Origin of the sequence: Achromobacter sp. RW408 (genome assembly GCF_003184165.1) — a bacterium.
GTDB lineage: Bacteria > Pseudomonadota > Gammaproteobacteria > Burkholderiales > Burkholderiaceae_B > Achromobacter > Achromobacter xylosoxidans.
Map to the genome: position 1 here is coordinate 1,730,871 of NZ_QHHO01000049.1, position 115,343 is coordinate 1,846,213.

The 115,343-nt window shown below is 69.0% G+C and carries 100 protein-coding genes and 1 tRNA gene (1 of these 101 only partly in view); 53 read left to right on the forward strand and 48 right to left on the reverse strand.

Features of this window, described 5'->3' with window-relative positions; translation table 11 throughout:
* From DK459_RS30660 to DK459_RS27400, 5 genes are all read left to right on the forward strand, one after another.
* On the forward strand, window positions 1–529 hold a 529-nt coding region (locus DK459_RS30660; RefSeq protein ID WP_158288288.1), incomplete at its 5' end, for a TolC family protein.
* Window positions 526–1,662, forward strand: a complete 1,137-nt coding sequence (locus tag DK459_RS27385) for an HlyD family efflux transporter periplasmic adaptor subunit (protein WP_233256869.1) — start codon at window positions 526–528, stop codon at window positions 1,660–1,662. The genes DK459_RS30660 and DK459_RS27385, both read left to right, overlap by 4 nt.
* Entirely contained in the window at window positions 1,662–3,191 is a 1,530-nt protein-coding gene (locus tag DK459_RS27390) for a DHA2 family efflux MFS transporter permease subunit (RefSeq protein ID WP_020928792.1), read from the forward strand. Before DK459_RS27385 ends, DK459_RS27390 begins: the two co-directional genes overlap by 1 nt.
* Window positions 3,192–3,226: 35 nt before the next feature.
* Window positions 3,227–3,931 (forward strand): siderophore-interacting protein, encoded by a 705-nt coding sequence (locus DK459_RS27395; protein WP_110135190.1) that lies wholly within the window; start codon window positions 3,227–3,229, stop codon window positions 3,929–3,931.
* A gap of 35 nt (window positions 3,932–3,966) precedes the next feature.
* Complete coding sequence (locus tag DK459_RS27400) at window positions 3,967–4,857, forward strand: LysR family transcriptional regulator (protein WP_110135191.1); 891 nt, start codon at window positions 3,967–3,969, stop codon at window positions 4,855–4,857.
* Window positions 4,858–4,897: 40 nt separating this feature from the next.
* Here the strand turns inward: DK459_RS27400 and DK459_RS27405 are convergent, their stop codons facing one another.
* The gene (locus DK459_RS27405; protein WP_024069798.1) at window positions 4,898–5,671 is read right to left on the reverse strand and encodes a class III extradiol ring-cleavage dioxygenase; all 774 of its coding nucleotides are present in this window, start codon (window positions 5,669–5,671) and stop codon (window positions 4,898–4,900) included.
* Window positions 5,672–5,915: 244 nt separating this feature from the next.
* Here DK459_RS27405 and DK459_RS27410 point away from each other — a divergent pair, with 244 nt between their 5' ends.
* The 3 genes from DK459_RS27410 (at window position 5,916) to efp (ending at window position 9,011) form a co-directional block, all read left to right on the forward strand.
* Window positions 5,916–7,118 carry a DUF2863 family protein gene (locus DK459_RS27410; protein ID WP_110135192.1) on the forward strand — a complete coding sequence of 401 codons (1,203 nt, stop codon included), beginning with the start codon at window positions 5,916–5,918 and terminating at the stop codon, window positions 7,116–7,118.
* Window positions 7,119–7,127: 9 nt separating this feature from the next.
* On the forward strand, window positions 7,128–8,243 hold the full coding sequence (earP, locus tag DK459_RS27415; RefSeq protein ID WP_110135193.1) for an elongation factor P maturation arginine rhamnosyltransferase EarP: 1,116 nt from the start codon (window positions 7,128–7,130) through the stop codon (window positions 8,241–8,243).
* A gap of 207 nt (window positions 8,244–8,450) precedes the next feature.
* Window positions 8,451–9,011 (forward strand): elongation factor P, encoded by a 561-nt coding sequence (gene efp, locus DK459_RS27420; protein ID WP_006220534.1) that lies wholly within the window; start codon window positions 8,451–8,453, stop codon window positions 9,009–9,011.
* An 87-nt stretch (window positions 9,012–9,098) separates the two neighbouring features.
* Here the strand turns inward: efp and DK459_RS27425 are convergent, their stop codons facing one another.
* From DK459_RS27425 to DK459_RS27505, 17 genes are all read right to left on the reverse strand, one after another.
* Window positions 9,099–9,557, reverse strand: coding sequence for a DUF1178 family protein (locus DK459_RS27425; protein ID WP_054439986.1), 459 nt, complete (start codon window positions 9,555–9,557; stop codon window positions 9,099–9,101).
* Window positions 9,558–9,644: 87 nt separating this feature from the next.
* A complete protein-coding gene (locus DK459_RS27430) occupies window positions 9,645–10,352 on the reverse strand; it encodes a DUF2968 domain-containing protein (protein ID WP_026383344.1) in 708 nt (235 codons plus the stop codon).
* Between the two features lie 115 nt (window positions 10,353–10,467).
* Complete coding sequence (locus DK459_RS27435) at window positions 10,468–11,874, reverse strand: sigma 54-interacting transcriptional regulator (protein WP_006387782.1); 1,407 nt, start codon at window positions 11,872–11,874, stop codon at window positions 10,468–10,470.
* A 49-nt stretch (window positions 11,875–11,923) separates the two neighbouring features.
* Window positions 11,924–14,023: a pilus assembly protein TadG-related protein gene (locus DK459_RS27440; protein WP_035183255.1), complete on the reverse strand. Its 2,100-nt coding sequence runs from the start codon at window positions 14,021–14,023 to the stop codon at window positions 11,924–11,926.
* Window positions 14,024–14,055: 32 nt separating this feature from the next.
* Window positions 14,056–14,505 (reverse strand): DUF3613 domain-containing protein, encoded by a 450-nt coding sequence (locus DK459_RS27445; RefSeq protein WP_020928800.1) that lies wholly within the window; start codon window positions 14,503–14,505, stop codon window positions 14,056–14,058.
* 22 nt (window positions 14,506–14,527) lie between these two features.
* Window positions 14,528–15,364, reverse strand: coding sequence for a tetratricopeptide repeat protein (locus DK459_RS27450; RefSeq protein ID WP_110135194.1), 837 nt, complete (start codon window positions 15,362–15,364; stop codon window positions 14,528–14,530).
* A 53-nt stretch (window positions 15,365–15,417) separates the two neighbouring features.
* Entirely contained in the window at window positions 15,418–16,419 is a 1,002-nt protein-coding gene (locus tag DK459_RS27455) for a type II secretion system F family protein (RefSeq protein WP_024069805.1), read from the reverse strand.
* A 10-nt stretch (window positions 16,420–16,429) separates the two neighbouring features.
* On the reverse strand, window positions 16,430–17,359 hold the full coding sequence (locus DK459_RS27460) for a type II secretion system F family protein (protein WP_020928803.1): 930 nt from the start codon (window positions 17,357–17,359) through the stop codon (window positions 16,430–16,432).
* A complete protein-coding gene (locus tag DK459_RS27465; protein WP_006387776.1) occupies window positions 17,359–18,714 on the reverse strand; it encodes a CpaF family protein in 1,356 nt (451 codons plus the stop codon). The genes DK459_RS27460 and DK459_RS27465 overlap by 1 nt, the downstream gene beginning before the upstream one ends.
* Before the next feature lie 20 nt (window positions 18,715–18,734).
* Entirely contained in the window at window positions 18,735–20,075 is a 1,341-nt protein-coding gene (locus DK459_RS27470) for a MinD/ParA family protein (protein WP_026385120.1), read from the reverse strand.
* The gene (locus DK459_RS27475) at window positions 20,072–21,448 is read right to left on the reverse strand and encodes a type II and III secretion system protein family protein (RefSeq protein WP_006387774.1); all 1,377 of its coding nucleotides are present in this window, start codon (window positions 21,446–21,448) and stop codon (window positions 20,072–20,074) included. Before DK459_RS27475 ends, DK459_RS27470 begins: the two co-directional genes overlap by 4 nt.
* 67 nt (window positions 21,449–21,515) lie before the next feature.
* Window positions 21,516–22,469, reverse strand: coding sequence for a Flp pilus assembly protein CpaB (gene cpaB / locus DK459_RS27480; RefSeq protein WP_020928806.1), 954 nt, complete (start codon window positions 22,467–22,469; stop codon window positions 21,516–21,518).
* A complete protein-coding gene (locus DK459_RS27485; protein WP_006387772.1) occupies window positions 22,466–22,957 on the reverse strand; it encodes a TadE/TadG family type IV pilus assembly protein in 492 nt (163 codons plus the stop codon). The genes cpaB and DK459_RS27485 overlap by 4 nt, the downstream gene beginning before the upstream one ends.
* A 1-nt stretch (window position 22,958) precedes the next feature.
* The gene (locus tag DK459_RS27490) at window positions 22,959–23,399 is read right to left on the reverse strand and encodes a TadE/TadG family type IV pilus assembly protein (RefSeq protein ID WP_058207448.1); all 441 of its coding nucleotides are present in this window, start codon (window positions 23,397–23,399) and stop codon (window positions 22,959–22,961) included.
* Window positions 23,366–23,872, reverse strand: coding sequence for a prepilin peptidase (locus DK459_RS27495; RefSeq protein ID WP_006387770.1), 507 nt, complete (start codon window positions 23,870–23,872; stop codon window positions 23,366–23,368). The genes DK459_RS27490 and DK459_RS27495 overlap by 34 nt, the downstream gene beginning before the upstream one ends.
* A gap of 233 nt (window positions 23,873–24,105) precedes the next feature.
* Complete coding sequence (locus DK459_RS27500; RefSeq protein WP_006387769.1) at window positions 24,106–24,282, reverse strand: Flp family type IVb pilin; 177 nt, start codon at window positions 24,280–24,282, stop codon at window positions 24,106–24,108.
* A gap of 145 nt (window positions 24,283–24,427) precedes the next feature.
* The gene (locus DK459_RS27505) at window positions 24,428–25,258 is read right to left on the reverse strand and encodes an MHYT domain-containing protein (RefSeq protein WP_054443947.1); all 831 of its coding nucleotides are present in this window, start codon (window positions 25,256–25,258) and stop codon (window positions 24,428–24,430) included.
* Between the two features lie 493 nt (window positions 25,259–25,751).
* On the opposite strand from DK459_RS27505, the gene DK459_RS27510 reads away from it, so the two are divergent.
* The 3 genes from DK459_RS27510 to DK459_RS27520 all read left to right on the forward strand — a co-directional run bounded on the left by DK459_RS27510 (window position 25,752) and on the right by DK459_RS27520 (window position 29,986).
* Window positions 25,752–27,461: a ShlB/FhaC/HecB family hemolysin secretion/activation protein gene (locus tag DK459_RS27510; protein ID WP_035183252.1), complete on the forward strand. Its 1,710-nt coding sequence runs from the start codon at window positions 25,752–25,754 to the stop codon at window positions 27,459–27,461.
* Between the two features lie 358 nt (window positions 27,462–27,819).
* The gene (locus DK459_RS27515; RefSeq protein ID WP_024069810.1) at window positions 27,820–29,418 is read left to right on the forward strand and encodes a collagen-like triple helix repeat-containing protein; all 1,599 of its coding nucleotides are present in this window, start codon (window positions 27,820–27,822) and stop codon (window positions 29,416–29,418) included.
* Window positions 29,419–29,446: 28 nt separating this feature from the next.
* A complete protein-coding gene (locus tag DK459_RS27520) occupies window positions 29,447–29,986 on the forward strand; it encodes a MarR family winged helix-turn-helix transcriptional regulator (protein ID WP_006387765.1) in 540 nt (179 codons plus the stop codon).
* Between the two features lie 55 nt (window positions 29,987–30,041).
* Here the strand turns inward: DK459_RS27520 and DK459_RS27525 are convergent, their stop codons facing one another.
* The 7 genes from DK459_RS27525 to DK459_RS27555 all read right to left on the reverse strand — a co-directional run bounded on the left by DK459_RS27525 (window position 30,042) and on the right by DK459_RS27555 (window position 40,594).
* Complete coding sequence (locus DK459_RS27525) at window positions 30,042–31,739, reverse strand: ABC transporter ATP-binding protein (RefSeq protein ID WP_024069811.1); 1,698 nt, start codon at window positions 31,737–31,739, stop codon at window positions 30,042–30,044.
* Window positions 31,736–33,244 carry an ABC transporter permease gene (locus DK459_RS27530; RefSeq protein WP_024069812.1) on the reverse strand — a complete coding sequence of 503 codons (1,509 nt, stop codon included), beginning with the start codon at window positions 33,242–33,244 and terminating at the stop codon, window positions 31,736–31,738. The genes DK459_RS27525 and DK459_RS27530 overlap by 4 nt, the downstream gene beginning before the upstream one ends.
* Window positions 33,245–33,249: 5 nt before the next feature.
* The gene (locus tag DK459_RS27535) at window positions 33,250–34,227 is read right to left on the reverse strand and encodes an ABC transporter permease (RefSeq protein ID WP_006387762.1); all 978 of its coding nucleotides are present in this window, start codon (window positions 34,225–34,227) and stop codon (window positions 33,250–33,252) included.
* Window positions 34,224–36,461 (reverse strand): ABC transporter substrate-binding protein, encoded by a 2,238-nt coding sequence (locus tag DK459_RS27540; RefSeq protein WP_024069813.1) that lies wholly within the window; start codon window positions 36,459–36,461, stop codon window positions 34,224–34,226. The genes DK459_RS27535 and DK459_RS27540 overlap by 4 nt, the downstream gene beginning before the upstream one ends.
* Before the next feature lie 140 nt (window positions 36,462–36,601).
* Window positions 36,602–37,267 (reverse strand): thermonuclease family protein, encoded by a 666-nt coding sequence (locus DK459_RS27545; RefSeq protein WP_020928817.1) that lies wholly within the window; start codon window positions 37,265–37,267, stop codon window positions 36,602–36,604.
* Between the two features lie 102 nt (window positions 37,268–37,369).
* Window positions 37,370–38,380, reverse strand: coding sequence for a magnesium and cobalt transport protein CorA (locus tag DK459_RS27550; protein ID WP_006387759.1), 1,011 nt, complete (start codon window positions 38,378–38,380; stop codon window positions 37,370–37,372).
* Window positions 38,381–38,503: 123 nt separating this feature from the next.
* Window positions 38,504–40,594 carry an ATP-dependent helicase gene (locus tag DK459_RS27555; protein WP_024069814.1) on the reverse strand — a complete coding sequence of 697 codons (2,091 nt, stop codon included), beginning with the start codon at window positions 40,592–40,594 and terminating at the stop codon, window positions 38,504–38,506.
* 110 nt (window positions 40,595–40,704) lie between these two features.
* Between DK459_RS27555 and DK459_RS27560 the strand changes: the two genes are divergently transcribed.
* Window positions 40,705–41,616: a DUF72 domain-containing protein gene (locus tag DK459_RS27560; protein ID WP_054443831.1), complete on the forward strand. Its 912-nt coding sequence runs from the start codon at window positions 40,705–40,707 to the stop codon at window positions 41,614–41,616.
* Between the two features lie 102 nt (window positions 41,617–41,718).
* On the opposite strand, the gene DK459_RS27565 is transcribed toward DK459_RS27560, so the two are convergent.
* A complete protein-coding gene (locus DK459_RS27565) occupies window positions 41,719–43,248 on the reverse strand; it encodes a PLP-dependent aminotransferase family protein (protein ID WP_353630597.1) in 1,530 nt (509 codons plus the stop codon).
* 95 nt (window positions 43,249–43,343) lie between these two features.
* Between DK459_RS27565 and gabT the strand changes: the two genes are divergently transcribed.
* From gabT to DK459_RS27580, 3 genes are all read left to right on the forward strand, one after another.
* Window positions 43,344–44,606: a 4-aminobutyrate--2-oxoglutarate transaminase gene (gene gabT / locus DK459_RS27570; RefSeq protein ID WP_110135195.1), complete on the forward strand. Its 1,263-nt coding sequence runs from the start codon at window positions 43,344–43,346 to the stop codon at window positions 44,604–44,606.
* Window positions 44,607–44,729: 123 nt separating this feature from the next.
* On the forward strand, window positions 44,730–46,199 hold the full coding sequence (locus DK459_RS27575; RefSeq protein WP_024069816.1) for an NAD-dependent succinate-semialdehyde dehydrogenase: 1,470 nt from the start codon (window positions 44,730–44,732) through the stop codon (window positions 46,197–46,199).
* Window positions 46,200–46,398: 199 nt separating this feature from the next.
* Window positions 46,399–47,253, forward strand: a complete 855-nt coding sequence (locus DK459_RS27580) for an inositol monophosphatase family protein (protein ID WP_020928823.1) — start codon at window positions 46,399–46,401, stop codon at window positions 47,251–47,253.
* Between the two features lie 171 nt (window positions 47,254–47,424).
* Here the strand turns inward: DK459_RS27580 and DK459_RS27585 are convergent, their stop codons facing one another.
* The 7 genes from DK459_RS27585 to DK459_RS27615 all read right to left on the reverse strand — a co-directional run bounded on the left by DK459_RS27585 (window position 47,425) and on the right by DK459_RS27615 (window position 57,152).
* Entirely contained in the window at window positions 47,425–48,252 is an 828-nt protein-coding gene (locus DK459_RS27585; protein ID WP_024069817.1) for an NAD-dependent protein deacetylase, read from the reverse strand.
* Window positions 48,253–48,343: 91 nt separating this feature from the next.
* Window positions 48,344–49,291 carry a serine O-acetyltransferase EpsC gene (gene epsC, locus DK459_RS27590; RefSeq protein WP_006387751.1) on the reverse strand — a complete coding sequence of 316 codons (948 nt, stop codon included), beginning with the start codon at window positions 49,289–49,291 and terminating at the stop codon, window positions 48,344–48,346.
* A gap of 183 nt (window positions 49,292–49,474) precedes the next feature.
* A complete protein-coding gene (galE, locus tag DK459_RS27595) occupies window positions 49,475–50,527 on the reverse strand; it encodes a UDP-glucose 4-epimerase GalE (protein WP_006387750.1) in 1,053 nt (350 codons plus the stop codon).
* Window positions 50,528–50,539: 12 nt separating this feature from the next.
* Window positions 50,540–52,213 (reverse strand): glucose-6-phosphate isomerase, encoded by a 1,674-nt coding sequence (pgi, locus tag DK459_RS27600; RefSeq protein WP_024069818.1) that lies wholly within the window; start codon window positions 52,211–52,213, stop codon window positions 50,540–50,542.
* Between the two features lie 13 nt (window positions 52,214–52,226).
* Window positions 52,227–53,630 (reverse strand): phosphomannomutase/phosphoglucomutase, encoded by a 1,404-nt coding sequence (locus DK459_RS27605; RefSeq protein ID WP_006387748.1) that lies wholly within the window; start codon window positions 53,628–53,630, stop codon window positions 52,227–52,229.
* Window positions 53,631–53,648: 18 nt separating this feature from the next.
* Entirely contained in the window at window positions 53,649–55,910 is a 2,262-nt protein-coding gene (locus DK459_RS27610) for a GNVR domain-containing protein (protein WP_020928826.1), read from the reverse strand.
* 105 nt (window positions 55,911–56,015) lie between these two features.
* Window positions 56,016–57,152 (reverse strand): polysaccharide biosynthesis/export family protein, encoded by a 1,137-nt coding sequence (locus tag DK459_RS27615; RefSeq protein WP_006387746.1) that lies wholly within the window; start codon window positions 57,150–57,152, stop codon window positions 56,016–56,018.
* Window positions 57,153–57,399: 247 nt separating this feature from the next.
* Here DK459_RS27615 and DK459_RS27620 point away from each other — a divergent pair, with 247 nt between their 5' ends.
* The 13 genes from DK459_RS27620 to DK459_RS27680 all read left to right on the forward strand — a co-directional run bounded on the left by DK459_RS27620 (window position 57,400) and on the right by DK459_RS27680 (window position 70,781).
* Window positions 57,400–58,809: an undecaprenyl-phosphate glucose phosphotransferase gene (locus tag DK459_RS27620; protein WP_020928827.1), complete on the forward strand. Its 1,410-nt coding sequence runs from the start codon at window positions 57,400–57,402 to the stop codon at window positions 58,807–58,809.
* Between the two features lie 73 nt (window positions 58,810–58,882).
* Window positions 58,883–59,344 carry a GDP-mannose mannosyl hydrolase gene (locus DK459_RS27625; RefSeq protein ID WP_197541492.1) on the forward strand — a complete coding sequence of 154 codons (462 nt, stop codon included), beginning with the start codon at window positions 58,883–58,885 and terminating at the stop codon, window positions 59,342–59,344.
* Window positions 59,341–60,771 carry a mannose-1-phosphate guanylyltransferase/mannose-6-phosphate isomerase gene (locus DK459_RS27630; protein ID WP_110135196.1) on the forward strand — a complete coding sequence of 477 codons (1,431 nt, stop codon included), beginning with the start codon at window positions 59,341–59,343 and terminating at the stop codon, window positions 60,769–60,771. Before DK459_RS27625 ends, DK459_RS27630 begins: the two co-directional genes overlap by 4 nt.
* Window positions 60,764–61,171 (forward strand): VanZ family protein, encoded by a 408-nt coding sequence (locus DK459_RS27635; protein WP_006387742.1) that lies wholly within the window; start codon window positions 60,764–60,766, stop codon window positions 61,169–61,171. The genes DK459_RS27630 and DK459_RS27635 overlap by 8 nt, the downstream gene beginning before the upstream one ends.
* A gap of 10 nt (window positions 61,172–61,181) precedes the next feature.
* Window positions 61,182–62,291 (forward strand): GDP-mannose 4,6-dehydratase, encoded by a 1,110-nt coding sequence (gene gmd, locus DK459_RS27640; RefSeq protein WP_006387741.1) that lies wholly within the window; start codon window positions 61,182–61,184, stop codon window positions 62,289–62,291.
* Between the two features lie 6 nt (window positions 62,292–62,297).
* The gene (locus tag DK459_RS27645) at window positions 62,298–63,251 is read left to right on the forward strand and encodes a GDP-L-fucose synthase (protein WP_110135197.1); all 954 of its coding nucleotides are present in this window, start codon (window positions 62,298–62,300) and stop codon (window positions 63,249–63,251) included.
* 67 nt (window positions 63,252–63,318) lie between these two features.
* On the forward strand, window positions 63,319–64,635 hold the full coding sequence (locus tag DK459_RS27650) for a lipopolysaccharide biosynthesis protein (protein WP_110135198.1): 1,317 nt from the start codon (window positions 63,319–63,321) through the stop codon (window positions 64,633–64,635).
* 20 nt (window positions 64,636–64,655) lie between these two features.
* Window positions 64,656–65,558 carry a glycosyltransferase family 2 protein gene (locus DK459_RS27655; RefSeq protein ID WP_006387738.1) on the forward strand — a complete coding sequence of 301 codons (903 nt, stop codon included), beginning with the start codon at window positions 64,656–64,658 and terminating at the stop codon, window positions 65,556–65,558.
* Between the two features lie 78 nt (window positions 65,559–65,636).
* Complete coding sequence (locus tag DK459_RS27660; RefSeq protein WP_020928831.1) at window positions 65,637–66,929, forward strand: O-antigen ligase family protein; 1,293 nt, start codon at window positions 65,637–65,639, stop codon at window positions 66,927–66,929.
* Window positions 66,922–68,052, forward strand: a complete 1,131-nt coding sequence (locus DK459_RS27665) for a glycosyltransferase (RefSeq protein WP_006387736.1) — start codon at window positions 66,922–66,924, stop codon at window positions 68,050–68,052. Before DK459_RS27660 ends, DK459_RS27665 begins: the two co-directional genes overlap by 8 nt.
* Before the next feature lie 13 nt (window positions 68,053–68,065).
* Complete coding sequence (locus DK459_RS27670; RefSeq protein ID WP_006387735.1) at window positions 68,066–68,953, forward strand: glycosyltransferase family 2 protein; 888 nt, start codon at window positions 68,066–68,068, stop codon at window positions 68,951–68,953.
* Complete coding sequence (locus DK459_RS27675) at window positions 68,950–69,510, forward strand: putative colanic acid biosynthesis acetyltransferase (RefSeq protein ID WP_006387734.1); 561 nt, start codon at window positions 68,950–68,952, stop codon at window positions 69,508–69,510. Before DK459_RS27670 ends, DK459_RS27675 begins: the two co-directional genes overlap by 4 nt.
* Window positions 69,507–70,781, forward strand: a complete 1,275-nt coding sequence (locus DK459_RS27680) for a glycosyltransferase WbuB (RefSeq protein ID WP_024069821.1) — start codon at window positions 69,507–69,509, stop codon at window positions 70,779–70,781. The genes DK459_RS27675 and DK459_RS27680 overlap by 4 nt, the downstream gene beginning before the upstream one ends.
* Before the next feature lie 12 nt (window positions 70,782–70,793).
* Here DK459_RS27680 and DK459_RS27685 read toward each other — a convergent pair whose 3' ends face one another.
* From DK459_RS27685 to DK459_RS27695, 3 genes are all read right to left on the reverse strand, one after another.
* A complete protein-coding gene (locus tag DK459_RS27685) occupies window positions 70,794–71,456 on the reverse strand; it encodes a response regulator transcription factor (protein ID WP_020928834.1) in 663 nt (220 codons plus the stop codon).
* Window positions 71,457–71,764: 308 nt separating this feature from the next.
* Window positions 71,765–72,511 (reverse strand): response regulator transcription factor, encoded by a 747-nt coding sequence (locus tag DK459_RS27690; RefSeq protein ID WP_026384896.1) that lies wholly within the window; start codon window positions 72,509–72,511, stop codon window positions 71,765–71,767.
* A gap of 565 nt (window positions 72,512–73,076) precedes the next feature.
* A complete protein-coding gene (locus DK459_RS27695; RefSeq protein ID WP_006387730.1) occupies window positions 73,077–74,678 on the reverse strand; it encodes a hypothetical protein in 1,602 nt (533 codons plus the stop codon).
* Between the two features lie 357 nt (window positions 74,679–75,035).
* Between DK459_RS27695 and DK459_RS27700 the strand changes: the two genes are divergently transcribed.
* The 10 genes from DK459_RS27700 to DK459_RS27745 all read left to right on the forward strand — a co-directional run bounded on the left by DK459_RS27700 (window position 75,036) and on the right by DK459_RS27745 (window position 89,386).
* A complete protein-coding gene (locus DK459_RS27700) occupies window positions 75,036–75,707 on the forward strand; it encodes a TetR/AcrR family transcriptional regulator (protein ID WP_006387729.1) in 672 nt (223 codons plus the stop codon).
* Between the two features lie 59 nt (window positions 75,708–75,766).
* Window positions 75,767–78,115, forward strand: a complete 2,349-nt coding sequence (locus DK459_RS27705; protein ID WP_006387728.1) for an acyl-CoA dehydrogenase — start codon at window positions 75,767–75,769, stop codon at window positions 78,113–78,115.
* A 27-nt stretch (window positions 78,116–78,142) separates the two neighbouring features.
* Window positions 78,143–79,432 (forward strand): acetyl-CoA C-acetyltransferase, encoded by a 1,290-nt coding sequence (locus DK459_RS27710; protein ID WP_054440015.1) that lies wholly within the window; start codon window positions 78,143–78,145, stop codon window positions 79,430–79,432.
* A complete protein-coding gene (locus tag DK459_RS27715; protein ID WP_024069824.1) occupies window positions 79,432–81,366 on the forward strand; it encodes a 3-hydroxyacyl-CoA dehydrogenase NAD-binding domain-containing protein in 1,935 nt (644 codons plus the stop codon). Before DK459_RS27710 ends, DK459_RS27715 begins: the two co-directional genes overlap by 1 nt.
* A 98-nt stretch (window positions 81,367–81,464) precedes the next feature.
* Entirely contained in the window at window positions 81,465–82,775 is a 1,311-nt protein-coding gene (locus tag DK459_RS27720; protein ID WP_024069825.1) for an OmpP1/FadL family transporter, read from the forward strand.
* Between the two features lie 60 nt (window positions 82,776–82,835).
* Window positions 82,836–85,226, forward strand: coding sequence for a 3-hydroxyacyl-CoA dehydrogenase/enoyl-CoA hydratase family protein (locus DK459_RS27725; RefSeq protein ID WP_054482962.1), 2,391 nt, complete (start codon window positions 82,836–82,838; stop codon window positions 85,224–85,226).
* A 139-nt stretch (window positions 85,227–85,365) separates the two neighbouring features.
* Complete coding sequence (locus DK459_RS27730) at window positions 85,366–86,565, forward strand: acetyl-CoA C-acyltransferase (RefSeq protein ID WP_024069827.1); 1,200 nt, start codon at window positions 85,366–85,368, stop codon at window positions 86,563–86,565.
* A gap of 18 nt (window positions 86,566–86,583) precedes the next feature.
* Window positions 86,584–87,132, forward strand: a complete 549-nt coding sequence (locus DK459_RS27735) for a DUF4442 domain-containing protein (protein ID WP_006387720.1) — start codon at window positions 86,584–86,586, stop codon at window positions 87,130–87,132.
* Window positions 87,093–87,689 carry a chalcone isomerase family protein gene (locus DK459_RS27740; protein WP_110135199.1) on the forward strand — a complete coding sequence of 199 codons (597 nt, stop codon included), beginning with the start codon at window positions 87,093–87,095 and terminating at the stop codon, window positions 87,687–87,689. The genes DK459_RS27735 and DK459_RS27740 overlap by 40 nt, the downstream gene beginning before the upstream one ends.
* 2 nt (window positions 87,690–87,691) lie before the next feature.
* The gene (locus DK459_RS27745; protein ID WP_024069828.1) at window positions 87,692–89,386 is read left to right on the forward strand and encodes a long-chain-fatty-acid--CoA ligase; all 1,695 of its coding nucleotides are present in this window, start codon (window positions 87,692–87,694) and stop codon (window positions 89,384–89,386) included.
* A gap of 43 nt (window positions 89,387–89,429) precedes the next feature.
* Here the strand turns inward: DK459_RS27745 and DK459_RS27750 are convergent, their stop codons facing one another.
* Together DK459_RS27750 and DK459_RS27755 are read right to left on the reverse strand one after the other, a co-directional pair.
* Complete coding sequence (locus DK459_RS27750) at window positions 89,430–90,998, reverse strand: sulfatase-like hydrolase/transferase (protein ID WP_054498601.1); 1,569 nt, start codon at window positions 90,996–90,998, stop codon at window positions 89,430–89,432.
* 11 nt (window positions 90,999–91,009) lie between these two features.
* Entirely contained in the window at window positions 91,010–91,972 is a 963-nt protein-coding gene (locus DK459_RS27755; RefSeq protein ID WP_370445622.1) for a tripartite tricarboxylate transporter substrate-binding protein, read from the reverse strand.
* A gap of 141 nt (window positions 91,973–92,113) precedes the next feature.
* On the opposite strand from DK459_RS27755, the gene DK459_RS27760 reads away from it, so the two are divergent.
* From DK459_RS27760 to DK459_RS27785, 6 genes are all read left to right on the forward strand, one after another.
* Window positions 92,114–92,629, forward strand: coding sequence for a MarR family winged helix-turn-helix transcriptional regulator (locus tag DK459_RS27760; RefSeq protein ID WP_006387715.1), 516 nt, complete (start codon window positions 92,114–92,116; stop codon window positions 92,627–92,629).
* A 71-nt stretch (window positions 92,630–92,700) separates the two neighbouring features.
* Window positions 92,701–94,554: an ABC transporter ATP-binding protein gene (locus DK459_RS27765; RefSeq protein WP_006387714.1), complete on the forward strand. Its 1,854-nt coding sequence runs from the start codon at window positions 92,701–92,703 to the stop codon at window positions 94,552–94,554.
* Window positions 94,555–94,704: 150 nt separating this feature from the next.
* Window positions 94,705–95,733, forward strand: coding sequence for a 2-keto-3-deoxygluconate permease (locus tag DK459_RS27770; protein WP_020928848.1), 1,029 nt, complete (start codon window positions 94,705–94,707; stop codon window positions 95,731–95,733).
* Entirely contained in the window at window positions 95,730–96,950 is a 1,221-nt protein-coding gene (gene dtnK / locus DK459_RS27775; RefSeq protein ID WP_038504134.1) for a D-threonate kinase, read from the forward strand. The genes DK459_RS27770 and dtnK overlap by 4 nt, the downstream gene beginning before the upstream one ends.
* Window positions 96,947–97,999, forward strand: a complete 1,053-nt coding sequence (gene pdxA, locus DK459_RS27780; RefSeq protein WP_024069833.1) for a 4-hydroxythreonine-4-phosphate dehydrogenase PdxA — start codon at window positions 96,947–96,949, stop codon at window positions 97,997–97,999. Before dtnK ends, pdxA begins: the two co-directional genes overlap by 4 nt.
* Window positions 98,000–98,003: 4 nt before the next feature.
* Window positions 98,004–98,897 (forward strand): GntR family transcriptional regulator, encoded by an 894-nt coding sequence (locus DK459_RS27785; RefSeq protein ID WP_024069834.1) that lies wholly within the window; start codon window positions 98,004–98,006, stop codon window positions 98,895–98,897.
* Between the two features lie 10 nt (window positions 98,898–98,907).
* On the opposite strand, the gene DK459_RS27790 is transcribed toward DK459_RS27785, so the two are convergent.
* The 6 genes from DK459_RS27790 to DK459_RS27815 all read right to left on the reverse strand — a co-directional run bounded on the left by DK459_RS27790 (window position 98,908) and on the right by DK459_RS27815 (window position 104,045).
* Entirely contained in the window at window positions 98,908–99,678 is a 771-nt protein-coding gene (locus DK459_RS27790) for a CoA-transferase subunit beta (protein WP_053500637.1), read from the reverse strand.
* Window positions 99,671–100,525 (reverse strand): CoA transferase subunit A, encoded by an 855-nt coding sequence (locus tag DK459_RS27795; protein ID WP_026381997.1) that lies wholly within the window; start codon window positions 100,523–100,525, stop codon window positions 99,671–99,673. Before DK459_RS27795 ends, DK459_RS27790 begins: the two co-directional genes overlap by 8 nt.
* A 52-nt stretch (window positions 100,526–100,577) precedes the next feature.
* Window positions 100,578–101,300, reverse strand: a complete 723-nt coding sequence (locus DK459_RS27800) for an enoyl-CoA hydratase/isomerase family protein (protein WP_110135200.1) — start codon at window positions 101,298–101,300, stop codon at window positions 100,578–100,580.
* Complete coding sequence (locus DK459_RS27805) at window positions 101,297–102,460, reverse strand: CaiB/BaiF CoA-transferase family protein (RefSeq protein WP_054445647.1); 1,164 nt, start codon at window positions 102,458–102,460, stop codon at window positions 101,297–101,299. Before DK459_RS27805 ends, DK459_RS27800 begins: the two co-directional genes overlap by 4 nt.
* 131 nt (window positions 102,461–102,591) lie before the next feature.
* Entirely contained in the window at window positions 102,592–103,356 is a 765-nt protein-coding gene (locus DK459_RS27810; RefSeq protein ID WP_006387706.1) for an IclR family transcriptional regulator, read from the reverse strand.
* Window positions 103,357–103,418: 62 nt separating this feature from the next.
* On the reverse strand, window positions 103,419–104,045 hold the full coding sequence (locus DK459_RS27815; protein ID WP_026382000.1) for a cysteine dioxygenase: 627 nt from the start codon (window positions 104,043–104,045) through the stop codon (window positions 103,419–103,421).
* Between the two features lie 198 nt (window positions 104,046–104,243).
* Here DK459_RS27815 and DK459_RS27820 point away from each other — a divergent pair, with 198 nt between their 5' ends.
* The gene (locus tag DK459_RS27820; protein ID WP_070540493.1) at window positions 104,244–105,026 is read left to right on the forward strand and encodes an NAD-dependent deacylase; all 783 of its coding nucleotides are present in this window, start codon (window positions 104,244–104,246) and stop codon (window positions 105,024–105,026) included.
* Window positions 105,027–105,138: 112 nt separating this feature from the next.
* Here the strand turns inward: DK459_RS27820 and DK459_RS27825 are convergent, their stop codons facing one another.
* Window positions 105,139–105,903 (reverse strand): hypothetical protein, encoded by a 765-nt coding sequence (locus DK459_RS27825; RefSeq protein ID WP_146221918.1) that lies wholly within the window; start codon window positions 105,901–105,903, stop codon window positions 105,139–105,141.
* A gap of 142 nt (window positions 105,904–106,045) precedes the next feature.
* Here DK459_RS27825 and DK459_RS27830 point away from each other — a divergent pair, with 142 nt between their 5' ends.
* Both DK459_RS27830 and DK459_RS27835 read left to right on the forward strand, forming a co-directional pair.
* Window positions 106,046–106,645, forward strand: coding sequence for a helix-turn-helix domain-containing protein (locus DK459_RS27830; protein ID WP_006387701.1), 600 nt, complete (start codon window positions 106,046–106,048; stop codon window positions 106,643–106,645).
* 111 nt (window positions 106,646–106,756) lie between these two features.
* Window positions 106,757–106,984, forward strand: a complete 228-nt coding sequence (locus tag DK459_RS27835) for a hypothetical protein (protein WP_020928858.1) — start codon at window positions 106,757–106,759, stop codon at window positions 106,982–106,984.
* A 36-nt stretch (window positions 106,985–107,020) separates the two neighbouring features.
* On the opposite strand, the gene DK459_RS27840 is transcribed toward DK459_RS27835, so the two are convergent.
* A complete protein-coding gene (locus DK459_RS27840) occupies window positions 107,021–107,941 on the reverse strand; it encodes a LysR family transcriptional regulator (protein WP_035183235.1) in 921 nt (306 codons plus the stop codon).
* Between the two features lie 129 nt (window positions 107,942–108,070).
* On the opposite strand from DK459_RS27840, the gene DK459_RS27845 reads away from it, so the two are divergent.
* The gene (locus DK459_RS27845; RefSeq protein ID WP_006387698.1) at window positions 108,071–108,667 is read left to right on the forward strand and encodes a short chain dehydrogenase; all 597 of its coding nucleotides are present in this window, start codon (window positions 108,071–108,073) and stop codon (window positions 108,665–108,667) included.
* A gap of 288 nt (window positions 108,668–108,955) precedes the next feature.
* Here DK459_RS27845 and DK459_RS27850 read toward each other — a convergent pair.
* A tRNA-Arg gene (locus DK459_RS27850) sits at window positions 108,956–109,032 on the reverse strand.
* A 250-nt stretch (window positions 109,033–109,282) separates the two neighbouring features.
* Here DK459_RS27850 and DK459_RS27855 point away from each other — a divergent pair.
* Window positions 109,283–109,972, forward strand: coding sequence for an ABC transporter ATP-binding protein (locus tag DK459_RS27855; RefSeq protein WP_006387696.1), 690 nt, complete (start codon window positions 109,283–109,285; stop codon window positions 109,970–109,972).
* Between the two features lie 25 nt (window positions 109,973–109,997).
* On the opposite strand, the gene DK459_RS27860 is transcribed toward DK459_RS27855, so the two are convergent.
* Entirely contained in the window at window positions 109,998–110,630 is a 633-nt protein-coding gene (locus DK459_RS27860; RefSeq protein WP_026385058.1) for a TetR/AcrR family transcriptional regulator, read from the reverse strand.
* Window positions 110,631–110,837: 207 nt separating this feature from the next.
* Between DK459_RS27860 and acpA the strand changes: the two genes are divergently transcribed.
* From acpA to DK459_RS27880, 4 genes are all read left to right on the forward strand, one after another.
* Complete coding sequence (acpA, locus tag DK459_RS27865) at window positions 110,838–112,580, forward strand: acid phosphatase (protein ID WP_054497591.1); 1,743 nt, start codon at window positions 110,838–110,840, stop codon at window positions 112,578–112,580.
* 80 nt (window positions 112,581–112,660) lie between these two features.
* Window positions 112,661–113,278, forward strand: coding sequence for an NUDIX hydrolase (locus DK459_RS27870; protein WP_024069843.1), 618 nt, complete (start codon window positions 112,661–112,663; stop codon window positions 113,276–113,278).
* A gap of 63 nt (window positions 113,279–113,341) precedes the next feature.
* A complete protein-coding gene (mnmH, locus tag DK459_RS27875; protein ID WP_053499556.1) occupies window positions 113,342–114,385 on the forward strand; it encodes a tRNA 2-selenouridine(34) synthase MnmH in 1,044 nt (347 codons plus the stop codon).
* A 311-nt stretch (window positions 114,386–114,696) separates the two neighbouring features.
* Window positions 114,697–115,343: the 5' portion of an autotransporter outer membrane beta-barrel domain-containing protein gene (locus DK459_RS27880; RefSeq protein WP_110135202.1), read on the forward strand. The gene runs 2,701 nt beyond the window's last position; only the first 647 of its 3,348 coding nucleotides appear in the window; the start codon lies at window positions 114,697–114,699; its stop codon lies beyond the right edge, outside the window.

Here is a 115,343-nt window from a genome sequence, read left to right on the forward strand (position 1 = left end):
GCGCATCGAGGCCGCCAAGGCCGAGTTCTATCCGGATATCGACCTGAAGGCCTTTGCCGGCCTGCAAAGCCTGGGGCTGTCGCACCTGCTGCAAGGCAACAGCCTGGCGGCCGGCATCGGCCCCGCCCTGACCCTGCCCATCTTCGACGGCGGCCGCCTGCGCGCCGGACTGCGCGACCGCATCGCCGGCTACGACCTGGCGGTGGCCGACTACGACGCCACCGTCGTGCGCGCCCTGCAGGAAGTCGCCGACGGCCTGGCCGGCATGGCCCAGGCGCGCGCCCGGCGCGACGCCGCCCGCGTCTCGCTGCGCGAGGCCGGCACGCTGGCCAGGCTGCAAGCGGTGCGCGCCAGCCGCGGCCTGTCGGCCCGGCAGGACGAAATCGACACCGACCTGGCACGCCTGCGCGCCGACAGCGAGCTGGCCGCGGCCGACCTGGACCTGGGCCTGGCCCGGACGGCGCTGGCCGGCGCGCTCGGCGGCCGCTGGTCGCCCTCCCAATCCTCTGACAACGAAGCCCTGAAATGACTGCCACGCAAACTCCCGACTCGCGGACCTCGACCCGCAAATCCCGCCTGATGCTCGCCGGCGGCGCCACCCTGCTGGCCGGCGCCGGCTGGGCCGCCTGGACCTTCCTGGCGGGCGCCGCGACCCAGACCACCGACAACGCCTACGTGAATGGCCACGTCGTGGCCATCACGCCGCAGGTCGGCGGCGCCGTCTCGGCCATCTGGGCCGACAATGCCGACCGCATCAGCGCCGGCCAGACGCTGGTGGAGGTGGATCCCGCCGACACCCAGATCGCCCTGGCCGGCGCCCGCGCCGACCTGGCCCGCGCCCGCCGCCGCGCGCAGGCGTTGTTCGCCAGCCGCGACCAGGCCGGCGCCGAAGTCGCGCGCCGCCAGGCCGAACTGGACCGCGCCCAGGCCGACGTCTCGGCCCGGCGCGGCATCGCCGCGCAAGGCGCCATCACGTCCGAAGAAGCCCGCCATGCGGCCGACGCGCTGAACGCCGCCCGCGCCGCGCTGGCGGTGGCGCAAGCCGCCGAGCGCGCCGCCCAGGCCCAGGTGGACGGCGTGACCCCGGATACCCATCCCGACGTGACGCTGGCCCAGGCGCGCCTGCGCGCCGCCGCGCTGGACGCGCAGCGCACCACCATCCGCGCGCCGGTCGGCGGCATGGTTGCCCAGCGCAGCGTGCAGCTGGGCAAGCACGTGGCGATCGGCGACAAGCTGATGGCCGTGGTGCCGCTGGACCAGATGTGGATCGACGCCAACTTCAAGGAAATCCAGCTGGCCGGCATCTGCCCCGGCCAGCCGGCCGTCGTCACTGTCGATGCCCACGGCGCCAAGGTGCGCTATCGCGGCCGCGTCGGCGACGTGATGGCGGGCAGCGGCTCGGCCTTCGCGCTGCTGCCGTCGCAGAACGCGACCGGCAACTGGATCAAGGTGGTGCAGCGGGTGCCGGTGCGCATCAACCTCGACCCCAAGGAACTGGCGGACCACCCGCTGCGCATCGGCCTGTCGGCCGAGGTGACGGTGGACACGGCGCGCTGCGATCCGGCGCAGGCCGGCGCGGCCCGGGGCGAAACCACCGACATCTACCGGCAGCAGCGCCAGGCCGCCGACACGCTGGCGCAGGCCGGCCAGGGATTGCAGTGATGTCCGCCGCGCCCCGTCCCATCGAGCCGATGACCGGGCTGCCGCGCGTGGTCGCGGCGGTGGCCATCAGCCTGGCGTCCTTCATGGCGGTGGTGGACATCACCATCGCCAACGTCTCGGTGCCCACCATCTCCGGCAACCTGGGCGTCAGCCCGGAAATCGGCGAATGGGCCATCACCTTTTTCGCCATCGCCAACTCCATCTGCATTCCCCTGACCGGCTGGCTGTCGCGCCGGCTCGGGCAGGTGCGCCTGTTCGTGCTGTCGGTGGCGGCCTTCACGCTGGCCTCGGTGCTGTGCGGCGTGGCGCAGAACTTCGAATCGCTGCTGGCCTTCCGCGTGCTGCAAGGCATGGTGTCCGGCCCCATCGTGCCGCTCAGCCAGGCGCTGCTGGTCGCCATCTTCCCGCCCGACAAGCGCACGCTGGCGCTGTCGATGTGGGCCATGACCAACATGGCCGGCCCCGTGGCCGGGCCGGTGCTGGGCGGCTGGCTGACCGACGATTTCAGCTGGCCCTGGATCTTCCTGGTCAACGCGCCCGTCGGCATCGCCGTGGTCGCCGTGACCGCCACCATGTTCCGCGGCCGCGACACGCCCAGCACCCGCCTGCCGGTGGACCTGCGCGGCCTGATCCTGCTGGCCGTTGCCATCGGCTGCCTGCAATTGACGCTGGACCGCGGCCGCACGCTGGACTGGTTCGCCTCGCCGTTCATCGTCACCACCGCGCTGCTGTCGGCGCTGGGCTTCGTGTTCCTGGTCATCTGGGAACTGGGCGAAGCGCATCCGATCGTCGACCTGAGCCTGTTCCGCCACCGCAACTTCGCCATGGGCACGCTGGCCGTGGCGGTGGGCTTCGGCCTGTACTTCGCGGCGCTGGTGCTGATCCCGCTGTGGCTGCAGACCGACATGCGCTACACGGCCACGTGGGCCGGCCTGGCCACGGCGCCGATGGGCGTGTTCGGCATCCTGCTGGCGCCGCTGCTGGGCCGCTGGGTGCAGCGCGGCGACGCCCGCGTGTTCGCCAGCCTGGCCTTCGTGGCGTGGTCGCTGGTGGCCTGGTGGCGCGCGTCGATGACCACGGACGTCGGCGTCGGCCTGATCTCGCTGGCCTGCCTGCTGCAGGGCATCGGCATCGGCCTGTTCCTGACGCCGCTGGTGTCCTTGTCGCTGGCCGGCCTGCCGCCCGAGCGCATCGCCGCCGCGTCCGGGCTGCAGACCGCCATCCGCATGATGGCCGGCAGCCTGGTCGCCTCGCTCGCGTCGACGTACTGGGACGAGCGCTCGCGCTACTACCAGAACGTGCTGGTCGACAGCGCCACGCCCGCCCGGCCCGCCGTGCAGGACACCCTGAACGCGCTGGCGGGCGCGGGCCTGGACGAGCCGCAGTCGTGGGGCGTGATCTGGAACGGCCTGAAGACCCAGGCCGACATGCTGGCGCTGAACGACTTCTTCCTGTGGTCGAGCCTCGCGTTCGCGCTGTCCATCGCGCTCGTCTGGCTGGCCCGCCACCCCCGCGCCGCCAAGGCCTGACGGCCGCCGCGCTTACCGCCCCAAGGAGATCCGACATGCAACCCTTTTCCCTGCCGCGCCGTGACGTGCCCTGCATCGTGCTGCGGGCGCGCGATGTGGCGCGCGACATGCGCCGGCTGACGCTGGGCGGCCCCGAACTGAGCGCCTGGCTGGCGCGCCCGGGCGTCGACCAGCCCGGCGCCTGGGTCAAGGTGTTCCCGCCCGGCGTGCCGGGCCGGGCCTATACCCTGCGCGGCATCGACTTCGAGGCGTCCAGCGTCGAGATCGACTTCGTGGTCCACGGCGACGCCCCCGGCACCGTCTCCGAATGGGCGCGCCGCGCCCGTCCCGGCGATGCCGTCTCGATCGCCGGGCCGCGCGACGGCGGCTTCTCGCTGCTGGCGGACACGCGCTGGGTCTGGCTCGGCGCCGACGCCTCGGCCTGGCCGGCGGCCTCGCGCATCATCGAATCGCTGCCCGGCGGCATCCAGGTCCTGGGCGTGCGCCACCCGGCCGGCGACGACGACTGGCCCGCCATCGCCAGCGCGCGCGCGCCGCAATGGGCGGCGCACAGCCTGCCGCCCGGCGGCGATGAACCTTCCGCCCCCGCCCCCGACGGGCCCGGCCAGGTCTGGCTGGCCGGCCAGGCCGCCTGGGTCAAGGCCTGGCGCGCGCACTGGCTGCAGCGCCTGCGTTTCGACCCGGCGCGGCTCTCGGCCAAGGGCTACTGGAAGGCGGGCGAGCAGGACTACAAGGAATAGGCGCCGGCCTGGGCCTGTGAACAGGAGGAACGACCATGAAGAAGGAACTGGATCGCATGCGGGACATGGCGTTGTTCGTCCAGGTGGCGGCCCTGGGCTCGCTCACGCGCGCCGCCGAAAGCACCGGCGTGCCGGCCTCGACGCTGTCGCGCCGGATCTCCGAATTCGAAAGCCAGATCGGCGTCAAGCTGCTCCATCGCAGCACCCGCCGCCTGGCGCTCACCGACATCGGCCAGCGCTATCTGGAACGCATCACCGAGGTCGTCGACCGCGCCCGCGCCATCAGCGGCGAACTCGAAGAAGAAATGGGCCGCCCCACCGGCCACCTGCGCGTCTGCGCGCCGGTCGACTTCAACGCCTATTTTCCGGAAGCCGCGCTGGCCGACTACTGCGCCAGCCATCCCGGCGTGCGCTTCGAGCTGCATTGCTCCGCGCAGCTGCCGGACCTGGCCACCGAGCCTTATGACATCTGCATCGCCACCACCGAACCGCCGCAGGCCAGCCGCATGGTGCGGCGGCGCATCGGCATGGCGGAGTACCAGCTGTATGCCGCGCCCGCCTATCTGCGCGCCTACGGTGTGCCGGCGCATCCGGCGGAGCTGACGCGGCACCGTTGCGTCGTCATGCCCGACTCCGAATCGGGCCTGGCGTTGACCGACGGCAACGCCAGCGCGCAAGTGGCGCTGGCGCCGCTGCTGGTGCTGAACAATCAGCTGGCGGTGGAAAACCTGCTGCGCGACGGCCTGGGCATCGGGCCGCTGACGCGGGGACGCGCCGACGCGCTGGTGCGCGAGGGCGCCCTGGCGCCGGTGCTGCCCGGCTGGACACTGCCGCCGCGGCCCATCCTGGCGCTGACGGCATCGCGGGCGCTGCCGGCGCGGGTCCGCGGCTTCATCGACCTGCTCGTGGCCCGGGTGGTGACGTAGGCCGGCGTCGGGATGGCGCGCAACGGTCGGGAAGAGCCGCTCAGTCGAAGGCGTAGGCGTCCATGGCCAATGCGCCATACGAAATCTCGTCCGTGAGCCGCGTGGCCCGCGCTCCGCCGGCCCCCAGCGCCACGTAGAGCGGCATCAGGTGGTCGTCGTGCGGATGGGCCTGCGCCGCGCCCGGCGCCCGCGCCTGCCAGTCGAGCAGCGCCGGCACGTCGTGGGCCGCAAGGCGATCGGCATACCACGCCTGGAAGGCCGGCACGTACGGCGCGGGCGGCGCATCCTGCGGCATGCGCACGTCGCGCAGGTTGTGCGTCAGCGAGCCCGAGCCGATGATCAGGACGTCCTCGTCGCGCAACGGCGCCAGGGCGCGGCCCAGTTCCAGCTGGCCGGCGGCATCGCGGCCCATGTCCAGCGACAGTTGCACCACCGGCACGTCGACTTCGGGATACAGGTAGCGCAGCGGCACCCAGGCGCCATGGTCCAGCGGCCGGCGCGGATCGCGGTCGGCGGCGATGCCGCCCTCGGCCAGCAGGGCCTGGACGCGCGCCGCCAGCTCGGGCGAGCCGGGCGCGGCGTATTGCAGCGTGTAGAGCTCGGGCGGAAAGCCGCCGAAGTCGTGCCAGGCCACCTGCCGGTCTCGGGTGGACAGGGCCAGGCCGTGGCCCATCCAGTGCGGCGACACCACCAGAATCGCGCCGGGCTTGCGGCCCAGGGAGCGACTCCAGGCGGCCAGCGCCGGGCCCGTCGCGCCGGGCTCGACGGCCAGCATGGGAGAACCGTGGGAAACGAAAAGCGTGGGCCAGCGCATGGCGGCGCCTCCAGGAAATATCGATGCCTTGATTGTCGGGCGATTCTAATCGGCAATAAACCCTTTCAAAAGGGATGGTCTGTTGCCAGATAAGCACCAATGCAGGCACGCCGCGCGACAGCGGCCCGATGGCGACGGACCGCGCCAGCGGCCGGACCCGCGCACGCCGGCAGGCGACGGCGACCGCAAGCGTGGCGGGCGTTAAACTACGTCGTTGCACACTTACTGGACGTCCTCCGAAGTTATGGCCCGATCCCGCAGCCAATCCGCTCCCCGCTTGACCCGCGACGCCACCCGCCTCATCACGCTTGCCCAATCGCTGAACCGCTCGGGCAGCCGCGTCGAAGACGTGTACTGGGAGAATCAGCTTGGCGAAGCGATCCCGAAGCTGCTCAAGGCAGGCCAGGATGCCCCGCTGGAAGCCGCGCTGGACCATCTGGCCCAGGGCGACGTGGGCGCCTATGAAGTCCTGATCGAGCAGGCCGAGACGCTGTCCGAGTCGATGAAGATCGACAAGAACGGCGTGCGCTACGACATCCTCCTGATCGTCGCGCCCGTCGTCGCCTGGACGCGCTACGCCATCCCCACCGGCCCGGTCCCGGCCAGCGCCCAGCAGGCGCTGCTGGCGCAGCTGCATGGCCATGTGCTGTCGAGCCAGGCGCGCAGCGCGCTGATGCCGCACCTGGTCAGCGTCGACCAGATGCCGCGCACGTTCTCCGAAACCTGGCAATGGCTGCAACGGCTGGGCTCGCAGGCGCTGGGCGCCGAGACCACCAAGCCGGCGCTGAACACCGAAGTCGAAACCGCCAACATGCTGGCCGACACGCGCTACATCGTGGCGGCCGTGGCGGTGCCCGAGTTCGCGCCCGTGTTCCGCTGGCAGGAACAGATCGGCGAGGCCGACGCCAGCCGCGACGCCTGCCTGGCGCAATGGGCCGCGCAGGCCCAGCCGACGCTGGCCGGCCTGCTGCCGGGCTGCGGTTTCGAGGCCCTGCTGCCGGACGCCTACTACGTCAGCAACCGCGAGGCCGACCGCCGCGTGCGGCCGCTGTCGCTGCGCGCCGCCATCAGCTGGCTCGAAGGCGCGGTCAACCTCGATGCCTCGCAGCTGCGCGCCGTGATCGCCGGCTGTGGCGAAAGCCGCGTCGACGAATACCGCGTCAGCTTCACCGCGCGCAACAGCAACGACGTCTATTACGGCTGCGTCTGGCCGTTGTACGGCCGCGAGGAAGACCTGCCGGCCGACGAGGGCCAGCCCGACGTGGTCGATGAAATCGCCGCGCTGCTCAAGGAATACGGCGTGAGCGACGTGCGCCGCATTCCCGGCGTGCTGCCGCCCGAATACTGCGAGGATTGCGGCGCGCCCTACTTCCCCAATCCGCTGGGCGAACTGGTGCACGCCGAGCTGCCCGAGGACGCCGAGGCCGCGCCCGCCAAGTTCCACTGAGCCGCGCCGATGCAAGCGGACATCTTCTGCCGCGTGGTCGACAACTACGGCGACATCGGCGTCTGCTGGCGCCTGGCGCGGCGGCTGGCGCACGGCCATGGCTGGGAGGTGCGCCTGTGGGTCGACGACCTGGCCAGCTTCGCGCGCATCCAGCCCGGCATCGACGCCGGCCTGGCGCGCCAGGCCTTCAACGGCGTGGAGATCGTGCGCTGGTCGGACGCGCCCGACCCGTCGCTGGGCGCGCGCGACGTGGTGATCGAAGCCTTCGCCTGCGACCCGCCCGAACCCTTCCTGGACAGCATGCGCCAGCGCCATCCGGCCTGGATCAACCTGGAATACCTGAGCGCCGAAGCCTGGGTGGAAAGCTGCCACGGCCTGCCGTCGCAGCGGCCCGACGGGCTGGTCAAGCACTTCTACTTCCCGGGCTTCACGCCGGCCACTGGCGGCCTGCTGCGCGAACCGGGCCTGTCGGCCGAACGCGACGCGTTCCAGGCCGACACGGCGGCCCAGGACACGTTCCTGCGCGGCCTGGGCGTGGCCGAGGCGCATCTGTCGCTGCGGCACAACGGCGCCCGTACCATGTCCCTGTTTTGTTATCCGGATGCCCCCGTCGACGGCCTGGCGCGAGCCCTGGCCGCGGACCCGCGGCCGGCATTGCTGCTGGCGCCGGAAGGGGTCGCCCCGGGCCTGGAAGCGGCCTGCGCCATGCCCGGCGGCCCGGCCGTGGCGCGCCTGCCGTTCGTGGCCCAGCCGGATTTCGACCGCGTGCTGTGGTGCGCCGACCTGAACTTCGTGCGCGGCGAGGATTCCTTCGTGCGCGCCGCCTGGGCCGCCAGGCCGCTGGTCTGGCAGATCTACCCCCAGGACGAGAACATCCATCTGGAAAAGCTGGACGCCTGGCTGGCTCGCTATCCGGCCCCTGAAACCGCCACCGCGCTCATGCGCGCCTGGAACCTGCCCGGCGCGGGCGCGGCAACCGCCGCGGCGCTGGCCGCCGCGCTGGCGCCGCCGGCCTGGCAGGCCTGGGCCCGCGCCGCGCGCGACTGGGACGCGGCGCAGGCCGCCCGTCCCGACCTGGCGGAAAATCTGGCCGGCTTTTGCGCAGAGTTGGCCAAGAAACGCTAGAATAGAGAGTTTTCTGAGACGCCTGGAATTTTCGGCGCCTCAACTATGACGCCTCCCGGGGTGTGCATGAAGCCGAGTGTGCGGGCCCCTTTGCGGGCCTTCGGGCTCAGGACGGACGGGCCTTGCGGCACCGGCGCCTGGCGCCTTCATTTGCGGCGGCTTCCTGCAAGCACGGCGAGTGCACCCTTTCCCCCCGGAGTTTTATCGATGAAAACCGCTCAGGAATTGCGAGTCGGCAACGTGGTCATGGTCGGCAAGGATCCCCTCGTGGTCCAGAAGGCCGAATACAACAAGTCCGGCCGTAACGCCGCCGTCGTCAAGCTGAAGTTCAAGAACCTCTTGACCGCCTCGGCCAGCGAATCGGTCTACAAGGCCGACGAAAAGTTCGAAGTCGTCCAGCTGGATCGCAAGGAGTGCACGTACTCCTACTTCGGCGACCCGATGTACGTCTTCATGGACGAAGAGTACAACCAGTACGAAATCGAAGCCGAAAGCATGGGCGACGCGCTGAACTACCTGGAAGAAGCGATGCCCGTGGAAGTGGTCTTCTACGACGGCCGCGCCATCTCGGTGGAACTGCCCACGACCATCGTGCGCGAAATCACCTACACCGAACCGGCCGTCCGTGGCGACACGTCGGGCAAGGTGACCAAGCCCGCCAAGATCAACACCGGCTACGAACTGAACGTGCCGCTGTTCTGCGCCATCGGCGACAAGATCGAAATCGACACGCGCACCAACGAATACCGCAGCCGCGTCAACAACTGATCCGGCGACAGGCACGAAAAAGCGCCAGCCCTTCGGGGTCTGGCGCTTTTTTTTGGCCGTCGCGCGCGAGCGCCCCGGGCGGCTGGCTTACTGCAGGCGCTCGTCGTCCAGGAAGTCGGGCACGGCCATCACGTCGATGCCATCCTCGGCCAGGGCCTCGCGCTCTTCGCGCGTGGCGGTGCCGCGGATGGGGCGGTCGTCGGCATCGCCGTCATGGATACGGCGCGCTTCCTCGGCGAAACGCGCGCCGACGTTTTCGGTATTGCGCAACAGCGCCCGCACCTGGCGCATGACCACCGCCTGCAGCGCGGCCATCTTCTCGGCCTCGGAGGCGCCGGCCGCCGGCGCCGGCTGCGTGGCCGGCGCATGCAGGTGCGCCACGTTCAGGCGCGGGGCGGACAGGCGCTTGGTGATGCTGGCCGAGCCGCAGACCGGGCACGACACCAGGCCACGCGCCTGCTGCGCGTCATAGTCTTCGTGCGAACCGAACCAGCCCTCGAAGATGTGGCCGTGGTCGCACTGGAGGTCGAAAACTTTGAGAGCCATGATGGAAATATGGGGGCTAGCGACCAGAATACAAGAAAGCCAAAGAAAAAGCGGGCCCTGGGGCCCGCTTCCTGGCGCGCGAGGCGCTTACTTGCCGCGCTTGGGCGTGGCCGGCGCCTGGCCGATCTGCGCCTGTTGCGCCTGCAAGGCGTCGATCTGGCGTTGCAGGTCGCGCAGTTGCTGGCGCACGTCCTTCTGCTGGTCGGCCAGCGCGGTGGCTTCCTGGCGCGACTGCTCCTGGCGCGCGGCGACCTGTTCTTCCTGCTGCATGCGCAGGCTGCGGTCGGCCTGCAGCGTGCTCAGTTCGGCGCTGCGGGCGGCCAGCAGCTTCTCGGCATGGGTGTACTCGGCCTGCAGCTTGATGCGCTTGATGTCCACCTCGGCCAGGTCGGCCGACTGGGCGACGAAAGCGCGGTAGGTGGCTTCGGCCTGCTTGTCCGACTTGGTCTTGAGCACCCGCCAGAAATCCTTCTGCTGGAACAGGGCCACGTAATAGGTCAGGTCGTCCGGCTTGAACAGCAGGCTGGCGCCGTACGTGCCGTTGTAGCTGGTGCGCAGCTCGGAGACCTGGCGGTTCTGGATCAGCCCCTGCAGCTCGGACACGGTGGAGGCCGGGCGCGCGGCGGGCGCCGGCGCGGGCGGGGTCACCGGCGTGGACGCGGCCTGCTTGTCCTCGACCTGCTGCACCGTGGGACGCGGGGGCTCGGATTGCGCGCTGGCGCAGGCCGCCAGGCCGGACAGGGCCGTACCCAACAGCGCCATGCGCGCAGCGGCACGGATAAAGTGGACGTTCATGCCTTCCCCAAAAAAATCGTTGCGGAACTATAGCAATTTATTTCGTTCGCGGCTGACGCGCTTACATGTGCCACGCCCCCGCTGTCGCGCCCTAAGGGCCATTCCCTATTGCGCCTCATGAGGCCTCCACGATGCCGTCCGCGGTTTCGCCCTGGCCGCCGCCCAGATGCAGTTTGCGCATCTTTTCCCACAGCACCTTGCGGCTGATGCCCAAGGTATTGGCGGTGTCCTGGCGGCGCCAGCCGTTGACGTCCAGCGCCGCCAGGATGCGGGCCCGTTCGGCGCGTTCGGCATCGGTGAAGACGGGCGGTTCGCACTGCGTGCTGGCGCTGGCGGCGGCCAGCGCGCCCGGCCCGCGCAGCGGCTCGGCGAGCTGGTCGAAGATGCGCTCGATGCGCGGCCGGTCCCAGGCCTGGAACTGGCGCCGCACGATGGCCACGCGCTCGGCCACGTTGGACAGCTCGCGCACGTTGCCGGCGTAGCGGGTGCGCGCCACGCGCTCGATCAGCCAGTCCGGCGGTTCGCCCTCGGCGCCCAGCCGTTCCAGCAAGGCGCGGAAGATCGCCGCCTTCTCCTCGGGGCCGCGCTGCTCCAGGTTGGGAATGCGCAGCTCGATCACCGCCAGCCGGTAATAGAGGTCGGCGCGGAACTCATCCTGCCCCACCAGGACGCGCAGGTCCTTGTTGGTGGCCGCCACCAGGCGGAAATCGACCGGCACTTCCACCGTCGAGCCCAGCCGCGTCACCGCGCTCTGCTCCAGCACGCGCAGCAGCTTGACCTGCTGGTACAGCGGCAGGTCGCCGATTTCGTCCAGGAACAGGGTGCCGCCGTTGGCCTGCTCGAAGTAGCCCTTGTGCGCGCCCACCGCGCCGGTGAATGCGCCCTTGGCATGGCCGAAGAAATGCGCCTCGAACAGGCCTTCGGGGATGGCGCCGCAATTGACCGCCACGAACGGCCCGTCCGACCAGGCGGCGCGATCGTGCAGCAGGCGCGCGACGCGTTCCTTGCCCACGCCGGTCTCGCCGTGGATCAGCACGTTGCTGCGGCAGTCGGCGAACATGTCGGCCTCGGCCAGCAGCGCCCGCATCGGTTCGGACACCGCGATCAGCGGCTGCTCGCGGCGCGGCGCGCTGCGGCTGAACTGGTCCAGCGTGCCCAGCAGCTCGAACAGCAGCTTGCGCAGGTCCGAGGTGGTGAAGGCCAGCGGCAGCGTGTAGGAGTATTCGGGCGGGTAATAACGCGGATCGCGGCCGCGGGCCTCGGCCGCCACCCAGATCACCGGCATCGCCTGGCCCGACAGCCAGTCGTAGCCGCTGAAGCGGTTGTCGCCCATGACCGAGACCGATACCAGCGCCACCGCCGGCCGCGACGGATCGCGCGGCGGCGGGAAGGCGGTGCCGGCGTCGGCCCGCACCAGCGAGACATCCATGCCGGCCAGGCAACGTTCAGCGCGGCTGGCGATGTCGGAGGTGCCTTCCCAGACGTAGACGTCGAACTCTTCGCGCGCGAATTTCTGGGTCATGGCGACCCTCGCGCCGGCCGGGGTTGGGCGGAAATCATGGGCTTCATCATCAGTACACCAGACGGGGCTTGCCGCAGTCCACCGACAGCAGCGATACATCGGTTTGGCCGACGCTCAGGCCAAGCAGGTCCAACAGCTGCTGCAACAGGCTCGACAGCATGCCCAGCAGCGGCTGCAGCAACGTCACCACGATCGACAGCACGCCGCCCACCTGGTTGCCGCCGCTCAGCGCCAGCGTGGAGACGCCGTTGATGCGGCATTGGCGCAGGGCGTCCGGCGTGAAGGTCAGCGCGCAGCTCAGGTCGCCCAGCGGTGCAAACAGCAAGGAATTGAGCAGGTTGCCGACCACCTGCAACGTCCCGCCCAGCAAGCCGGTCAGGCCGCCGGTGGACATGCGCTGGCCCAGCTGGTTGAGCGCGGTCGAGGACCACTGCATATCGTTGACCACCTGCGAGATGGATTTGCCGGCATTGTTGCCACCGCCGCCCACCAGAGTGGTGGCCAGCCCCGTGCGCTGCGCCGGCGTGAGCGGCGTGCCAGTACCGATCAGGTCGCCCAGGATGCCGCCGACCACGGCGTCGGCCAGGTTCGAGGCCAGCGCCCCCAGGTTGACTGAAGTGGCCGTGACCGTGGCCGTGGAATTGGGCGACGGAGGCTCCGTCAGCGTGACCGAGACCGGCGCGGTCGAATTGAAGATCGGCAGCGTGACCTTGCTCGTGAGCGGCAGCAGATTCAGCACGTTCAGCACCCGGTAGGGCTGGATCGCCGCGAACGAGCTAGGCTGGCAACTGTTGGTGAGAGACAGGAAATTGTTTTTCAGGTCGTCGGTGTCCGAGGCCATGCCCGGGAAGCGCCCCAGGCAGATATTGGCCACCGAGGACGTTACGTCGATGGTGGCCTGCGACTCGGTCAGCGGCGCCTGACACAGCTTGGAGACGGTGCCGGTGGACTGCGCCACGTCGATGATGATGGGCAGGTCGATCTTGGTGCCGAGCGTGTTGGCCAGCAAGGGGCCGACCAGCGGAATGTTGCTGGTGTTGGCGCGCAGATAGACCCGGATGCCGGCGCTGGTGGCCTGCGCGCCGACGCCGCCCACGCCGATGGACGGCGGCTCGACGATACGCACCTGCGACTGCACCCCCAGCAACGGCACGTTCAGGCCGAGGTTCACCAGGTTCTGTCCATTGGCGATGACCAGCGCCGTCTCCAGCACGTTGAGCGCGTTGATGTTGGCCTGCAGCGCGGAGTTGATGTCGCCGCTGACCACATTCAGGTCCAGCACGCCGCCATCGCCGAACAGCTTGACCGGCAGGTTCACCGGCATCACGTTCAGCACCACGTTGATGGCGTTGGTCAGCAGCCCGAGGCTGGCGCCGGCGGTGTCGCCGGCCTTGTTCATCACCGTCACCGTGGCCTGCAGCAGCTGGCCCAGCGTCAGGTTGTTGAGCGCGGCCAGTTGCGCCGGCGTGCCGACGCCGGTGGCCACCGACACCGGCAGGCCCAGCGCTTCCAGCAGGCCGGACGGCGTGATGTTGACGCTCGCCAGGCCGGCGGCGTCAAGAATGTCCAGCTGCGCCGGCGTGGCGCCGACGGTGGCCAGCAGCTGCGACAGCAGGCCGCCCTTCTGCAGGCGCACCAGACGCGAGCCGACCGTGAACACAGCCACCGGCCGGGTGCTGACCGCCACCGAGACCACCCGGACCGGCGCGCCGTCGACGACGATGTCCGGCAGCAGGCTGCTCAGAGTCTTGTTGACCGTGATGCGCAGCGCGTTCGGCGTCTGCCCGGCGGCCGGGTCGAACACGTACATGCCGCTGGCGTCGGCGCGCGTGCTGTCCCACACCTTGCATTCGACGGTGACGTCGTCCGCGGAAAACGTATCTAGGATTGCGGGCACGTTGGCCAGCACCGCCGTCCTGCCGGCCTGCTGGGCCCGCGCGCAATCGGCCGGCGCGCCCAGGCCCAGCACCTGCACCGCCGACAGCGCGGCCAGGTCCGAGGCCTTTTGTATCTCGCGCTTCATGTAATAGGCATAGCCCAGCTGGGCCACGCCCAGCAGCACCAGGCCGACGATGACGGCGAAAACGATGGCCACGGTCATGCTGCCACGCTGTCGCACGGGAAACGCAGGACGTGAATGGGCTGGCATGATCGCGGCTCCGGGATTCGGTGGGACCGGCCTCAGTTGGTGTTTTCCGTTTCCACCCGCTTGGTGAACCATTCGGGAATCGGCCGGGTGAAGCTGTTCACGTAGCGGTTCCAGGCGGCGGTGGAGACCGCGCCCAGCACCGGCAGCGCCGCGCCCGCGCGGCGGCCATCGGCCTGGGCGGCCAGCAGGCCGCGCGTGATGTCGCCAAAGGCCTCGGGCGCCGGTTCGGCGGGGGCAGCCTGGGGAGCCGCCTGCGGCATCGGCGTCTGCACCTGCTGCACCACCGGCCGCGCCGGCATCTGCGCGGCCGCGGCCGGCGCGGCCGTGGGCGCCGTGGCGGGCACCGGGGTGGCCTGGGCCACGCCGCCGCCGCTCATGGCGCCGGTCAGGGGAGCGTTCGATTGCGCGCGGCCGGTCGCGGGCATGGCCGCCGCCAGGGCCAGCGCGAGGGAGAACGGAGCGAGGAAAAGGGTTCGGGACATGGTTGTGGTTCCTGAGAGCGCGCTAGCGCATGATCGGGCCGTTGCCCAGCCTGTCCATCAAGGGGCTCATGACGGGCATCACGAAACTGTCGCCGCGCGATACGCGGGTGGACGCGGCATCGGCCGCCGGCGCGGCCGCCACCGGCACCGCCGCCTGGCTGCGGATCTCGGATGCCAGGCGCAGCACCTGGCTGCGCGCCTCGTCGCCGAGCTTGGCCCGGTCCATGACTTGCTGCGCCCGCGCCGGTTCGCCTTCCACCAGCAACAGCAAGGCCAGGTTGGCCAGCACCTTGCCGCTGTCCGGCGCCAGTTCGGCGGCCTGGCCGAGCGGCACGCGGGCGCCGGCCGGATCGCCGGCCCGCAGGCGCGCATAGCCCAGGTCGCCCAGGATGCGCGGGTCCATCGGCGACAGCTTGGCGGCGCGCGCGAAATAATCGGCCGCCTGGTCGAACTGGCCGCGCGAACCGGCGATCAGCCCGAGCCCGTGCCAGCCCTCGGCCGCCTGCGCGGTGCCGATCAAGGCGCGGTACGCCTGTTCGCTCGACGCGGTCTGCCCGGTCTGGCGCAGCGCTTCGGCGCGCAGCACCGCGATGCGCGGATCGTTGCCGAACTTCTGCTGGAACGCGTCGATGTATGCCAGCGAAGCGAAATAACGCTCCTGGCGCTGCGATTCGGCGATCATGGACAGCATCATTTCCGGCTCGGCCGGCTTGCGCCGGTTCTCCGCCTCGTCCTCGCGCTGGCGCATCAGCGCCTGCTCCTGCTGCTGTTGCTGGATCAGCTGCCAGGCGGTCTCGGCGTTGTTGGTCTGGCAACCCGCCAACGTCCCCGTCCCCGCGGCCAGCGCCGCCACCAGCATCCAACGCCCCGCGCGCCGCGCGCTGCCACGCGCCCTTCCCATGCCGCCCGCCATCACATGCCCCCCATGCGCGATAAGCCGCGCAATACCGCCACGAAGCCCGCGCCGCCGGTCACGATCAACAATGCCGGCAGCAGGGTCACGATCATCACCGCCGTCATCTTGACGGTGGTCTTGCCCACCTTTTCCTTCAATTCGAGGCGGCGCTTCTCGCGCAGCCGTTCGCCGAAACGGTTCAACGGTTCCTGCACCGCGCCGCCGTGCTGGTCGACCTGGGCGATCAGGCGGCAGATGGCCGACAGGTCGTCGTTGTCGAACCCCGCCGCCAGCCGCGCCAGCGACTGCTCGCGGGTGCGGCCGCGCACATACAGTTCGGACGCCAGCCGCAGCTCGTAGGCCAGCACCGGCAACACCTGGGCGAATTCCTTGATCAACACCTGCAGGCTCTGGTCGATCGACAGGCCCACCCCCTGCAGCAGCCGCAGCAGGTCGATCAGCAGCGGCAGTTCGTTGGCCGCCTGCCGCCGGCGCCGCGACACGCGCCTGCGCACGAACCACTTGGGCAGCATGTAGCCGATGGCGAAACCGAAGAACGCCGCCACGAACAGGCCCAGCGACGAGCCGCCGATGCCGCGCCCCAGGTCCAGCGCCACCGCCGCCGCCGGCAGCAGCAGCGCCAGCGTGAAGCGCGCCACGATGAAGCGCAGCCGCGCCGTGCCCGGGTTCTCGTAGCCCGCCAGGTCCACCAGCTTGCGGTCCTCGCCAGCCAGCAGGGCCTCGGCGAAACGGCCTTCGCTCAGGCGCTTACCGAACGAGTCGGCGGCGCGCGTGGCCGCCGCCAGGCGCCCGCCCTGCGCGCCGTCGGCCGGCGCGGCGGCCAAGGCCGGGACGCGGCCCTCGCGCGTGGCCAGGGCCTGGTCCACCACCTGGCGGCTGCGGTCCTGCCCGCGCAGGCGCCGCGCCAGGCTCAGGCCCAGGATCAGCATGGCGGCGGCGACCAGCATCAGCGCCACCGCCAGCACGGTCGAGACATTCCAGGATTGGATCGCTTGCATGGGAGCGCCCTCAGATGGCCTTGGCCATGCGATACAGGATGTACGAGCCGGCCACCTGCAGGCAGACCGCCGTCAGCAGCATCTTGAAGCCCAGCGGGTCGACCCACAGGCCCATGAAGAGGTCATTGTTGGCCACCATGATGAAGCCGGCGATGCCCAGCGGCAGCAGCGCCAGGATCCAGGCCGACAGCCGGATCTCGGCCGAGCTGGCCGACAGTTCGGCGCGCGCCTGCCCGATATCGCGCATGAACGCCGCCATGCGTTCGAGCACCTGGTCGCTGCGGCCGCCAAAGCGCAGCGCCACCGAGACCACCGCCGCCACCATGTAGAGCTCCTTCATGTCGTACTGGCGCGAAACCTGCACCAGCGCGGCGTCCAGTTCCTTGGCCGAGCGGCTCAGCGCGGCCGCGGTCTCGACCACTTCGCGCAGCGGCTCGTCGGTGCTGGCCGCCGCGGTCTGGAAGGCCGCCGCCATGCTGTTGCCGATGGTGACCAGGCGCACGATGTTGTCCAGGAAAGCCGGCAGTTGCGACACCCGCCGGCGTTGGCGCCGGTCGGCGCGCAGCCATAGCAGGAAATAGGCGAACACCGCCAGCAGCACCAGCGTCACCAGCCCGGACAGCCAGCCCAGCAACGTCCAGGCCAGCAGCGCGCCGGCCAGGATCGGCAGCGCCAGCCTGGCGTAGAAGGCCGGGCTCTGGCGCACGCCGCCCTGCAGCAGCAGCATGTCCCAGCGCGAAAAGCCGCTGCGCAGGGCGCGCGAACCCTGCGCGAAAGGCATCTTGTCGCTCACCGGCGCGCCGCGGCTGCGCCGCAACTGGTCTTCCAGGAACGCGGAACTGGCGGCCCGCCGCTGGCCGCTGTTGGCGTGGCGCCACAGCAGCACCGCCGCCAAGGCCAGCACCAGCGCCAGACCCGCGACCACCCCGGCTTGCAGCATCAGCGTCTCCTGCTCCAGAAGCCGCCGCCGTCGGGTTCGGGCGGCGCGTTGTCGACAGGCCGCTGTTCATTGCGCAGCCTGGCCAGCTTGGGGGTGTGCGGATGGATGCCGAGCCAGTTCCAGCGGTCCTTCTCCTCGCCCTCGGGCGTGGCGAAGGCTTCGTGGCGGTACAGTTCCTGGGTCGAGATCACGTTGTCGCCCATGCCGGTTACCTCGGTCACCGACAGCACCCGGCGCTTGCCGTTGGACAGGCGGCCGATCTGCACGATGAAGTCGAGCGCGCTGGCGATCTGGCGCCGCAGGCTGTCCTCGCTGCCCTGGAAGCCGGCGAAGCCCGCCAGCATCTCGATCCGGTACAGGCATTCGCGCGGCGAGTTGGCGTGGATCGTGGCCATGGAGCCTTCGTGGCCGGTGTTCATGGCCTGCAGCATGTCCATGACCTCGGCGCCGCGCACCTCGCCCACCACCACGCGGTCGGGACGCATCCGCAGGCTGTTGCGGATCAGCTCGCGGATGCTGACCGCGCCGCTGCCGTCGAAGCCGCCCTGGCGCGACTCCAGCCGCACCACATGCGGGTGGTTCAGCGACAGTTCGGCGGTGTCCTCCACCGTCACCACGCGCTCGGTCTCGGGGATGAAGAAGGCCAGCGCGTTCAAGAGCGAAGTCTTGCCCGAGCTGGTGCCGCCGGACACCAGGATGTTGCAGCGGTTCTTCACCGCTTCGTTCAGCAGGCGGTAGATTTCCTCGTCGAAGGTGCCCAGCGTCAGCAGGTCGGCCGGCTTGAGCGGGTCCTGGCGGAATTTCCGGATCGACACCATCGGGCCGTCCACGGCCAGCGGTTCGATCACCACGTTCAGGCGGCCGCCGTCGGGCAGGCGCGCGTCCACCATGGGACTGGACTCGTCCAGCCGGCGGCCGATCGGCGCCAGGATGCGGCGCACGATGCGCAGCACGTGCTGGTTGTCGGTGAAGCGCAGCGTCTCGCGCGCCAGCACGCCGCGGCGCGAAACGAACACGTTGTCGTAGCCGTTGATCAGGATGTCCTCGACCGCGGGGTCGGCCAGCAGGTCCTCCAGCGGCCCCAGGCCGGCCAATTCCTTGGTCAGGGCCTCGGCGATCTGCCGCATCTCGCCTTCGTTGATCGGCACGCGGCGCAGGCGCACGAAGCTGGCCACCTCGATGTCGACGAATTCCTGGATCGCCGAACGCGCCCAGCGGCCGAACTCCGCGCCCAGCTCCTCGATGCGCGAGAGCAGGTGCTCGTAGGCCGCCGTCTTCACTTCCTGGAAGCGGTTGGACGACGTGAAGCCCTTGTCGCCATCGCCGCCGAATTCTATGGTCGCTGTCATGATCATGTCGGTTCCGCCGCCGTCCGTTACTCGACCACCATGCGGCGATGCACGCCGGGCAGCCAGGTGGCCAGCCAGCTCGCGCGGCCGCCGGGGGTGTTTTCTTCCGCGCTCAGCTTCTCGGCCAGCGCCTGCACCGCACGCACGTAGATGTCGCGCTCGGCCTCCTCGTGCAGCAGGTGCCCCTGGTTGGTACACACCATCAGCGCCAGCGTGCGATCCGGCAGCGTGCCGACCAGCTCCAGCTGGAAGCGCTCGGCGATCTGCTGCGCCGTCATGCCGTAGCGCTCGTCGTAGCGGTTGACGATCAGGCCCAGGCTGCGCCGCTCCACGTGCAGTTGCTCCAGCTCTTGCAGCAGCCCGGCCAGCGACACCAGCGCGCCCACGCTCTGGTCGGTGACGATCCAGTTCTGCTGCGAGGCGCGCGCCAGCCCGGCCACGAATTCGGGATTGGTGAAGCCGCCCGAATCGGCCACCACCACGCCGAAATGCTGGCGCATGCGCTCGAACACCAGCAGCGAATCCGATTGCGACACGTCGCGCATCTGGCCCAGGTCGCGCGGCAGCGCCAGCACGCTCAGGCCGTTGGGGGTATGCGACATGGCCGAACCCAGCAAGGTCGAGTCGAGCCGCCGCAGGTTGCGCGCGGCCTCGGCGAAGTCGAAGTCGCCGCCGATGTTCAGGTACAGCTGGCAGTCGCCCACCGGCCAGCCCAGGTCCATCAGGGCCACCCGGCTGCTCAGCGGCAGATGGCTGCCGGCGTCGGCCGCGGGCTTGGCGGCCTTGGCGCCCGCCGCCGCGGCGCGCGCCAGGTGCTGCTGCTTGAGCCGGTCCTGCACCATGCCGGCCAGGTGCACCGCCAGGGTACTGGTGCCCACGCCCGGGCGCGCGCCCAGCAGCAGCACGCTGCGGCGCGAGCCATCCATGCGGCCGCCGCTGGCCGGCACGTCCAGCAGCCGCTGCACCACGTCCTTGACCTCCTGCGGCGCCACGGTCGGGTCGACGAAATCGCTGACGCCGGCACGCAGGGCCGCGATGGCGCCTTCCGGCTGGCTCAGCAGGCCGACCGCGACCCGCGGAATCGCCGGCGCGATGCGGGCCAGCAGGCGCGCCAGTTCGGCCGACTTGAACAGCTTGCCCGGCTCGTCCTCGCTCAAGGTGAAATCCAGGAACACCACCTGGGGTTCGATCTCGGCCAGGCGCCTGCCCAGTTCTTCGACGCCGGGCACTTCCTGGGTCAGCAGGCCCATGTCGCCCAGCGCCTGCCCGAGCTGCGCGGCGACGCCGTCGCCCTTGGAACAAAATAGAAACCGGTTGCCGTTCTGCAAGCCAACCCACTCCCTGGCATGTGTCTTCATATCGCTCACCGTGAGAAACCCGGCATTTGCTGCCCGCCGACAGGGCCCATCAGGTAATAGCCCCAAGCGTTGAACGCGGTATCGGCCGCTTCCTGTTTGGCCCCCGGCAACGGCAACGTCACGCCGCGCGCAATGGGCCGCACCAGGCGCGGCGTCACCACGATGACCAGCTCGGTATCCTCCTGGGTGTAATCGACGCTGCGGAAAAACGAGCCGATGATGGGCAGGTCGCCCAGCATCGGCACTTTGTTGACCAGCGCCCTGGTCTGGCGCGACACCAGGCCGCTGACCACGAAGCTTTCGCCATCGCCCAACTCGACCGTGGTGTCGGCGCGACGCGTGCGCAGGGCCGGGATCAGCGTGGTCGAATTGGTGCCGTTGGACACCGCGATGGCGTTGCTGTAGTCCAGCTCGCTGGCTTCCGGCGCCACCTTCAACGCGATCCGCTCGCGCGACAGCACCGTGGGCGTCACCGTCAGGCCGATGCCGAACGGCTTGAACGTCACCGTGGTGGTGCCCAGGCCGCCGGCCTCTGGAATCGGCAGCTCGCCGCCCGCCAGGAAGCTGGCGCTCTGGCCCGTCAAGGCGACCAGCGTCGGCTCGGCCAGCACGCGCGCCATGCCATTGTTCTGCAGCAGGCGCAGGCGGGCGCTGAAGTCATTGGAGTCGTAGAACAGCGAAAAGCCCGAGGCCAGGGCCGCTCCCTTGTTGAATCCGAGGGGCGCCGGGAAGCCGTCCGGGGTGATCGAATTGGTACTGCCCCACGGGCCGCTGCGGCCGGCGAAACTGATGCCGGCCTGCTTCATCACCGAACGCGACACCTCGACCACCTTGACTTCCACCTGCACCACGCCGCCGCTGCCGGCGGTCGATACGTCGACCACGTTCTTGTCGCCCACCGCCGCGCCGGCCGCCGCCACCGAGGCCTGGTGCGTCAACGGCGATTCGGCCTGGCCCGACACCACCGCGCGCTCGCCCGCCACGTCGACGTTGGCGCCGCCGGCGACACCCCGTCCGGCCATGACCTGCTGCACGTTGCCCGCCACCCGCACGGTCCAGACCTGCGGCGCGGCGTTGGCGCCGGTCCAGATCTGCAATTGGGTGGTGCCGGCCTTCTTGCCATACAGCAGCACCGACGCCTGCCGCTTGCCCGAGGCCGCCAGCACCTTGACGTCGGCGACGTCCGGATCGCCGATGGCGATGCGGACCGGCGCGCCGTCCAGCATGAGCGCCTGTTGGCCCTTGACGGCAACCGCGATGTCGCGGGCCGGCGCGCTGGCGCCCGCCGCCGGGGCGGTCTGCGCCAGGCTGGCCGCGCCGCAGGTCATTGCCGCTGCGGCCGACAGGACGCAGATCAGGGTGGTGCGCTGAAATCTCATCATTGTGCTGGATCTGGTTTGACAGGTTAGGTCCAGCCGCGGGCGGCTCCTGGCCACGCGCAGCCACGTTTCAATAGCGCACGCGCTCGGATTTGTCTCCTCGCAATATTTCGACGCTGCGCCCGCCGCCACCGCCGGTGGCGCGGACCGCCGCGGGCCTGGCCGCCGGCGTCGTGCCCTCGAGCTGCGCCAGGCTTTCGCCGGCGTAGGCGCGGTTCGGGCCGCTCTGCAGCAAGGCGCGCTGCTCGGGCGTCAGGTCCGGCCGCGGCGGCAGCACGGCGCCGCGCTGCGCGAACAACTGCGTATCGGGCCCGCCGTCATCGCCGACCGGGCGCAAGGCCAGTTGCAGGCGGCCGGAGCGGCCCGCCAACAGCAACTCGCTGACCTGCTCGACCGGCACCGCCAGCACCGCGGTCCTGGCCGGCTGGCCCGGCGGGCCCGGCAGCGTGCCTTTGTCCTCGGGGCCGTCCACCGACGCCGTGCCATAGGCCAGCACGCGCACCCGCGACTGCAGCAGTCGGGCCTGTCCGGCCTGGATCTCGACGCCCTTCTCCAGCAGGAAGAACACGTCCACCAGGTCCCCCGGCGCGATGCGGTTGCCGCCGCCCACCACTTCGTCCACCGCGATCGCCACCGCGCGTTCGCCCGGCTTGAGCTGGCGGCCCAGGCCCTGCGCCAGCATGCTGGGCAACAGCGGATCGCCCGCGGCGATATCGACGCGGGCATAGGCGCCCTGCAGCGGCGCGGGCGAGCTGTAGCTGCCCGACAGCGCCACCTGCCATTGGTCCACCTTGAGCATCCTGGCGCCATCGATGCGGGTGCCGGCCGGGATCGCGGCGGCAGCCACCACCACCGGATAGCGCTTGGCCGGCGGCTCGGCCGGCGCGCTCGCCTGGGTGGCGACCGGGCTGGCCGGGGCCGGTGGCGGGGGGGAAGGCTGCGAGGCCAGGCGCCACGCCACGAACGCCAGCACCAGGCCCGCCGCCAGCAATACACCCGCGATGATCTTGCTCAGACTGCTCATGGTGTCCCTTGCGAAATTTGCACGATGGCCTTCGATGACAGGCGGGTCGGAATCCAGTTCTTGTCCGTCCCGGGCAACATGGCAATCAGGGCCTGGAAGGTCGACAGCACCGGCCAGTCGTCCACCTTGAAAGCCATGGTGACCGTGGCGCACGTCGCCGTCTTGCCCTCCGCCCCCTCCCAGGAACATTGCGCATTGGTGGTCGAGCATGCCACCGCCGATCCGGCGCCGAACACGCTCATCGCCGCCGCACAGGCCACGGTCGGCACGTCCGCCTGGCCGGCAAAGCGCGCATGGACCGCCGCGCGCGCGCCTTCGGACGCGGCCGATGCCAATTGCTGCTGCATCCAGAACAGCACGCCATAGCCGACCACGGCGCAGACGAACATCAGCAGCATGGTCACCGTCAGCGAAAACTCGAGCGTGGCGATGCCGCGTTGGACACGCCGGCGGCCGCGGGGCTCATCGGGATCGCGGTGCCTGTCCATGTCAATTGCTCCCGTCCAGCGCATTGCCCAGGTGGACCGTGGCGCGGGCCGTCAACACACTCGAAGGCGGCATCAGGGCCTGGGCCAGCAACGGCAGATTGGGGATCAGCGGGTTGGCGCCATAGGGGTAGCTGACCGTGACTTCGATCTGGTCGGCGCTCAACGGCAAGCCGCTGCAGGTGCCCCCGCCGGTGCTGCTGAGCGTGCCGCCGGGGCCGCACACCGCCACCGCCACCGCGGCCGAGGACATGGCGGTGATCCAGCCCGAGCGATCCAGCGCCGTATCGCGGCCGGCATTGGCCCGCACCGTAAGGGACGCGGCGCCCGGCTGCCACTGCAGGACCTTGCGGGCGCCGTCCTGCGCCGCCAGGGTGACTGAATGCTGGGCGGTGAAGACCAGTGCGTACGTCAGGATCGCGTAGAACACCAGGAAAAACACCACGAATACCAGGCCGAATTCAAGGGAATAAGCGCCACGCTGAGCGCGGCAACGCCCAGATAGGCGCCGTACGGCGTCTGGCGGGCCCGAAGCGGCAGCGCCCGGCTTCGGGAAAGAAACAGGTACGACAAGGCATGCAGGCCGGCCAGCAGGCTGGCGGCCACCAACGTCATCACCAGCGGCGCGAAGCCCGCCAGCAATCCGAGGATGGCGATCGCCTTGACGTCGCCCGCGCCCATCAGGCGCCGGCTCCAGAGCGGAAAGAACGGCAAGGCCAGCGCGAATCCGGCCAATGCCATGGGCCAGCCGGCCCAGCGCGGCGGATACCCCCATGCCGGCGCCAGCCATGCCGCCAGCAGCCACAGCGCCTGTCCCGCGAAGCCCGCGACGATAAGCGTGTTGGGTACGCGGCGATAGCGCAGATCGGTGTATATCAACACCAGATTCCAGCATGCGAACAACAGCCACCACAGCACTTCCCCTGGATACAAGGCAGGACCTTCCGACGGTTTCGGTTTCAATGCGGCAATACATGGTCGCGCGGCCCCCCGGGAGCCGATGCGCGCAACGCCGTCAATCCACAACCGCCCGAAATCGTCGCGCGGGAAGTGTTGCCAACATCAGCTCCGCGCCAGGCGGGGCGGGGACCCGGCCTTCCGCGCATGCCTGGCTGGGACCAGGCCCGTCGGATCGGCCGGGGCCTTCGGCCTCACGTGGACGCGGCGGCCAGCTTTGCTTGCAGCGACGTGAACAGGTCGCCGAGCGCGCCCGTGAATGTCGCCAAAGCCGCTACCAGCGCCACCGCGATGGTGCCCGCGATCAGGCCGTATTCCAGGGCGGTGATGCCTTCTTCTTCGTTCCAGAACTGCGCAAGTTTCGCTTTCATGTCGAGCTCCTGAGGTCTCGCTTGATAATCGAGCCATGCCGCGGGGCGGCGCTGGCCCCCTAAACCCGGTGCAACCGGCGCGCTGGCATGTTCCACGCCCGCGCGCTTCCGGGGTACTCAGGCCGCAAAGGCCCTTGACTCACCCTCAACCCGGCCCCAGCGTGGAGCCGGGCGCCCTGCCCCCCTCCACCGCCGGCGCCGATTCAATGATCGAATCGATACGTTGCGCAAGGCGCGCGCGGAAACGGCGCGAGGCCCGCTGCAAATGCCAACGCATCACCAGCAGCATGACCGCCGACAGCGCGAACGCGATATACGGCAGCATCACCCCGCCGATCTGCATGCTGGAGAATTCGCGCGGCGTGGTGCAGACCACCGTGCCGGCCGCCACGCCCGTGTAATGCATGCCGCACACCGCCACCGCCATCAAAATGGCCGCGGCGGCGCGCTGAAACTCATTCTGCGTGTTGAAGGCCAGCCACAGTGCGGCTGACGCGGCAATAACCGCTATGAGCACCGATAAAACCACCATCGGCAGATTCCACATGAATACCGCCGGCATGCGCATGGCGCTGATGCCCACATAATGCATGGCCGCCACGCCGAGACCGGCGGCCAGGCCGCCCACCAGGCAGCGCATAAATGTGAAACGGTCGCGGCCGACATACCAGAAGGCCCAGCCGGAAAAACCGGCGGCCACCAGGAAACTGAGCGCCGTCAATCCCGTCTGGTAACCCACCTCGAACGGCAGCTGCTGCGCCTGCATGCCGATGAAATGCATGCTCCAGATACCCACCCCGCCCATCGCCAGCGCGCCGATGATGATGTAACCGATGCGGATCTCGCCGTCCCGCGTTTCCGCCCGGATGCCCACCGCGGCCAGCAAGGCGACGTAGGAGCCGAGGACCGCGATCAGGAACGACAGCGCCGCCAGCCCGGCATGGAACGACAGCGGAACGATATCGCCCGGGTTCATGCGCGGCCCCTGTGAGCCGGCCGCCGGCAGACGCATCTCGCGGGCCGGCATACGACGATTCTGTGGCGGTCATCCTGGTCCATCTTGCGGACTCCCGAAAGCCTGTAAACCCGATGTGTTTTGAAACGTTTATATAGTCTTATCTATTAACAATTAATACACATCAGGGTTTATACCAGTATTCGCAATGCTGCGACAGCTTACTTGTAACGAATACCCGGAAATTAGCCAGCTTCATTTTCAAATACCCCGGAAAACCCTCGATCAGGCGCCGTCCGGATTGCCTTCCATTGCGCGCTGTTGTTATATCCACGTTTCCGGCCAGTCACAATGAAATAATTTGTCATTGGCTTGCCGCGCTGGCAACATACCGCCTGAACGACGCGCACGGTTTAACTCCTTATAAAGCGGCCCCATTCAGTCACGCCCTTATTCAGGTATTTATCTTCGGCCTGTTTAAACGGCGTCAGCGGCAAACGAGAGACCACCAGGCATGAGACGTACGCTTCCCGCAAGTCCGCTTTCCCTTGCCCTTTTCTGCATGCTGGCCGCCGTCGGCGCGGCGCGGGCCGACGGCCCCTTGCGCGGCAATCCGGTCGATGCCATGCCGCAGATCGAACGGCCGCCCGGCGCCACCCAGCCTCCCCCGGTGGTACAGGCCGCCACGCCGGAACAACTGGCGCTGCAGGCGCGGCTGGCGCAACGCATCGTGCCCCGGCATTTCGATGTCACGGGCGTGCACGAAATGCCGTTCGAAGAGGTATCCGCCCTGCTCGCGCCGCTCTCGGGCAAGGAAATCAGCCTGGGCGAACTGGTGCAGCAGGTCGACAAGATCACGCAGTTGTACCGCGACCGCGGCTATCCGCTGTCGTTCGCGCTGGTCCAGAACCAGAGCTTCGCCAACGGGCTGGTGGTCGTCACCGTGGTCGAAGGCTATATCGGCACGGTGCGCATCGAAGGCGATATCGGCAACGCCCAGGACCGGCTGGAATCGTTGGCCGAGCCGCTCAAGCAGGAGAAACCGCTGAAGCAGGCCACGCTGGAGCGCGTGCTGAACCTGATGCGGACCGTGCCGGGCGTGAAGTTCACGCCTTCGCTGGACCTGCCGCGGCGCGCCGACGGCGCCACCGAACTGGTGCTGGCCGCCTCGCGTCAGCCGGTCAGCCTGACCGGCGGCGTGGCCGACCTGGGCACCGGCATGCAACCCCTGGTGAACGCCGCCACCAACAGCCTCACGCCACTGGGCGAGCAGGTCAAGCTGACGGCGTCGATCCCGTTCAATACCGACGACGTCAAATACGTGTCCGGCGAGATCCGCGTGCCGCTGGGCAACGACGGCCTGGCCGTCAAGGTGGACGGCTATCACTATGACGCGCGGCCCGAGGACGAGGCGATCGAGTACCTGGGCTTCAATCGTCGGGTCAAGAACGACCGCATCGGCATCGGCGTCAGCTATCCGTTCCTGTTGAACAACACCCGTTCGCTGACCGGCACGCTGGGCGTCTACGCCGCCAACTCCAAGGATCGCTACGAAGCCAAGAATTCCGATCGCTGGCTGCAGCAGGATTCGCAGGTGCGCGCCGCCAACCTCGAAATGCGCTATATCCAGGTGTCGGAATCCATGACGACCGACGTGACGCTGGGCGTGGCCAAGGGCTTCGATGCAGCCGGCGCGAAGAAGGAGATCAGCACCAACTATGGCTATTCCGCCGTTCCCGTCCTCGACCTGGATTTCACGCGCTACAACCTGAACGCCAAGCAGACCTTCGCCCTGCCAGCCCAGTTCGGCCTGACCCTGTCCGGCGCGGCCCAGTATTCCAGCAACATCCTGCCGTCGTCGGAGCAAGTGTCGTACGGCAGCTGGCGCTACGCGATGGGCTATCCGCAAGGCGAGCAAAGTGGCGACAAGGGCGTGGGGGTTTCCGCCGAAGTCAATCGCCGCTTCGGCATCGGCTGGGAATATCTGACGAATGTGCAGCCTTATGCGCTGATCGACTATGCGCGCACCTGGTACAACAATTCAGGCTTGCAGCAATTGAATCAGCGTCACCTCTCCTCGGTGGCGCTGGGGCTGCGCTTTACCGACGACAAGTACTACCTGTTCGATTTCAATGTGGCCAAGCCTATCGGTTCGGCGACGGTGAACAACGACCGCGACCTGCGCTTCAACGCCAATTACTCGCTGTATTACGACGCATTCTGATTGGGCATCCATACCTGGGGGTCCATATACCCGCCCGCCACCACGCCTGTTTCGACAGGCGTTTTTTTTGGCCTGTTCCATACACCGCGTTACGTAACGTGGCCCGTAACGTAACGGCTGTTACCCCCTTCGGCGTAACATTCGCAGGTCAGGCGTGATCGTAAAAATGGGGGATTCAAAACATTGGTACAAACCCTCTAATATACAAATAACACATTGATTTAAAAGGATTTTTTAAGGAAAGAAAAATACCCCGCCACGTTGCCGGACGGCATTCGGAAAATATTGGCACGGTTTATGCATGTAGGGATGTATCGGGCAGTTTCGACGCCTGACACTTCCCCCACAGGAGCTCGCCATGAATGCCAAGATTGAAACGCAGCGCGTACAACGTATTCTGACCTCCACCGTCATGGCGGCCGCTCTGATGAGCGCGCTGGCCGCATGCGGCGGCGGTGGTGGTGGCCACAAGAGTTCGGCTTCCCTGCCCGGCACGAATATTCCCACCAATCCCGGCGGTCCGAATAACCCGAACAACCCGAATAATCCGAACAACCCGACCGATCCGGTCACGACCGGCTTGCTGCAGACCACGCTCGGCAATACCGGCGGCGCCGTCGACAATACGCTGCCGTTAAATCTGGGCACCACGCTGGGCGGCGTCGGCAAGGCGCTGGATCCCACCGTCAAGCCGGTGGTCGATACGGTGGTTGGCCTGACGCAGGAGATCGGCGCCACCACCGGCCTGGGCCAACCGGTCGACGGCACCGTCAAGCAGGTCGGCGGACTGGTGCAGGACCTGGGCACCACGGTCAAGGGCACCGGGCTGCCCGGCGGCCTGAGCAGCGGCGTCGGCGGCCTGGTCGAAGGCCTGGGCAAGACGGTCGCCAGCACCGGCGGCCTGCTCAATGCCGATCCCAAGAATCCGCAACCGCTGACCACGGTGCTGGGCAATGCCACCAACGCGGTGGGCGCCCTGACCGCCGGCCTGTCCGGCCAGGGCGGCCTGCTGAACCCCGTGACCCAATTGGTCGGCGGCGTGACCGGCGGCGTGCTGGGGGGACCGTCCAAGCCTTTGCTCGAACCGGCCCTCGGCAACGTCGGCAAGACCGTCGACAACGTGTTGCCGCTGGGCCTGCAACCGACCCTCGGGGGCATCGGCGCGGCGCTCGACCCGACGGCCAGCCCCCTGGCCGGCACGGTGGTCGGCCTGACCCAGCAAGTGGGCGCCACCACCAAGCTGGGCGCGCCGGTCGCCGGCCTGCTCAACACCCTGGGCGGCACCGTCAGCAACCTGGGCACGCAATTGCCCGGCGGCAACGTGGCCGGTTTGAATGGCGTGCTGCAAGGCCTGGGCGGCGCGGTCAGCAGTGCCGGCGGCCTGTTGAATGCCACGCCCGGCAACACCAACCCGCTCGGCAACACGCTGGCCAATGCCACCGGCGCGGTCGCCTCCCTGACCAGTGGCCTGGGCCTGGGCGGCGCGGTGGGCGGCAACAACGGCGGCCTGCTCAGCCCGATCACCGGCATCCTGGGTGGCGTGACCGGCGGCGCGGCGGGCGGTAACGGCGGCCTGCTGGCTCCGGTGACCGGCCTGCTCGGCGGCGTGACCGGCAACCTGGGCGGGGCCACGGGCGGCGCGGCCAACGGCGGCTTGCTGGGGGGCCTGCTGGGCGGCGTGACCGGCGCCACCGGTGGCACGGCCGGCGGCGCCGCGGGCGCCAACGGCGGCCTGCTGGGCGGCTTGCTGGGCGGCCTGACGGGCGGCGCGACGGCCAGCGCGGGCGCGGGCGCCAGCGCCGGTGGCGGCGCCACGGGCACGGCCAGCAACGGCGGCCTGCTCGGCGGCCTGCTGGGCGGCGTGACGGCCGGCGTCAGCGGCGGCGCCAGCACCGGAGGCACCACCAACGGCGGCTTGCTGGGCGGCCTGCTCGGCGGCCTGACCGCCAAGAAGTAATCGACGGGATCCGTGAGGGAGCGACGCCATGCTGCAACAAGAAACCATCGTCCACCACGAGCATGTGACCGTGATGCCTGAATCCCGCAATAGTGACCTGCGTCCCGGAATGCTTGACGATATCGCCCTGATGCTGGGCCGGCAGTTCGCCGTGTACAACGCGGCGTGCCAGTCGGCCCTGGCGGAGAAACTGGGTATCCCCCTGGCGGATCTGAAAGCGCTGGAACTGGTGATGGAGTTCGATGCCCTGCCCACCGGGCAACTGGCCCAGCTGATGGGCATCAGCTCCGGCGGCGCCACCGCCTTGATCAACCGCCTGGAGGCGGCCGGCTATGTGCAACGCGGCCGCCATCCGCTGGATCGCCGCATGATCGTGATCCGGCCGGTCGAGGAGCAATGCCAGCAACTGGCCCAGGAACGCCAGTGGGTGGCCGAGGCGGTGGTGTTGATGGCCCGGCGCTACGACGCCGGCGAGCTGGAAGTGGTGCATGCCTTCCTGGCGCAATGTGTCCGCGCCCTGCGGCACGACACGCTGGTCTGGCTCGAAACCCGCAACGCCCACGACTGAGCCGCCCAGGCGCGCGCATGCCGCGCCCCGATCCGCCAGGATCGGGGCGCGGTTTTCATTCGGGCGCGCCGAATTGCAGCCGCGGCACCGCGTCGAGCAGCCGGCGCGTCATGTCCTGGCGCGGCGCGTGCAGCACCGCGTCGGCCTCGCCCAGTTCGACAATGCGGCCGCCGTCCATGACCGCGATGCGGTCGGCCAGGTACTCGACCACGCCGAAATTGTGGGTGATGAACAGGTAGGCGATGCCCAGCTCGTCCTGCAGCTCGCGCAGCAGGTCGAGGATCTGCGCCTGCACCGAGACGTCCAGCGCCGAGGTCGGCTCGTCGCAGATCAGCACCTTGGGTTCGACCGCCAGGGCCCGGGCGATGGCGATGCGCTGGCGCTGGCCGCCGGAGAACTCGTGCGGATAGCGCGACAGCGTGTTGGCCGGCAGGCCGACGCGCTCGACCAGGCGGACGGCGCGGTCGCGTCGCTCGCGCGCGCCCATGCCGCGGCGCAGCGACTCCAGGCCTTCGTCGAGGATGTCGCCGACCCGCATGCGCGGATCGAGCGATGCGTACGGGTCCTGGAACACGATCTGGATGTCCTGGCGCAGCCGCTGCAAGCGGGCGCGGTCGGCGGTCAGCAGGTCCTGCCCCTGCAGCATGGCGCGGCCCGAGATACGGGCGCCGTCGATCAGGCGCAGCAGCGCCTTGCCGGTGGTGGTCTTGCCGCAACCGGACTCGCCCAGCAACGCCAGGGTTTCGCCGGCACGCAGCGTGAACGTCACGCCGTCGACCGCCTTGACCCACGAGGCCACGCGCCGCAGCGGGCCCTTGCGCACCGGGTAATGGACCTTCAGGTCCTGCACGTCCAGCACCACGCCCGGCTCGCGCGGCCGCTTGCGGGCCGCGTCCTGCGCCTGGGCCGCGCGGCCGGCCTGGCTGAGAGGCACGCCGCGCTTTTCAAAGGTGGGAATGGCGTCGAACAACTGGCGCGCGTAGGGATGCTTGGGCGCGCGGAAGAATTCCTCGGCGCTGGCGCTTTCGACGATTTCGCCGCCGCGCATCAGGGCCACGTGATGGGCCACGTTACGCACCACCGCCAGGTCATGGGTGATGAGCAGCACCGCCATGCCGATCTCGCGCTGGATGCCCGCCAACAGGTCCAGCACCTGCGCCTGCACGGTGACGTCCAGCGCGGTGGTGGGCTCGTCGGCGATCAGCAGCAGGGGTTCCGCCGCCAGCGCGATGGCGATCATGACGCGCTGCTTCTGGCCGCCGGAGAACTGGAATGGGTAATCGTCCACGCGCCGCTCGGGCTCCGGGATGCCGACCCGCCGCAGCCAGTCGATGGCGCGGGCGCGCGCCGCGGCGCCGCGCAGCGGCGTGTGCGCCGCCAGCGTCTCGATGATCTGGTCGCCGACCCGCATGACGGGGTTCAGGCTGGTGGACGGTTCCTGGAAGATGATGCCGATGCGGCCGCCGCGCACGCCGCGCATGGCGCTCTCGGGCAGGCGGTTGAGGTCTTCGCCATCCAGGTCGATCTGGCCGCCGACGATGCGCCCGGCGTCCGGCAGCAGGCGCAACAGCGCCAGCGCCGTCATGCTCTTGCCGCAGCCGGACTCGCCCACCAGGGCGAAGGTCTCGCGCTGCGAGATGGCCAGCTGCAGACGCTTGACCGCGTGCGTCATGCCGCTGTCGCCGGCGATGTCGACGTCCAGCCCGCGCACGGCCAGCAGGGGCGTGTCCTGGCGGTTATCCTGCTGGCTCATGGCGCGTCTCCGGATTTGGTGGCGCGGGCATCGGCCGCCAGCGCGGCGCCCGGACGGCGGCCGAACCAGCCCATGCCCGGCAGGCGGCCCGGCTTGTAGCGGCGGGTGCGCGGATCGAAGGCGTCGCGCACCGCGTCGGCGAACAGGTTGGCGGCCAGCACCAGGGCCAGCATGAAAAGAAACGCGGTCATCAGGTTCCACCAGATCATCGGGTCGCGCGACATTTCCAGGCGGGCGCCGTCGATCATCGAGCCGAACGAATTCATGCTGGGATCGACGCCGATGCCCAGATAGGACAGCACCGCCTCGTACAGCACCAGGCCGGAGAATTCCAGCACCACGGTGATCAGCACCAGGTGCGCGACATTGGGCAGCAGGTGGCGCGTCATGATGCGCCAGTGCGATACGCCGAAGGCGCGCGCGGCCTGCACGTATTCCAGCTCGCGCAGCTTGAGCGTTTCGGCGCGCAGCAGACGGCACAGCCCGGCCCATCCGGTGAAGCCGAGGATCATGCACAACAGGAACAGGCGCAGGTCGGCGCGCGCCGCGGAGGTGTCGAACAGCTCGGCGTGGTTGTCGATGTACACCTGCATCATCAGCGCGCAGGCCGCCACCAGCAGCACGCCCGGGATCGAGGTGATGGTGGTGTAGAGATACTGGATGGCGTCGTCGATCCTGCCCTTGAAGTAGCCCGCCGCGATGCCGAAGACGATGGCCGGCGGCAGCATCGCGAGCGTGGTCAGGCTGCCGATGACGAGCGCGGTGCGGATGCTCTTGAGCGCCTGCCACAGCACGTCGTTGCCGATGCGGTCGGTGCCCAGGGCGTGGTAGCCGCTGGACAACCCGGCCAGCGCCCCCGCCACCAGGCACAGCAGGGTGAAGGTGATGGCCATGGCGCGCCACGGCACCTCGGCGCGCCCGCCCAATAGGGCCTCGGCCGCCGCCGACGCGCCGCCGCGCCGCGCCAGGCAGGCGAACAGCAGGCCGGCGCCGATCAGCGCCACCGCCAGCCCCGCCGCCAGGCCCAGGCCCAGCCGGTAGTAGACGTCGCCCAGGTGGTCGCGGTCGGGGTCGGCCAGGTGCGTGCCGGCCGCCCGCAGGCGCGGAAAATCGCGCACCGGCTTGTCGTCGACCAGCAGGGTTTCCTTGGTGAACTGGCGCACCGCCAACGGACTGGAATAGGTCTTCTCGGGCTGGGTCAGCACGCTGCCGCGCAACAGGCCGTCCAGCGCCGACTTGACCGCCGGCGCGTAGACCGGCGCGGCGTCGGCGGCCGCGCCCGGCGCGGGCGGCAGCTGCGGCCGGTAATGGACGGAATCGAGCAGGCCGACCAGCGCGAACGCCGCCAGCACCACCGCCGAGCACATGGCCGGCGTGTCGCGCGCCACCCGCGCCCAGGTCGAACGCAGGTTCGGGCTGCGCCGCACCCGCCAGGCGTAGGCCAGCGCGCCCAGCACCATGAGCCACAGCGCAATGTCGGTCCAGAGGAATACGAACTTGGGCATGGCGGCTACTCGAATCGGACGCGGGGGTCAGCCAGCGTGTAGGAAATGTCGGCCAGGATCAGCCCGACGATGTACAGCGACGCCCCCAGGAACACCATGGCGCGCACGATGGAGAAGTCCTGCGCGTTGATGGCGTCGATGGTGTAGCTGCCCAGGCCCGGGATGCCGAAGAAGGACTCGGCGATCAGGCTGCCCATGAACAGCAGCGGCAAGGCGGCCACGGTGCTGGTCAGGATCGGCAGCATGGCGTTGCGCAGCACGTGTCGGAACAGCACCACGCGCTCGGCCAGCCCCTTGGCGCGGGCGGTGCGCACGTAGTCCTTGCCGATTTCCTCAAGGAACAGGGTGCGGTAGAAGCGCGCCTCGGGGCCCAGGCGCGAGACGATCGCCACCAGCACCGGCAGCGCCAGGAACTTGATCATGTCCAGGCCGCCCTCGAAGCCCGAGAACGGCACCAGCCGCAGCAGCTTGGCGAACATCCACTGCCCGGCGATGATGTAGAACAGGCTGGAGATCGACAGCAGGATGACGCACACCACCACGCCCCAGAAGTCCAGCCGGGTGGCGCGGAAGTACACCAGCGTCAGTGAAAACACGATGCTGGCGAACAGCCCCAGGAAGAAGGTCGGCACCGCCAGCGCCAGGCTCGGCCCCATGCGCGTCTGGATCTCGCGGCCAATGTCGCGGCCGCCGTCGGAGGCGCCGAAGTCCATCGCCAGCAGCGGCACCGAGCGCTGGTAGAACACGGTGTCGGTCAGTTGCGCCGAACCCTTGGCCTGGGCGTTGTAGAACAGCGGCTTGTCGTAGCCGTGCTCGACCTTCCATTTCTCGACCGCGTCCTGGCTGACGCGCTGGCCGCCGATGGCCAGGCGCGCCATGTCGTCGGGCGTGTTGACCGCGAAGAACAGGATGAAGGTGAAGAGGTTCACGCCGATCAGAATCAGCACGCCGTACAGCAGCCGGCGGATGACGTAGCCGATCATGATTGATGCTCCTTGCGGGAAGCCTGGGCGAAGGCGGTCTGCCGTTCGCGCCGCTTGAGCGCCACGTAGGACGGCCAGATCGCCAGCGCGATCAGCAGCACGAACAGGCCCACCGGCCACCAGATGGGGGAATTCCATTCATCGATCTTGCGCTCGCGCAGGGCGGGATCGATCTTCATGTACTGCAGCGTGTTGCGCACCATCTGGGTGGGCTTGGCGTTGCCGACCCATTGCTGGTAGGCGCCGCCCGACATCGGGAAGTAGCCGAACATCCAGGGCGCGTCGCGCTGCACGATGGCGACCATGCGCTGGATCAGCGCTTCCTTTTCGGGGCCATCGTCCAGGAACTTCATCTGCTCGAACAACCTGTCGTATTCGGGGCTGTCGTAGTTGGCGGCGTTCTCGCCGCCGCCCTTGGCCTTGGCGTTGGGGCCGTAGAGCAGGAACAGGAAGTTCTCGGCGTCGGGGTAGTCGGCGTTCCAGCCCCACAGGAAGATCTGCGCCGACCCGCGCCGCATCTTGTCCTGGAAGCGGTTGTAGTCGGTCGAGCGCACGTCCATCTGCACGCCGATCTTGGCCATCTGCCGCCGCATCCAGTCGAACTGCGGGTTGGAGCCGCCGCCCGTCATGGAGTCGTAGTACAGCACCAGCGGCGCGCCGGTGACGGCGTTGCGGCCGTCGGGGTAGCCGGCCTCGGCCAGCAGCTTGCGCGCCGTCTCGATGGATTTGCGCACCGGCTTGCCGTCGACCAGGTCGTAGACCACCGGGTTCACGCCCTCGGGCGGTTCGCGGTAGCCCAGCACGCCGGGCGGCACCGGGCCGTAGGCCACCGAGGCCTGGCTGTTCTCGAACACCGCCACGTATTCTTCCCAGTCGAAGGCGATGCTGATGGCCTGGCGCAGCTTGCGGTTCTTCTCGGCCTGCTCGGGCGTGTCGCCCTTGCCCACCACCGGGTCGAGCCAGTTGAAGCCCATGTACCAGTTGGCGGTCTCGACCGTGGTGGGCAGGCGGATGCCGTGCTCGGCGTACTTGCGCGCCTTGTCCTGGCTGTCGCCAGCGGCCACCAGCATGGCCACGCCGTACTCGCCGCGCTCGATCTGCGGCACGTCGTAGTAGCCCTGCATGAACTTGCCGGTCAGCGGAATGGCTTCCTTCTCGACGCTGAACACGGCGCGGTCGATGAAGGGCGTGGGCTTGCCGCAATCGGCCAGCAGGCCGGCGGCGCGATCGCCCGGCTCGCCTTCGCAGGGATAGGGTTCGCCGTGGAAGTTGGGGTTGCGCGCCAGCACGTGGCGGCGGTTCTGCAGCGACTCGGCCAGCATGTAGGGGCCGGTGCCGACCGGCCAGGTGTTGAGCGACAGGTCGTGCTCGGCCATGCCGGGCTGGTTGTAGAAGCGGTCGGCCTCCCAGGGCACGGGCGCCGTGAAGGTCATGGCCAGCCAGTACTTGAACTGCGGGTACTTGCCGTTGACGCGGATGCGCAGCGTGTGCGGGTCGAGCGCCTGCACGCCGGTGAAGCCGTCCGGTTCGCGCAGGTCCAGCCACGACGCGCCACCGCCGCCGGGAAGGTCGCGGCGCAGCGCCTTGTCACGCTCGCGCAGGCGGTCGCCATATTCCTTCAGGCCGCTCACGTATTCGGCCATCAGCGAATAGATCGGCGACACCACGCGCGGGCTGGCCAGGCGGCGGAAGGCGTAGACGTAGTCGTCGGCGGTGAGTTCGCGGGTGCCGGTGCGCGGAAAGTCGGGAATGGCGAACTTGTCGGCCAGGTCCTCGGGCGCAATCGGGAAGTAGTCGTAGCTGCCGTCGGTCTTGCGGGCGAAGGCCGGGTGCGGCGCGAAACGCATGCCGGGCTTGATCCTGATGTCGTAGATGCTCTGGGCGATCTGCTCGCCCGGCGCATCGGCCGGCAGCACCTTGCCCTGCGCGTCCAGGTAGACCGGCGGGTCGATCGAGGCCGCGGCGCGCGGGATCAGTTCGTAGGGCCGCTTGAGGTAGTGGTAGCCGTACAGCGTCTCATAGATGCTGTAGGTATAAGGGGTTTCATCGCCGGAATAAGAGCTGGCCGGGTCCAGGTACTTGGGCGAGCGCTTGACGAAGGCGGAATACAGGGTGTTCCGGCCTTCGGCGCCGGACGGATAGGGGCTGTTGATGGGACTGCCGTCCCGGGAGCAGCCCGCCAACGCCAGCAACAGCATCATGGCCGCCGCCCAGAGCCGCATCAAAGCACGCATGGAAACCTTTCCTTCTATTCAGTGCGACAGAGGATAGCAAAGGTATATCCGCCCCAGTACCCTGGCATCCCCCTAGGGAACTTGCGCAGGCGGCTCTCCACACACACCAGGACGGATTACCCCCCGCCGGCCAGCGCCAATCAGCCGCACTGGCGCTGGCGCCAGCAGTCGTAGCGCCACTTCCAGGGCTGCATCGGATCCTTGCCGGCCCACAGGCCGCGGCCGGCCGCCTTGGCCTGGCGCTGCAACTCGGGCATGGCCTTGTCGTTGAGGTAGTCGCCCTGACGCGCGGTGTAGGCCCAGGCGTAGCCGGCCTCGACCTGCAGCCGGTTGGCCGAGCGGCCGTCGTCCAGGATCAGCGCGCAGACGTCGCGGCCGTACTGGTCCTTCTGGTAGCACTGGGCGGTCAGGGTCTTGCCGGCCACCAGGCCGGCCAGGTGCTGGCGCGCGGCCTCGGCGTAGGGCTGGCCGGGCTGGTCGTTGCCATGGCCCTCTTCCGGCGCGTCGATGCTGTCCATGCGGATGCGGCGCTGGCCGTCGGGCGCGCGCAGCGTCACGGTGTCGCCGTCGGCGACGTTGACGATCATGCCGGTCAGGGTATAGCTGCCGGCGGGAACGTCGCCGGCCAGGGCCGCGCCGGGCTTGCCGCGCGGCGCGGGCGCGCTGGCGGCGGGTCGTTCGGCCGGCCGCTCGCCCCCCTGCCGGGCAGGCTGCAGCCAGTTGACGAGGGCGCCGGCCGCGGCCAGGATCAGGGCGACGACGAGGGCGGTCAGCTTGCTGCCGCCGAAGGGGGATTTGCCGCGCACGAGCCGGGCTCCGGAATCAGAAACGCAGGCAGTTTGCCACAGCCGGGCCGGCGCCGCGCGCGCCAGTGTGTCGCCGCCGGCACGGCGCCGCCGTCCGCCGCGCTACAGCCAGCCCGACTTGCGAAAGCGCCAGTACAGCAGCGAACAGACCGACACGATCACGCCCAGCGTGACCGGATAGCCGAACGGCGAATCCAGTTCGGGCATGAACTTGAAGTTCATGCCGTAGATGCCGGCGATGGCGGTGGGCACGGCCAGGATGGCGGCCCATGACGCCAGCTTGCGGGTGGTGTCGTTCTGCGCGGCCTGGCCGATCATCAGGCTGGCTTCGAAGGCGAAGGCCAGCGACTCGCGCAGCGAATTGAACAGTTCATCGACCCGCAGCACGCGGTCGGCCACCTCGCCGAAATACGGCCGCGCGTGTTCATCGACCGCCGACATCTCGACCCGCGCCAGGCGGCGGCAGATCTCGGCCAGCGGCGACACCACGGTGTGGATGCGCAGGAGGTCGCGGCGCTGGCGGTACAGCCTGCGGATGTCGGAGTCCTTGGCGCCGCGGATCAGCAGCTTCTGCTCGGCGCCCTCGACCACCGACTCGATCTTGCCGGCCGCCGCCACGTAGCGGTCCACCAGCCAGTCCAACAGTTCGGAGGCGACGTAGTCGCTGCCGCGCTTGAGCAGGTCGGGCGAGGCCTCCAGCCGTTCGCGCAAGGGGCTGTGGCCGGCGGTGGCGCCGCGCCGCACGGTGACCAGGAAGCCTTCGCCGATCAGGAACTGGGTTTCACCGAAGATGGGGCGCTCGGCCTCGACCTCGACGGTGATGGCGACGATCAGCACCATGTTGCCGTAGTCGATGATCTTGGGCCGGCGGTGCGACTCCAGCATTTCTTCCATGTTCTTGTCGCAGGCGCCCAGTTGGTTGACGACGTCGGCAAGCCGTTCGGGGCTGGGATTGCGCAGGCCGATCCACACCATGCCGTGCTTGGGATCGACGTGCCTGCCCACCTCCTCGATGGGCACCTCGTGGTCGCGCCGGCCATTCACATAGGCGATGGAGGCCACGACTTCGCCCTGGGGCGGCGCGGCGACGGCGGCGGTTGCTTCGGTAGACATAGACATCCTTTGGCGATGCGAGCCCTGCGGGTGCAGCGTATCCAACGTATCGGCCGATGATAGCCCACCGGCGCCGCCGCGCGGCGGCGTCCGCGTCCGGGTCCGCGCCCCGGCGAACGCGCCCTACGCGAACAGGTTGCGCACGCGCCTGGCCACGTCCACGCTCGGCGCCTGCGGCGCCTTGGCCTCGCGCGCGGGCAGGTCGGGCGGCTTGGGCAGGTGGTCGAACAGCGGCAGCATGGCGTTGGTGATGTAGCGGGTGCGCGAGCCGTAGACGTGGCGGTCGCCCATGCCGGTCTGCTGGTGCACGTAGAAGCGCTGCGGCACGATCAGCTGCAGGCGTTCCTTGGCGCGCGTCATGGCCACGTACAGCAGACGCCTTTCTTCCTCGATCTCTTCGGCGCTGCCGGTGCTCATGTCGGACGGGATACAGCCGTCGACCACGTTCAGCACGTAGACCGCCTTCCATTCCTGGCCCTTGGCCGAGTGGATGGTGGACAGGATCATGTAGTCCTCGTCGCGCGATGGCGCGCCGGATTCGTCGCTGGTGGCGTCGGGCGGGTCCAGCGTCAGCTCGGTCAGGAAGCGCTCGCGCGACGGGTAGCCGGCGGCGATGCGCGCCAGCTGGTCCAGGTCGGTCTTGCGCACCCGCGCATCGTCGTACAGCCGTTCAAGCTGGCCGGCGTACCAGCGCAGCGCCAGGTCGACGTCGGCCGGCCAGCGCAGGCTTGGGTCGGCCAGCGCCGCGTAGGTGTCGGCGAACGCGCCCCACTCGGCCTGCGCCGCCGCCCCCGGCTTGAATTCGCGCAGCGCGCGCAGCGGTTCGGCCGATTGCGTCATGGCGTCCATCAGCTTGGCGGCGGTGGCCGGACCGATGCCGGGCAGCAGTTGCGCCACGCGGAACCCCGCCATGCGCCCGCGCGGGTTTTCGGCCCAGCGCAGCAGCGACAGCAGGTCCTTGACGTGCGCCGCTTCCAGAAAGCGCAGGCCGCCGAACTTGACGAAGGGGATGTTGCGGCGGGTCAGCTCCAGTTCGAGCGCGGCGCTGTGGCTGGAGGTGCGGAACAGCGCCGCCTGCGACTTGAGCGTGGCGCCGCCCTCGCGCTGCGCCAGCACCTGGTCGGCCACCCAGCGGGCCTGGCCGGCCTCGTCGCTGACGGTGACCAGCTCGGGCAACTGCGACGACTGCCGGTCGCTCCAGAGATCCTTGGCGTAGCGTTCGGCGGCCAAGCCGATGACGGCGTTGGAGGCGTTCAGGATGGGCTGGGTCGAGCGGTAGTTGCGGTCCAGCGTGATGACGCGGGCCGGCTGCGGGAACTGGGCCGGGAAATCGAGGATGTTGCGCACCGTGGCGGCGCGGAACGAATAGATCGACTGGGCGTCGTCGCCCACCACGGTCAGGCCGCGGCCGTCGGGTTTCATGGCCAGCAGGATGGCGGCCTGCAGGCGGTTGGTGTCCTGGTATTCGTCCACCAGCACGTGGTCGAAGCGGGCGCCGACGTCGGCGGCGATGGCCGCGTCGCCCATCATCTCGGCCCAGTACAGCAGCAGGTCGTCGTAGTCGAGCACCTGCTGGTCCTGCTTGGCGGCGACGTAGGCGCGGAACAGGTTCTTGAGCTCGTCCTCCCATTGCGCGCACCACGGGAAGGTGCCGTGCAGCACGTCGGCCACCGGCGTCTGGCTGTTGACCACGCGCGAGTAGATCGCCAGGCAGGTGCCCTTGAGCGGAAAGCGCGATTTGGTGGCGGACAGGCCGAGCTCGTGCCGCACCATGCCCATCAGGTCCTCGGCGTCGCCGCGGTCGTGGATGGTGAAGGCCTCGGACAGGCCGATGCGCTGGGCGCAGTCGCGCAGCAGGCGCGCGCCGATGGCGTGGAAGGTGCCGGCCCACGGCAGCGACGGCGCCTGCTGGGTGCCGCGCAGGTTCATGACCCGCTGCAGCACGCTGCCGACGCGGCGCTCCATTTCCTGGGCGGCGCGGCGCGAGAAGGTCAACAGCAGCATGCGCTGCGGATCGGCGCCGTTCAGGATCAGGTGGGCGACGCGGTGCGCCAGGGTGTTGGTCTTGCCCGAGCCGGCGCCGGCGATCACCAGCAGCGGGCCGTCGTCGCCCGCGCCGCCGACGCCGAATTCGGCGGCCTCGCGCTGGGCGGGGTTGAGGTCGGCCAGGGGATCGGGACGGCTGGACGGGTGGGCGGAATTCTGGTCGGACATGGGGCGTGGAATGGTGGGCGGCGGGCGCGGTCGGCGCGGCCCGATACCTGGGGATATATCCAGGTATCATAACCGCATCGCCCCCCGCTCCCGCTACCGCCGTTTTCCCCATGCGCCTGCTTGCCGGCACCGCTTCCTGGACCGACCCCACACTGCTGGCGTGCGGCCGCTTCTACCCGCGCGAGGCGCACGACGCCCAATCGCGGCTGCGCTTCTACGCCACCCGCTTCGGGCTGGCCGAGGTCGATTCCAGCTACTACGCCCTGCCCAGCGCCGAGACCGCCTACCTGTGGGCGCAGCGCACGCCCGACGATTTCGTCTTCAACATCAAGGCCTACCGCCTTTTCACCGGCCACCAGACGCCGCTGGCGGCCCTGCCCGCCGACATCCGCCGCGAGCTGGCCGACTGGCCCGAGCCGGTCATCTACCACCACGCCATGCCGGACGACCTGCGCGATGAACTCTGGCGCCGCTACACGCTGGCGCTGGAACCCTTGCGCATGGCCGGCAAGCTGGGCGCAGTGCACTTCCAGTTCCCGCCCTGGCTGCGGCGCGGGGCGCGCGGCGAGGCGCTGGTGGCCGAATGCGCGCGGCGCCTGCCGGAGCACCTGCTGTCGGTCGAATTCCGCCACCGCAGCTGGTTCGACTCCTCCGAGGCCACGGCTGCAACGCTGGCGCTAGAGCGCGAGCTGGGCCTGGTGCACACCGTGGTGGACGCGCCGCAGGGCTTCGACAACAGCGTGCCGGCCGTCTGGGAATGCACCCACCCCGAGCTGACGCTGCTGCGGCTGCATGGCCGCAACGTCGCCACCTGGAACGCCGGCGGCGCCGCCTCGTCAGGGCGCTTCCAATATGAGTATTCGGAGGCCGAGCTGGCCGAACTGGCGCGCCGCTTCCAGGAACTGGCGCAACGGAGCGCGCAGGCGCATGCGGTGTTCAACACCAACTTCGAGGACCAGGGCATGCGCAACGCCGCGGCCTTCGCGGCGGCGCTGGGCGGCGGACAGGACCGCCTGGGCTGAGGCCCTCGCGCCGTGTGGTCGCGGCGCGCAGGCTGCAAGCGCCGGCAGCCCGCCACCGGCTTTCAAGGCCCGTACGGCGGCGCCGGCCTTCAACGCCGGCAGTCAGGCCGGCTGCGCCACCAGCGCGGGCGCCGCGGGCGTCATGCGCGCCACTTCGGCCAGGCTTTCCAGCAGCACCTCGAACTTGCGCGCGATGTCGTGCTCCGGCACGCAGGCATAGCCCAGCAGCAGGCCGGGCCGGCGGCCTTCGGCGCCGACGTAGTAGCGCGACAGCGCGCGCGTCAGCACGCCCTTGCGCCGCGCCACCTCGACCACCCGCAGGTCGTCCAGGTGCGGCGGCAGCGTCAGCACCAGGTGCAGGCCGGCCAGGCTGGCGTCGCGGTGCAGCCAGTCGGGCCCCAGGCGCCGTTCGATCAGGTTGACCAGCATGGCGCGGCGCCGCCCGTACAACATGCGCATGCGGCGGATGTGGGCGGCGTAGTGGCCCTCGGCGATGAAGGTGGCCAGCGCCGCGTGCGTCATCAGGTGGCCTTCGCGGTAGAGCTCGGCGTGGGCCGCCTGGAACGCCGCGGTCAAGGTCTTGGGCAGCACCAGGTAGCCGACCCGCAGCCCCGGGTACAGCGTCTTGCTGAAGGTGCCCATGTAGATCACGGGCGCGTCCGGCTCCAGCCCCAGCAGCGAGGCGATCGGCCGGCCCGAGAAGCGGAATTCGCTGTCGTAGTCGTCCTCGATGATCCAGCTGCCATGGCGCCGCGCCACCGCCAGCAACTGCCGGCGCCGCGCCAGCGACATCACCGGCCCCAGCGGATACTGGTGCGACGGGGTCACGAAGATGAAGCGCGGCGGCGCCATGCCAGGCGCCAGGTCGGCGTCCGGCAGCCGCATGCCTTCCTCGTCCACCGGCAGGTGCACCGTGTGCAGGCCGTTGGCCTGCAGCACCGTGCGCGCGCCCCAGTAGCCCGGGTCCTCGACCCAGGCGGTCTCGCCCGCCTCGCCCAGGATGCGGGTGGCCAGGTCGATGGCCTGGTGCGAGCCTTCGGTGATGAGGATCTGGTCGGGATCGCAGTCGATCGAGCGCGTCAGCGCCAGGTGCTGCGCCAGCGCCTCGCGCAGGGCCGGCAGGCCGCCGCCATAGGCATAGGTGAGCAGGTCGGGGGTGGGGTTGCGCCACAGCGCGGAAAAGATGCGGCCGAACTTCTTGTGCGGAAATTCGGTCAGGTCGGGCACGCCCGGCATGAAGGCGCCCCACTGGTAGGGCGAGGCCGACACGCCGTCGACGATGGCGGCGCCGCGCGCCGACAGCGCCGGACGCGGTTGCGGCACCGGCGCGCGGCGCGACTGGCGGCCGCTGGCCAGATAGGAGTCGGGCTGCGAGGCATTGACGAAGGTGCCGTTGCCCTGCAGGCTGCGGGTGTAGCCTTCGGCCAGCAACTGGCCATAGACGTGCACCACGGTATTGCGGGCGATGCCGAGTTCGGCGGCCAGGTCGCGCGAGGCGGGCAGGCGCGAGTCGGCGGCGATGGATCCATCCAGGATGGCTTCGCGGATGCCGTGGTACAGGCGCTTGTTCATCGGCCCGCCGGCGGCATCGGCCAGGCGCAGTTGCAGCAAGTCTCCAACGATGGACCGCAATTGGTTCTACCTGATTTATAAAAGTGGTTCCCACCAATGGGGCCATAGTAGCATTAAAGTAAGGCTTTACCGCCCACTTGCCATCCGAGGCTGAGATGAAGAATCAGGACCTGAATACCCGCCGTTCCCTGGCCACGCCGCGCGGCGTCGGCGTCATGTGTGATTTCTACGCCGTGCGCGCCGAGAACGCCACGCTGTGGGATGCCGACGGCAAGGAATACATCGATTTCGCGGGCGGCATCGCGGTGCTGAACACCGGCCACCTGCACCCCAAGATCAAGGCCGCCGTCAGCGCCCAGCTCGACAACTTCACCCACACGGCCTACCAGATCGTGCCGTACGAAGGCTATGTGTCGCTGGCCGAGCGCATCAACCGCCTGGCCCCGATCGACGGCCTGAAGAAGTCGGCCTTCTTCACCACCGGCGTCGAAGCCGTCGAAAACGCCGTCAAGATCGCGCGCTCGGCCACCGGCCGTTCGGGCGTCATCGCCTTCTCGGGCTCGTTCCACGGCCGCACCATGCTCGGCATGGCGCTGACCGGCAAGGTCGCCCCCTACAAGCTGTCGTTCGGCCCGATGCCGGGCGACATCTACCACGTGCCGTTCCCCAACGGCACCCAGTCCATCACCGTGGCCGACTCGCTCAAGGCGCTGGACCTGCTGTTCAAGGTCGACATCGATCCCAAGCGCGTCGCCGCGATCATCATCGAGCCGGTGCAGGGCGAAGGCGGCTTCAACATCACCCCGCCCGAACTGATGACGGCGCTGCGCAAGATCTGCGACGAGCACGGCATCCTGCTGATCGCCGACGAAGTGCAGACCGGCTTCGGCCGCACCGGCAAGCTGTTCGCCATGGAGCACCATTCGGTGCAGGCCGACCTGATCACCATGGCCAAGAGCCTGGGCGGCGGCTTCCCGATCTCGGGCGTGGTCGGCCGCGCCGACGTCATGGACGGCCCGGCCGCCGGCGGCCTGGGCGGCACCTACGCCGGCAACCCGCTGGCGGTGGCCGCGGCCCACGCCGTGCTGGACGTGATCGCCGAGGAAAAGCTGTGCGAGCGCGCGGTACAACTGGGCGACAAGCTGCGCGCCCGCCTCGAGGGCCTGCGCGCCAAGGTGCCGGGCATCGCCGACGTGCGCGGCCTGGGTTCGATGGTGGCGCTGGAACTGAACGACGCCAACGGCAAGCCCGACGCCGACGCGGTCAAGAAGGTGCAGGCCCGCGCCATCGCGCAAGGCCTGATCTTGCTAAGCTGCGGCGTGTACGGCAACGTCCTGCGCTTCCTGTACCCCTTGACCATTCCCGACGCCCAGTTCGACCGCGCGCTGGACATCCTGGCCGAGTCGCTGGCCGCCTAAGCGCCAATCCGATCATCCGGTTTTGCGGCCGTCGGGCACGGCGATTGCGGGCGTAGCGGATTTCCGCTGCGCCCGCGTCAGTTCCTCCCCGGCGGCCGCGTTCCTATAGAGGAGACTATTGCAATGACGTCATTGACCCATCCCCTGTCGCGCCCGGAACTGCTGCGCGACGCCTGCTACATCGACGGCAAGTGGGTATCCGCCGGCAACGGCCCGTCCATTCCCGTGGACAATCCTTCCACCGGCAAGACCATCGTGTCGGTGCCCAAGCTGGGCCGCAAGGAGACCGAGCAGGCCATCGCCAGCGCCGAGGCCGCCCTGCCCGCCTGGAGCGCCAAGACCGGCAAGGAACGCGCCGCGATCCTGCTGAAGTGGGCCCAGCTGATGATGCAGAACCAGCAGGACCTGGCCGCCATCATGACCTCGGAACAGGGCAAGCCCGTGACCGAGGCCGCCGGCGAAATCGCCTACGCCGCCTCGTTCCTGGAATGGTTCGCCGAGGAAGCCAAGCGCATCGACGGCGACGTGCTGCAAAGCCCCAAGGCCGGCCAGCGCCTGCTGGCCCTGAAGCAGCCGATCGGCGTCACCGCCGCCATCACGCCGTGGAACTTCCCCGCCGCCATGATCACCCGCAAGGTCGGCCCGGCCCTGGCCGCCGGCTGCACCATGGTGGTCAAGCCCGCCCAGCAGACGCCGCTGACCGCGCTGGCGCTGGCGGTGCTGGCCGAAGAGGCCGGCGTGCCGGCCGGCGTGTTCCACGTCATCACCGGCAGCTCGCGCGAGATCGGCGCGGCGCTGTGCGAAAGCGACGTGGTGCGCAAGCTGAGCTTCACCGGTTCGACCGAAGTCGGCCGCACGCTGATGGAGCAATGCGCCCCCACCATCAAGAAGCTGTCGCTGGAACTGGGGGGCAACGCGCCCTTCATCGTGTTCGACGACGCCGACCTGGACCGCGCGGTCGACGGCATCCTGGCCTCCAAGTATCGCAACGCCGGCCAGACCTGCGTCTGCGCCAACCGCATCTACGTGCAGGCCGGCGTGTACGAGGAAATCGCCAAGCGCCTGGTGGCCAAGGTCAACGCCATGAAGGTCGGCGACGGCTTCGAGGACGGCGTGACGCAAGGTCCGCTGATCGATGCCAACGCCATCGAGAAGGTGCAGGAACACATCGCCGACGCCACCGCGCACGGCGCCAAGGTCATCGCCGGCGGCAAGCCGCATGCGCTGGGCGGCACGTTCTTCGAGCCGACCGTGGTGCGCGACGTGACCCAGTCGATGCGCTTCGCGACCGAGGAAACCTTCGGCCCGGTGGCGCCGCTGTTCCGCTTCGAGTCCGAGGAAGAAGTCATCGGCATGGCCAACGACACCATCTTCGGCCTGGCCGCCTACTTCTTCACCCGCGACTACGCCCGCATCTGGCGCGTGTCCGAGGCGCTGGAATACGGCATCGTCGGCATCAACACCGGCCTGATCTCCAACGAAGTCGGCCCCTTCGGCGGCGTCAAGCAGTCCGGCCTGGGCCGCGAAGGCTCCAAGTACGGCATCGAGGAATACCTCGAGATCAAGTACCTCTGCGTTGACCTGGGCGCCTGAGCGCGTCCTGCCTCCCCCGGGCGCCCGCCCGGGGGGAAGATAAACGGGGCTCCGGTCCCGTTTATCCCCAGGAATTGTGGACAACCTGGCAGATAACTCCTGCACAGGTACAAAATCCCCTTTGAGTTCATGCGGTTATAAATCGCGATCAAATGCCGCCCAGGCGTGATAGATTTGCGCGTTCCCTGGACGAGCGACCATGAGCAGAACTTTTACCCGTGAGGACACCCGCAAGCTGGCCGGCATTTTGGCCGAGGCCGCGCAGGCGGAGGTCATGCCGCGTTTTCGCAACCTGCCCGAGGGCAGCGTGCGCGACAAGAGCTCGCCGCGCGACCTGGTCACCGATGCCGACGAGGCCGCCGAGCGCCTGATCGCCGCGCGCCTGGCCAGGCTGCACCCGGGCGCGGTGCTGATCGGCGAGGAAGCCTCGACCCGCAATCCGGCCCTGCTGAACATGCTGGTCGACGCCGACCTGGCGTTCCTGATCGATCCCATCGACGGCACCCGCAACTACGTTGCCGGCCTGCCGCTGTTCGGCATGATGATCGCCGCCTGTCATCGCGGCGACGTGATCGCCGGCGTGATCTACGACCCGGTCAACCGCGACAGCGCGCTGGCGGTGCGCGGCGAAGGCGCCTGGATGGAGTACGAGAGCGGCAAGCAGGCGCCGCTGGCCGTGGCCAGCCCCGCGCCGCCCGAGGACATGGACGGCCTGATCTCGACCGGCGCCCTGCCCGAGCCGCTGCGCACCACCGTCAACGGCAACCTGTCGCGCCTGGGCAGCACCGCCAGCCTGCGCTGCGCCGCCCATGAATACCGCATGCTGGCGGCCGGCCACAGCCACGTCGCCCTGTACAACCAGCTGACTGCCTGGGACCACGCGGCCGGCTGGCTGCTGCACCGCGAGGCCGGCGGCTACGCGGCGCGCTTCGACGGCTCGCCCTACAAGCCCACCCACCGCAGCGGCGGGCTGCTGTACGCCCCCGACGCGGGCAGCTGGCATGCCGCGCGCAAGGCGCTGCTGGGCGATGCGATTGCCGACGCCGAGGCTTGACAATCCCCGCCAACACACCGGGAAATCCTTGCAAAATCGGGGTAATCCCTAGGAATTATCCACAGTATCTGTGGACAACCCTATGGAAAGGTCTGTAACGGCGCAAAAAAATCCTTACAGGGCGGGTACTTGGTTAAACCGGTCAAAAACCGGCCGCCGCCCCGTCCCCTTCTAGGGGGCTGTCAGCGCCTCCAGGGCCATGGCGCTGGGCAGCTCGACCTTCAGCGTCAGCAGGTTGTCGGCCCGCGTGCGGCCCAGGTTGATGGCGGCGATCGGCATGCCGTTGCGCGAGGCCGCCGTGACGAAGCGGTAGCCCGAATAGACCATCAGCGACGAGCCCACCACCAGCACCGCGTCGGCCGCCATCAGGCCGGCGTTGGCGCGGTCGACCCGCTCGCGCGGCACGGTTTCGCCGAAGAACACCACGTCGGGCTTGACGATGCCGCCGCAGACCGGACAGGGCGGCACCTGGAACGAAGCGAAATCCACGCCATCCAGGTCGGCATCGCCATCGGGCGCGTCGTCGGCCTCGAAGGCGATCCAGCCGGGGTTGCGCTGGTGCAGCGTTTGCTGCCAGGCATCGCGATGGCCGCGCCAGTCGCAGTTCATGCAGCGCACCTGATCGAGCCGGCCATGCAGGTCGACCACGTCGCGGCTGCCCGCGGCTTCATGCAGCCCGTCGACATTCTGCGTCACCAGGATCGACACCCGGCCGCGCTGCTGCAATTGCGCCAGCGCGCGGTGCGAGGCGTTGGGCTGCACCTGGCCGAAGCGGCGCCAACCGACCATGCTGCGGGCCCAGTAGCGGGCGCGCGCGTATTCGCCGCCCATGAAGGTCTGCAGCGTCATCGGCGGCGAACGCTTCCATTCGCCGTCGGTGTCACGGTAGTCGGGGATGCCGGAATCGGTGCTGACGCCCGCCCCGGTCAGCACGAACAGCCGCGGGTGGCGGTCGACGAAGCCGCGCAGCGCGGCCAGATCCGAAACACGTGTGTCCATCCAGGCTCCCGTAGCGAATCCCGGGCGTCAGCGCCGCCCGGGCGAGAAGCGGGCGGCGCCAGGGCCGCCCAGCCGAAACGCGGACGCCGTCTCAGCCGCCCAGGCCGCAGTCCGGCATGTCGCTGACCAGGCTGGCCTGGGTGACGTTGCTGCCCGGCGGCACGCTGCGCGTAAGCCAGACGTTGCCGCCGATGGTCGAACCCTTGCCGATGGTGACGCGCCCCAGGATGGTGGCGCCCGCGTAGATGACGACATCATCTTCGATCAGCGGGTGGCGCGCCAGGCCTTTCTTGAGTTCGCCGTTCTCGCCCGGCGGGAAGCGCTTGGCGCCCAGCGTGACCATCTGGTAGAGCCGCACGCGGTCGCCGATGATGGCGGTTTCGCCGATCACCACGCCGGTGCCGTGGTCGATGAAGAAGCTGCGGCCGATGGTGGCGCCCGGGTGGATGTCGATCCCGGTGTCGGCGTGGGCGATCTCGGCCACGATGCGGGCCAGCATCGGCACGCCCAGGCGGTACAACACGTTGGCCAGGCGGTGGTGGATCATGGCCGCCACGCCCGGATAGCACAGCAGCACCTCGTCGACGCTGTGCGCGGCCGGGTCGCCCTGGTAGGCGGCGGTCACGTCCAGGTCGAGCGCGGCGCGCACCCGCGGCAATTCGGCGCCGAACTGGCGCACGATGTCGATGGCGCGCTGCTGCGAAACGGCCTGCTGCGCCGGATCGTCGCGGCCGACGTATTGCAGTTCCAGGTTGACCTGGTGCAGCAGCGCATCGAGCGCCGCGCCGATGGTGTGGCCGACGTAGAAGTCCTCGACCTCCTCGCGCAGGTCGATGGGCCCCAGCCGCATGGGGAACAAGGCGCCACAGAGGTCCTTGATGATCTGGCGCAGGGCTTCCTGCGACGGGAACTCGCGCAGGCCGGCGTCTTCGCGCAGGCGGCCGCGCGGGCCGCGCCAGGCCACCCGCGCCTGGCGCAGGCCCGAGACGATGCTGTCCAGGTTCCAGTGGGCGGTGGGAAGGTAGGCCGGGCCGCTCATTGGAACAGCCCCGGCAGGATGCCGGCCGGGCCGGCGGACGGAAGGGAATCGAGCATGACAGTGCCTCGGTGACGGTGCATCGCCCGTGACGGCCGGGCCGCGCGGCGATGCTGCTTCGCAATATTTCCGTCAACTGTAACCGCTCGGCCCGCTTCGCGGAACCCATCCGACACGCCGTTGGGGTTATGGCGCGGGCGGCTCGCCCTCGTAGCCGTGCGGATTGCCCTGCTGCCAGCGCCAGCCATCGGCGCACATGGCCTCGACCCCGCGGGTGCTGCGCCAGCCCAGCAGCGACGCCGCCAGCGCGGGATCCGCCCACATCCGCTCGATGTCGCCGGCCCGGCGCGGCGCCTTGCGCAACGGGATGCGGCGCTGGCTGACCCGCTCGAAGGCGCGCACCAGTTCCAGCACGCTGGTGCCCTGCCCCGTGCCCAGGTTCACCGCCACGAAGCCCGCGTGATCGGCGGCATAGGCCAGCGCCTGCACGTGGCCCTGCGCCAGGTCCATGACGTGCAGGTAATCGCGCACGCCGGTGCCGTCCTCGGTGGCGTAGTCATCGCCGAACACGTTCAGGAACGGCTGGCGCCCCACCGCCACCTGGGTGATGTAGGGAAACAGGTTGTTGGGCACGTCGCGCGGGCTTTCGCCGATCTGGCCGCTGGGATGGGCGCCGATCGGGTTGAAGTAGCGCAGCGTCACCGCGCCGAACGCCGGCTCGGCGGCGCACAGGTCGCGCAGCATCTGTTCGACCATCAGCTTGCTGCGGCCGTAGGGGTTGGCCGGCGCCAGCGGATGCGCCTCGGTGAACGGCAGCGCGCGCGGCTCGCCATAGACGGTGGCCGACGAGCTGAACACCAGCCGCGTCACGCCCTCCTCGCGCATGGCGCGCAACAGCGCCACCGAGCCGGACACGTTGTTGTCGTAGTACTTGAGCGGATCGGCCACCGATTCGCCGACCGCCTTGCAGCCGGCCAGGTGCAGCACCGCCCGCACCGGATCGCCGCGCCGCGCCTCGCGCGCCAGCAGCGCCTGCACCAGCCCGGTCTGGCGGATATCGCCCTCGACCAACGGGATCGACGCGCCGCACAGGCGCTCGACCCGCCGCACCGCCTCCGGGCTGCCGTTGCTGAAGTTGTCCAGCACCAGCGGCCGCTGGCCCGCCGCCAGCATCGCCACCAGGGTGTGGGCGCCGATGTAGCCGGCGCCGCCGGTGACCAGCACGCGCATGTCCGTCATGCCGCTCTCCGTTCAAAGATGCGCCGCCACGCCCGGCACCCAGGCATGGCGCGGGCGCGGCGCCTGGGCGTGGCCGCGGTAGCGGTCGATCCAGTACGAGGTGGACGCGTCGTGGCCCCAGTCGACCACGCCGGCCGACACCGGCACCGCCAGCTCGCGCTCGATGCCGGTGGCCAGCCGCTTGCCCAGTTCCACGCCCCACTGGTCGAAGGGGTTGACGCCCCATACCACGCTCTGCACGAACACTTTGTGCTCATACAGCGCCAACAACGCGCCCAAGCCGCGCGGATCGAGCTGGCGCAGCACGATCAGGGTCGAGGGCCGCCCGCCCGGATGCACCATGTGGTGTGCCAGGCTCAAGGCCTTGTCGGGATCATCGACCTGGGCCACGTCCAGCAGCGCCTGTTCCAGGCTCTTGCCGCGCAGCAGCGCCTGGCGCTGCGCCAGGCAGTTGGCCAGCAGCATGCGATGGGCGTCCGGACTGTCCGGATGGCCCTGCAGGCTGGCGATGAAATCGACCGGCGCGCCCTGCGCGCTCTGGTGCAGCCACTGGAAGAAGGTGTGCTGGCCGTCGGTGCCCGGCATGCCCCAGATGATCGGCGCGGTGGGCACGTCGACCTCGGCGCCATCGCCGCCGACGCGCTTGCCCAGCGATTCCATTTCCAGCTGCTGCAGATAGGTCACCAGGTGCAGCAAGCGCGCGCTGTAGGCGGCGATGTTGAGCGAACCGTGGCCCAGCACGCTGCAATTGACCAGTCCGGCCAGCGCCAGCTGCACCGGCGCATTGGCCGCCAGGGGCGCCTGCTGGAAATGCTGGTCCATGGCTTCGGCGCCGGCGCGCATGCCGATCAGCACGTCGACCCCCACGGTCAGGGCGATCGACAGGCCCGCCACCGACCACACGGAATAGCGCCCGCCGACCCAATCGCACATGTGGAACACCTGGCTCGACGGCACGCCCAGGGCGCGCGCGGCCGGCACGTTGGCGGTGACCGCCGCCAGGTGCGTGGATGGGTCGGCCACCCCGCCCTGCTTGAGCCAGGCAATGGCGGCGCGGGCGTTGTGCAGCGTTTCGGCGGTGGTGAAGGACTTGGACGACACCACCACCAGGCAGCGGCGCGGGTCCAGCCCGGCCACCGCGTCATGGAAGGCGTGGCCGTCGATGTTGGAGACGAAACGGATCTGGCGCCGCTGCCCCGGGCCGCCGAAGGCCTGGATCGCCAGGCGCGGCCCCCAGTCGCTGCCGCCGATGCCCACGTGCAATACCGAGGAAAAATCGGCGGTCTGGTCGATGCGCCGCACGAAATCCGCCATGCGCGAGTACTCGCACACCGAATCCTGGTCCTGCCCGTCCGGCTGTTCGCGCGTGCGGCCGGCCCGCAGCGCGGTGTGCCAGGCCGGCTTGCCTTCGGTCCAGTTGACCGGCCCGCCGGCGAACAATGCCTGCCGCGCCGCGTCCAGTCCGCGGGCGCGCAGCAGGGCCGCGGCAGCCGTGTCCAGCGCGGCGGACTGCCGCTGCATGGTCAGGTCCACGCACAGGCCGGCCGCCTCGATCACCTTCAGCGCCGCCGCGTCGAGCGCGGCGCCGCGCGCCGCCTGCGCGAACGCCTGCCATTCGGGGCTGGCGGCCAGGCTGTCCACCTCGGTCCCGGCCCGGGCCTCTCTCGCAAAATTCGCCTTTCCCATCGCGTGATGCTCCTTAGAACGGTAAACGGATATGAGGCGCAACGCGCCGGAACGCATTGCGGAAGTCCTCCTCGATACGGGCCAGGGCGGCCACGGAGTCTCCTTCGAAACGCAGCACCACCGTCGGCGTGGTGTTGGACGGCCTCGCCAGGCCGAAGCCGTCGGCGTAGTCGACACGCACCCCGTCCAGGTCGTTGATGGACAGCGCGCCGGGAAACGTCCCGCCTTCGCGCAGGGCCGTCACCAGTTCGAACTGTTCGCCTTCGGTGGTTTCCAGCTTGATTTCCGGGGTGGCGCAGGATTGCGGCAGGCTCTCCAGCAGCGCCGAGGGATTGGGCGCGGCCGACAGGATCTCCAGCAGCCGCGCGGCGGCGTAGATGCCGTCGTCAAAGCCGTACCAGCGTTCCTTGAAAAACACGTGGCCGCTCATTTCGCCGGCCAGCAGCGCGCCGGTCTCGCGCATCTTGGCCTTGATCAGCGAGTGTCCCGTCTTCCACATGGTGGCCTTGCCGCCGGCCTCGACGATGGCGCGCGCCACATGGCGGCTGCACTTGACGTCGTAGAGGATCTCCGCACCCGGATTGCGCGCCAGCACGTCGCGCGCGAACAGGATCAGTTGCCGGTCGGGCCAGATGATCTGGCCCGACTTGGTGACCACGCCCAGCCGGTCGCCGTCGCCGTCGAACGCCAGCCCCACTTCGCAATCCGAGTAGCGCAGGCAATAGATCAGGTCCTGCAGGTTCTGCGGATCGGCCGGGTCCGGATGATGTCCGGGAAAGGACCCATCCACCTCGCAGAACAATTCCGTGACCTCGCAGCCCAGCGCGCGGAACAACGCGGGCGCCACCGCGCCGGCCACGCCGCTGCCGCAATCGATGGCGATCTTCATCGGCCGCGCCATGCGGATGTCGCCGACCAGCCGCGCCGCGTAGCATGGCTGGATCTGCATCTGCGTGCGGCCGCCGGCGACGCTGGCCGATTCGATCGGCAGGCGCATCGCGTCGCGCAGCGCGGTGATGCCCTCGCCATACAGCGAGGCGCCGTCCAGCACGATCTTGAAGCCGTTGTGGGTCGGCGGGTTGTGGCTGCCGGTGACGGCGATGCCCGCGCCGGTATCCATCAGGCGGGTGGCGAAGTACACCATGGGCGTGGTCGCCATGCCGATGTCGATGACGTGCAGCCCGGCCGAGCGCAGCCCGGCCTGCAGCGCCGCCGCCAGCTCCACGCTGCTCAGGCGACCGTCGCGTCCGACCACCATGGCGCGCGCGCCCAGCTCCAGCGCCCGCGCGCCCGCCGCCATGCCCAGGCTGTGGGCGAAGCGCGCGTCGATTTCATCGGGCACGGTGCCGCGTATGTCGTATGCCTTGAAGACCGCATCCAGGATCTGCGGGGTTTCCCAGCCAAACGTTCCATGCATGCCAGTTCTCCGCGGAGGTTACTTGGGGCCGTTCTGCTTGAAATCACCGTAGTAGGCGGCCCGCGAGTAGCGATAGCCGCCGTATTTGGAGCGGAAGCCGAAACGCTCGGGCATCAGCTTCAGGCCGTTGAACAGCACCCCATCGACCGGCGCGCCAGCCTGGATCAGGCGCTTGGCGGTCTCGCGGATCTCGCCCACGGTGTTCATGCCGGAGCGCACCACCACCATGACCGCGGCCGCGTGGGTGCCGACCACCGCCGCGTCGGGCGAGGACAGCACCGGCGCGGTGTCCAGGATGACCATGTCGTACTGGCTGGCCAGTTCACGCAGGGTCTGGCCGAAGATCGGCGAGGCCAGCAGTTCCGACGGATCGAAACTGACCGCGCCGGTGGCGATGAAGTCCACGCCCTCGGAAACGCTGTGCTTGCGCACCCGCTCCAGCGGCAGCGTGCCAGACAGCACCTCGAACAGGCCGTCTTCCTTGGGCACGCCGAAATAGCGGTTCAACTGGCCCTTGCGGAAATCGGCGTCGATCAGCAGCACCCGCTTGCCGACCCCGCCCTGGATGAAGGCGAAGTTGGCCGACAGGAACGATTTGCCGACGCCGGCCACCGGCCCGGTGAACATGACCATGTTGTTGGTGGACTGCTGCAGCGAGGCCTGCAACACATTGCGGAACGACCGCAGGCTCTCGATCGGCGGCGCGGTGCTCTGGCTCTGCGCCAGCAGCGCCGGCACCGTCGCGTTCTTGCGCCGGCTGCGGCGCCACAGCTTGTCCTGCAGGTCGCTGTGCGGAATCGCGGCCAGCACCGGCAGGCCGGTGTAGCGCTCGACGTCGTCGGGCTCGGACAGGCCGCCGAACAGCGCATTGCGCACGAACGCGCACAGCAGGCCGAAGATGAGGCCGATGGCCGTGGCCACGGCGATGATGATGGCGGCCTTGGGGCGCACCGGCTTGTCCGGCTGCACCGCCGCATCGAGGATGCGCACGTTGCCGACCTTGCCCGCGCGGATCAGGCGCAGCTGCTGCGCGTTGTTGAGCAGCCCGGTGTACAGCTCGGTGTTGACGCGCACGTCGCGCACCAGCCGCACCACGTCCTGCTCCAGATCGGGCAATTGCTTGATGTTGTTGCCGATGCGGTTGACGTCGCCGGTCAGCGAGGCGATCTGCCGATCGATCGCGATGATGCTGGGATGGGTCGGCGCGAACCGCGTGATCATGTCCTGGCGCCGCGCGCGCAGCTCCATCACCTTGGTCTGGGCGTCGACCGACTGCGCCAGGATCAGCTTGGCCTCTTCGCTCAGGTCGATGGTGCCGCGCTTGTTGCGCAGCGAGTTGTACTTGGTCTCGGCCGCGTCCAGCTCGCGCTTGAGCTGCGGCAACTGCTCGTCCAGGAACGCCAGCGACTTCTCGGCCTGCGCCGACTTGCGGTTGACGTTCTGCTGCACGTATTCCTGGCCGATCTGGTTCAGCACCGCGGTGGTCAGCGCCGGATCGTTGCCTTCCAGCGTCACGCCGATCACGCCCGAGGTGCGGCCACGCTCGAAGATTCCCAGGCGCGACTGCACGTCCTCGATCGCCGCCAGGCGCGAGGTGCGCGACACGGTGAACTCAGTGCCGGGCCGGCCGCTGAGCGCATCGATGTGCACGTCCAGCGCGCCGCCGCCAGGCAGCAGGAAATGTTCGGGCTTGCCAACCGTGCCCTTGAACGTGGCGCCGGTGATCTTGTCGCTCAGGGTATAGGCGCCCTCACCCAGGGTGGTGATGCGAAAGGGCTTGCCCAGCCATTCGTTGGGCACGTCCAGCTGCGATACCTGGATGGTTTCGCCGCCCCAGGCATAGCCGCCGCGCGGCAGGCCCGATGGATACGGCAGGCTTTCGTAGCGCCGCGCCAGCCACTCGCCGACCACCGGGAAATAGCGCGGCTTGGCGTGGATGTACAGCATGAACTTGTCGACGGCGGGTCCCACCACCATGCGCGAACGCAGCACTTCCATTTCGCCCGAGGTCTCGGCCTTGGTGTCGAAGATGGCCGAGACGTCGCCCAGCAGGCTGCGGCTCTGGCCTTGCGGCATCTCCTCCTCCACCTGGACGATGATGTCGGCCGAATAGACCGAAGGCGTCACCATGACGTAGGTGACCGCGCCCAGCAGCGCGATAAGCGTGATGGCGATGATCAGCCAACGATTGGAGAAAATGGCGTCCACGTGCGAGGACAGCGGGGTTTCCTGCTGGCGAGCCGGGACGGAGGGCTCGAACGATTCGATAGGCAACGACATGCAGCTCTCCAAGAATAGGCGCCGCCGCGGTCGCGACGCCCCCAAAGGCGTGGGCCGGGACCCGCCGCGCGCGTCCAGCGGCGCGAGGCGGGTTCCGAGGGTCGATTACTTGATTGAATGCACGGTCTGCACCGTTTGCGCGCTCGGGAACAGGTTGCTGATGAAGCGGTTCCACCGCACCAGCGCCGCCGTGTCCACGAAGACGACGTCCTTGGGTTGCAACTCGAACTTCTCCGCCACCGCGTATGCCTGCGGCGAAGCCGCGTTCAGATGGAACACCAGCGGCGTCGCCTGCTCGGTACTGCGCACCACAAAAACCTGTGACGAGTCCGCGGTCAGCTGGTTGGGGCCTCCCGCCTCGCCCAGCGCTTCGTTCAACGTCAGCCTTCCATCCCGCATCGTTATCGCGGCGGGCGTGGTCACTTCGCCCGTCACGAAAATCTTGCTTTCGTCGCGCGGCGTCACCCGGACGATGTCGCCCGACTTCAGCATCACCTGGTTCAGGTCCTGGCCACGCTCGATCAAGGCGGGCAGGTTGACGCGCGTCTTCCTGCCGTCACGGATCACATAGACACTGCTGCGATCGCCGGTGGGCAGGATGCCGCCCGCGCGATTGATCGCTTCCAGCAGGGTCATGGGGATGTCGTTGATCGCGACGGTGCCCGGCGTTTTCACCTCGCCCTCGACGTAGACTCGCTTGCTGCGGTAACCCAGCACCCGCACCGTGATCTGCGGATCCTGGATGTACTTGCCTGAACTATTCACTATGAGATTGCGCGCCTGCAGTTCCGTCAACCCCGCCACTTTCAGCAATCCCGTATAGGGAAATTGGATGTATCCAGAGGATGAGACCGTATAGCCCGGAATGCCCGAGGCGGTATCCCCGAAGGCTAGTTCGGTCACCCCGGTGCCGATGGCGTAGGTTTGCGTCGGAAGTACGAGTTCGGGGTGGTCCCAGACCACGATCGAAAGGATGTCCCCGGGGCCGATGCGATAGGGCTCGGTCTTGTCGACCAGGCGCGAGACGCCATCATTGTCCAGCAGCGCCTGGCGGGCGCGGTGATCGGCAAGCACCAGCGAAGGCGTGATTTCCTTGATCTCGGCCACGGAATTCGGATCCAGCGGATCGACGAGATGCTTGGAATTGAAGGTCATGCCGGGAGAAAGGGCGCAAGCGCCCAGCGAGGACACGAGCGCGATGGCAGCGATGGCTCGGCTCAACGTTCCGAAAAATGTCGTCATGGCGGATCCACAGTGAATGACTTCGTTGCTTGGAAAGGAGCCCGATGCGTAACGGGTTGCGACATTCCACTCTCTTTTCACGCCCCCGCACATTCGACGGATGCCCTAAGCCTTCTCCTACATCGTTTGGAGGTTTCGGGTACGCCGGGCACTCAATAAGATTTCGACGGTAGCCACATGCTTTGCGGCGGTGCACCGCTGTTTTCCCCGCGGCCGCAGGGCGACTCCCCGAACAAAGGAGTACGCGATGGACCCGTCCCTTACGGACACGTCGGCGAGATCGAGCCGATCCAGCTATCTGTACCGCCTGCTGGATGCGGCGATCGTCATCATCTGCGGCCTGGCCGTGACCGAGCTGAAGTTCTCGGACGAGGCGATGATCGATCCGCCGCAGATCCACCTGTTCCTGATCTATCTCTGCGGGCTGGGCGTCATCGCCCTGTTCCCGGCGTTCAGCCTGTACGTGTCATGGCGCGGCCGCCGGCTGATGGACCTGGTCGTGCGCAGCCTGGCGGCATGGGCGCTGGTGTTCGCGCTTGGCATCCTGGTCAGTTTCCTCATGCACCAGAGCGCGTCGGTATCGCGCCTGTGGGCCGCGACCTGGTTCGGCTGCGCCGCCCTGGCGCTGGCCGGCGTGCGCCTGGCGGCCTACGCGGTGCTGGGCGCGGCGCGCGACCGCGGCCTGGACCGCAAGCGCGTGCTGCTGGTCGGCTTCGGCGCGCTGGGCCACGATCTGTGGCGCCGCGTGGAACGCTATCGCGAGGCCGGCTACGAAGTCGCCGGCATCTATGCCGAGCCCCACGAAAACCTGCCGCCGCAAGTGCGCCGGCTGCACGAGCTGGATGCCCTGCACGGCTTCGTGCGCGAACACAATGTGCGCGAGGTCTGGATCGTGCTGCCGATGGAGGCCGGCCAGGAATTGCGCGAAGTGCTCTATCACCTGCGCAACGACCTGGTGGACATCCGCTGGATTCCCGACGTGATGTCGATCCAGCTGCTGGGCCATCGCATCGGGGAATTCCTCGGCCTGCCCGCGATCCAGCTCAACAGCCTGCCCGCCGCCGGCGTGCGCGGCCTGGCCAAGGAAGCGTTCGACCGCGCCTTCGCGCTGTGCGCGCTGGTGGGCCTGTCGCCGCTGATGCTGACCATCGCCTGCCTGGTCAAGCTGACCTCGCGCGGCCCGGTGCTGTTCACCCAGCCGCGCCTGGGCGTGGACGGCAAGGTCTTCCATGTCTACAAGTTCCGCACCATGACCGTGCACCAGGAGCACGGCGTGGTCACGCAGGCCACCCGCGACGATGCGCGCGTCACCCGCATCGGCGGCTTCCTGCGCCGCACCAGCCTGGACGAGTTGCCGCAATTCCTGAACGTGCTGCGCGGCGACATGTCGGTGGTCGGGCCGCGCCCGCACGCGCTGGAGCACAACGAACTGTACAAGGACCTGGTGCAGCGCTACATGATGCGCCACCGGGTCAAGCCCGGCATCACCGGCTGGGCCCAGGTCAATGGCCTGCGCGGCCAGACCGATACGCTGCGCAAGATGAGCGACCGCGTCGAGCATGACATCTACTACATCCAGCACTGGACGTTCCGGATGGACCTGATGATCATCGCCCGCACGGCGGTATCCGGATGGACGGGGCGAAATGTCTACTGAACCGCTGGGCTGGCCCCCTTTCGCCCCGCCACGCGCCCGCTGCGCGCCCGCGCCGGCGACCCAGCCGCCCGGCCTGCTGGCCGAGAGCGATTTCCGCCGCGCGGTGGAGATGCTGCCGCTGGTGTCCATCGACTTGCTGCTGCGCGATGCCGAAGGCCGCTACCTGACCGGCTTGCGCAGCAATCCGCCGGCGCAGGGTTCGTGGTTCGTGCCGGGCGGCCGCATCCGCAAGAACGAGACGCTGCCGCGCGCGCTGCAACGCATCGTCCGCGAGGAACTGGGCCTGACGCTGCCGCCGCAGGCCTGGCGCCCCCGGGGCGTGTACGAACACTTCTATGGCACCAATTTTGCCGGCGAGGCCGGCCGCTCCACCCATTACATCGTCCTCGCCTATGAGGCGGAACTCACGCTGGACACCGCCAGCCTGCCGCTGGGCCAGCACCGCCGCTACCGCTGGCAGCCCGCGGCGGCCATCGCCGCCGATCCGGGCGCGCACCCCTACACCCAGGCCTACTTCAAGGAGTCAGCGCCATGACCAACCCCCATCCTCCGTACCGGGCCGTCATTCTCTGCGGCGGGTCCGGCTCGCGCTTGTGGCCGCTGTCACGCGAGCTGCTGCCCAAGCAGTTCATCCGTTTGACCGATGACCGCAGCCTGCTGCAGAACACCCTGCTGCGGCTGGGATCCGCCGGCGCCCAGGCGCGCCCCATGCTGGTCTGCAACGACGCCCACCGCTACATCGCCGCCGAGCAAGCCCTGGAGCTGGACATCCACGACGCCGAGATCGTGCTGGAGCCTCATGCGCGCAATACCGCGCCCGCCATCGCCGCGGCCACGCTGCGGGCGATGCGCGACGGCGAGGATCCGGTCATGCTCATCATGCCTTCCGACCATGTGCTGGAGGACGGCCCGGTCCTGGCGGCGGCCTTCGCCGAGGCCTACCAGGCCGCGCGCCAGGGCGCGCTGGTGACCTTCGGCATCACCCCGACCGCGCCACTGAGCGGCTACGGCTACATCCAGGCGGCCGAACCCGGCGCCATGACGCCCGCCCGCAAGGTGCGCCGGTTCGTCGAAAAGCCCTCGCCCGAAGTGGCGCAGCGCTTCATCGAGGACGGCAGCTACTACTGGAACAGCGGCATGTTCGCCTTCCAGGCCTCGGTCTTCCTGGCCGAACTGGAACGGCTGGCGCCGCGCATCCTCGAACAGGTCCGGGCGGCGGTGGCCGCGGGCCATGGCGAAAACGCGCTGTTCCAACTGGACGGCCCGGCCTTCGAGGCCTGCCCGAGCGACTCGATGGACTACGCCATCATGGAACGCACCGACAGCGCGGTGGTGATTCCGCTGGCCGCGCCGTGGAGCGACGTCGGCGCCTGGGACGCGGTCTGGGGCATCGCCCGCAAGACCGCCGAGGGCAATTCCACCACCGGCGACGTGATGGTCGAGGACTCGCGCAACTGCCTCATCCATTCGACCAGCCGGCTGGTGGCCTCGGTGGGGCTGGACGACATCGTGGTGATCGAAACGGCCGACGCCGTGCTGGTCGCCCACAAGACGCGCTCGCAGGACGTCAAGCGGCTGGTGGAGGCCTTCAAGGTGCAGCACCGCAGCGAACTGAACCACCACCGCGAGGTGCAGCGCCCGTGGGGCTCGTACGACTCGGTCGGCCAGGGCCCGCGCTACCAGGTCAAGCGCATCACGGTGAAGCCGGGCGCGCGCCTGTCGTCGCAGATGCACCACCACCGCGCCGAGCACTGGGTGGTGGTGTCGGGCACGGCGCGCATCTACAACGGCGACAAGCAGTACCTCCTGACCGAAAACCAGTCGACCTACATCCCGCTGGGCGAGGTCCACAGCCTGGAGAACCCCGGCAAGATCCCGCTGGAGATCATCGAGGTGCAATCCGGCGCCTATCTGGGCGAGGACGACATCGTCCGCTTCCAGGACATGTACGGCCGTGTCTGAGCCCCGGCGCGCGGCCTCATCCTTCTGGCGGCCGGGCCTGGCGCGGATCTGCCTGCCGCTGGCGGCGCTGTTCTTCGCCACGCTGGTGACGGTGGGCAACCTGCCGGGCCTGGCCGCCGAGATGTCCGACGCCTTCGGCGACAAGCGCCTGCACCTGGCGGCCTACGCCTTCCTGACGGTGCTGGTCTACCTCTCGGTGCAGCGGCGGCCGGGCCTGACGGCGCTGCTGGCCGTATCCGCCCTGGGCGCGCTGGATGAAGGAATCCAATCCTTTTTTGCCTATCGACAGGCCGAACTCTTAGACCTTTTGGCCGATATCTCTGCGGCGGGTGCGACAGTAATCTCGTTGAACATCGGTTCCGCAGCCTTCGGCTCCTTTCGTGCAGTGACTAAGTCTTAAGGATAAAACCATGCCAAAACGGGCACTGATTACCGGCGTCACCGGCCAGGACGGCGCTTACCTGGCCGAGTTCCTGCTGGCCAAGGGCTATGAAGTCCACGGCATCAAGCGGCGCGCGTCGCTGTTCAACACCGCGCGCATCGACCACCTGTACCAGGATCCGCATGACCAGCCGCGCAACTTCGTGCTGCACCACGGCGACATGACGGACTCGTGCAGCCTCATCCGCATCGTGCAATCGGTCCAGCCCGACGAGATCTACAACCTGGCGGCGCAGAGCCACGTCGGGGTGTCGTTCGAAGAGCCGGAGTACACCGCCAACGCCGACGGCCTGGGCACCCTGCGCCTGCTGGAAGCCATCCGCATCCTCAAGCTGGAGGACAAGGCGCGCTTCTACCAGGCCTCGACCTCGGAGCTGTACGGCCTGGTGCAGGAAACCCCGCAGAAGGAAACCACGCCGTTCTATCCGCGCAGCCCCTACGCCGCCGCCAAGCTGTACGCCTACTGGATCAGCGTGAACTACCGCGAGGCCTACGGCATGTATGCCTGCAACGGCATCCTGTTCAACCACGAATCCCCCAAACGCGGCGAAACCTTCGTGACGCGCAAGATCACCCGCGGCCTGGCGCGCATCGTGCTCGGCCTGCAGGAATGCCTGTACCTGGGCAACCTGTCGGCGCTACGCGACTGGGGCCATGCGCGCGACTACGTCGAAATGCAGTGGCTGATGCTGCAGCAGGACACGCCGGAGGACTACGTCATCGCCACCGGCATGCAATACAGCGTGCGTGAATTCATCAATACGGCGGCGCGCGAGCTGGGCATCCTGCTGGCGTGGGAGGGCGAAGGCCTGGAGGAAACCGCCACGGTGCTGTTCAGCCCGGTGCACGACATCAAGCCGGGCCAGGTCATCGTGCGGGTCGACCCGCGCTACTTCCGCCCCACCGAGGTCGAGACCCTGCTGGGCGATCCGACCAAGGCGCGCGAAAAGCTCGGCTGGTCGCCGCGCACCAGTTTCGCCCAGCTGGTCAAGGAAATGGTGGAAAGCGACCTGAAGGACGCCCGGCGCGATGCGCTGGTGGAACAGAACGGCTACGAAATCTACGCCTACAAGGAGTAGTCCGCCATGAGCAACCTGGACCAACGCGTGTTCGTGGCGGGCCATCGCGGCATGGTGGGCGCCGCCCTGGTGCGCGAGCTGCAGGAGCGCGGCTACCGCGACATCATCACGCGCAGCCATAGCGAACTGGACCTGGAAAACCAGAACCAGGTGCACCGCTTCTTCTCGACCACGCCGGTCGACGTGGTGTACCTGGCCGCCGCCAAGGTCGGCGGCATCCTGGCCAACCAGAACCATCCGGTGGATTTCCTGTACCGCAACCTGATGATCCAGTGCAACGTGATCCGCGCCGCCTACGCGGCCGGCGTGCGCAAGCTGCTGTTCCTGGGTTCGTCCTGCATCTATCCGCGCGAGGCGCCGCAGCCGATCCGCGAGGACGCGCTGCTGACTGGGCCGCTGGAAGCCACCAACGAGCCCTACGCCATCGCCAAGATCGCCGGATTGAAGCTGTGCGAAGCCTACCAGCGCCAGTACGGCGCGCGCTTCATCTGCGCCATGCCGACCAATCTGTACGGGCCGCACGACAACTACGACCTGCACAGCAGCCATGTGCTGCCGGCCCTGATCCGCAAGTTCCATGAAGGCCGCGAGGCCGGCCAGGACAGCGTCACCCTGTGGGGCAGCGGCAAGCCGCTGCGCGAGTTCCTGTACGTGGACGACCTGGCGCGGGCCTGCGTGATGCTGATGGAAACGCCCGCCGCCGAGGGCATCTACAACATCGGCGCCGGCGAGGACCTGTCGATCGCCGAGCTGGCCCGGGTCGTGGCGCAGGTAGTGGGCTACCAGGGCCGCGTGGACTACGACGCGAGCAAGCCCGACGGCACGCCGCGCAAGCTGATGGATTCGTCACGGGTGCGCGAGCTGGGCTGGAAACCGGAGATATCGCTGATCCATGGCGTGACGCTGGCCTACGGCCACTTCCTGCGCGAGCAGGCGCGCCAACCGCTGCCCGTGGCCTGACGGCCTGTGCGAGGCTCCTTTCAGTGTGAACAGGCCCTAACCACGCCTATCGAGAACAGGCATTCCGATGTACCGACTCATCAGGAAGCACGTCGCCGGCAATGCCTCGTTCTGGGGGCTGGTGGAATACGGCATCGGCCCGGTCGCGGCGCTGGTGGCGCTGCCCATCCTGTTCCGCCAGCTGGGCACGGTGGGTTTCGGCCAGTACTCGATGATCATCGCGCTGGCCGGCTTCGGCAATGCCGCCAACCTGGGCGCCGCCGTCACCGCCACCAAGCTGGTGTCCGAACGCATGCACGAGCCGGGCGGCGCCTACCGCGCGGCCGGCGTGGCCATGTCGCTGATCGGCTGCGCGCTCGGCGTGGTAACGCTGGCGGCGGCATTGCTGTGGCTGGCGGTGCGCTGGGGCTGGCCCTCCGCCACCTTCGGCGGCGTGGCGGTGACGCTGCTGGCGATGCCGGCGCTGGCGGTCTACCTGACCCAGCAGTACGACCAGTTGATGTCCGGCTGCCTGAAGGGCCGCGAGGATTTCCGCGCCACCGCGCTGTGCGAAGTCTTCAGCCGCAGCGGCACCATGGGACTGGCCTGCGTCGCCGCCTGGCTCACCGCCTCGCCCACCTGGACCGGCCTGGCCCAGGCCGCCGGCCTGCTGCTGGCCGGGTCGGTCAAGATGCGGGTGTTCGCGCGCCGCTATGGCCACGTGCTGGTGCGGCCGGTGCGCGACCGCGGCGCGATGCTGGACGCCTTCCGCTTCTCGCGCTGGTCCTGGCTCAACAGCCTGAGCGCGCTGGCCTTCGGCTCGGTCGACCGGGTGCTGGTGGGCAGCCTGATGGGACCCGCCGCGCTGGCCATCTACACCGTCGGCGTGCAGGTCGGCCAGATGATCCACACGGCGTCCGTGGCGATTTTCCAGAAAGCCATGCCGCGCGTCAGCCGCCTGTCCGCCGCGCCGCCGCATCCGGGCGCGGCCGAAGAGGAAATCCGCCGCCTGATGCTGTGGAACCTGGCGCTGTCGGCCGGCGCCACGGTCGCGGTGCTGGCGGTCAGCCGGCCCCTGCTGGACCTGCTGCTGGGCCACGCCCTGGCCGACGGACACCTGGGCACCTTCCGGCTGCTGATCGCGGCCTCGGGGCTGCTGTCACTGAACGCCGCGGCCCATTTTTCGCTGCTCGGGCTGGGGAACTCCCGCGCCGTGGCGATTCTCAACGGCCTGGGCGGCCTGGCCATGCTGTGCATCATGGCCGCCCTGGTGCAGGCGGCGGGCGAGCATGCCGCGGCCTGGGGCCGCATGGCCTACGCGGCGATCACGCTGGCCGGCGTGGCGCTCGCCATCCGTCAATCCCGGCCAGACTACCCCGGCGCCCTGCCTGCGGCCACCCGGTAGCCACCATGTTGAGGTCTTATATGCGCAAGCGTCACACCGAATACTCGCGCCAGCTCATCGATTTCGTGCGCGAGTTGCGCCCGCCCGCCCCCATTGCCGCTGGCCTGCTGCCCAAGCTGACCATCGTGACCCCCTCGTACAACCAGGCCCGCTTCCTGGAGCGGACCATCATCTCGGTGCTGAACCAGGGCTATCCGCGGCTGGAGTACATCATCATCGACGGCGGCTCGACCGATGGCAGCGTCGACATCATCCGCAAGTACGAACGCCACCTGACCTATTGGGAAAGCATGCCGGACCGCGGCCAATCGCATGCCATCAACAAGGGCTTCGAGCGCGCCACCGGCGACTACGTCGGCTGGCAGAACTCCGACGACCTGTACTATCCCGGCGCGCTGCGCAAGCTGGGCGCGGCGGCGGCCCGCGGCCGGGCGCCGATCGTCAGCGGCAACCTGTTCGTGGCCGATGCCGACAACCGCATTTTCCGCAAGATCCACTACACCCCGGTCAACCGCGGCACGCTGACCGTGGTCAAGGCCTCGATCCCGAACCAGTCGGCCATCTTCCGCCGCGACCTGCTGCGCAAGCACGGCCTGCTGCAGGAGAGCATGCGCTACTGCATGGACCTGGAATTGTGGAGCCGGCTGCTGCGCGAAGGCAGGAACCTGATCGTGCCCGACGCCATGGGCGTCTACACCGCCCACGACGAGACCAAGACCGCGCTGATGCAGGACGTGCTGCTGGAGGAACGCGAACAGATCGTCGACCGCATCCGCCGCACCGAGCCGGGCATGGGCAAGCTGTACGGCCTGTCGTGCCGCGCCTCGCAGGTGGCGGCGCATGCGCGCCAGGGCGACCTGTCCTACCTGGTGGAGAAACTGGCGATCAAGCTGTTCGGGCGCGACGACTGGGCCGCGCACTAGGGCCCGTTGGCACTGAAAGGAGCCTCGCCCAAGCCCGCGACATCCCCGACCCAGCCCCTTCCCCGCCATGGAGCCGTCATGCATCCGCACCGCCGCCTTTCCACGCTGCACCTGCTGGGCCTGTTCGCGTTCACCGCGCTGGCGCTGAACGACGACCATTTCATCCTGGGCGTGGGCAGTTTCAAGCTGTCGCCCTTCGACCTGCTGTTCGTGGCCATCCTGGTGGTCAAGGCGCTGCGGCTGGCGGACCCCGCCGCCTATGCCCTGCCGCGCGGCGCGCTCGGCATGCTGCTGGGCCTGCAGGTGCTGTCGGTGATCTACCTGGTGCTGGTGTCGCTGCACCATCCGGGCATCGAGACCGGCGACGTCGCGCGCGACCTGCGCATCGTGTTCTATTTCCTGTGCACGCCGTTCCTTTGCTACAAGGACATCGACGGGCCCGCCGCCTACGCCGTGTTGCAGAAGTACATCGTGGCGGCCTGCCTGGCGGTCGCCACCCTGATGCTGCTGGAACAGTTGCAGGGCTTCAGCGTCGCCAACCCGTTGCGCAACGTCCGGCTGGGGGTATGGGCGATTCCGTTCGGCGTGGTGTCGCTGCTGTACTTCCGCAAGACCCTCAACGTGTCCGGGCCCAAGGCCTATGCGCTCACCGTCTACATGCTGCTGGCGCTGGTGTTCTCGCTGAACCGCAGCCAATACCTGCAGCTGATGGTGGCGGTGCTGATGGCGGTGATGCTGGCCTCGGGTTCCGAGGTGCGCCGCCGGGTGGTGCTGATCTTCGCCCCGGCGGCGGTCGCCGGCATCCTGGTGTTCGCCAGCATCGGCTACCTGGACGTACTGACCAACCGCGTCTTCAGCGTCGAGCGCCTGGACGAGGACTCCAGCTACGGCGCCCGCATCCAGGAAATGCAGGGCCAGATGGATTCCTTCGCCGAGAGCCCGGTGTTCGGCAAGGGCGCCGGCTTTCGCAGCTGGGTGATGGGCGAGAACGGCTTCGAACTCAGCACGTTCGCGCACAACTCCTGGGCCTTCTACCTGATGAAGTTCGGCATCGTCGGCACCGTGATGATCATGCTGCCGCCGCTGCTGATCCTGCTGCTTTCGCTGTTCCGGCGCTACGCGCACCCGGGGCTGGAGCTGCATCGCCGCTACCTGCTGGCCACCGCGCCGATCTATATCTTCGTCGACTCGCTCTCCGGCGGCCTGGCCTACGCGCCCAAGACCGCCTTTACCGGCTTTCTGCTGTGCTACTGCCTGTCGTTGATACGCAATGCCCGGGCGCTGCCCGTGCCCCGGCCCGCGGCCGCGGCCTCCAGCCAACGCCCGGTCGCCGCGCGCCGGGCTCCACCGCGAGTAATGCCCCATGCCTGATGTCCTGTTTGTCGCGCCCGACCTGCACGGCGGCGTCGGAAGATGCGTCGCCTTCATCGCCGACGCCTTGCCCGAACGCGGCGTCGACGCCTCGCTGTTCCTGCTGCGCTCGCGCAACCGCGAATATCCGGTCGCCAACCCGCGCGTGACGCGGGCGCTGCCCGTGGTGGAGTCGCCCGCCTCGCTGCGGCTGATGCTGCCGCTGGCGTTTGCGCGGCTGCTGGCGCAGATCCGCCGCGAGCGGCCGGCCATCGTCTGCTCGCACGGCCTGCTGTGCAACATGCTGGTGGTGCTGGCCAGGAAGATCCTGCGCGGCAACTTCGCCACCGTCGCCTTCGAGCACAGCAGCCCGGCGATCCACTATGGCGCCTCGCGCATGCGGCGCCTGAAGTGCTTTCTGGTGAGCCAGACCTATCGCCGCCATGACGCCGTCGTCGGCGTTTCGCGCGGGGTCAAGGAAGACCTGGTCAGCATGTTCCCGCCGCTGCGCGGCAAGGTGCGCACCATCTACAACGGCGTGCCGCTGGACGACGTGCGCGAGCAGGGCGCGGCGCGGCCGGCTCCGGCATCCGACGCGGCGCCGTATCACGTCGTCGCGGTCGGTCGGCTGGAGGCGGTCAAGGACTACGCCACCCTGATCGACGCGGCCGCGTTGCTGGACGATCCCGGCATCCGCTTCACCATCCTGGGCGAAGGCTCGGAACATGCCGCCCTGCAACGGCGTATCGACGCGCGCCCCTCGCGCAGCCCGGTGACCCTGGCCGGCCACATCGACAATCCGTTTCCGGTGATCGCCGGCGCCGGCGCCTTCGCCCTGACCTCGGTGCGCGAAAGTTTCGGCAATGTGCTGGTGGAGGCCCTGTGCCTGGGCATTCCGGTCATTTCCACAGATTGTCCGCACGGGCCGGCCGAGATCCTCGATGCCGGCCGCTACGGGCTGCTGGTGCCGGTGGGCGACGCGGCGGCCCTGGCCGCGGCGGTGCGCCGCCTGGCTTACGACGGCGACATGCGCGCCAGGCTGGCGGCCGACGGCCCCGGCCGCGCCGACGCCTTTTCACTAGAACGGCATTGCCGCGACGTCATCGAGCTATTCCAGCCGTTGATGCAGCGCGGCGCGTCCTGAACAGGAAAGCATCATGTCCAAGATACCGGTATCCGTGGTCGTCATGACCAAGAACGAAGAACGCAACATCGTCAAGTGCCTGAAAGCGCTGGCCGACTTCGACGAAGTCTTCGTGGTCGACTCCGACAGCACCGACGCCACCTGCGCCCTGGCCACCGCGCTGGGCGCCAGGATCAGCCATTTCCAGTGGAACGGCAAATACCCCAAGAAAAAGCAATGGTGCCTGGAACAGCTGCCGTTCACGCATCCGGTGGTGCTGTACGTGGACGCCGACGAAGAGATGACGCCCGAACTGGCCGCGGAGATCCGCGCCACACTGCCGCGCTTTGCGGCCGGCGCCGGCGGCGCCTTCGTGCCGTTCGACTACGTCTTCTGCGGCCGCAAGCTGCGCCACGGCCATCGCGTCTACAAGCTGGCGCTGCTGGCGCGCGAGCGCTCGCGCTTCCTGGACTACGACGACCTGGACGTGGCCCACATGTGGGAGGTCGAGGGCCACTACCAGCCCCAGGTGCAGGGCGAGACCTTCGCGCTGCGGGCGCGCATGGTGCACAACGACCATGATTCGCTCTACCACTACTTCGACAAGCACAACCGCTACTCTGACTGGGAAGCCAATCTGCGGACAAAGGGCCTGATGAACGATCCGCGCGAGGCCAACGTGGGCGCGCGGGCGCTGCTCAAGCGCCTGTTCCAGGCCATGCCGTTCAAGGCGCCGGTGTCGTTCCTGCATTCCTACCTGCTGCGCCTGGGCTTTCTCGATGGCCGCGCCGGTTTCGACTACGCCGTGGCGCGCGCCATGTACTACTGGCAGATCCGCATCAAGACCGAGGAAATCCAGCAGGCGCGGCGCGCCGCCGCCGCAGACTCGCAAGGCGATGCCCTGCCCGGAGCCGCCAAATGAGCGCGCTGCAGCGGCTCGACCGTTTTTCCCTGGCGCCCGGCCAGCGCGGCCGGTCCGCGCTCACGGTGCAACTGTGGTGGCTGGTGCAGGGCACGCTGTTCCGCTGGTCGCCGCAGGTCGCCTATGGCTTCCGGCGCTGGCTGCTGCGCTGCTTCGGCGCGCAGATCGGCCGCAAGGTGCTGATACGGCCCAGCGCCACCGTGACCTATCCCTGGAAAGTGGACATCGGCGACTACGCCTGGATCGGCGACGACGCGGTGCTCTACAGCCTGGGCCCCATCCACGTCGGCGCGCACGCGGTGGTCTCGCAACGCAGCTACCTGTGCGCGGCCGACCACGACGCGGCGCAACCGGATTTTCCGCTGCGCGAGCGCGCCGTGCGCATCGAGGACGGCGCCTGGGTCGCGACCGACGTGTTCGTCGGCCCGGGCGTCACGGTGGGCCGCGAGGCGGTGGTGGGCGCGCGCAGCTCGGTATTCCGCAGCCTGCCGCCCGCCATGGTGTGCCTGGGCAACCCCTGCCGCCCCGTCAAACCGCGCGTGGCGCCGCCGGCATGAAGATCCTCCTGTACGGCATCAACTACGCGCCGGAGCTGACCGGCATCGGCAAATACAGCGCCGAACTGGCCGAGTGGCTGGCGGCCCGCGGCCATGACGTCAGCGTGGTCACGGCGCCACCCTACTATCCGCAATGGCGCGTGCATGACGGCTACCGCGCGGGCCGCTACCGCAAGGAAACCCGCGCCGGCGTCACGGTCAGGCGCGCGCCCCTGTGGGTGCCGGCCCGGCCCGGCGGCGCCAAACGCCTGCTGCACCTGGCCAGCTTCGCCCTTTCCAGCCTGCCGTCGCTGTTGCGCGCGGCCGCCGGCCGGCCCGACCTGATCCTGGTGGTCGAGCCGGCCCTGTTCTGCGCGCCGGCCGCCTGGCTCGCCGCGCGCCTGTGCGGGGCGCGCGCCTGGCTGCACATCCAGGACTACGAGGTCGACGCCGCCTTCGACCTGGGGCTGCTCAAGGGCGCCTGGCTGCGCGCCGCCGTGCGGCGCGCGGAACGTTGGCTGATGCGGCGCTTCGATCGCGTGTCGACCATTTCGGGGCGCATGCTCGACCTTGCCTTGTACAAGGGCGTCGAACCGGACAAGGCGGTGCTGCTGCCCAACTGGATCGATGTCCACGCCATCGCGCCGGACCGCGCCGGCGACCTGCGCGCCGAACTCGGCATCCCGGCCGATGCGGTGGTGGCGCTGTATTCCGGCAACATGGGTGGCAAGCAGGGCCTGGAGACCTTGGCGCAGGTGGCCCGCCTGCTGGAAGGCGACGAACGCCTCTGGTTCGTCTTCTGCGGCCAGGGCCCGGCGCGGGCGCCGCTGCAGGCGCAGTGCCAGGGACTGGCGCGGGTGCGCTTCCTGGACCTGCAACCCGCCGAGCGCCTGGCGGCGCTGCTGAACACCGCCGACATCCATCTGCTGCCGCAACGCGCCGGCGCGGCGGACCTGGTGATGCCGTCCAAGCTCACCGGCATGCTGGCCAGCGGCCGTCCGGTGGTATGCGGCGCGGCGCGCGGCACCGAGCTGGCGGGGGTGGTGGCGCACTGCGGCCTGGTGACGCCGCCGGAGGACGCCGTGGCCATGGCCGAGGCGGTGCGCAAGCTGGCCGGCAATGCCCAGGTCCGCGAAACGCTGGGCGCCGCGGCCCGCCGCCATGCGCTCGATCACCTGCACGTGGACGCGGTGCTGGTGGCCGCCGAACGCGAATTCGCCGCGGTCATCGGCCCCCGCGCGGCGCCCGCGCCGCAAGCGGCCGATGGCGCGCGCCGCGACGCCGGCCGCTGAAGCCGCGGCCCGCTACGGCGTGTCGTCGCGCTTGCCCGCCGCCGCGTCGTTGCCGCGCACCAGGCCCATCTGTACCGCGATGTAGGCCGCCTCGGCCTGGTTGCGCGCATTCAGTTTCCAGTACAGCGTGCGCGCGTGGCTCTTCACGGTGGCCACGGAAATCCCCACCTGCTGGCCAATTTCGCGCATGGTCTTGCCCTGCACCAGCAATTGCAGGATCTCTTCCTGCCGCTGGGTCAGCTCGCGCAGTTCCTGCAGCGGCGCATGCGCGGTCGCCAGCGGGCGCGCGGTGGGTTGCGGATAGCACTCGCCTCCCGCCAGCACCAGGCTGACCGCGGCGGCCAGCGCGTCGGGGCTGGAAGCCTTGGGCAGATAGCCGGCCACTCCCGCGCGGGCGCAGGCCGCCATCACGCTCTGGTCCAGCACCGAGTACAGGGCCAGCACCAGGCGCGGCATGAATAGCGCCATGGCCTGCGACAGCAGGCCGATGTCGGGTTCGGCCACGCCGCTGCAGCCGATTACCAGCAATTCCACCGGCCGGTTGATCGAACCGGGCATGTTCACAAGATGGGCTGGCGAGATCGCCAGAATGTCCTCGGCGTTCCGTACCCGCTCCAGCACATGCTGGATGGCGACACGAAGCAGAGCGTAGTCTTCGATTAGAACGGTTGTCATCCCGGGGGGAACCTTGTGACGCAGGGCCCAGACACGGTTCCCATGGCCGGGCTGCGCACGGCTGCGACGCTGGTTCCAGCGCGTCGCCAGGCTCACGGGAATCTCGTCCGCCGCGCGGCATCGTCAGGGCGGGCATTGTGATTCGCCATTTCGATCCATGCTTGCGGACACGACCCATGCTATCAGCGGCTACGTTCGCTGAATCTCGTTCAGGAGGATGATTGGAGGAGGAATGCTGCGGCACGGCGACCGCCGATGCTGCAGGATCTACGCCCTAGGCGGGATGGCGGGGCCGGCCCGCCAGGCCCCTATCCCAGCTTGCGCCCGTAAAGCTGGCCCGCGTCGACTTCGCGGCCGTTGGGCTCGTGCCATTCCAGCGTGGCGCCGCGTTGCAGGGCCGCGTACACGGCTTCGCCCTTGTTCTTGACGTGCAGGCGCTGGTACAGCGTGCAGGCATGCGTCTTGGCCGTTGCGACCGAGATATTGAGCATGCGGCTGACCGTCTTGATCGGATAGCCCCGTGCCAGCAGCACCAGCACTTCGTACTGGCGCGGCGTGATCTGCAGCAGCTGAGCGCCGGCGCTGACCGGCATGGTGCCCTTGGCGCCCTCGTCGACATCGCGCGCCGGCAAGGCGCACGCCGCCTGCGAAGGCGACTGCAAGGCCTGTTCGCTTGGAAAGCACTGGCCGCCCGCCATGACCAGGCGGATCGCCGCTTCCAGGATTTCCACCGATGCCGTTTTCATCAGGCAGCCGTAGACGCTGGCGCCGGGCAAGCCCTGCACCGGCATCGGCAACGGCATGACATCGGTCAACAGCAGAATGCGCTTCGGGCTGAGTTCGCGCTGGATTTCATGCAAGGTGCTCCAGGCTTCCTCGCTGTCCACGGGCAGGCCGTAGATCAACAGATCGGCGCCCGCATGCGCGCCGTTGGCCTTGGAAACATCGGCCAACCCCATCCCCTCGATTTCCCACACATCGTCCAACTTGCTCAGAATCTGCCATAACCCCAGCCGCAAGAGCGGATGGGCTTCAATCAGGACCATCTTGGCCATGGTGTCCTCCCGGTTGTTCAACAGGCCTAGAAGGGATCTTCGCTGTGCTGAAGACTATTTTTTTCCAGCCCTCGCGGGGGTGGTCCGCAATATCCCGGAATATCTAATGACGCTGCACCGGGCCATTTGGGCTGGGAGACTTTCGTAGCCAACATAACGGATGGCATGAACCCATCTTATGGTTCGAAATTGGCAAAATCAAGACGCTTGCAGGCGATATAATCCGACAAAAACAGAAATCATTCGTTAGCCTTAATCACCCTCGTAAATCAGGATGAGGAACCGCCATCATCCTTTCATCCGCTAGGGTTTTTACCGAGATTCCCGGGCAGGCCACGGCGCCCCGCCCTCTGTGCCGCGTGGGCAAAGGCCCCGCCGGGACGCCGCGCTCAGGCCGGCGCGCGGCGCCGGCAGGCGCCATCGCCGCGGACCACGGGAACGGCGGGAAGAGGTGGAATTCGCCGGCAGGCTTGTCGATATGTTTCCGCTGACACATTAAGCCCGGACATCGCCATCGCAATCGAAATATAGGTAACACTTTTATTTTCGCCCATCACGACGTCATTTACTCCATATAGGCGAAGTCGAATACCGTATGACCGCCCTGGTGGTGCCAATGGTGCATTGAAGCATGGCGTTTTCTCAAAAAGCTGGCGTAATGGATTTCGCCATCCGTCTCGACGTAGGTGGACGGCGACAGCTCTTCGATCCGGTTCAGCGAGACGCCCTTGCCGTAGTGGCAGAAGCCTTGGTACTGGGCGCAGCGGATCACCTCTCCGCCAGGCGAGACAACGATTCCCGCGTTGCGGGCCCGCATGGGGTTGCGCACGATGGGGTTGCAGGCGTGCGGCGTCCAATGGCTGGACCGCGGCGAGTCGGCGAAAAAGGCGAACAATTCGTCGCAATGGCTCTGGCCGTCCGTGCGATCGATATTGGTTAACAGCCACCAGTATTCTCCGCGCTTGAAAATAATGGTATCGACGGCGGAAATATTCGTCATCAAGGTTAAGTCCAACTCCCATTTCAACGGAAAATCGGTGCATTTCCATAATTCTATGCTGCGATTTCCGCAGGTTTCCGGAACCATGTAGGTCACGCCATCGTATTCAAAAATATACGGAAACGATAAATGGTAGGGCAGATTCAAAGCCGTCCCCAAAAGCCGGAAAGCCCCGTCCGAGTAGGTCGCGACCGAAATCGTGCCCTTGCGGGAATTGAAATCGTAATCCTCGAAAAATATATATGGATTCTTGTCCTTGGTATATACGAAGGGATCCGCGAAAAATCGGCCCTTCGGTGGCTGCAATACCATCGCTTCGGAAATCACCGCCTGCTGCCGGGTCGAGGGAAACATACCAATGCGCCAGCGCACATTGCGTTTCATGACGCGCCGCACAATCAAATCGCCCATTAACCAGGCCTGGCGCGCGATGTAGGCGGCGCTGTCCCATTCGGCCGGATCGTCGCGGCGTTCGCCGCTCATGATCTGCATGCCCGGCGGCGCGGCGCCCGGCCGCGCCCGCGCCAACGCCTGCAAGGCGTCGTAGATCATGAAGTTGCCCAGGCTGAAGGCGCGGGTCTGGTTCTTGAGCCAGAACACTTCGGTATTGAAGCTGCGCTGGTCCAGCAACGCGTCCTCCTCGGCGCTGGCCCCCATGCGCCACAGTTTCACCGTGGTGTGGTCCGCGCGCTGGTAGACCTCCCAGAATCCCGCATAGCGGCTGGTGGACACGGCGATATCGGAATAGCTCAGCTGCCATACCCCCAGCCGCGCCCAGTCGGCCATGCGGGCGCGCAGCGATGGCAGGCCGCCCAGCATGATCACCAGGTCCAGGCCGAGCGCGGCCACGCCGTCATCGCGTCCGCCGTCGTCGGGATCGGCCGGCAGTGTCAGCAACGCCGTTGACGGCGGCAAGCCGTCGCGCATGTCGTGGCAGGCCAGCATCTGCCGTTGCCGGACGGGCAGCAGCCGCGACTCGAGCCGCGACAAGGTGCCGAACAGCGCCTTGGCGCTCAGGCGCGGCGCGGGACCGGTGGTCGCCTTTTCCAATACCAGCAAGGCCGAGAAATCGAAATCCTGGCTGCGCGCGAGCCACTCAGCCATGTCGTGGATCCAGCCGGGCTGGTCGGTCCCGTCCACCAACAGCCCCACTCTGTAGGTCGTCATTTCTCCTGCTCCTGTGTCAGGGCGATCTGGCCTGCGCCACCGGAACGGCGATCGGGCTCGCCAGCCGCATCCACGGTGCAACGCTCTCAAGTCCTCGCGCTGATACTGCGGCGTTTCGGCGAGGTCTTCCAGACGGCTTTCAACCTAGGGCGCTCGTCCGAGGACAAACGGCGCAGTGCCGTTTGGGCGAGGCCCGGCGCCCGTCCTCGGCCAACGGAACGGCCTCTCGTGCAAAGGAACGAGGCGGGTCGTCCGGGCCGCCTCGGGATTCAGGCGCACCAGCTAGGGATAACCACTATCGCCTGCCGGCACCGGGGCGCGCATACTTCTTTCAAACGAACGTTTGAATTCAACCTAATGCAAGAACTCAGATCCTCCAGCACCCGCGAATCGATCCTCGACACCGCCGAAGCGCTGTTCGCGCAGCAGGGCCACGACGGCACGTCCATGCGACAGATCACCGGCGCGGCCGGCGTCAACCTGGCATCGGTCAACTATCACTTCGGCTCCAAGGAGTCGCTGGTGCAGGCCGTGCTCAAGCGCCGCCTGGAAGTCCTGAACCGCGAACGGCTGCGCCTGCTCGACGAACTTGAAGCCCAGGCCCAGGGCAAACCGCTCAAGCCGTCGCAGATCGTCGACGCCTTCTTCGGCACGCTGCTGCGCCTGGCGGCCGATCCGGAGCAGGCCGGCAGCACTTTCCTGCCGCTGCTCGAGCGCACCATGACCGACCCGGCCGGCTTCATCCGCGCGCTGTTCGCCGAGGAATACGCCGACGTGCTCGAGCGCTACCGCAATGCCTTCTTCGCCGCCCTGCCCGACGTGCCGCGCGCCGAGATCGTGTGGCGTTTCCAGTTCATGCTGGGCGCCACCTCCTACGCCATCATCGGCACCGACCTGCTGCGCTCGGTGACCGGCTGGACGCTGGACGAAGCCGAGCAACCCGACAACCCCGAGCTGCTGCTGCCCCGCCTGATGAGCTTCCTGCTCGGCGGCCTGCGCGCTCCCCTGCCGCAGCATCCCGCCACTTAGGCCCCAGGGGTCAGCGCGGTGCGGCGGTTCCAGAAGATATCGAGAAAGGAGACAAGGAAATGAACGCAGTCATCGTCGCGCTGGTCGTCATCGCGCTGCTGGCCGTCGTCCTGCTGGGCGTGCGCCCGGTCAGGCGGGCCTTGCTGTCGGCGCCGATCTTCAATCTCTACCGCAAGGTGCTGCCGCAGATGTCGGACACCGAGCGCGACGCGCTCGAGGCCGGCACGGTGTGGTGGGAAGGCGAGCTGTTCCGCGGCCGCCCCGACTGGAAGCGCATGCTGGCCTATCCGCGCCCGCGCCTGACCGACGAAGAACAGCATTTCCTCGACCACCAGGCCGAAGAGGCCTGCCGCATGGTCAACGACTGGAACATCACGCAGGAACGCTTCGACCTGCCCGCCGAAGTCTGGGACTATCTCAAGCGCAGCGGCTTCCTGGGCATGATCATCCCCAAGGAATACGGTGGCCTGGCCTTCTCGGCCTATGCCCACTCCGAGATCGTGACCAAGCTGTCGACGCGCTCGTCGGCGCTGGCGGTGTCGGTGATGGTGCCCAACTCGCTCGGCCCCGCCGAGCTGCTGCTGCACTACGGCACCGAGGAACAGAAGAACCACTACCTGCCGCGCCTGGCGCGCGGCGAGGAAGTGCCGGCCTTCGCGCTGACCAGCCCCTGGGCCGGTTCCGATGCCGCCGCCATCCCCGACAGCGGCATCGTCTGCAAGGGCGAATGGCAGGGCCGCGAAGTGATCGGCATGCGCGTCAGCTGGGACAAGCGCTACATCACGCTGGCGCCCGTCTGCACGCTGCTGGGCCTGGCCTTCCGCCTGTACGACCCGGACGGCCTGCTGGGCGGCAGGAAGGACATCGGCATCACCTGCGCGCTGGTGCCGCACGACCATCCGGGCGTGGACACCGGCCGCCGCCACTTCCCGCTGAACGCCATGTTCATGAACGGCCCGACCCGCGGCCAGGACGTGTTCATGCCGCTGGACTTCATCATCGGCGGCCCGGCCATGGCCGGCCAGGGCTGGCGCATGCTGATGGAATGCCTGGCGGCCGGCCGCTCGATCTCGCTGCCGTCTTCCAACACCGGCATGTCCAAGCTGACGGCCCGCGCGGTCGGCGGCTACGCCCGCGTGCGCAGCCAGTTCCGCACCCCGGTCGGCAAGTTCGAGGGCGTAGAGGAAGCGCTGGCCCGCATCGGCGGCCACACCTACATGATGGACGCCGCGCGCAGCATGACCGCCGGCGCCGTCGACCTGGGCGAGAAGCCCTCGGTGGTGTCGGCCATCGTCAAGTACCACGTCACCGAACGCGCGCGCCAGGTCGTCAACGACGGCATGGACGTGATCGGCGGCAAGGGCATCTGCCTGGGGCCGTCCAACTTCCTGGGCCGCGCCTACCAGCAGATCCCCATCGGCATCACCGTGGAAGGCGCCAACATCCTGACCCGCAGCCTGATCATCTTCGGCCAGGGCGCGATCCGCTGCCATCCCTACGTGCTGGCCGAGATGCGCGCGGCGCAGTCGCCCGACCGCAGGCAGGGGCTGGATGATTTCGACCGCGCCTTCTGGGGCCACGTCGGCTTTGTCGCGCGCAACAAGCTGCGCGCGCTGGGCACCGCCCTGACCGGCGGCCGCTTCGTCGGCATCGACGCCGACGTCGCGCCCGAAATGAAGCGCTACTACCAGTTGCTGAGCCGCTATTCGGCCGCCTTCGCGCTGCTGGCCGACACTTCGATGCTGGTGCTGGGCGGCAGCCTCAAGCGCCGCGAGCGCCTGTCGGCGCGCCTGGGCGACATCCTGTCGCAGATGTACCTGGCCAGCGCCGCGCTCAAGCGCTTCGAGGACGAAGGCCGCCAGAGCGCCGACGCGCCGCTGGTGCACTGGTCGGTGCAGGATGCGCTGTTCCGCCTGCAGGACGCCATCGACGGCGTGCTGGAAAACTATCCCAACCGCCTGGTGGCGTGGAGCCTGCGCCGCATCGTCTTCCCCTGGGGCCGGCCGCAGTCGCTGCCGTCCGATCAGCTGGGCCAGGACGTGGCGCGATTGCTCATCAACCCCGGCGCGACCCGCGACCGCCTGACCGCCGGCTGCCACCTGCCCGCGACCGCCGACGAACCGGTCGGCGCGATCGAACAGGCGCTGGCCGCCACGCTCGAAGCCGAACCGATCGAATCGAAGATCCGCGAATTCGAGAAAAGCGGCGCGCTCGAAGGCAACCCGCAGGCCAACGTGCGCGACCTGGCCGACGCCGTCTTTGCCGCCGGCGGCATCACCGCCGAAGAATATGCGGTGGTCAAGCGCCGGAATACCTTGCGCGACACCGTGGTGAAAGTGGATGATTTCCCTTTTGATCTCGGCATCACCGGCGCGGTCAAGCCCGTGGCCGAACGCAAGGCGGCCTGAGGCCCGTCCTCACACCAAGGAGATCGGATGGCATTCAAACCGGTATACGTGGTCGACGGCGCCCGCACCCCTTTCCTGAAAGCGCGCTCGGGCCCCGGCCCATTCGCGGCCGGCGACCTGGCGGTGCAGGCCGGACGCGGCCTGTTGTTGCGCCAGCCCTATGCGCCCACGGACCTGGACGAGGTCATCGTGGGCTGCGCCGCGCCCTCGGCCGACGAAGTCAACATCGGCCGCGTGATCGCCCTGCGCCTGGGTTGCGGCAACAAGGTGCCGGGCTGGACGGTGATGCGCAACTGCGCGTCCGGCATGCAGGCCCTGGATTCCGCCATCGCCAACATCCAGACCGGCCGCTCGCAGCTGGTGCTGGCCGGGGGCACCGACGCCCTGTCGCACGCGCCGGTGCTGTTCTCGGACGACATGGTGCGCTGGCTGGCCAGCTGGTACGCGGCCCGCGGCATCGGCGCCAGGCTCGCCACGCTCGGCCGGTTGCGCCTGCGCCACCTGGCGCCGGTGATCGGCCTGCTCAAGGGCCTGACCGACCCCGTGGTGGGCCTGTCCATGGGCCAGACCGCCGAGAACGTCGCCACCCGCTTCGGCATCAGCCGCCAGGCCATGGACGCCTATTCGGCGCAGAGCCACGCGCGCGCGCTGGCCGGGCGCGCCAACGGCGCCTTCGCCGAGATCACGCCGCTGATCGACACCCAGGGCAAGCTGTACCCGGACGACGACGGCGTGCGCGAGGACTCCACGCCCGAAAAGCTGGCCAGGCTCAAGCCGGTGTTCGACAAGCCCTGGGGCAACATCACCGCCGGCAACAGCTCGCAGGTCACCGACGGCGCCGCGATGCTGGTGCTGGCCTCCGAGGAAGCGGTGCGGCGCTGGAACCTGCAACCGCTGGGCCGCATCGTCGACAGCCAGTGGGCCGGCCTGGATCCGGCCATGATGGGCCTTGGGCCGGTGCATGCCGCCACGCCGATCCTGCAACGCCACGGCCTGGGCCTGAATGACCTGGACTTGTGGGAGATCAACGAAGCCTTCGCCGCGCAGGTGCTAGGCTGCCTGGCCGCCTGGCAGGACGAGGCCTATTGCCAGGAACACTTCGGCACGCCGGCCTGGGGCGCGCTCGACCCCGCCCGCCTGAACGTGGACGGCGGCGCCATCGCCATCGGCCATCCGGTCGGCGCCTCGGGCGCCCGCATCGTGCTGCACCTGCTGGAGGCGCTCAAGCGCCGCGGCGCGCGGCGCGGCATGGCCGCCATCTGCATCGGCGGCGGCCTGGGTGGCGCGATGCTGGTCGAAACCTTGGAGAACCGCTAATGAACGCGCTGGAGACGCTCTCGCACTGGCGCCTGGAGCGCGACCCCGACGGCCTGGCGTGGCTGACGTTCGACCGCGCCGGCAGCGCCGTCAACGCCCTGTCGGCCGACACCATGGCGGAACTGGCGACGGTGCTGGACGCGCTCGACGCCCAGCCGCCCAAGGGCCTGGTGATCCGTTCCGGCAAGGCCACCGGCTTCATCGTCGGCGCCGACGTCAATGAATTCGCCGAACTGAACACGCCGGAACAGGGCCGCGCCCTGGTGGCGCGCGGCTGGAACCTGTTCAACCGCCTGGCGGCGGTGCGCTACCCGACGCTGGCGCTGATCCAGGGCCACTGCCTGGGCGGCGGCCTGGAGCTGGCGCTGGCCTGCCGCTACCGCCTGGTGGAAGACGCGCCCGGCGCCTCGCTGGCGCTGCCGGAAGTCATGCTGGGCATCTTCCCCGGCTGGGGCGGCATGCTGCGCCTGCCCGCCGTGATCGGCGCGCCGGCCGCGCTCGACATGATGCTGACCGGCCGCGGCGCCGATGCGCGCCGCGCGGCGGCGCTGGGCCTGGTGGATGCGCGCGTGCCGACCCGCCTGCTGCAGGCGGCGGCGCGCGGCATGGTGCTGTCGGGCAAGCCGCCGCGGCGCGCGCGCGGCCTGGGCGCCTGGCTGAACCGCTGGCCGCTCAAGGCGGTGGCCGCCAACCGCGCCCGCAAGCAGGTCGCCGCCAAGGACCCGCTGGGCCACTACCCGGCCGCGCCGGCCATCATCGAACTCTGGGAAAAGCACGGCGGCAACGCCTTGCAGGCGCCCGCGCTGATCGACACCATCATCGCTTCGGACACCGCCCGCAACCTGCTGCGCGTGTTCCGGCTGCAGGAACGCCTGAAGGCCAACGGCCGCCAGGCCGGCATCGCCCCGGTGCGCCACGTGCACGTGGTCGGCGCCGGCGTGATGGGCGGCGACATCGCCGCCTGGTGCGCGCTCAAGGGCCTGACCGTGACACTGCAGGACCAGGACATGACCCGCATCGCGCCCGCCATCAAACGCGCCGCGGCCCTGTTCTCGCGCCGCCTGAAGGACCGCCGCGCGGCCCGCGCCGCCTTCGACCGGCTGGTGCCCGATCCCGCCGGCGGCGGCGTGCCGCTGGCCGACGTGGTGATCGAGGCCATCAGCGAGAACCCCGAGGCCAAGCGCGGCTTGTACCAGTCGCTGGAGCCGCGCATGAAGGCCGACGCGCTGCTGGCCACCAACACCTCCAGCCTGTCGCTGGAAACGCTGGGCGCCGGCCTGGCGCGGCCCGAGCGGCTGGTCGGCATCCACTTCTTCAACCCCGTGGCCAAGATGCCGCTGGTGGAAGTGGTGCATGCGGACGGCACCGCCGCCGACACGCTGGCGCGCGCCAGCGCCTTCGTCGGCCAGATCGGCAAGCTGGCCCTGCCGGTGCGCAGCGCGCCCGGCTTCCTGGTCAACGCCGTGCTGGCGCCCTACATGCTGCAGGCCATGCGCAGCGTCGACGAAGGCGTGTCGCCCGCCGCCGTGGACGCGGCCATGGTGGCGTTCGGCATGCCCATGGGGCCGCTGGAACTGGCCGACACCGTCGGCCTGGACATCGCCCGCGCGGCGGGCCAGGAACTGGCCGGCGGCGCCGAGCCGCCGCGCTGCCTGGCCGAGAAGCTGGCGCGCGGCGACCTGGGCAAGAAGAGCGGCCGCGGCTTCTACACCTGGCGCGACGGCAAACCGGTAAAGGACGGCCAGGGCGCCGCCCGCGCGCCGGCCGGCCTGGCCGAACGCCTGATCCAGCCCTTGGTGGACGCCACCCGCGAGCGGGTCGAGGCCGGCGTGGTGGCCGATGCCGACCTGGCCGACGCCGGCGTGATTTTCGGGACCGGGTTCGCGCCGTTCACGGGCGGACCCCTGCATTACCAGAGCAGTCGCAGTGCGTAGCGCAGTAGAGAACCGGCGTATGCCGAGAGATTAGACCGGGCCGACGAGACCGGCAGTGCCATAGAGACACACATATCCAACATCGAGGAGGCAGTACCATGAGCAGACGTTCATTGTCCCTGAGCACCCTGTCCGCCATTGTGGTCGGCCTGGGCGCCACCAGCGCCGCCCACGGCGCCGGCTTTCAGCTCCTGGAGCAGAATGCCAGCGGCCTGGGCAACGCTTATGCGGGCTCGGCGGCAAATCCGGAAAACGCCAGCATCATCTACTACAACCCCGCAGGCATGACCTACCTGCCCGGCATCAATGTCTCGGGCGGCGTCAACCTGATCAAGCCGTCGTTCAAGTTCTCGGACAACGGTGACAGCCGCAATCCCACCGCGCTGGGCGGCACCCGCCCCACCGGCGGCGACGGCGGCGACGCCGGCAACCTGGGGGTCGTGCCCAACCTCTACGGCTCGTGGCAGCTGAGCGAAAAGTGGTTCATCGGCCTGGGCATCGGCGCGCCGTTCGGCCTCATGACCGAATACGACGACGGCTGGGCCGGCCAATACCACTCGAACAAGTTCGAGATCAAGACGATCAACATCAATCCCTCGATCGCCTACAAGGTCAACGAGAAATTCTCGATGGGCTTCGGCGTGAACTGGCAGCACATCGACGCCAACTACAAGAAGAAAACCGTGGTGCCCGTGGCCCTGCCCGGCGGCCGCACGGTCTTCACCAACGGCGACGCCGACCTCAACCTGAAGGGCGATGCCTGGGGCTGGAACGTGGGCTTCATGCTGCAACCCACCGAAGACACCCGCATCGGCCTGTCGTACCGTTCCAAGATCAAGCACACCGCCAAGGGCGACACCGATATCGACCACATCGGCCCCACCGGCCAGTCGGTCTCGTTCGACGCCAAGGCCTCGGTCGACCTGCCCGATACGCTGATCCTGAGCGCCACCCATCAGCTCAACGAGAAGTGGGAACTGCTGGGCGACATCTCGTGGACCGGCTGGAGCAGCATCCCCGACCTGAAGATCCGCAACTCCGGCACCGGCGCGCGCGATGACGACCTGCCGCTGAACTTCCGCGACACCTGGCGCATCGCCGTGGGCACGACCTACAAGTTCGCGCCGGACTGGAAGTGGAAGTTCGGCCTGGCCTACGATCAATCGCCGGTCCACAAGGCCGAGGACCGGCCCACCTCGCTGCCCGACAACGACCGCTACTGGTTCTCGACGGGCGTGCAGTGGCAGGCCACCAAGAGCACCACGCTGGACCTGGGCTATACCTATCTGTACCTGCGCAAGACGGATATCGACACCACGTCCGGCAACGCGCTGACGAAGGGCCGCGTCGCGGGCACCTATGACAGCAGCGGCCACATCTTCGGCCTGCAGCTGTCGTCCCGCTTCTAGCCTTGCCGGGGCGGATGACGGGCCGGTCCCGTCTTCCGCCCGCATTTTCAGGAGACTTCCTTGAGCAAGTTCGTCGTCAAACACGTCGCCGTGCTGGGTGCCGGCGTCATGGGCGCGCAGATCGCCGCCCACCTGGCCAACGCCGGCGTGCCCGTCACGCTGTTCGACCTTGCGGCGCCCGAAGGCGACCGCAACGGCATCGTCAAGAAGGCGCTGGCCGGCCTGAAGAAGCTCGAGCCCGCGCCGCTGGCCAGCCCCGCCCGCCTGGCCCTGATCACCCCGGCCAACTACGACGACCATATCGAACAGCTGCGCGGCTGCGACCTGATCATCGAAGCCATCGCCGAGCGCATGGACTGGAAGACGGCGCTGTACGAGCGCATCGCGCCGCACGTCGCGCCCGGCGCCATCATCGCCTCCAATACCTCCGGCCTGTCGATCGACGCGCTGGCCAACGCCCTGCCGGCCGCGCTGCGCGACCGCTTCTGCGGCATCCATTTCTTCAATCCGCCGCGCTACATGCGCCTGGTGGAAATCATCGCCACCGCGCACACCCAGGCGCCGGTGCTGGACCAGCTCGAGACCTGGCTGACCTCCACCCTGGGCAAGGGCGTGATCCGCGCGCTCGACACGCCCAACTTCGTGGCCAACCGCATCGGCGTGTTCTCGATCCTGGCCGCCATGCACCACACCCAGCGTCTGGGGCTGGGCTTTGACGAGGTCGACGCCCTCACCGGCCCCAGGATCGGCCGCCCCAAGAGCGCCACCTACCGCACCGCCGACGTGGTCGGCCTGGACACGCTGGCCCACGTGGTCGGCACCATGGACAAGAACCTGCCTGACGATCCCTGGCACCGCTATTTCACGCTGCCCGCCTGGCTGTCGGCCCTGATCGCCAAGGGCGCGCTGGGCCAGAAGAGCGGCGCCGGCGTCTACCGCAAGGCCGGCCGCGAAATCCAGGTACTGGACCTGCAGGCGCAGGACTACCGCCCCAGCGCCGGCAAGCTGGCCGACGAGGTCGCCGCCCTGCTCAAGGAACGCGATCCGGCCAGGCGCTTCGCCGCGCTGCGCGCCAGCGACCATCCGCAGGCCCAGTTCCTGTGGAGCCTGTTCCGCGACATCTTCCACTACAGCGCGGCGCAGCTCGGCCAGGTGGCCGACAACGCCCGCGACCTGGACCTGGCCATGCGCTGGGGCTTCGGCTGGGCCCAGGGCCCGTTCGAGACCTGGCAGGCCGCCGGCTGGCAGGCCATCGCCCGCGCCGTGGCCGAGGACATTGCCGCCGGCCGCGCCATGAGCGACGCGCCGCTGCCGGCCTGGGCCCTGGAACCGGACCGCCAGGGCGTGCACACGCCCGCCGGCTCGTATTCGGCGCGCAGCGGCAAGCTGCACCCGCGCTCGGCGCTGCCGGTCTACCGGCGCCAGCTGTTCCCCGAGCGCGTGTTCGGCGAAGGCCCCGACGACCGCGGCACCACGGTGTGGGAAAACGAAGGCGTGCGCCTGTGGAACCTGCCCGAGGTCGACGCCGGCATCGCCATCCTGTCGGTCACGTCCAAGAACCACACGCTGGGCGCCGAGGTGCTGGAAGGCATCCTGCAGGCCGTGGCGCGCGCCGAGCGCGAGTTCGATGGCCTGGTGATCTGGCATGACGCCCCGTTCGCCGTGGGCGCCAACCTGCAGCAGGTGTCCGAAGCCTGCGCCGCCGGCCAATGGGACATGCTGGAAGCCACCGTCGAGAAGTTCCAGCGCACCTCGCAGGCCTTCAAGTACGCGCAGATCCCCACCGTGGCGGCCGTGCAGGGCATGGCGCTGGGCGGCGGCTGCGAATTCCTGATGCATGCCTCGCACCGCGTGCTGGCGCTGGAAAGCTACATCGGCCTGGTCGAGGCCGGCGTCGGCCTGATCCCGGCCGGCGGCGGCAGCAAGGAATTCGCCGGCCGCGCCGCGGCGCTGGCGGCGAAGACGGCCACGCCCGGCGAGGTGTTCCCGTTCCTGCAACCGGTGTTCCAGACCATCGCCATGGCGCGGGTCGCCAAGAGCGCCATCGAGGCCGTGGACCTGGGCTTCGCGCGCGAGCAGGACATCGTGCTGTTCCATCCGGGCGAGCTGCTGTTCGTGGCCATCGGCCAGGCGCGCGCCGCCGCCACCGCCGGCTACGCGCCGCCGCCGCGCCTGCAGGACGTGCCCGTGGCCGGCCGCAACGGCATCGCCAACTTCGAGATGGTGCTGGTCAACATGCGCGAAGGCGGCATGATCAGCGCCCACGACTACCGCGTGGCCCGCAGCGCCGCCGTCGCGCTTTGCGGCGGCGAGGTCGAGACCGGCGCCAAGGTCGACGAGGAATGGCTGCTGGCGGTCGAACGCAAGGAGTTCGTGGCGCTGCTGCGCACGCCCGAGACCCAGGCCCGCATCCGACACACGCTCGACACGGGCAAGCCATTGCGGAACTGATAGCCCCCCCCGAAGCGCCTGCGGCGCTTCCCCCCAGGGGGCGCCGGTGGCGGACCGGCAAAGCCGGATCCGCGCGGCCCCGCTTGTGGGGGACCGTGGTGTGCATAGAGGGTGATCGTTATGGATACGAGGAAATGATATGAGCAAGCAGATTCAAGAGGCTTACATCGTTGCGGCGACGCGGCTGCCGGTGGGCAAGCGCAATGGGGTGTATGCCACCACCCGGCCCGACGACATGCTGGCGGCGGCGCTGCAGGGCGTGTTGAAGCAGACGCCGTGGCTGGATCCGGCGCGCATCGACGACGTCATCACCGGCTGCGCCATGCCGGAAGCCGAACAGGGCATGAACGTGGCGCGCATCGGGCTGTTGCTGGCCGGCCTGCCGCAAAGCGTGGCCGGCGTCACCGTCAACCGCTTCTGCGCGTCGGGCCTGCAAGCGGTGGCCGACGCCGCCGCCCGCATCCGCAGCGGCGAGGTCGACATCATGATCGGCTCGGGCACCGAGTCCATGAGCGCCATGCCGCAGATCATGGGCAACAAGGTGTCGCTCAACCCGGCCATCTTCTCGCATCCCGAGAACGTCGGCATGGCCTTCGGCATGGGCCTGACCGGCGAGAAAGTGGCCGAGCAATGGAAGGTGTCGCGCGAAGACCAGGACGCCTTCTCGCTGGCCTCGCAGCAGAAGGCCAACGCCGCCATCGCCGCCGGCCACTTCCGCGCCGAGACCACGCCGTTCGAGGTGGTGACGCGCCTGCCCGGCGGCTCCAAGGGCGACGTGCGCGAAACCCGCCGCCTGGTCGAGGTCGATGAAGGCCCGCGCCCCGACAGCAGCGCCGAGGGGCTGGCGCGGCTCAAGCCCGTGTTCGCCGCGCGCGGCAGCGTCACCGCCGGCAACAGCTCGCAGATGTCGGACGGCGCCGCCGCCGTGGTGCTGGTGTCCGAGCGCGTGCTGCGCGAGTTCAACCTCAGCCCGATGGCGCGCTTCGTCAGCTATTCGGTGGCCGGCGTGCCGCCGGAAATCATGGGCATCGGCCCCATGGCCGCCATCCCCAAGGTGCTGGCGCGCGCCGGCATCGCCCAGGACGACCTGGACTGGATCGAACTGAACGAGGCCTTCGCCGCGCAGTCGCTGGCGGTGATCCGCGAACTCAAGCTCGATCCAGCCAAGATCAACCCGCTGGGCGGCGCCATCGCGCTGGGCCACCCGCTGGGCGCGACCGGCGCGATCCGCACCGCCACGCTGATGCACGGCCTGCGCCGCACCGGCGGCAAGTACGGCATGGTGACGATGTGCATCGGCACCGGCATGGGCGCGGCCGGCCTGTTCGAGGCCATGTGACCGAGGCGATGTAAAGCGGTGAAGCCCTATTGGTTCAAACGCCTGTCGCCGGCCTGGCGCGCGCGCCTGATGCGGGTGGGATTCAACCTGCATCCGGCGTTCCGCGCCACCGGCGGCCGGGTGCTGCACGTGTCGCACGATTTCCAGCACATCCGCATCAAGCTGCCCCTGCTGCGGCGCACGCGCAACATCGTGGGCTCGATGTACGGCGGCTCGCTGTTCGCGGTGACAGACGGCGCCCATCCCACCATGCTGATGGCGGCGCTGGGCGCGGACCACATCGTGTGGGACAAGGCCGCATCCATCCGCTACCGCAAGCCCGCCTATACCACGCTGTATGTGGACTTCCGGCTGCCGCCGGGAGAAATCGCGGACATACGCAAGATCCTTGCGCGCGACCACGAGACCACCCGGACCTACACCGTGGAATTGAAGGACAAGGACGGCGTCGTCTACGCCGTCGTGGAACGCACGATCTACATCGCCGACAAGAAGTACTACAAGCAGAAAACCACTGGAGGAGACCCATGCGTGACATCATCCCCGGAGGGCGCGCCGCCGCCCTGAGCCTGGTCCTGGCCGCCTGCCTGGCGGCCGCCCCCGCGCTGGCCGCCGACGTGGAAGTGGCCGGCGTGCGCGTCCCCGCGCAGTTGTCCGAAGGCGGCCAGGCGCTGGTGCTGAACGGCGCCGGCCTGCGCACCAAGTTCGTCGTCAAGGTCTACGTGGCGGCGCTGTATGCCGGCGCCAAAAGCCAGGACGCCGCGGCCTTGATCAACAGCAACGCGCCGCGCCGCATGCGCCTGCAACTCTTGCGCGATGTCGACAGCAAGAGCCTGGACGCGGCGCTGCAGGAAGGATTGCGCGACAATACGTCCAAACAGGAACTCGCCGCCCTGCAACCGTCCGCCGCGCGCCTGTCCGCCCTGATGGCCGAGATCGGCTCGGCCCGCGAAGGCGACGTGATCGACCTGGACTTCGATGCCCGCGGCGTGGCGATCACCGACAACGGCAGGCAGCGCGGGCGCATCGACGACCCCGCCTTCGGCCGCGCGCTGCTGCGTGTCTGGCTGGGCGACAATCCGGCGCAATCCTCCCTGAAAAATGCCCTGTTGGGAGCCCCGTAAAGATGGAACGAATCTGGCAAAAGAGCTACCCCGCGGGCGTGCCCAGGGACATCGAGCTCGACAGCGCCACCACGCTGGTCTCGATCGCGCGTGACAGCTGCCGGCGGTTCGCGGACAAGCCCGCGTACCTGAGCATGGGCAAGACCATGACCTACGCCGAACTCGACCGCCTGACGCGCGACTTCGCCGCCTGGCTGCACGCCAACGGCCTGCGCAAGGGCGACCGGGTGGCGCTGATGATGCCCAACCTGCTGCAATATCCGGTCTGCCTGTTCGGCACGCTGCGCGCCGGCTGCGTCGTGGTCAACTGCAACCCGCTGTACACCGCCCACGAACTGGAGCACCAGCTGGCCGACGCCGGCGCGCGCGCCATCGTGGTGGCCGACAACTTCGCCGCCACGCTGCAAAAGGCGTTGCCCAACACCCCGGTCGAGAAAGTGCTGGTGACCTCGATCGGCGAACTGCTCAGTCCGCTCAAGGGCCGCCTGGTGGACTTCGTGGTACGGCGCGTCAAGCGCATGGTGCCGGCCTGGTCGATCCCCGGCGCCCTGCGCCTGGGCCAGGCGCTGCGGGCCGGCCGCGACGCGCCCTTCGAGGAAGTCGCGCTGACCCAGGACGACCTGGCCTGCCTGCAATACACCGGCGGCACCACCGGCGTGGCCAAGGCCGCCATGCTGACCCACCGCAACCTGGCCGCCAACGTCACCCAGGCCCACGCCTGGATCAAGCCGCTGGTCAAGGATGGCGAGGAATGCATCGTCACGGCGTTGCCGCTCTACCATATCTTCGCGCTCACGGCGAACTGCCTGGCCTTCATGAAGATCGGCGCCAGCAACCTCCTCATCATCAATCCGCGCGACATCCCCGGGCTGATCAAGGAGATGGCCAAGGTGCCCTTCAGCGCCTTCACCGGCGTCAACACACTGTTCAACGCCCTGCTCAACCATCCCGACTTCGCCAAACTGGATTTCTCGCGCCTGCGGCTGACCATGGGCGGCGGCATGGCGGTGCAGCGCGCCGTGGCCGAGCGCTGGCTGGCCGTCACCGGCCGCTCGCTGGCGCAGGCCTATGGCCTGACCGAGACCTCGCCGGCGGTGACCATCAACCCGCTCGACGTGAAGGCCTTCACCGGCTCCATCGGCCTGCCGGTGCCATCGACCGACCTGTCGATCCGCGACGATGACGGACGCGAACTGGGCGTGGGCGAACGCGGCGAGATCTGCGTGCGCGGCCCCCAGGTGACGCAGGGCTACTGGAACCGGCCCGACGAGACCGCGCTGGTGATGACGCCCGATGGCTACCTGCGCACCGGCGACATCGGCTACGTCGACGAAACCGGCTACGTTTTCCTGGTCGACCGCAAGAAGGACATGATCCTGGTGTCCGGCTTCAACGTCTATCCCAACGAGGTCGAGGATGCCGCGGCGCTGCATCCCGGCGTGCGCGAAGTGGCGGCCATCGGCGTGCCCGACGAACGCTCGGGCGAGGCGGTCAAGCTGTACGTGATCCGCAAGGATCCGAACCTGGACGCCGAAACGCTGATCGCGCATTGCCGCACCCAGCTCACCGGCTACAAAGTGCCGCGCTACATCGAGTTCCGCGACGACCTGCCGCGCACCAACGTCGGCAAGATCCTGCGGCGCGAACTCAAGCCGGCCACGGCCGACGCGCCGCACAAGGATACGGCCGGCGCCTGACGCCGGCCCGGGCGCGGCGGCGGGCGCCGCCGCCCCTGCCCGCTCACCACTGCCCGAAGAACACCCCGGCGCGCTTGTGCGCATTGGTTCCCTGCTCGACCGCCGCGTCGCTCATGGTGGTGCGGCGCTTGCCGCGCAGCATCCAGTCCAGCAGGCGCTCGCGCAGCTGCGCCCGCACCGGCGCATGCGCGGCGCTGGCGCCCAGGTCCTGGAACTCATCGGGATCGGCCTGCAGGTCATACAACTGCTCGGGCTCGTCCAGCCAGTACACGTAGCGCCAGCGGTCGGTGCGCACCGACCAGGCGCGCGCGTTCTGCGGGGTCTTGCCGCGCAGGATGCGGGCCTGGCGGAAACTGTAGTCCAACTCCGAGAACACGCAGTCGCGCCATGGCTCGTCCGCGGCGCGGCCGTGCAGCACGGTCTGCAATTCGCGCCCTTCCAGCCGGTGCCAGGGCCGCGGCGCCTCCAGCGCGCGCAGCACCGTCGGCACCAGGTCCACGCTTTCCACCATGTCCGCCAGCGCCTGGCCGCGGGTGGCGTCGGCCGCCGCCGACGGGTCCATGACGATGAACGGCACCCGTTGCACGGTGTCGTAGAACAGTTCCTTCTCGCCCAGCCAATGGTCGCCCAGGAAATCGCCATGGTCCGCCGTGAACACGATGAGCGTATTACGCATCAGGCCCGCGCCTTCCATGTAGTCGAACAGCCGCCCCAGGTGGTCGTCGAGCTGGCGGATCAGGCCCTGGTAGGCCGGGCGCACCACGCGCACGCACTCGTCGGTCGAGAAGCTGACGCTTTCCTCGTGCTGGCGATAGGCCGCCACCACCGGATGCGCGCCGGCCAGTTCCTCGCGATTGCGCCGCACCGGCAGGCATTGGTCGGCCGTGTAGCGCTGGTGGTAGGGCGCCGGCGCCATGTAGGGCCAGTGCGGCTTGACGTAGCTCAGGTGCAGCACCCAGGGCTGGCCGCCGCGCTGCTGCATGAAGCGCAGCGCCTGGTCGGTCATGTAGGCGGTTTCGGAGTGCGGCTCGGCAACGCGCGACGGCAGGTGCGCGTTGCGCATGTTCCAGCCGCTGACCACCTGGCCGCGCGCGTCGACGCCGGCGATGACGTAGTCGGTCCAGGGATCGGCGCTGTCGTAGCCCTGGCTGCGCAGGAAGGCTGGGTAGCCGCTTTCCTTGCCCGGCTCGTGGTGGCCGTCGTAGCGGTCGACCTCGATGAAGCCGCCGCGCGACAGCAGCGCGCCCAGCTCTGAGCCGCCGTCGATCGACAGGCGCTCCATGCCGGCGCGGTCGGGAATGACGTGGGTCTTGCCCGCCAGCGCCAGGTCGCGCCCCTGCCCCGCCAGGTACTCGCCCAGCGTGATCTCGTTGACCGACAGCGGCACCCGGTTCCAGGTGGCGCCGTGGCGCGAGGGATAGCGCCCCGTGTAATAGCTCATGCGCGACGGGCCGCACACGCCGGAATTGACGAAGGCGCGGTCGAAGCGCGCGCCGCGCGCGGCCAGCGCGTCCAGGCTGGGCGTCCGCAAATAGGGATGGCCATAGCAGCTCAGGTGGTCCGCCCGCAGCTGGTCGGCCATGATGAACAGCACATTCTGCACGGTACTCATCGTCGCCCGCCCTATTGCGTCGCGGTGAAGCCGGAGGCCTTCACCACCGGTTCCCATTGGGCCCGGTAGGCATCCAGGTCGCGTCCGGTGGCCGCCGCATCGGCCGCCACCGGCTCCAGGTACGAGTCGCGCACCGCCTGCTGCATGGCGGGCTCGCGCATCACGGCGGCGATGTCCTCGCCCAGCCGGACGGCCTTGGCCGGCGCCATCGCGGACGAGGCGAAGAAGGCATTCCAGCCATCGGCCGCCAGGTCCACGCCGGCCTCGCGGAAGGTGGGCACGTCGGCCAGCTCCGGGGCGCGCGCCTCGCCCGAGGTCGCCAGGATGCGGATCTTGCCGGCGCGGTGTTGCGGCAACAGCGTGTCCAGGGTGTCGACGGCCTGCGGCAGGATGCCGCCGATGAGCTCGGAAATCAGCGGCGCCGAACCGCGATAGCCCACCACCTCGGGTTCCTGCTTGAGCTCGCGGCCCAGCATCAACGCGAAGAAATGCGGCAGGCTGCCGGTGGCGGGCACGCCCACCGTGAACTGGCGCGGGTGGTCGCGCAGCCACTGGCGCAATCCGGCCACATCGTGGATCGGCGAATTGGCCGCCACCGCCAGCGCGAACTTGTAGCGGCTGACCAGCGACACCGGCTGGAAATCGCGGCGGGCATCGTAGCCCGGCTCGGCATAGACCAGCGGCGCCACCACCATTACCGCCGGATTGGCCAGCATCAGCACGTTCTGGCGCGCGGCCAGCGCATGCAGGCCCTGGGCCGCGATGCGGCCGCCGGCGCCGGTCTTGTTCTCGACCACCACCGTCACGCCGAGCCGGTCCTTCAGGCGGTCGGCCACCAGCCGCGCGACGCGGTCGGAACTGCCGCCCGGCGGATAGCCCACCACGATGGTCAAGGCGCCGTCCAGCGGCGCCTGCTGGGCACAGGCCGGCGCGGCCGAAACCGCCGCAAGCGCCGCGAATGCGACGCGGGATATCCAATTACGCACGCTAGTCTCCCTGGTGACAACGGCCCGCTGTCGGTTATGTTTGTGCTTGCCGGGCCTGGGCCTGGATAGGCGAGACGACTGTAGCGCCGCGAAGATTGCTTGATCTAATCCAGTACTTGCCATAACGATATGACCCACCCCGTCGAACACCCCCTGGCCGGGATGCTGATGTACCAGCTGTACCAGGCCTGGGCGCAGTCCAACCCCGTTTTCGTGCGCCTGTGCGAAGGCCGTTTCGGCATCACCCGGCGCGAATGGCGCCTGCTGGCCTGTGCGATCGAGGGCGGCATCATGACCTCCGCCGAACTGGCGGCCGCCGCCAAGCTCGACCTGGCCCGCACCTCGCGCACGCTGGGTTCGCTGTGTGAAAAGGGCTGGCTGCGGCGCCTGCCCGACAGCGCCGACCGGCGCGTGGTGCGCATCGAGGCCACCGCCGAGGGCCTGGACCGCTACCGCGCCCTGCTGCCTGAGGTCCTGCGCCTGAACGACCTGCTGGTGCAGGACCTGGACGCCGCCGAGATCGCCCTGCTGCGCGACCTGCTGACCCGTATCGCCGGGCGCGGCCAGCGCATGGCGCAGGACAACCTCATCACCGACAAGGCCAGCCGGCGCGAAGGCGGAACGCGGCGCGCGCAATACGGATGACGGCACCCAGCCCCTTTATTTTTAAGGGGTTACCCTGATACGCTTGGGCGGCCTCCTTCTACGGACCTGCCATGCCCGGCGCAAAATCGAACCCCGTCTTTCGCTACTTCGAAAACCTGATCGACCCGTTCCGCGACGCCCCCGACATCACCCCGCCGGGACGCGTGCTGCGCTTCTACGCCTATTACCTGTGGCAGGTCTGGCCGATCTTCGCCATCCTGCTGCTGGTGGGCCTGGCGGGCGCGCTGGTGGAAGTGGCGCTGTTCAGCTTCCTGGCCGACCTGGTCGACATGGCGCAGAACACCGCGCCGGCCGACTTCTTCCGCGAACACGCCTACACGCTGGTGTGGATGGCGTTCGTGGTGATGGTGCTGCGGCCGCTGTCGATCGCCGCGCACGACCTGCTGTCGCACCAGACCATCTCGCCCAGCCTGACCACGCTGGTGCGCTGGCAGAACCACCGCTACGTGCTGAACCAGGGCCTGGCGTTCTTCCACAACGACTTCGCCGGCCGCGTCGCCAACCGCGTGCTGCAGACCGGCAATTCGCTGCGCGATTCGGCGGTGCAGTCGGTGGACGCGCTGTGGCACGTGATCCTGTACGCCGCCAGCGCGCTGTACCTGTTCGCCGAGGCCGACTGGCGCCTGGTGATTCCGCTGGTGCTGTGGATCGCCATCTACTGCGGCATGCTGGCGTACTTCGTGCCGCGCATGCAGTCGCGCGCCGTCATCGCCTCGGAGGCGCGCTCCAGGCTGATGGGCCGCATCGTCGACGGCTACACCAACATCTCCACGCTCAAGCTGTTCGCCCACGCCCGCCGCGAAGAAGACTACGCGCGCCAGGCCATGACCGAGCAGACCGAAAAGCAGCGCCTGTCGACCCGCGTCATCACCGCCATGGACGTGTCCATCAACACGCTCAACGGCATCCTGATCGCCAGCACCGCCGGCCTGGCGCTGTGGCTGTGGAGCATCGGCAGCATCAGCCTGGGCGCAATCACGCTGGCGCTGGGCCTGGTGATCCGCATCAACAACATGTCCGCCTGGATCATGTGGGAAGTGAACGGCATCTCGGAAAACGTCGGCATCGTGCAGGACGGCCTGGCCACCATCTCGCAGCCACGCCAGGTGCTCGACCGGCCCGACGCCGTGCCCTTGCGCATCACGCAGGGCGAGGTGCGCTTCGAGGACATGTCGTTCCACTACGGCAGCGGCCGCCAGATCATCCCGCACCTGGACCTGACCGTGCGCGCCGGCGAGAAAATCGGCCTGATCGGCCCGTCCGGCGCCGGCAAGTCGACCCTGGTCAACGTGCTGCTGCGGCTGTACGACCTGGAGGGCGGGCGCATCCTGATCGACGGCCAGGACATCGCCGGCGTCACCCAGGAAAGCCTGCGTTCGCAGATCGGCGTGGTCACCCAGGACACCTCGCTGCTGCACCGCTCGATCCGCGACAACCTGCTGTACGGCCGGCCCGACGCCAGCGAGGCGCAGTTGCGCGACGCCATCGACCGCGCCCGCGCCGCCGAATTCATCGACGCGCTGGTCGACGGCGACGGCCGCCGCGGCCTGGACGCCCACGTCGGCGAGCGCGGCGTCAAGCTGTCGGGCGGCCAGCGCCAGCGCATCGCCATCGCCCGCGTGCTGCTCAAGGACGCGCCCATCCTGATCCTGGACGAAGCCACCTCGGCGCTCGATTCCGAGGTCGAGGCCGCGATCCAGGAAAGCCTGGAGGCGCTGATGCGAGGCAAGACCGTCATCGCCATCGCGCACCGCCTGTCCACCATCGCCCGCATGGACCGGCTGGTCGTGCTGGACGGCGGGCGCATCGTCGAATCCGGCACCCATGCCAGCCTGATCGCCCAGGGCGGGCTGTACGCGCGGCTGTGGAGCCACCAGACGGGGGGGTTCGTCGGGCTGGACTGAGCCGGCGGGCGGACGTCGCGCTGGCGCCACACGGGAAGACCCTGTACGTACATGCTGTACGTACAGGTGTACACTGGCGGCTTTCAACCCCCTGACAGACGCACGCATGAACGTCTGCGCCGCGAGAAAATCCCCCTGGAGACTCCGATTGTGACGACCGCAACCACCCGTTCGCCCTTCTTTGGCACGATGCAGAAAATCCCTGGCGGCCTGATGCTGGTACCGCTGATCCTGGGTTCGCTGCTCGGCACCTTCGCGCCCGACGCGCTGGCCATCGGCGGCTTCACCACCGCCCTGTTCAAGAACAGCGCCCTGCCGCTGATCGCGCTGCTGATCTTCGCCACCGGCACCCACGTCAATGCGCGCACCGGCGGCCCGATCCTGGCCACCGCCGGCACCATCCTGCTGATGAAGACGCTGGTTCCGGCCACCCTTATCATCATCCTGGGCAGCTACGTCGGCCTGGACGGCGTGCTGGGCGTGTCGATCCTGGCCATGCTGGCCGCCTTCGACAACAGCAACGGCGGCCTGTGGCTGGCCTACACCGGCCAGTACGGCGACGCCCGCGACCGTGGCGCCTACGTCGCCAGCGCGGTCAACGACGGCCCCTTCTTCAGCCTGCTGTTCCTGGGCGCCTCGGGCCTGGCCGACATCCCCATGATCGCCCTGGTGGCGGCGCTGGTGCCGTTCCTGCTGGGCGTGCTGGTCGGCAACCTCGATCCCAAATGGCGCGACGTGCTCAAGCCCGTGCCCAACATCGTCATCCCGTTCTTCGCCTTCGCGCTGGGCACCGGCATCAACCTGGGCGCGGTCGTCAATGGCGGCGTCACCGGCCTGATCCTCGGCCTGATCATCAGCCCGATCACCGGCGGCCTGGTCTACCTGGGCTATCGCCTGATCCTGCGCCGCGGCGGCAAGAGCGGCCTGGGCTTCGCGGCCGGCACCACCGCCGGCAACGCCATCGCCACGCCCGCCGTGGTCGCGGCCGCCGACCCCAACTTCCAGCAATACGTCTCGACCGCCACCGCGCAGGTCGCCGCCTGTGTGCTGATCAGTTCGATCCTGGCGCCGGTGCTGGCCTCGTACTTCCTCAAGCGCGCCGGTGAACTCAAGTCCGAGGACGCCGCCGACGACGCGGCGGCCGGCGGCTACCGCGAGGCGCGCGGGGAGGCCCTTTGAATCCCGCCATCGCCATCGTCGCCGACGACCTGACCGGCTCCGGCGACACCGCCGTGCAGTTCGTGCGGGCCGGCTGGACCACCCGCCTGTCGATCGACGGCGCGCACGAGGCGCTGGCCGCGCCGGCCGCCGACGACGTCGACGTGCTGGCGGTCACCACCCACAGCCGCGCCCTGCCCGCCGCGCAGGCGGGCGCGGTGATCCGGCGCAACGTCGAGCGGCTGCGCGCCGCCGGCGTCTCGCGCCTGTACAAGAAAGTGGACTCGACGCTGCGCGGCGCCTTCAAGGCCGAGATCGACGCGGCGCGCGAGGCCTGGGGCGCGGATGCCATCGCGGTGGTGTGCCCGGCATTCCCCGCCACCGGCCGCACCGTGGAAGACGGCGTGCTGATGGTGGGCGGCCAACCCGTCACCGCCACGTCGGCCGCCACCGACCCGGTCACGCCCGTGACCGAAAGCCATATCCCGACCCTGCTGGGCTGCGCCCACGTCGCGGCCAAGGCGGGTGAATCGCCCGAATCGCTGGCCGCGCGCATCGCGCAGGCCGGCGCCACGGTGGTGGTCGACGCCCGCGACGACGCCGACCTGGAACGCCTGGCCCGCGCCATCGGCATCCTGGGGCCGCGCGCCCTGCCGGTGGGCGCCGGCGGCCTGGCGGTGCCGCTGGCCCGTGTCTGGGCCGGCGCCGACCAGACCGCCCCTGTGGTCGTGGTGGTGACCTCGCAGCACAGCGCCGCCCGCGCGCAGGCCGCCGCGCTGCAAGCCGCCGGCGCGCGCACCTGGGCGCCGCAACTGGCGGACCTGGCCGATGACGCCGCCTGGCGCGCCTGGTGCGAACCGCTGCTGCGCGCCCACGCGCAGGACGGCGCCGACGCCGCCGGCACCCTGCTGTTGCTGGCCCCCGCCGGCCAGCGCGAAGGACTCGATTCCGACACCGTGGCGCAGCGCCTGGGCACGCTGGCCGCGCAGGCCATCGGCGCCTCGCGCGCCGCCGGCGTGGTCGCCACCGGCGGCGACGGCGCGCGCCAGGTGCTGCTGGCGCTGGGCGCCAGCGGCATCGCCCTGGTGGATGAAGTGATGGGCGGCGTGCCCCTGGGCACGCTGACCGGAGGCACGGCCGACGGCCTGCCCGTGGTGACCAAGGCCGGCGGCTTTGGCGCCGAAGACGTACTGGTTCGCGCCGTGCGCGCGATCCGCGACAGGAGATTCAAGCGATGACACAAACCCCCGCCCCCAAGCTGCCGCTCTTGGCCGTCACCCTCGGCGACGTGGCCGGCATCGGGCCGGAGATCACGGCCAAGATGCTGATGGGCCATGACGAACTGCGCCAGAAGGCGCGCCTGGTCGTGATCGGCGATGTCGACGTGATGGCCAACGCGGTACGCAGCCTCGGCGGCGATCCCGCCATCGTGCGCCGCGTCGAACGCCCCGCCGACGCCACCAACACGCCCGGCACCATCGACGTGCTGCAGGCCGGCCCGTCGCTGGGCCACGTCAAGCTGGGCGAGATCAGCGCCGACGCTGGCGACGGCTCGGTGCGATTCGTCACCACCGCCTGCGCCCTGGCGCGCGCCGGCGAGGTCGACGGTATCGTCACCGCCCCGCTCAACAAGGCCGCCATGCACGCCGCCGGCCACAAATGGCCTGGCCACACCGAATTGCTGGCGCACGAATTCGGCGTCAAGACCTTCTCGCTGGTGCTGTCCGCCGGCGACCTCTACATCTTCCACGCCACCACCCACGTGTCGCTGCGCCAGGCCATCGCGGACCTGACCCCGGCGCGCATGCGCGCGGTGCTGCGTCTGGCCGGCTCGTTCGCCAAGGCCCTGGGCCGCGGCGACCGCCCGGTGGCGGTGTCGGGCCTGAACCCGCACGCCGGCGAAAACGGCATCTTCGGCACCGAGGACGCCGACATCCTGGCGCCCGCCGTGGCCGAGGCCAACGCCGCCGGCATCCTGGCCGCCGGCCCGATCCCGGCCGACGCGCTGTTCCCGCAGGCGGTGCGCGGCAAGTGGCAGTTCGTGATCGCCTGTTACCACGACCAGGGCCACGCCCCCTTCAAGGCCGTCTATGGCGACGACGGCGTTAACATCACCGTCGGCCTGCCGGTGGTGCGCGTGTCGGTCGATCACGGCACCGCGTTCGACATCGCGGGCCAGGGCATCGCCCGCGAAGACAGTCTGATCCTGGCCGCCGAGCGCGCCGCGCATCTGGCCCCCGGCTGGACGCATGTATGGGAAACTGCGCGGGCTCAAACAGGAGGTTGATTGCATGGCGCCCGCCAACGCTGAAGATTTGCCCGCGCTGGACCGTTCCGGCGACGTGCCGCTGCACGCCCAGGTGGCGGCGCTGCTGCGCGGCTACATCCGCACCCGCAAGCTCGGCGCCGGCGCGCTGCTGCCCAGCGAAGCCGCCTTGTGCGAACGCTTCGGCGTGGCCCGCAGCGTGGTGCGCCAGGCCTTGTCGGCGCTGGCGGCGGAAGGGCTGATCCAGCGCGAGGCGGGACGGCCCGCGGTCGTCGCCACGCCGCGCGAGCATCGCCGCCTGGTGCAGCGTTCCACCGGCCTTTACGAACAGTTCGCGCAGTCCGGCGTGGCGCTCAAGACACGCGTGCTGGGCCTGGCGCCGGGCGAAGCGCCCAAGGCCGTGATCGAGTTCTTCGGCACCGCCGACCTGCTGCTGCTGGAACGGCTGCGACACGTGGCCGATGCGCCGTTGGCCTATGTGCGCACGTGGCTGCCCGCCGCCGCCGTCCCCGGCCTGCGCGCCGACGACCTGGCCGATGCCTCGCTGCATGGCGTGCTGACGCGGCGTTTCGGCCTGCATCCCGGCGCCGGCCGCAACCAGATCCGCGCGGTGGCCGCCGATGCCGCCTTGGCCGCGCTGCTGCAGACCGACACCGGCACGCCGCTGCTGATGCTGGAAGGCCAGGGCATGGACCAGCATGGCAAGCCGCTGGAATGGTTCAGCACCTGGCATCGCGCCGAACAGCTGGTGTTCGACGTCGACGTCAGCGTCGGCCACGAAAGCGTGCAGCCGCGCCTGCGCGACGCGGCCGTGGCCGGCGTCGAGGCGGCGGCCGACAGCCACGATCCGCTGGCGCGCGCCCAGGCGCTGGTGGCCGAACTCTCGGCGGAACTGGCGCGCCTGCGCGCCGGCTCCTAGCTCCTGGCGGCTAGCGGGCGCCAACCCCCTTGTCGGCGGGCGCGTCGGGACGCAACGTCACCGCCGCGTCGCGCTCGAAGCGTCCATCCGCATCCAGTTCGCGCAAGGCGCGCCGCTCCGCCTGCGTCGGCGGCGGCGTCGGGCCGGCGCCCTGCGCGTCGAAGTCGAACGCCGTGCGCTCGCGCACTTCCTCCAGGCTGGATTCGGGGTGCCAGGACTGCAGCGCCAGCCGGCCGTTGCGCCTGACGAACACCGCGATCGGCGTCGCCACGCCGGCGAATCCGCCGCCCGAGGTCACGAAGTCCAGCCTGTCGACGAACACCCGGCGCGAATGCTCGGTACGCCAGGTGCAGCAACGCCGCGCCGTCGGCGTCATCACCGCGCCGCCGCCCCCTCCGGGCAGGCGCACCTTGGGCGCGTGCCAGTCGCCGATGCAGGAATTGTTGGCGCGGCCCGCGCCATCGATCTGGGCCGCGCCCAGGAACGCCAGGTCCATGCGGCCGCGCGTGCACAGGTCGTAGAAATCCTCGTTGGCGAAGATCGACGCGCTGTGCTCGGCCAGCGCGGGATCGGAACTGGACAAGGGGATATGCGAGGGCCGCGGATCGACCCCGCCGGCCACGTTAATGTAGACGTAATCCCAGTCGTAGGCGCGCTTGGCCAGCAGGCAGGCCAGCATCGGCAAGGTCGAATTCACGCCGCTGAAGGTGATCTCGTCGGGCCGGATGAAGCGCGCCAGATTGGTGACGATGTACGAAAACCCCGACCATTGCTCAGCCATTCGCCTCTCCCGCGCTCGCCCGCGCCCCGGCCTGCATTTCCGGCGCCGAGGCCAGGTGCGCCGCCAGGTCGCCGTCCTTGTCCATGTAGGCCTGCACCGCCGGATAGTCGATGGCATAGTCCGGCCAGCATGAGCCGGGCCAGGCCGAGCGCGGCAGCACCGTGTACGCCTGCACCATGAAATACGGCACCAGCGTGGCTTCGGGCTGCGCCTCGAACACGGCGCTGTCCACCCGCTTCTCGGCCACCACCAGCACGCTGCCGGCGGCGCGCGACATGATGCGGTCCCAGTGCGCCGTGCCGTGCACCCGCACATTGCCGCGCGCATCCACTTCCGAGGCCTGGATCACGGCAAAGTCCGGCCGCACCGCCGGGATCACCCAGGTGCGCTCGCCGCTGCCATAGGGATCGTCCAGGCAGTGCCAGCCGTTCAGCGCCGGCAGGTCGCTGCCGTGCAGGCCGCCGCAGGGCTGGAACGGCACGCCATAGGCGGCGGCCCGCAGGCCCGCCGTCAGGCTGGCGCAGGCGTGCTCCTCCAGCTCGACCTCGCCGCGCTCGATGGCCTTGCGGTACCACGGCGCCAGGCCGAAGTTGCCTTCCATCGCCACGATGCCCGCGCGCACGCGCCGCAGCGCGCCGGCGCGGCAAAGGATGTCGACGTCATAGCCCGGCGACTGTTTGACCAGTTCCAGGTTGCGCCGCCCTTGGCGGACCAGTTCGCGCACGAAGGCGAACGGCCCCCGGTGCAGGAAGCTGCCGCCCAGGGCGATCGACGCGCCGTCCGGCACCAGCGCGGCCAGTTCGGCCAGCGAGCGCTGCTTGTGTGCCTGATTGAATCCCGAACCCATGCCGTCTCCTCGCCAGGGCCTGTTCACACTAAAAGGAGCCGGGCCGGCGTGCTCAGCGCGCCTGCAGGTAGGCCGCCACCCGCGCCTTCAATCCCGGTTCGGCGGCAGACCGCACCAGCCGCGCCAGGTCCGTATCGGGCTGCTCGGCCGACAGCGCCGCGTACAGCTGCGCGCGGCTGGCGCCGGTCAGGGCGCCCGCGGCGTCACCCGCCTGACGCTCGATCCCGGGCCACGAGTCGGGCGCCGCCAGGTGGCTGACGAAGCCGTCGCGGTGGGCCTGGGCCGCGTCGAACACGCTGGCCTGCTCCAGGATGGCGCGGGCGCGCTCGGCGCCCACCAGGCCGGCAAAGCGGCGCGTGCCCAACACCAGCCCGAACTTCAGGCCCGGCATGCGAAAGCTCGCGTCCGGCGCGGCGACGCGCCACTTGCAGGCGCCGAACAGGTCGACGCCGGCGCCGAAGTTGCGGCCGTGCGCCAGCCCCACCGTCAGGCAGGGCGAGGCCGCCACGCGCTGTAACAGCGTCTCGATGCGCACGAAGCGCAGCAGCAGGTCGCCCTCGCTCTGCGCTTCCCAATCGCCGAAATCGAAACCCGCGCTGAAATTGCGGCCCTCGCCTCGCAGCACGATGACGTCCGCGCCCTGCGCCGGCGCGGCGTCCACCGCCGCGATCAGGGCCTCGACCAGCTCGGCAGACAATGCGTTCATCTTCTCGGGCCGCGCCAGCATCAATACCTGCGCCGAGCCATGCCGCTCGACCCGTAGCGCCGCGCTCATGCGCCCTTCCCCTTGTTGCGCAACGGCCCCAGCACCGCGTCGTTGTGCTCGCCCAGCGCGGGCGGCGGGCGGCGCAGCGCGGTGGTCTGGCCATCGAAGCGCACCGGCAGGCCGAAGGTGCGCGTGCGCACGCCGTTCGGCAGTTCCAGCGGTTGCACCCAGCCCATATGCTCGACCTGCGGGTCCGCCAGCACTTCGGAATAGGTGTTGATGGGCGCGCACGGCACCCCGGCAGCGCGAAAGCGCGCCAGCCACGTCGGCGCGTCAGCGTCCGCGAAGATCGCTTCCAGGATCTCGCGCAGCGCGTCCTGGTTGCGGGCGCGCGCGCTGGTGTCGGTAAAGCGCGGGTCGGCCAGCAGGTCCTCGCGGCCCACCGTCGCGCACACGCCCTTCCACAAGGCGTTGTTGCCCGCCGCCATGCCGAAATAGCCGTCCTTGCAACGGAACGCCTGGTAGGGCGCGTTGCGCGGGTGGGCCGAACCGAGCTTGACCGGGTCGCGCCCGCTGCCGAAGAACTCCGAGGTCTGCAGCGCCGCGATGCCCAGCGTGGCGCCCAGCATCGGCACGTCGATGTGCGTGCCCTGGCCGCAGGCCTGCGCGGCGCGCAGCGCCGACACGATGGCGAAGGCGCCATACAGGCCGGCCGAGAAGTCGGCCACCGGCACGCCGCACTTGACCGGTTCGCCACCGGCCTCGCCGGTAACGCTCATCAGGCCGCTCATAGCCTGGATGGTGAGGTCGAAGCCGCCTTCCTGCGCGCGCGGACCGGACTGGCCATAGGCCGAGATCGAGCAGTACACCAGGCGCGGATTGGTTTCGCGCAGCGCCGCGTAGCCCAATCCCAGGCGATCCATCACGCCGGGCCGGTTGTTCTCGATCAGCACGTCCACGCCGGCGGCCAGCTCGCGCGCCAGCGCCAGGTCGGCCGGATCCTTCAGGTTCAGCGTGACCGAGCGCTTGTTGCGGTTGAGCGAGGCGAAGTTCTCGCTGTAGCCCTGGCTCAAGGGCGGCCAGCTGCGCAGCGTGTCGCCCCCTTCCGGGTTTTCCAGCTTGATCACATCGGCGCCCATGTCCGCCAGCAACATGCCGCAGAACGGCCCCGCCGCCACGTTGCAGATCTCGAGCACGGTAATGCCGGCCAACGCCGAGCCAGGAGTCATGGACGACCTCTCGTTATACGAATCCGGCGCCCAGCATAGCACCGGGCAGAATGCCCGGTAAACCATTAATTGAAATTCAAATCCTATTAAATAGGATTTTCTTGATCTCCCTGACGGTCCGGCCCCGAGCGTCATTCCCCCAGGAAACCGCGTCGGTAACCCATGCCCCGCGAGATTGCCTGCGCGCACGCGGCGACGTCCGGCGCCAGCTGCTTCATGCGGGCCGCGCTCAGGCGATCCAGCGGTCCGGAAATGCCCACCGCCGCCACCGGCTGGTCCAGGCTGTTGAACAGGGCCACGGCCAGCCCGCCCACGCCTTCCCGCCATTCGCCGCGATTGACCGCATAACCCGCGCGCGCCACCTTGCGCAGTTCGTCCTTCAACAACGGCATCGACACGATGGTGGCGGGCGTATGCCGCAGCAGCTTGTCGGCGTAGCGTTCCACATATCCGTCCGCCTGGTAGGCCAGCAGCGCCTTGCCGGTGGCCACCGCGTAGGCCGGCGCGCGTCCGCCCACCATCGAATAGGCGCGGATCGGCTGCGGACTGTCGATCTTGTCGACGTAGACCACATCAAGGCCATCCAGCACGGACAGGTGCACGGTCTCGCCGGTCTGGTCGGCCAGCGTGCGCATGAACGGCGCCGCCAGCTTGCGCAGGTCCAGCTGGCCGAGCTGCCGCGCGGCGAGCTCGAACAAGCGCACCGCGCCGCGATAACCGCCGCCATCCTCGTCCTTGATGACGTAGCCGGCGTGGATCAGCGTCTGCAGTGTGCGATGGGTGTTGCTGCGCGTCAGCCCCACGCGCGCGGCCAGCGCATCGATGGTGCGCGGCGGGTCGTCCACGTCGGTGACCGCCTCCAGCACCATCAGCCCCTTGAGCAATGTCTTGTCCATTTTCTGGGTTTCCCATTATTTAGGACGCGAACATAGCACGGGCCGCGCGCCGCGAACAGGCCTCAGGCGGGCCCCGCCGGCAGGGCCGCCCGCACTGCCGCGGAGCGGTCCCACAGGTTCGGCACGCTGGCCGCCGAATAGCCCGAGACGAACGGCTTGGCCTGGCCCGTGGCCGGGTCATAGACGTGGCGCGACACGGCGCCGATATTGCCGCCATACATGTGCACGCTGATGGACACCTTGTCGTCGAAGGCGTTGGACACCCGGTGGATATCGCCCGCCTGCGGCGACAGGCATTCGACGTCGCCGGGACGCAGCGTTTGCGGCGCTCCCAGCGGCGCCATCCGGCCATCGGCATCACGCGCGTAGCGCTGGTTCACCTCGGCGCCACGCAGCATGCCGACATAGCCCCAGACCTCGTGATCATGCACCGGCGTCTGCTGGCCCGGCCCCCAGACGAAGCTGACCAGGGAGAAACGCTCCAGCGGATCGCAATGCAGCAGGTATTGCTGGTAGTACTGGGGATGCGGCGCCGTACAGGCTTCGGGCAGCCAGTCGTCGTGCGCGATCAGCGCCGCGAACGCGGCCTGCAGTTCGGGCGACTGCGCCAGGCCGGCGGGCGTGGCCAGGCGGGTGGCGGTGGCGATGAAATGGCGCAGCCGGTCCAGGCCGGCAAGGGCGTCGGGCATTGCGTATCTCCGGGTCGGACACGCCCCCGTTGGGGGCAGGTCGGTTTGGCATCCCAATTAGGGTTTCCAGTATCCATGATTTGGGATGATCGCCGCAATGGCCGCCGCCCCGCCTCCAGGCGGCCTCCCACGCCGCGCTTGACAGACGCGGGCCCGCGCGTGCAGCGTAGCGGACTCTCTCATTACCGGCCGCACGGCATGGCAATCGTCAATCCCCCCATTCCGCCCGCGCTGGCCGACGCCTTGGCGCGCGCCTCGCGCGTGACCGTCTTCACCGGCGCTGGCGTGTCGGCCGAAAGCGGCATCGCCACATTCCGCGATCCCCTGACCGGCCTCTGGTCGCGCTTTGACGCGCAGGCCCTGGCCACCCCCGAGGCGTTCGCGGCGCAGCCGGACCTGGTCTGGGGCTGGTACGAGTGGCGCCGGGCGCAGGTGGCGCGCGCCGAACCGAACGCGGCCCATCACGCCATCGCGGCGCTGGCGCGGCGCATGCCCGCGCTGACGCTGATCACCCAGAACGTCGACAATCTGCATGAACGCGCCGGCAGCCAGGGCGTGATCCATCTGCATGGCAGCCTGCACGCGCCGCGCTGCGCCGCCTGCGGCGAACCCGCCGAATTCGCGGCCGCAGCGGCGAGCCACGGCGACGAACCGGAAACCGGCCGCGCCATCGCCCCGCCAGCCTGCGCGCGGTGCGGGGCGGCGGTACGTCCCGGGGTGGTCTGGTTCGGCGAAAGCCTGCCCGCCGACGCCTGGCGCGCGGCGCGCGAGGCCGCCAGCCAATGCGACCTGTTCCTGAGCATCGGCACATCGGCCATGGTCTACCCCGCCGCCGAACTGCCGCTGCGCGCGTCGCGCGCCGGCGCGACCGTGGTGCAGGTCAATCCGCAGGCCACGCCGCTGGACGCGCATGCCGATTTCAATCTGCGTGGCGCGGCCGCCCAGGTCCTGCCACGGCTGCTGGCCGCCGCCGGCTTCTGAAGGCCTCAAGGCGCTCCCACGCGCCGTCTTCTTCTCACGTATCGCAGAGCGTCGCCCACGGCGTTGCCTGCCCCGCCTTCGCCCTGTATTGACCCTCACCCGGTCTTGCCCCTCACCATTTGCAGCCGCTGTCGCGCACCGTGTCGGCCAGCAGGAACGGGACCGCAAGCAATCCCAGGTGTGCATGCGCTTGCCGGCAAGGCGGCCGCGCGCTTTGCGCAATGCCCTTGGCCAGCGCGGACGGTTCGGCCGGCGCCTTGGGCGCCAGGTCCACCCGCGCCTGGCCGCGCGCGCGCGGCGCGCCCAGAGCCGCCGCGTCTTCGGCGCGCCAACGAAAATCATGCGCGGGCGCGGCGGCGGGCGGCGCGGACGCCGACGAGGACGAAGGCCCGGCATCGCGCGGCGGTGACGCCCGTTGCCGCGGCGATGCGCCGGCCGGCGCGGCATGCGGCGCCGGCCTGGAGCCTGCCGGCGACAGCCCTTGCGGCGCCGCGCCGGCAGCGTCCGATCGCGCCGGCGCGGCCACCGCCGGCGGCGCGGGCATGGATGGCCGCGCTGCCGGCGGCGATGGCTCCGCGGGCCCCGCTTGCGGCGGCCCGTCGGCGTAGGTGGGCCGCGCCGTCGGCGCGGTGGCGGGCGGGGGCAACAACGTCACGAAAAAATCGTCTCCGCGCCCGGGCGCGGAGCGCCGATCATCGGCGGCCCGCCACAACAGGCAGGCCACCAGCACATGCAGGCAGCAGGCAAGCCCCGCCGCGCCCCACGCCATCGCGCGACCGCGGGGCGCGGCCGATGCCTCCCGCAAAGCGCCCGTCACAACAAAAACCATTACGCCGACTCTGGCCTCGAATCCCTCATCTTGCGGGCTTGCGGCCATTCAAAGCCGATGGCGACGTGAAGATTTGTGAAGATGTTTTGAGTGGATCGGGACTACCATGAACGAACGTCCGCGATGCAGGGGAAACCCCAAATTCCATCGCGCACGCAGAGGGATACAGTGGTAGCGAACCAGTGCAGCCATGGAGATCATCATTCCGTTTTCCTGGAGACTTCCCGACGTGTTCGTACGCTCGCCAGACGGTGTCCTGCATCGCGTGGTGCGGCACGCCACGACCACGGAAACCATCGCCAAGCTCGAGAGCATTCCCAGCAATTACCACCTGGATTGCGAATGCATGCTCGACAACGGCGAGGCGCTGGCCTGGATCGGCGAAAATCGCTACCGCCAGCTCAATGGCGGCGCGATCTTCACCGCCGAATCCGGCGCCGCGCCGCCCATGGCCGAAGCCCGCAAGAATGCGAAGGCCCGCAACACCCTGCGGGACGTCCGCCCCGCCACCGCGCGCCAACCGCACGCGGCGCGGGAAAACGTCGTACCATCTGCTGTAGCAAGTCTAAAAACCGGCAACGATTGGAGCCTGATACGCGCCTGGCGTGAGCACCTCAATATCAGCACCACTGATATGGCTGCCCGGCTTGGCGTGGACCACTCCATCTACATCGAATTGGAAAGGCCCCGCCCGCGGCCCCGCCAGATCATCCTGGACCGCATTTCGGAAGCCCTGGGCGTATCGCCCGACCAGCTCGATGATTCATCGTTAGGAGGACATTTTCATTGACGCCTGGCAGCAAACGCCTCGGCCAATGAATGATGTTCGAACAACTTTGGCGCCGCGCAAGAACGGCCCGCGCATGGGGAGGTATCAAAAATGCTCGGAACCGCAAGACGATTGACCGATGTACTGGCCACGGCCCCGGACGGCACGCTGTATCGCATCGAGCGATTCGTGTCGGATCCTGACGCCTATTCCGCGCTGGGCACATCACGCTTCGACCCCAAGACCCACTGTGTCTGCCGCACCAGCTCGGGCGAGAAAGTCGCCTGGCTGGGCGGACAGGCCTATCAACTGCTCAAGACCGGCCTGTCGCTCACGGCGGTGGACCGACGACGCGCCTGACCGTCCTTCCCTCCGCCCGCGCGGCGGCTGACGGCGTCACCGGCCCGCCGGGCCCTGACGCCGTTTCGCGCCGCCGGTGAAGCGCGCCACGACGAACTCCACGAACGTGGTGAGCTTGGGCAGCGCCTGCCTGTCTTTCGGATAGAGCAGCGTCACCGGTCGCGCCGCCGGCCAATAGGACTGCAGGATCGGCACCAGCCGACCGGCGCGCACGTCCTCGGCCAGCAGCAGCTCGGGTTGCAGCACGATGCCGAATCCGGCCAGCGCCGCCTGCCTGAGCGCCTGCCCGTTGTTCGCGATGAAACGGCTGGTGGGCGGAAAGTCGGCATCCGCGCCTTCCGGCCCGCCCAGGCGCCAGCCGGTGCGGCGGCTCCAATAGGAAAAGTCCAGGCACTGATGGCGCGCCAGGTCGGCGGGCGCTTCGGGCGTGCCATGGCGCGCCAGGTAGGCCGGCGCGGCGCAGATGATCATCTGGTAGGTGCCGATCGGGCGCGCCACCAGGCCGGAATCACGCGGCTCGCCAATGCGCACCGCCAGGTCGTAGCGGGACGCGACCAGGTCCTCGACGGCGTCGCTCAACGCCAGCTCCACACTGACGTCGGGGTAGAGATTCAGGTAGTCGGCAATCGCCGGCGCCAGCGCGAACGAGCCGAACGACACCGTGGACGTGATCCGCAGATTGCCGCGCGGCGCGACTCGCAATGCCTCGGCGCCCTGCTCGGCCTCGCGGATGTCGGCCAGGATCGCCTTGCAGCGCGAGTAATACGCCTGCCCCGCCTCGGTCAGGCTCTGGCGCCGCGTGGTGCGGTTCATCAGGCGCAGTCCCAGCCGCGTCTCCAGACCCTTGATGTGCTTGGCCGCCATGGCCGCGGACATCTCGTGGCGCGCGGCCGCGGCGGTCAGGCTGCCAAGCTCGACCACCGCCACGAAGATCTCCATGCTGAGCAGACGATCCATTGAATTACGCACCCTGGGTATGAAGAGTTCCAACCATTCGTGGATTTTTCCACAGGAATGGAATCCGCAGAATGCTTGCATGCGCCGGCACCCCGTCCGCGCCCCCAAACCCGCATACCAGGAATCCCCATGAAAATCGCACTTATCGGCGCCAGCGGCACCATCGGCCGCGCCGTCGCCCAGGAACTCGGCCAACGCCACGAGATCATCGCCGTGGGCAAGACGCAAGGCCAATACCAGGTCGACATCACGCGCAGCGACAGCATCCGCGAGCTGTTCGAGCGCGTGGGCAAGGTCGACGCCATCGTTTCCACCGCCGGCACGCTGCACTTCGGCCCGCTGGCCGAGATGACCGCGGACCAGTTCAGGATCGGCCTGCATGACAAGCTGTTGGGCCAGGTCGACCTGGCGCTGATCGGCCAGCACTACCTGAACCAGGGCGGCTCCATCACGCTGACCAGCGGCATCGTCAGCGACGAACCCATCCGCTTCGGCGCCAACGCCTCGGCCGTCAATTCGGCCATCGACGGCTTTGTGCGCGGCGCGGCCGTGGAATTGCGCAACGCGCGCATCAACTCGGTCAGTCCGACCGTGCTGCGAGAATCGTGGGAGGGCTACGGCCCTTACTTCGCCGGCTTCGAAGCCGCGCCGGCGCAACGCGTGGCGCTGGCCTACAGCCGCAGCGTGGAAGGCGCGCAGACCGGCCGCACCTACCGCGTCTGGTAACGCCGTGCCGCCAGCGCAGGGATTCAAAGAGGGCCTGCGCCGGCAGATGGGTCCGGGCGGTGGTCAGGTCCATGCGGCGAAGCCGCCCGCGCGCCCACAATGACAAAGGCCTGGCGAGTGACCGCCAGGCCTTTTCCAGTGCATTTCGCAATGCTGTTCGCGCTGTGCTTTCCCAGCGCTGCATCAACCGCTGGTCTCAGCGCTGCATCAACCCTTGGTCCCGCCACTGGTCTCAAACTCACTGCCTGGTGCAATGAAGAGCGTGCAGTGGCGCTGCGTGAAATGAGGTGGCGCGCCCGGCAGGATTCGAACCTACGACCCCCTGGTTCGTAGCCAGGTACTCTATCCAGCTGAGCTACGGGCGCTTGAAAAAGCAAGCCTTGAATCATAGCGTTGTTTCGCAAACCGCGCAAGTTGCGTGCCGCGATCGCCTGCACGGCATGCCGCCCGCGAGCGTGCTCATACCAAACATGGCCTTGCCGGTGGCAAGGGGCGTGACATCCCCCGCGCTGTTTGACAACACCTCTCATTATCATTGACTGGCGGTCAGTCATTATCTATAGTCTGTCTCGGACCGCGCGTCGACATCGGCGCGCCGCTTGCCCCGCTACCGCCATGATCGCTCCCTTCCCCCACTCCGCTTCGTCGCCCGTGCCGTGCCCCGTGCCACCGCCCGGGCTGGGCCCCTTGCGCCCCGGCCCGTTGCCGATCGGCATGCTCACCGTGGTGCTGGGGCCGGCGGCGTCCGGCAAGACGGGCTTGCTGGGCCGGCTGGCGCGCGACATGGCCGACGGCGAGAGCGGCGCGCGCATCATCCTGGCAGCGGCGCCACGCGTGACAGTACCTTCGCTGCGCGTGTTCGAGGCCTTGCTTTTGGCGCACAAGCAAGGCGGGCGCTGGGCGCTCGGAACCGAAGAGATCCAGGCGGTCGACGCCTGCTTGCGGCAAGCCGACCTGGCGCACGCCGCCGGCCTGCTGGTGGAACGGCTGGATGCGGCAGCCCGCCAGCGCCTGCTACTGGCGCTGGCCCTGGTCCGCAAGCCGGACGTGATCTTGATGGACGAACCCGAAGGCGCGCCGGCCGCCTCGTGCCAGGCGCGCATCGCCGCCTTGCTCAAGCATGCGGCAAGCGAGCTGGGCATCCGCGCCGTCATCGCCATGACCGATGCCGCCGCCGCGCTGCAGGTGGCCGACCGCGTGCTCGTGCTGGACCACGGCCGCCTGGTCGCCAAGGGCACGCCCGCGCAATTGCGCCAGCAGGTCCAGGCCGGCGACCTGGACGCCACGCTGTTGTCATCCGCATGAACTCCGCTTCACGCGGCGCCGACGGCTACTCGGAATCGGTCCGCGCGCCCAGCATGCGCAGATAGGCATCGGCGATGCCGCGGGCGAAATCGGTGGCATCGGATTGGCGCGACAGGATCGCATCGTCGGTCGCGCAATGCACGCCGGCATAGATCAGCAACGCCATCATGCGCGGATTGTCGAGACGCCAGGCGCCGGCCTGCGCGCCCGCCCGCAGGATTCCCTGCAGCTGCGTGACCACCTGGTTTTCCGTATGACCCTCGCGCGCATGATGGTGCGGATGCGTGAAGACGATATCGTGCACGCGATAGGTGCGCAGGTACATCGACACATTGGCATGGATCCAGGCGCGCAGCCGCCCCTCCCAGTCGTCCTCGGCGCAGGCGGCGACCGCGCGTTCGAGCCGCTCGACGAACTCCCGCACATACCGTTCACCCAGCGCCACCAGCATTTCCTGCTTGGACGGGAAGTACACGTAGAACGTGCCCTTGGCCACGCCAGCCGCCTCGGTGATCTCGCTGATGGTGGTGGCCTCGACACCCTTTTCCAGGAACAGCGCCTGCGCGGCGCCCATCAATTCGTCCAGGCGCACTTCCGCGGGCTTGGTGCGGGACGGCGCCGTTCTGTGCGCGGAGTCGTCTGCGGTGTGATCGGTCATTGCTTTCACTCGGATTTCATCCATGGCGCCAGTCTAAGGGAATTTTGCGCCAGCCTCCCCAGCGTACAGCTTTCTGACAGCGGACGGTCACATCGATAGAACCTGCGGTCTCTAGCCTACCGGCCTGCAAACCCATTTCAAGCCGGCTGTCATCCGGCGACCCGTGGCGCAATGACAGGGCGCCGCCCACACCGCAAGGTCTACAACATGTCTGAAAAAGAAAAGCGCGCGGCCACGCCGGCCGCCGCGACACCGACCGCCGCCGATTCCCAGGATGCCAATGCCCCCGCCCGGGCCACCCGCCGCGGCTTCCTGACCGGCATCGCGGCGCTCGGCGCCAGCGCCGCCGCGATGGGCGCCCTGGCAGGCTGCTCCAGCGACGACGATGACGACGGCAACGACAACACGCCTCCCACCGCCCCCGCGCCGGTCGACGTGACGGCGCAATTGCGCAAGAACGTCAAGACGCTGGTGGTGATCTTCGCGGAGAATCGCAGCTTCAACAACCTTTTCGCCAACTTCCCCGGCGTGGAAAAACCGCTGTCGGCGCTGACCGCCGCGGACTACACGCAGAACGATCGCGACGGCACGCCGCTGCCGGTGCTGCCGCCCGTGTGGGGCGGCATGGTGCCGACCTCGCAGCAGGCCAACCATGTTGCCTATCAGGTGGCCGAGAACGCGCCCTACATGAACAACCTGCCCAACGCGCCGTTCGACCTGCGCGGTCCGCAGGGCGAGCCGCTGCCGCAGGGCGTGGTCACGCGCGACCTGTGGCACGTGTTCTACCAGAACCAGATGCAGATCAACGGCGGCAAGAACGACCGCTTCGTGGCCTGGGCCGACTCGGGCGCGCTGGTCATGGGCCACTATGGCGACTCCGCGTACAACCTGCGCCTGTGGAAGCTGGCGCAGGAATTCGTGCTGTGCGACAACTTTTTCCAGGGCGCCTTCGGCGGCTCGTTCCTGAACCACCAGTACCTGATCGCCGGTCGTCCGCCGTTCTATCCGAACGCCGCCGCCTCGGTCGCCAGTACCCAGATCGCGCAATTGCAAAGCAGCGATCCGGCCGATCCGCGCCTGCAGCCCAAGCCCGCTTCGCCGGCCAGCGCCCTCGCCGGCATCCCGCAATTCGGTGCCAGCGCGCTGACGCCGGACGGCTATGGCGTCAACACCATGGCCCCGCCCTACTGGCCGTCGTTCTCGCGCGACGCCGCGCATCCGGAACTGGCCGACGCCACCAGCCCACAGACCATGGTGCCGCAGGAACACCCCAACATCGGCGACCTGATGGACGCCAAGGGCCTGGACTGGGCCTGGTATGCGGGCGGCTGGCAGGCGGCGGTCGACTCGACCGCCAATTCCGGCTTTCCGTCGTCGCCCAATTTCCAGGCGCACCACCAGCCCTTCAATTACTTCAAGAGCACCGGCCCCGGCACCGCGGCCCGCGCCGCGCACCTGCGCGATGGCGGCCTGGGCGATCTGGCGTCGACCAACCGGTTCCTGGCCGATGCCGAAGCCGGCAAGCTGCCGCCGCTGACGTTCTACAAGCCGCAAGGCAACCTGAACATGCACGCCGGCTATGCCGACGTGGATTCGGGCGACCGGCACATCGCCCACATCGTCGACAGCCTGCGCAAGAGCGCCCAATGGGAGAACATGGTGGTGGTCATCACCGTGGACGAGAACGGCGGCTGGTGGGACCATGTCGCGCCGCCGGCGGGCGACCGCTGGGGCCCTGGCACCCGCGTTCCCGCGCTGGTGGTCTCGCCCTTCGCCCGCAAAGGCACCGTGGACCACACCATCTACGATACCGGCTCGATCCTGCGCCTGGCCGCGCGGCTGTTCGACCTGCCCACCCTCGATGGCCTGAAGGCCCGCGACGACGCCATGAAAGCGCGTGGCCAGCAGCCCATGGGCGACCTGACCAACGCGTTGGCCTTCAACGCCTGAACGTCGCGCGCCGATACGGCTTAGAATCTTCCTCGGAGGGGCGCAATCGCGTCGCCCCGCCAACGCGAGGATGCTCCGCCATGGAAGACTTCTGGTTCGCCAAAGCCAAGCGCCTGCAGGCCATCGCCTGCACCGGCCTGGCCTATTGCGACGACGACTACGAACGCGAGCGCTTGCAGGAGACCCTGGACATCGCCAACGGCATGCTGGCGCGCCTGGCCACGGCTCCAGTCGAGCGCATCGCCCAGTTGTCCCCCGACGCCCGCGCCTATCCCACGCCCAAGGTCGACGTGCGCGCCGCCGTCATCCGCGACGGCCGCATCCTGCTGGTGCAGGAACGCAACAACGGCCGCTGGACATTGCCGGGCGGCTTTGCCGAGATCGGCTATTCCGCCGCCGAAAACGCCGAAAAGGAAGTCATGGAGGAAGCCGGCCTGAAGGTGCGCGCCAGCGCCCTGTACGGCGTGCGGCACAAGGCCAAGGGACCATTCGCCCCCGACGTGCGCGACTTCTATAAGCTGTATTTCCTGTGCCAGCGGCTGGACGACGGCGCTCCCGCCCCGGGACCGGAAACCGCCGACGCCGCCTACTTCGCGCCGGACCGACTGCCGCACTTGTGCCGCGACCGGGTCGCCGCGCAGGATATCGAACGCGCCTTTGCCTTCATGGCGCGGCCCGACCGGGTGTTCCTGGACTAGCGAGTCCGGCAGGTCCCCCGGCGGCGTGCGAGAATTCGCTCTTCTCCCCTGGATCTTCCCGCCTTGAAACACCTGCTTGTCGGCCTGGACAGACGAGATGAGTTCGACGACATCATCGATGTGCGCACGCCACTCGAGTATGCCGACGACCACATCCCCGGCGCGCTGAACGCCCCGGTATTCAGCAACGAGGAGCGCGCCCGCGTCGGCACGCTGTACCGGCAATCGCCCTTCGAAGCCACGCGCCTGGGGGCCGCGCTGGCGGCGCGCAACATCGCCCGCCACCTCGACACCACCTTCGCCAACCGGGCGCAAGGCTGGCGCCCGCTCATCTACTGCTGGCGCGGCGGCAAGCGCTCGGGCTCGATGACGGTGATGTTCAACATGATCGGCTGGCGCGCGCGCCAACTCGATGGCGGCTACAAGACCTACCGCCGCGCCACGCTGGAAGCGCTGGACGCGCTGCCCGCCGGCCTGCGCTTCGTGGTGCTGACCGGCCCCACCGGCAGCGGCAAGACGCGCCTGCTCAACGCGCTGCAACAGGCTGGCGCGCAGACGCTGGACCTGGAGGCGCTGGCCGCGCACCGGGGCTCGCTGCTGGGCGCGCGGCCGGGCGTGCCGCAACCGACGCAAAAACGCTTCGACACGCTGCTGGCGGCGCGCCTGCGCGAGCTGGACGCCTCGGGGCCGGTATTCGTCGAAGCCGAAAGCCGCAAGATCGGCGCGGTGGCGCTGCCCGCCGCGCTGCTGGCCGCCATGCACCAGGGCGCCTGCGTCGCGGTCTCTGCCAGCCCCGAAGACCGCGCCGCCTTCCTGCGGCAGGACTATGCGCAACTGCTGGACGACCCCGCCGCGTTCAAGTCGCAGTTGCAACGCCTGGTCGGCCTGCACAGCCGCGACACCATCGGCGGCTGGCTGCGCATGGTCGACGAAGGCCGCGACGCCGACCTGGCGCGCGAGCTGATCGACAAACACTACGACCCGGCCTATGCCCGCAGCAGCCACGCCCATTTCACGCGCCTGCCCCAGGCGCTGCAAGTGGTGTTCCGTCCCAACGACAGCGATCTCGTGGCGCAGGCGCGCGCGCTGTTGGCGGCGCTGGGCTGACGCATTTTCCTACCTGAAATCCGCTTCGGCGGAGTCAAGAATTTTCTTAAAGGCCGCATTTTTCCGCCGGGAAATGCGGCCTTTCCGCGCCCGTTTTCAATTCATTACTTCTCCTTCCAATCTATACAGCGCTTCTAAGAATCGTCTTATTTTTCTGCGCGCTTCCGAAACGCACCATGGACGCTACTGCCACGTCATCGCCTTTGTCCGATACGCACCAGTACGCTTCAGTGGCCGCCGTTTCGTCCGGGGCCCGGATCTGATCGATAAAAGTGTATGGGGTTGCCAAGGCCAAGGGCCAAGGAGCCCCTATGCACTGTCCCCTCAACCCCATCATGCTCGGGTTGCTTGCCCTCACGCTGCCCGCCCTTGCCGGCTCGGCCGACGCCGCCGAACGCGGCCAGGTGCTGGTCAACGACGCCGCCGGCGCGACGCAGCTGATGCTCGGCGACGGCGACACCGCCACCTATGCCGGCGCCGGCGCCGCCATCGATGTCTCGGTGGCCGGCAACACGGTGCGTGGCGCCGGCATCACCGTCACGGCCGGATCGGCCTCCGCCCGCAGCACCATCGGCGTGCGCGCCAGCGCCGGCGGCAAGGTGACGCTGTCGGACAGCGCCATCAAGACGCTGGGCGACGGCCAGGGCGCGCATGCCCTGGCCGCCAGCGGCGCCGGCAGCGTGGTCAGCGTGAGCGGCAGCGACGTCAGCACCCAGGGCACGTATTCTCACGGCGCCTACGCGCAGTCCGGCGGCCGCATCGAACTGGACGGCGGCACCATCACCACCACCAATAGCGGCAGCCGCGGCCTGAGCGCCGAGGGCGCCGGCTCGGTCATCGTCGCCCGCGACGTGGTCCTCTCCACCGCCGCGTACAACGCCGGCGGCGCCTATGCCGAAAACGGCGCCAGCATCACCTTGCATGGCGGCAAGATCACGACCACGGGCAATTACGGCGA

Coding starts and splice junctions, on each gene's coding strand:
- DK459_RS27550 (WP_006387759.1), bottom strand. CDS start 38,380: ATGTCTACCGAAGCAACCGCCGCCGTCGCCGCGCCGCCCCAGGGCGAA.
- DK459_RS27685 (WP_020928834.1), bottom strand. CDS start 71,456: ATGACAACCGTTCTAATCGAAGACTACGCTCTGCTTCGTGTCGCCATC.
- DK459_RS27720 (WP_024069825.1), top strand. CDS start 81,465: ATGAGCAGACGTTCATTGTCCCTGAGCACCCTGTCCGCCATTGTGGTC.
- DK459_RS27785 (WP_024069834.1), top strand. CDS start 98,004: ATGGCGCCCGCCAACGCTGAAGATTTGCCCGCGCTGGACCGTTCCGGC.
- DK459_RS27665 (WP_006387736.1), top strand. CDS start 66,922: ATGCCTGATGTCCTGTTTGTCGCGCCCGACCTGCACGGCGGCGTCGGA.
- DK459_RS27605 (WP_006387748.1), bottom strand. CDS start 53,630: ATGCATGGAACGTTTGGCTGGGAAACCCCGCAGATCCTGGATGCGGTC.
- galE (WP_006387750.1), bottom strand. CDS start 50,527: ATGACGGACATGCGCGTGCTGGTCACCGGCGGCGCCGGCTACATCGGC.
- DK459_RS27395 (WP_110135190.1), top strand. CDS start 3,227: ATGCAACCCTTTTCCCTGCCGCGCCGTGACGTGCCCTGCATCGTGCTG.
- DK459_RS27810 (WP_006387706.1), bottom strand. CDS start 103,356: ATGGACAAGACATTGCTCAAGGGGCTGATGGTGCTGGAGGCGGTCACC.
- efp (WP_006220534.1), top strand. CDS start 8,451: ATGAAAACCGCTCAGGAATTGCGAGTCGGCAACGTGGTCATGGTCGGC.
- DK459_RS27790 (WP_053500637.1), bottom strand. CDS start 99,678: ATGGCTGAGCAATGGTCGGGGTTTTCGTACATCGTCACCAATCTGGCG.
- DK459_RS27675 (WP_006387734.1), top strand. CDS start 68,950: ATGAGCGCGCTGCAGCGGCTCGACCGTTTTTCCCTGGCGCCCGGCCAG.
- DK459_RS27700 (WP_006387729.1), top strand. CDS start 75,036: ATGCAAGAACTCAGATCCTCCAGCACCCGCGAATCGATCCTCGACACC.
- DK459_RS27645 (WP_110135197.1), top strand. CDS start 62,298: ATGAGCAACCTGGACCAACGCGTGTTCGTGGCGGGCCATCGCGGCATG.
- DK459_RS27655 (WP_006387738.1), top strand. CDS start 64,656: ATGCGCAAGCGTCACACCGAATACTCGCGCCAGCTCATCGATTTCGTG.
- DK459_RS27800 (WP_110135200.1), bottom strand. CDS start 101,300: ATGAGCGCGGCGCTACGGGTCGAGCGGCATGGCTCGGCGCAGGTATTG.
- DK459_RS27585 (WP_024069817.1), bottom strand. CDS start 48,252: ATGGACACACGTGTTTCGGATCTGGCCGCGCTGCGCGGCTTCGTCGAC.
- DK459_RS27515 (WP_024069810.1), top strand. CDS start 27,820: ATGAATGCCAAGATTGAAACGCAGCGCGTACAACGTATTCTGACCTCC.
- DK459_RS27830 (WP_006387701.1), top strand. CDS start 106,046: ATGGAGATCATCATTCCGTTTTCCTGGAGACTTCCCGACGTGTTCGTA.
- DK459_RS27745 (WP_024069828.1), top strand. CDS start 87,692: ATGGAACGAATCTGGCAAAAGAGCTACCCCGCGGGCGTGCCCAGGGAC.
- DK459_RS27455 (WP_024069805.1), bottom strand. CDS start 16,419: ATGCAAGCGATCCAATCCTGGAATGTCTCGACCGTGCTGGCGGTGGCG.
- DK459_RS27650 (WP_110135198.1), top strand. CDS start 63,319: ATGTACCGACTCATCAGGAAGCACGTCGCCGGCAATGCCTCGTTCTGG.
- DK459_RS27795 (WP_026381997.1), bottom strand. CDS start 100,525: ATGGGTTCGGGATTCAATCAGGCACACAAGCAGCGCTCGCTGGCCGAA.
- epsC (WP_006387751.1), bottom strand. CDS start 49,291: ATGAGCGGCCCGGCCTACCTTCCCACCGCCCACTGGAACCTGGACAGC.
- DK459_RS27705 (WP_006387728.1), top strand. CDS start 75,767: ATGAACGCAGTCATCGTCGCGCTGGTCGTCATCGCGCTGCTGGCCGTC.
- acpA (WP_054497591.1), top strand. CDS start 110,838: ATGTCTGAAAAAGAAAAGCGCGCGGCCACGCCGGCCGCCGCGACACCG.
- DK459_RS27440 (WP_035183255.1), bottom strand. CDS start 14,023: ATGCCAGCCCATTCACGTCCTGCGTTTCCCGTGCGACAGCGTGGCAGC.
- DK459_RS27520 (WP_006387765.1), top strand. CDS start 29,447: ATGCTGCAACAAGAAACCATCGTCCACCACGAGCATGTGACCGTGATG.
- DK459_RS27710 (WP_054440015.1), top strand. CDS start 78,143: ATGGCATTCAAACCGGTATACGTGGTCGACGGCGCCCGCACCCCTTTC.
- DK459_RS27730 (WP_024069827.1), top strand. CDS start 85,366: ATGAGCAAGCAGATTCAAGAGGCTTACATCGTTGCGGCGACGCGGCTG.
- DK459_RS27870 (WP_024069843.1), top strand. CDS start 112,661: ATGGAAGACTTCTGGTTCGCCAAAGCCAAGCGCCTGCAGGCCATCGCC.
- DK459_RS27385 (WP_233256869.1), top strand. CDS start 526: ATGACTGCCACGCAAACTCCCGACTCGCGGACCTCGACCCGCAAATCC.
- cpaB (WP_020928806.1), bottom strand. CDS start 22,469: ATGAGCAGTCTGAGCAAGATCATCGCGGGTGTATTGCTGGCGGCGGGC.
- DK459_RS27815 (WP_026382000.1), bottom strand. CDS start 104,045: ATGCCCGACGCCCTTGCCGGCCTGGACCGGCTGCGCCATTTCATCGCC.
- DK459_RS27620 (WP_020928827.1), top strand. CDS start 57,400: ATGGACCCGTCCCTTACGGACACGTCGGCGAGATCGAGCCGATCCAGC.
- DK459_RS27615 (WP_006387746.1), bottom strand. CDS start 57,152: ATGACGACATTTTTCGGAACGTTGAGCCGAGCCATCGCTGCCATCGCG.
- DK459_RS27530 (WP_024069812.1), bottom strand. CDS start 33,244: ATGCCCAAGTTCGTATTCCTCTGGACCGACATTGCGCTGTGGCTCATG.
- DK459_RS27510 (WP_035183252.1), top strand. CDS start 25,752: ATGAGACGTACGCTTCCCGCAAGTCCGCTTTCCCTTGCCCTTTTCTGC.
- DK459_RS27630 (WP_110135196.1), top strand. CDS start 59,341: ATGACCAACCCCCATCCTCCGTACCGGGCCGTCATTCTCTGCGGCGGG.
- DK459_RS27460 (WP_020928803.1), bottom strand. CDS start 17,359: ATGCTGCAAGCCGGGGTGGTCGCGGGTCTGGCGCTGGTGCTGGCCTTG.
- DK459_RS27760 (WP_006387715.1), top strand. CDS start 92,114: ATGACCCACCCCGTCGAACACCCCCTGGCCGGGATGCTGATGTACCAG.
- earP (WP_110135193.1), top strand. CDS start 7,128: ATGCAAGCGGACATCTTCTGCCGCGTGGTCGACAACTACGGCGACATC.
- DK459_RS27840 (WP_035183235.1), bottom strand. CDS start 107,941: ATGGATCGTCTGCTCAGCATGGAGATCTTCGTGGCGGTGGTCGAGCTT.
- DK459_RS27560 (WP_054443831.1), top strand. CDS start 40,705: ATGCGCCTGCTTGCCGGCACCGCTTCCTGGACCGACCCCACACTGCTG.
- DK459_RS27855 (WP_006387696.1), top strand. CDS start 109,283: ATGATCGCTCCCTTCCCCCACTCCGCTTCGTCGCCCGTGCCGTGCCCC.
- DK459_RS27525 (WP_024069811.1), bottom strand. CDS start 31,739: ATGAGCCAGCAGGATAACCGCCAGGACACGCCCCTGCTGGCCGTGCGC.
- gabT (WP_110135195.1), top strand. CDS start 43,344: ATGAAGAATCAGGACCTGAATACCCGCCGTTCCCTGGCCACGCCGCGC.
- DK459_RS27610 (WP_020928826.1), bottom strand. CDS start 55,910: ATGTCGTTGCCTATCGAATCGTTCGAGCCCTCCGTCCCGGCTCGCCAG.
- DK459_RS27845 (WP_006387698.1), top strand. CDS start 108,071: ATGAAAATCGCACTTATCGGCGCCAGCGGCACCATCGGCCGCGCCGTC.
- DK459_RS27765 (WP_006387714.1), top strand. CDS start 92,701: ATGCCCGGCGCAAAATCGAACCCCGTCTTTCGCTACTTCGAAAACCTG.
- DK459_RS27430 (WP_026383344.1), bottom strand. CDS start 10,352: ATGAACGTCCACTTTATCCGTGCCGCTGCGCGCATGGCGCTGTTGGGT.
- DK459_RS27555 (WP_024069814.1), bottom strand. CDS start 40,594: ATGTCCGACCAGAATTCCGCCCACCCGTCCAGCCGTCCCGATCCCCTG.
- DK459_RS27505 (WP_054443947.1), bottom strand. CDS start 25,258: ATGAACCCGGGCGATATCGTTCCGCTGTCGTTCCATGCCGGGCTGGCG.
- DK459_RS27410 (WP_110135192.1), top strand. CDS start 5,916: ATGGCCCGATCCCGCAGCCAATCCGCTCCCCGCTTGACCCGCGACGCC.
- pdxA (WP_024069833.1), top strand. CDS start 96,947: ATGACACAAACCCCCGCCCCCAAGCTGCCGCTCTTGGCCGTCACCCTC.
- DK459_RS27535 (WP_006387762.1), bottom strand. CDS start 34,227: ATGATCGGCTACGTCATCCGCCGGCTGCTGTACGGCGTGCTGATTCTG.
- DK459_RS27575 (WP_024069816.1), top strand. CDS start 44,730: ATGACGTCATTGACCCATCCCCTGTCGCGCCCGGAACTGCTGCGCGAC.
- DK459_RS27695 (WP_006387730.1), bottom strand. CDS start 74,678: ATGACGACCTACAGAGTGGGGCTGTTGGTGGACGGGACCGACCAGCCC.
- DK459_RS27740 (WP_110135199.1), top strand. CDS start 87,093: ATGCGTGACATCATCCCCGGAGGGCGCGCCGCCGCCCTGAGCCTGGTC.
- DK459_RS27860 (WP_026385058.1), bottom strand. CDS start 110,630: ATGACCGATCACACCGCAGACGACTCCGCGCACAGAACGGCGCCGTCC.
- DK459_RS27475 (WP_006387774.1), bottom strand. CDS start 21,448: ATGATGAGATTTCAGCGCACCACCCTGATCTGCGTCCTGTCGGCCGCA.
- DK459_RS27500 (WP_006387769.1), bottom strand. CDS start 24,282: ATGAAAGCGAAACTTGCGCAGTTCTGGAACGAAGAAGAAGGCATCACC.
- DK459_RS27540 (WP_024069813.1), bottom strand. CDS start 36,461: ATGCGTGCTTTGATGCGGCTCTGGGCGGCGGCCATGATGCTGTTGCTG.
- DK459_RS27425 (WP_054439986.1), bottom strand. CDS start 9,557: ATGGCTCTCAAAGTTTTCGACCTCCAGTGCGACCACGGCCACATCTTC.
- DK459_RS27690 (WP_026384896.1), bottom strand. CDS start 72,511: ATGGCCAAGATGGTCCTGATTGAAGCCCATCCGCTCTTGCGGCTGGGG.
- DK459_RS27820 (WP_070540493.1), top strand. CDS start 104,244: ATGGCAATCGTCAATCCCCCCATTCCGCCCGCGCTGGCCGACGCCTTG.
- DK459_RS27750 (WP_054498601.1), bottom strand. CDS start 90,998: ATGAGTACCGTGCAGAATGTGCTGTTCATCATGGCCGACCAGCTGCGG.
- DK459_RS27670 (WP_006387735.1), top strand. CDS start 68,066: ATGTCCAAGATACCGGTATCCGTGGTCGTCATGACCAAGAACGAAGAA.
- DK459_RS27715 (WP_024069824.1), top strand. CDS start 79,432: ATGAACGCGCTGGAGACGCTCTCGCACTGGCGCCTGGAGCGCGACCCC.
- DK459_RS27400 (WP_110135191.1), top strand. CDS start 3,967: ATGAAGAAGGAACTGGATCGCATGCGGGACATGGCGTTGTTCGTCCAG.
- gmd (WP_006387741.1), top strand. CDS start 61,182: ATGCCAAAACGGGCACTGATTACCGGCGTCACCGGCCAGGACGGCGCT.
- DK459_RS27680 (WP_024069821.1), top strand. CDS start 69,507: ATGAAGATCCTCCTGTACGGCATCAACTACGCGCCGGAGCTGACCGGC.
- DK459_RS27390 (WP_020928792.1), top strand. CDS start 1,662: ATGTCCGCCGCGCCCCGTCCCATCGAGCCGATGACCGGGCTGCCGCGC.
- pgi (WP_024069818.1), bottom strand. CDS start 52,213: ATGGGAAAGGCGAATTTTGCGAGAGAGGCCCGGGCCGGGACCGAGGTG.
- DK459_RS27825 (WP_146221918.1), bottom strand. CDS start 105,903: ATGGCCGCAAGCCCGCAAGATGAGGGATTCGAGGCCAGAGTCGGCGTA.
- DK459_RS27445 (WP_020928800.1), bottom strand. CDS start 14,505: ATGTCCCGAACCCTTTTCCTCGCTCCGTTCTCCCTCGCGCTGGCCCTG.
- DK459_RS27465 (WP_006387776.1), bottom strand. CDS start 18,714: ATGATCATGACAGCGACCATAGAATTCGGCGGCGATGGCGACAAGGGC.
- DK459_RS27660 (WP_020928831.1), top strand. CDS start 65,637: ATGCATCCGCACCGCCGCCTTTCCACGCTGCACCTGCTGGGCCTGTTC.
- DK459_RS27485 (WP_006387772.1), bottom strand. CDS start 22,957: ATGGACAGGCACCGCGATCCCGATGAGCCCCGCGGCCGCCGGCGTGTC.
- DK459_RS27450 (WP_110135194.1), bottom strand. CDS start 15,364: ATGCTGGTGGCGGCGCTGGCCGCGGGGACGGGGACGTTGGCGGGTTGC.
- DK459_RS27805 (WP_054445647.1), bottom strand. CDS start 102,460: ATGACTCCTGGCTCGGCGTTGGCCGGCATTACCGTGCTCGAGATCTGC.
- DK459_RS27580 (WP_020928823.1), top strand. CDS start 46,399: ATGAGCAGAACTTTTACCCGTGAGGACACCCGCAAGCTGGCCGGCATT.
- DK459_RS27405 (WP_024069798.1), bottom strand. CDS start 5,671: ATGCGCTGGCCCACGCTTTTCGTTTCCCACGGTTCTCCCATGCTGGCC.
- DK459_RS27435 (WP_006387782.1), bottom strand. CDS start 11,874: ATGACCCAGAAATTCGCGCGCGAAGAGTTCGACGTCTACGTCTGGGAA.